Raw genomic sequence first — 89,768 nt, forward strand, 5'->3', positions numbered from 1 at the left:
CCGCTACTTTGTGGGACAGGCAACTTGCCGCAAAGGGTGATCATATTGTCATTGATGGTGATAAGGCCACCTGGAAGAACGAATGGATGGCAGCAGGTAGCCGTGTGAAATGGGAAATGCTTCATTATGATGTGCAGCTAATTGGAGGAATAGTATTGCATCAGGGTAAAATTGCCGAAATGGCTACAGGTGAGGGTAAAACCCTGGTAGCAACACTGCCTGCCTACCTGAATGCTTTGGCTGGTCGTGGAGTTCATGTAGTAACCGTAAACGATTACCTGGCCAAGCGAGACTCAGAGTGGATGGCTCCTCTCTTTCAGTTCCATGGCCTGAGCATAGACTGTATAGACAAACACCAGCCTAATTCACAGGAGAGAAGAGAGGCTTATCGATGCGACATTACCTACGGAACCAACAATGAATTTGGCTTCGATTACTTGCGCGATAACATGGCCAGAGAGTCTACTGAACTGGTTCAACGCAAGCATCATTTTGCTATGGTCGATGAGGTTGATTCCGTTTTGATAGATGAAGCCCGTACACCACTTATTATTTCAGGCCCCGTTCCAAGAGGTGATGAGCACGAATTTTATGATTTAAAACCTCGTATTCAGAAGCTGGTAGATGCCCAGAGAAAACTATGTAGTCAATACCTCAACGATGCCAAGAAGCTCATAGGAGAGGGTAATGAACAAGAAGGTGGACTGGCACTATTCAGGGCCTATAGAGGACTGCCTAAATACAAGCCGCTAATCAAGTACTTGAGTGAAACCGGGGTAAAGGCCATTTTGCAGAAGACAGAAAACTTTTATCTGCAAGACAACCAGAAGAACATGCCTCAGGCCGATGAGCCTCTATTCTTTACCATCGATGAGAAGAGTAATGCAGTAAATCTCACCGAAAGAGGAACAGAATTGATTACCGGAGAAGGTGAAGATCCAAACTTCTTCATACTCACCGATATTGGTGATGTAGTGGCTCAGTTGGAGAAAAGTGAAGGTCTGACTGATGAAGAAAAGCTCAAAAAGAAAGATGAGGCCATAAAAGACTATAGTGTAAAAGCGCAGCGTATACATACTGTAAACCAGTTGCTCAAGGCCTATACCATGTTTGAACGCGATACCGAGTACATTGTGGTAGACAACAAGGTAAAAATTGTTGACGAGCAAACCGGTAGGGTAATGGAAGGCCGAAGATACTCCGATGGTCTTCACCAGGCCATAGAGGCTAAAGAGAATGTAAAGGTTGAAGATGCCACGCAAACCTACGCAACCATTACACTTCAGAACTACTTCCGTATGTACCACAAATTGGCTGGTATGACGGGTACTGCCGAAACAGAAGCCGGTGAGTTTTGGGAAATATACAAGCTCGATACGGTGGTAATTCCAACCAACCGGCCCATACAAAGAGACGATAGACAAGACAAAGTATACAAGACCGTACGCGAAAAATTCAATGCAGTAGTCGATGAAATTGTGGAGCTTACCGAACAAGGCAGGCCTGTGTTGGTGGGTACAACTTCGGTAGAAATTTCGGAGATACTGAGCCGAATGCTCAATCTCAAGAAAATTCAGCATCAGGTGCTCAATGCTAAGCAACACGCGCGCGAAGCCGATATTGTAGCCGAGGCAGGTAAACCGGGTACTGTAACAATAGCCACCAACATGGCGGGTAGAGGTACCGACATTAAGTTGCATCCAGACTCTAAGGCCGCGGGAGGTTTGGCCATTATTGGTACCGAACGCCATGAATCGCGAAGGGTAGACCGACAGCTTCGGGGTAGAGCCGGTAGACAAGGAGACCCCGGGTCTTCACAGTTCTTTGTCTCGCTCGAAGACAACCTGATGAGACTCTTTGGTTCAGACCGGGTGGCAAAGCTAATGGACCGTATGGGGCTCAAAGAGGGTGAAATGATTCAACACTCTATGATTACCAAGTCTATTGAAAGAGCTCAAAAGAAGGTTGAAGAAAACAACTTTGGTATTCGAAAAAGACTGCTGGAGTATGACGATGTAATGAATCAGCAACGCACGGTAATCTACGACAGACGTAGAAATGCCCTGCAAGGTGAGAGGCTTCAGCTCGACATCATGAACATGATGTATGATACCTGCGAGGAAATTGTAAATAACAGTAAGCCCGCCTCAGATTACGATGCCTTTAAGCTCAACTGCATTAGCATTTTGGGGCTAGACACAAAAATTTCTGAAGATCAGTTTACAACCACCGGCCAAAACAATCTGGTGAATGACCTTTATGAAGAAGCTTTTTCGGCCTATCAGGCTAAGAATAAGCTAATAGCTGAGCGAACACTGCCGTTGATGAAACACATTCAAAAGGAGCGCGGTGCAACCGTAACCAACATTCTCTTACCGTTTACTGACGGAAAGAGACAAATTGGTGTGGCTGTCAATCTGGAGAAGACCATTGAATCGAATAATGCAGAGCTCATTAGAGCCATGGAAAAATCCATTACCCTTGGTGTAATCGACCTTACCTGGAAGGAACACTTAAGGGATATGGACGACCTGAAGCAATCGGTACAAAATGCAGTGTACGAGCAAAAAGATCCACTGTTAATCTATAAGTTCGAAGCCTTTGAGATGTTCAAAGCCTTCCTGACCAAAGTGAACGAAGAGACTATATCATTCCTTACCAAGTCTTTCATTCCGAGCGAAGACCCCAATAGGGTTCAAGAGGCTCGTTCGTCCAGAAGAGAAAACTACAACGAATCCAAAGAAGAGTCGAAAAGTGCGCTGGCCGGAAGACAAGATACGCGCAACCGACCTCCTGCTGAAAAAGTGGCGCCTATAAAGTCTGAAAAGATTTATGGAAGAAACGACAGGGTTTCGGTGCAGTACGCAGACGGTACTGTAAAAAAAGACGTTAAATTCAAGGTAGTAGAGGAAGATATTAAGAACAATAAATGTGTTGTGCTCGATGAATAAGCCATTAAAGAACCTTGCGCTGTGCCTGACTTTGGGCTGGGTGTGTTGGGCTTGTAGCCCACAAACAGTACCACAACAAACCAGCGTAATTGACTATTCGTACGAAGACGACATCACCAAGTATCGGCCTTTGTTTGAGCCGGAACAAACAAAGGAGAAGGTGAGCAATGAGGTTCAGTCTAATAGCCCCATGCGTGTTTCTTTCGATGTTTCAGACAAATTGAATGCAGTTATCGACAGCATGGTGGCCAGGAATGACAGCCTTGGAGTAATTAGTGGCTATACTGTGCTGGTTTATTCAGGTAACGATGAACTACAGGCAGGTCGAATAAGAAACCGCTTGTTCGATTTGGTGCCGGAACACGAAGCCAGGTTTAGCTACAAGCTTCCCACCTACTTTGTCAAGGTAGGACAGTTCTATCAGCAAATAGAAGCTCAGGCTCTCTACAGAAAGATTAGAAGCTACTATCCTACGGCCTCTATAGTACCCGATAAATTCCCAATAAAGAATGATTGATCAGCAAAAGGTAAAAGCGCTGGCGCAAGCCTTTGCTGCCGAAACGATTGATATTAGGAGACATATTCATGCCAATCCGGAGTTGTCGTACGAAGAATTCGAAACCGCTAAGTATGTAACCTCGCGCCTTCAAGAATGGGGTATAGCCTATAAAGAAGGTGTGGCAGGCACCGGAGTAGTTGGGCTTATCTATGGTAAAAATCCGGAAAAGTGTACAGTGGCCCTTAGAGGCGATATGGATGCTTTGCCAATCACAGAGACTAATGAGGTATCCTATAAGTCTAAGAATGAGGGAATAATGCATGCCTGTGGGCACGATGTCCATACCGCCTGCTTACTTGGGGCTGCCAGAATACTTCAGGAGTTGCGCCATAGCTTTGAAGGTACAGTTAAACTTGTTTTTCAGCCGGGAGAAGAGAAAAACCCTGGTGGCGCTTCTTTAATGATCAAAGAAGGAGTGTTAGAAAACCCAAACCCTCAGGCCATGTTTGGCCAGCATGTGATGCCATTTATACCTACAGGTAAAGTGGGTTTCAGAGAAGGAAAGTACATGGCCAGTGCCGATGAGATTTACCTGACCGTGAAAGGAAAAGGAGGGCACGCGGCTCTTCCGGAGCGTTCAGTAGACCCTATTGTTATTGCTGCACAGATAATTACCGCAATGCAACAAGTGGTTAGCCGAAGTGCAGACCCCAAAACACCCACAGTGCTCACTTTCGGAACCATACATGGAGGCCATGCTCAAAATATTATTCCTGATGAGGTGAAATTATCAGGCACTTTTAGAGCCCTTGATGAGGAATGGAGGTTTAAAGCGCATGAGCTTATTACCAACATTGCTCAGGGTATAGCCACTGGTCTTGGCGGAAGTTGCGATGTTCACATTGACGTAGGCTATCCGTATCTCTGCAACGATGAAGCTACCACTCAACTGGCTCGAAGAGCAGCTGAAGATTATCTGGGAGAAGAAAATGTGGTCGACCTGGATTTATGGCTTGGAGCCGAAGATTTTGCCTACTACAGTCACCAGGTACCATCTTGCTTTTACCGGCTGGGTACGGGCAATGAAGACAAAGGAACTACCAAGGGTGTTCATACCCCCAACTTTAATATCGATGAAGACGCCATTGAAGTTGGAATAGGTCTTATGGCCTGGATTGCCCTTAATCGGTTAAACACCAACGGTTAAGAACCTGAGCAAGAAAACCAAACCAACACTTACTGCCAGACCAAAGAATACTTTACCTAGGTCTTTGCCCAAATCTTTGAGAGTATCGTTAGAAACGGCTCCGTAAGCAAAATACTTGATACCTATTTCTCTACCTGCCAATAAGCCTAAGAATACCCAGGTGGTACTCATTGGAATGTTGTTCAGCTCTTTAAAAAACAGGAGTATCAGCGCATAAGAAAAGTCTATGATGGTGGCCGATCTGATATCCATTGTGTTGGTTTTTGACTTCACAATGCGTTGTATGGCGCCACCTTTGGAATAGAATATATAGGCCAGTAGTACCAGAAAAATACCCAGAGAGAAAATGAGATTGGCCGAAGATACCTGCCGTGGCAGGTACACATATATATTGGCGAAGTCTTGAATAAGCCACTGCGACCACAAAAATCCGGTAGAAAGCCATTGAAGAACCGTCCAAAGTTTAATCTGCTTCTTTGAAGCCGGGTTTTCTATAAAGTGCTTTTCCAGCCTTTTAGCAATGGCCAGGTAAATAAGTATTGCCACGCCAAAAGCTACTAAATAGCCCGACATGGATTTGTATACCATGTCTTCCAGATTCTTAGGGTTAAAGAAGGTAAGAATTAGAAAAGAAGTACTAACCGGTATACCATATCGAGTAATAATGAGCAGTACAATTGGTGGCAAAAGATAAGGCCATCCGAAGTTGACAATATCGGCCGGATTTTTATATACCGGATTACTAAAACTGTGACTATCGGGATCTCCTATTAGACGGCCGTAACTCACATCGCCACCATTAATAAACCAGCCGTAGACCAAAACCACACCTAGAATGGAAGCTGCGAAAATCCATAAAACCCACCACTTTCTGTGTTCATTAGAAGAAAGAAAAGTACCGAGTGTTTGAATTACGTCATTGCCGATTACAGAGTATGCTGACAATACAAAACCAACATACATTACTATTTCGAGCTGGGACATTGTGGAGGGACTTCTGAATTAAATGTTGTTAAGCATTCAAATGAAGCACAAAGCTAAAACTTCTTTTTACATAATCGGAAAACCGAGCCATGTACTATTGGTTGACTGTCAAGGAATTATGACATAATATTTTCATAAGTTCCACAAAATCAATTAGATACACTATTAACAATTTTTTCACTATTCTGCGAATTGTTAACATAGCCTTTACATGACGGGGTCGTTAACCGAGGGCGATTGATCTATTTTTGCAGGATATTTTAGGACAGGTATACGCAGACCAGCCTCAATGAGCCAGGATTTAGAAAAAAATAGCATCAACAAACCCATAGAGTGGGCAAAAACGAGCTTGTTGTTCGTTTTGGCCATTTTATTGTTTTTGCTGGCCATCGATATGGTAGGCGAGTCTGTGACTATGCTAGGTCAGGAAACAGCAAAATCTATTCTTTTAGCAACATCCAACCCGTTTATTGGTCTCTTCATTGGCCTGTTGGCTACTGCACTCATTCAAAGTAGTTCAACAGTTACTTCAATGACAGTGGCCGTAGTGGCTTCGGGCTATTTAACTCTCGGTAATGCCATACCCGTGGTTATGGGAGCCAATGTAGGTACCACCTTAACTAGTACCTTGGTTTCTCTGGGTTTCATTACCAAAAGAAATCAGTTTAGGAAGGCCATTTCGGCAGGAACTATTCACGACTTCTTCAATATCATAACCGTGCTGATAGTATTCCCCCTGGAATACTACTATGGTACACTTAGTTATCTGGCCCAACAGTTAACTGCATTGGTAGATGAGTCTACTATGGGCTTCGATCTGTTTCAGGGTAGCAAGGGCTTAGGTTTGTCCAGAATAAGCCAGTGGTTGGTAGAAGCACTGCCTCAAAATTTTATTACCCTATTGTTGGCGCTGGCCCTTCTTTTCGCATCCATAAAGTTTCTTTCTACCATTATTTACAAAAGGCTTATTGGTAGCTCCAAAGACCGGATGAGGAAGTACGTTTTCGCCAATCCTTATAAGTCTTTTGGTTGGGGGGTGCTCATTACAGGAGGGGTTCAGTCAAGCTCCATTACCACCTCTTTGATGGTGCCTATGGTGGCCTCGGGAAAAGTGATGCTTCACAATGCTTTTCCCTTTATAATGGGAGCAAATATTGGTACAACTATTACCGCACTTTTGGCGGCATTTAATAAATCGGATGCCGCCATTAGCCTGGCTTTCGTTCATATTTTGTTCAACCTTATAGGTGTGTTGGTGTTTTTGCCATTTCCTGCACTTAGGAATATACCCGTTATGTTGGCCAGCCGCTTTGGTGCTCTAACCCTTGATTCCAGGATTATCGGTTTCTCCTATATTCTCTTTACCTTTTTCCTAATGCCTTTTACCCTTATTTACTTAAACAAAGGGCATGTGACAGAGCGTACCTATTTGTTTGAGAACCTTACGGCCCACGGAGAAAGTAGTCTTACCACCATTAAAGTTCGAAGAGAGGTTGCCGAAAATAAGCTGGACTATTATATATATAAAGGTACCCTGCCGGATGATGGTATTTTGCCCGATACCATATTTATGATTAGAGAGCGGCACAATAGGTTTGCCACGGTAGATCAGGTATGTACCTATAAAAATGCTACCCTTCAGTTTAATAAGGATCATAAGATTATAAGCCTCAATGATACCTCCACTTATAGGACTGAGAGCCTGAAGCTTGAACACCTCAATTATATTAAGGTACAATTAGGAGATGGGCTAATCGGACATTATTGGTTCGATTTAGATCAGAAGATTGCTGTGAAATCTGAGGTGGTGAAGTCCAATGGTGAGTTGCTGAAATCGTCAAAGTTAATTTCGATACAATAATTAGCCTGCTTCTTTTTATCTTGCCATAAACAAACTAGGCTTGAAAATCTTTGATTTTAATAGACTGTCCGAAACTCTGGGGGCGTATGTTGAAACGCGCATTGAGTTGCTCAAGCTCGATATGAAGGAAGAGTTGGGCAAAGGTATAGCCAAAACTCTTACCTGGGCTTTTGTTCTGCTCTGTGTGCTGGCAGCCATATTCTTTGGCTCCTTTGGCCTTTCTGTATGGATCAACCAGCTTTTAGAAAGTAGTTACACCGGCTTCTTGTTGGTTGGCGCATTCTATACAATTTTGGCTTTAACGACTTATACATTACGGGCCAAAATTGAACATAGATTTCTAAGTAAATTCAAGGAAGTTGAAGAGATAGACTCACCAGACGAAAATGAGCAATAAACAAGAGTTAACAGCAAGAAGTAAGGAGTTGAAAGATGCTATCGATGAGCAAATTAACACCTTTAAAGATCGTGTTGAAAAATACGGTAAGGTTGGTCTGTTGATAGGCGGAGGCTTGGTGGCCGTTTATTTATTGTCTAAAATTTTCGATTCGGAAGATGAACAGGAAGAGGCAGAAGTGGAGCCTGAAAGCAGAGAGGTGCTACTGGTAGAGAAGGTACCAAAGCCCAAAGCGTTGGTACCTGAATCAAAGTCTAATTTTCTTTCTGACACCATAAAGGAACAAGCCATTATTTTTTTATTGGGCTTGGCTGCAGAACAACTTAGATCGTTTTTGAAAAACATTAATGCGAAAGATGCAGAAGAAGATTTTGAATGATATTACCCAGCGTAAGAGCAAGTCTTCTAAAGCATTGGCCGTGCTCATAGATCCAGATGATGTAGTAGAGGAGTCGGCTTTGATACAATGCCTTAATCGCTGCATTGAAAACGCTGTAGACTATATATTCGTAGGAGGTAGCCTGGTAAACTCCAACGATATTCATGAGGTAGTCGGCTTTATTAAGTCTTATACCCAAATTCCATGTGTGTTATTTCCGGGTAACGCCATTCAAATTGCGCCAGAGGCCGATGCAATTCTTTTTTTGTCTCTTATTTCAGGAAGAAACCCCGAGCTGCTAATAGGTCAGCATGTAGTGGCGGCACCCGTACTTAAACGCAGCAATCTCGAAATTATACCAACAGGCTATATGCTCGTTAATTCTGGCAAAGCCACCAGTGCCTCTTACATGAGTAACTCTCAGCCCCTACCGAATGATAAGCCGGGATTGGCGGCCAGTACAGCTCTGGCTGGTGAAATGCTGGGGATGAAGCTTATGTACCTCGATGCCGGAAGCGGAGCAGATGAGCCAATCGATCAAAAAATAATAAGAGCCGTTCGCAACAACGTGTCAGTTCCCGTGATTGTTGGAGGTGGCCTTAACTCAAGGCAAAAGATTAAAAGAGCTTTTGAAGCCGGGGCCGATTTGGTAGTTATAGGCAATGGAGTACAAAAAAACCTCGATCTGTTGACCGAGGCTTGTGAAGTTGTTCAGATGTTTAACGAGGCCTTAAACGTTAATTAGGCTCTCTCTTCTGCGCATTTTACCTGCAGGTATTCCAAACATCATTTTAAATCTTCTACAGAAATAAGCGGTGTCTTTATAACCAACTTCTTTACCAATATCTCGAATGCTCTTCTTGGTAGTCCGCAATAGATCTACGGCAGCTTCCATACGTTGGTACTCAATGTAATCTTGAGGGTTAATGCCCGTAAGCATTTTAAAGTACTGACCTACATAGTCTTCCGATACATTGGCAACGCGCGCTAAAACTTTATTTGAAAGATCGCCTCCCAGGTTTTCTTTAATGTAGCTGAAAATATCGATGAGCCTAGGATCTTTGAAGTACGTACTATTGGTTACCAATTGCTCAACAAATAAGCGATTGTCTAGTATGTAGCGAATAATTTCTACCACCAAGTATTCCGTATTAACCTTAATGATACGGTTTTTACCGGGTTTCACCGAGTTGTCCTCATTAATGATCAAGCGAATAAGGTCAGCGATAAGGCTTGAGTTCTTGATAGCAAAAGGAGTGATGTTCAATGAAGAAAAGAAATTCACCGAGTCAAAAACTTTTGCCTCAAACATCACCTGGCTAAATCCATCAACATCGTAGTCGTTGATGTCTGACTCGGAAGCATTCTGCAAATACTTCTTTTTGTTAGAAATAAATTCGTCATTGTTGATGGCGGGAGCAGTTGAAGAACCAAACGAAATGTTTAGCGATTTGCCTCCCGGAATAAATAGCATGTCTCCTTCAGACACCTTTTCCTGATCTGGTCCAAAGTAGATATCGCCATTGTTCACAACGATAATTGTGTTTTCTACGTCGTAGAAATTGTTAATGGTAACAGCCTTAGCAATTTTGATGTTTCGACTTTTAATGTAACGAACACCCAGCGATTCAATAATCTTGTTGTAGTCTTCCATGGTCTCTTAGTATGAATTAAAAAGCTATAGATTGAGTCTGCTATAAAAATAGGCTGTTATTGAACAATTTCAAAAAAAAATGACCATTGGAAAGAATCGCTATTCCAATGGTCATATTAATTGAATAATTTCAATTATTTAAGTAACTCTCTTGAGATTACGATTTTCTGAATTTCTGAAGTGCCTTCGTATATCTGTGTGATTTTCGCATCTCTCATCAAACGCTCCACATGATATTCCTTTACATAGCCATAACCACCGTGTACCTGAACAGCTTCTACTGTCACATCCATAGCTACTTTAGAAGCATATAACTTGGCCATGGCACTTGCCTTGGCAAAGTCTTTTTTCTGATCTTTGAGATGGGCTGCTTTTAAGCAAAGCAAACGTGCGGCCTCAATTTCAGTGGCCATGTCGGCCAGCTTAAACTGAATGGCCTGGTGTTGACTAATGGGTTTGCCAAAAGCTTTGCGTTCTTTTGAGTAGGCCAGGGCCAATTCATAAGCACCGGAAGCAATACCAAGGGCTTGTGAGGCAATGCCTATTCTACCTCCATTAAGCGTAGACATGGCAAACTTAAACCCAAAGCCATCTTCTCCAATTCTGTTTTCCTTGGGTACTTTTACATCTGTAAACATAAGCGAGTGCGTGTCAGACCCTCTAATGCCCAGTTTGTCCTCTTTTTTGCCGACCACGAAACCTTCCATTCCTTTTTCAACGATTAAGCAGTTGATTCCTTTGTGGCCCTTTTCTCTATCTGTTTGAGCAATTACAAGGTAGATAGAAGCAGAGTTTCCATTGGTAATCCAGTTTTTGGTACCATTCAGCAGGTAGTAATCTCCTTTATCTTCTGCGGTAGTTCTCTGAGAGGTTGCGTCTGAGCCGGCTTCGGGTTCGGAAAGACAGAAGGCACCAATCTTTTCTCCGGAAGCTAAGGGCTTCAGATACTTTTGTTTTTGTTCTTCTGTACCAAACTTTTCTAAACCCCAACAAACAAGGCTGTTGTTTACAGACATGCAAACGCTGGCAGAGGCATCTATTTTTGAAATTTCTTCCATGGCAAGCACGTAAGAAATGGTGTCCATGCCACCCCCGCCATATTTTGGGTCAACCATCATTCCCATAAAGCCGAGCTCGCCCATTTTCTTTACTTGCTCGGCTGGGAATTGTTGTTTTTCATCTCGTTCGATTACCCCAGGAAGTAACTCATTCTGAGCAAATTCTCTGGCGGCATCTCTTACTGCTAAGTGTTCTTCTGTTAATTCGAAATTCATAGGTAATGCCTTAACTAACGTTTGTTAGGCAAAGTTATATAAATGTCTAATATATGCTAGTCTCTACCCAAGAATAGGCTTACGTAGTAGAGCAACATAGCCAGGGAGCTCAGCGCGGCTACCACGTAGGTTCTGGCTGCTGCATTGAGCGCGTCTTCAGCCATGCCGTGTTCCTGGCCGGTAGTAATATTCCGCTCTTCTACCCAGGCCAAGGCCCTTTTTGTGGCATCATATTCTACAGGTAAGGTAATGAAGGCGAAAAGCGTAAAGATGGTATATGCCCCAATAATGATAGGCAAAGCAGCATCAAACGTAATAAAATTAGGTAGCATGAACGAACCGAATATGAGAGCAAAGAAAAGAAAGTTTATTACCCTACCACTTGCGTTTTGAAGCGGAACAAGAGCAGATCTCATTTCTAATGGTCTGTAAGCGGTTGCATGCTGAATGGCATGACCACACTCGTGAGCTGCTACTGCTGCGGCCATAACGGAGCGGCCACTATACACTTCAGGGCTTAGGTTTACGGTTTTGTCTACCGGGTTGTAATGGTCTGTAAGCTTTCCTTGTACGGAAACTACGCTCACATCGTGAATATTATTATCTCGTAGCATCAGTTCGGCTACTTCTTTACCAGAAAGGCCAATTTGAAGACCAACCTTGGAATACTTGTTAAACTTTCGCTTAAGAGATTGCTGAACCACCAGGCTCACAATCATAATTGCAATAATCAGGATCCAATAAAGTGCCATATTATTTGTCTTTTATTTTTTCAATAATGTTAGTGGTAGAATAGCCGCTGACCAAATCGATGGTTTCAACTTTTCCACCATGCTTTAAAACGATATCTGCGCCTACAATAGTTTCAATAGAGTAGTCGCTTCCTTTCACTAATATATCTGGTATCAGTTGCTCAATCAGTTGTTTTGGTGTGTCTTCTGAGAAAACCGTTACGCCATCGACAAACGACAGGGCTGCCAACATGCGTGAGCGTGCATTTTCCGGGTTAACAGGTCTGTTTTCGCCCTTGAGTTTTCTCACTGAGTTGTCTGCATTCAGGCCTACTACCAACCGATCGCCCAATTGCCTGGCTTTTTCAAGATAGTCGATATGGCCGAGGTGCAGAATATCAAAGCAGCCATTGGTAAAAACTACCTTCAGGCCTTGGTTTTGCCATTCTAAAACCTGAGCCTTCATTGCATCCTGCGATCTAATTTTCTCAGAGGTACTCACTTTACTTGATGTTTTTTACTCCTCACATTTACCAATATAAGGCTTGCTGAACCCACCACTAGAACGGTTAGAAGCTGCGAGGTATGCATGATGGTGGCAAATATTATTCCGTCCTTCTGCTCTATGCCATAAAGTACCAATACGCCTGCCACAAACGAATGAAATGCGCCAATTCCGTTAGGGGCAGGCGATGCCATGCCAAAACTACCCATAACAAGTATGGAAAGACCTGCCAAAATGCCAAGTTCTTTGGTGAGTGGCGACCCAAAAGTAATTACATAGAGCATTAAAAAATAGAGCACCCATATTCCAATGGTGGCCAACCAAAAGTTTAGTGGATTTTTAAGGTGTTTGAGACTTAAGATACCCTCCCAAAGCCCTTTAATAAAAGCTTTAACCTTGATCATCAGAGCTAGTTTTTCGCCCCAGCGGCTGTAAAAAAGTATATACAGAGAAGAAATTCCGCCTAAACACAGGAGAGCAAGTATCCACCAGTTGGCTGTCAGGCTCAGCTTCAGGCTATTCAGCCCTTCATGGAAATAGTTTTCCAGCAAGTTGTATTGAAAAAGAAAAGTAAAGAGGGTTAATATCAGTAACATGAACAGGTCTATTACCCGTTCGGTAACTACCGTGCCCAATGCGGTGGACACCGGCACGCGGTCGGTACGATGAAGAACACCACAGCGGGTAACCTCTCCGAGTCGGGGGAAAACGGAGTTGGCCAGGTAGCCAATCATAACCGCAAAATAACTGTTAATGAGACTTGTAGGGTGTTCTGTGCTATCGAGCATTCCTTTCCAGCGCCAGGCCCTTAAAAAATGACTGACAACAGATAGCAAGATGCTTAGGCCAATCCACCAGAAATTGAATTCCTGAAGGGCTAGTTTAAAGTCGGTAAGGTTTATTTGGCGAAAAAGATACCAAAAGATTACCCCTGTGAGGAGTAGAATGATAACATACCTAACCAGCTCTTTTGAACTTACTTTCAACCGTATTAATTAAGGCTATTGTTTTGGTCTGGAAATATAACTGTTGGCCGGTGATTTTTGGCTTCTTCTTTATCCATTATTCCGTATGAGATAATAATGATTATATCTCCTACCTGTACTTTTCGGGCTGCGGGGCCATTTAAGCATACGGTTCCGCTGTTTCTTTCCCCTTTAATCACATAGGTTTCAAATCGCTCACCGTTATTAACATTTACAATCTGAACCTTTTCATTTTCAATAAGGTCGGCAGCTTCCATTAGGGCTTCGTCCAGCGTTATGCTACCCACATAGTGCAACTCTGCCTGAGTAACTTTTGCCCGATGTATTTTAGATTTAAAAACTTCTATCTGCATTTCTTCTCCCCCAAAGCGAGCGCAAAGCTAAGAAATTAACAGTAAGTTGTCTATTAGTCTAACTCCTCCAATTTCTGCAGCAATGCACAGCGCGGTGCTTTGTTTATTTTCTACCTTTTTTAAAGGTTTAAAATCAGTGGTGCTAACCACCTCAAAATACTCGAGTTGTAAACGCCCGGAACTTGCAATTAGTTCTTTGACCTCTTTTTTGGCTTGTTCAATACTATGTTCCTGGAGTAGTAACTGCTGAGCCTTTTGCAGGGCCTGATACAACAGACAGGCTTCTTGCCGGTCTGAACTTGCAAGACGCTCGTTTCTGGATGACATGGCCAACCCTCCCGGCTCTCTTTTGGTGGGTACCATAAACAGATGAATTGGAAAATTAAACTCGCTGATCAGTTTTTGAATAACGAAGTACTGTTGGAGGTCTTTTTGACCAAAAAATGCCTTTTGAGGCTGAACAATGTTAAAAAGCTTGGAAACCACCAGTCCTACACCATCAAAGTGGCCGGGTCTGAACTTGCCTTCTAACTCATTGGCAATGCTGCCAAGCTTAAGGGTCACCTCTGAGCTTTGCGGATACATCTCGTCAGTAGAAGGTGTAAATACGTAGTCACATCCGGCTTCCTCTAACTTGCGAAGGTCGGCTTCCAGAGTTCTTGGGTAGAGGGCCAGGTCTTCGCGGTTGTTAAATTGAGTGGGGTTCACAAATATGGAGGCAACAGTGATGTCTGTTGCCGACTTTGCTTGCTCTATGAGGCTTATGTGGCCGGCATGTAGGGCTCCCATTGTAGGTACAAATCCAATGCTGAATTTGCCTCTTAGAGGTTCAAGAGATTTTCGCAGACTTTTTACGGTAGAACAAACTTTCATGAGCGATTAACCAATATTAACGCGACTTTCAATCATGATTCAAAGCCTTTTTCGTTGATTTGAAGGAATTTTGACCAAAAATCCGTACTTTTGTGCTTCTTTTTAGCAAAGAGGTTTCATTAAATTTCCATTAAATATGTCAAAATTAAGGATTCTTTACGTAGCGAGTGAGATCAACCCTTTTCTCCAAACTTCGGCTGTTGCAGACTTTGTGCGCAAATTACCACAGGCCATGCAAGAGCGAGGTATGGAAATCAGGATTTTGGTTCCGCGCTTCGGTCTCATAAATGAGAGAAAGAACAGACTCCATGAAGTGGTTAGGTTGTCTGGCATTAACATTGCCGTTGGTGATGAGGAGAAGCCCCTGGTAATAAAGGTTGCTTCAATTCCTAATGCGAAACTTCAGGTTTACTTTATTGACAACGAAGATTATTTCCATAGAAAGTCTGTCTTCTTCGATAAGAACGACAACTTCTACAAGGATAATGACGAGAGAGCGATTTTCTTCTGTAAAGGAGTACTTGAGACAGTAAAAAAACTGGGTTGGACCCCTGACATTGTACATTGCAATGATTGGATGACCAGCCTAATTCCGCTGTACTTAAAAACTACTTACAAGAACGATCCGCTCTTCCAGGATACGAAAACGGTATTTACCATTTACAATAATTCTTTTGCTCATCAGTTTGACGAAGACTTGTTGGATAAGGTGAAGATGATGGATATCTCCGACAGTATGCTCGAAAACCTAAAGTCGGCCGACTTTGCAGGCTTTATTAAAACCGGGGCACAATATGCCGATGCGGTTATTAAAGCAGAAGAAGAGGTGAGCGAAAGTCTTAATCAACTGCTCGAGGAGATCGAAAAACAGAAAACAGTTAACACCATAGAGAAGGACGATAACTTCTTAGATTCGTACTACAACTTATATAATGAACTTGTTGGCTAAGATTAAAAGTTGCGGGGCTCTGCTTTTGGGCCTCGCAATTTTATATTCTTGTGAGGAGAAGGGAGATTTTGGATTAGCAACAGACGATGTTGCCCCGGTAGAATTTAATACTACCAATGTGGCTATCGAAAGTTCGCTGGTTCAGCTGGACTCAGTAATAACGGCATATCAGGGCCGTTTTTTAGTAGGTAGCCTAAACAACACCTTGTTGGGCAACTATACGGCTACAGGATTTTTGGCCATTAATGGCAGAACAGGGAATATTCCCAGTTTTGACGATGATGCCAAGTACGATTCTGTAAGAATTGAGTTCAAGATCAACTACATGCACGATACCTCATCGACCAACAGAGATCTAGATCTTGAGCTTTTCGACATTACAGAAGAGTTTGAAGACACGCTTTACATAGCCTCTAATAGCTTGGAGTATAGTAACCGATTGTTGGCATCGGGTAGTTTTGTTATTGAGGACACTGACTCGGTCTATGCCATGTTGGGTGACGATGCTTGGGGTAATGAACTTTTTAATGGCTTAAAGAACGGAAGCTCAAATTTTGAGAATCAGGAGAACTTTAGCCAGTATTTGCCCGGTATAGCGTTTAGAGCTGCGGCAGACCAAGGCAATGTATTTGGTTTCACGCCAGGGGTAGACTTTAGAATTAGAGTTTATTATAACGAGCCTAATGCTGACAACACAGATGTGGTGAGCAGGTACTTCGAAATGAACGGCTTTAATATGCCCTACTTTTTTAACGTGGCTTACGATAGAAGTGCTACGGAATTTGGTGTGGTAGATCAGACCAATACAGAGTACTCGGGTACAAATAGCCTTGCGGTCCATTCAGGCTCCGGACTGGTTACAAAGCTTAATTTGAATCAATTGGTGTCTTTTAGCGAAACGGTTCAGGGAGCCATAATTAACTCGGCTCACATAGAAATTGGGCCTATAGAAGAACCCTCCAACTTGCAAACACTGCCCAATTCGCTATTGCTCTATTTAACCGATGAGCGTAATACCAGGATTAGAGACGGGTCATCCTACCGCTCTATCCAGCAAGATGGTTCGAGTCAGCTCATTAGTAATTTCCCTGTGTTGCTTCGATACAATAAGGAAACAAAAAAGTACTCTGCCTCTATTACATCGTTTGTTAAAGTCTATTATCAAGACGACTACCGAAGGGATGAATACTTCCTTTACCCTTCAGACATGAACTCTACACTGAGGGGGTTTACTTTTAACAAGGACAACCTGAGCATCAAGATTTTCTATTCTGAGTTGAGGTAAGCCCTCGATTTTTATTACTTTTCAAAAAAAATCTCATGTGCGGAATTGTTGGATATATAGGTCATAGAGAAGCCTATCCTGTTATTATTAAGGGGCTTCAGAGATTAGAATACAGAGGATATGACAGTGCAGGGGTTGCCCTTTTAGATGGCGACCTTAATGTATATAAGAAACAAGGTAAAGTAGCTACTCTACATGATTTTGCTAAGGATAAGCCTCTTGGGGCTAAAGTAGGTATTGGGCATACCCGATGGGCTACTCATGGGGCTCCGAGCGATCATAATGCACACCCACATGTTTCTAACAGTGGAAAGCTGGTGATGATTCATAACGGTATTATTGAAAACTATGCCGCAATCAAAACTGAACTTACCAAAAAAGGCTACACTTTTAAAAGTGAAACCGACTCCGAAGTTTTTATAAACTTTATAGAAGACATCTATCAAAATACACAGGTAGATTTGGCCGAAGCGGTGAGACTCGCTTTGACTAAAGTAATTGGTGCCTACGCTATTGTTATACTTTCTACAGAAAATCCTGACCTGGTGATAGCCGCCAGAAAGGGGAGCCCGTTGGTGGTAGGTTTAGGTAAAAATGAATTCTTTCTTGCTTCTGATGCAACGCCTATAATTGAATACACAAATGAAGTGGTTTATCTGGATGATCAGGAAATAGCCATTATTGAAAACAACAACCTTACTATAAAAAACATTGAGGATGTTGAAATGAAGCCCTATATCCAAAAAATAGATATGGAGCTTGAGGCTATAGAGAAAGGCGGATATGAGCACTTTATGCTAAAAGAAATTTTTGAGCAGCCTAGATCTATTGGTGACTGTTTAAGGGGAAGACTAAATGCCAACGAAGGTCATCTTCACCTGGGAGGTATTCAAGATTATATCAATAAAATCACTAATGCCGATCGCATTCTGATTATTGCTTGTGGTACCTCTTGGCATGCCGGTTTGGTGGCCGAGTATATTTTCGAGGAATTTTGTAGAATACCTGTAGAGGTAGAATATGCCTCAGAGTTTAGGTATAGAAATCCTGTGGTGGGTGAAAAAGATGTGGTTATTGCTATATCTCAGTCTGGTGAAACTGCCGACACTTTGGCGGCAATTGAGCTGGCCAAGAGTAAAGGAGCTACCATTCTGGGAGTTTGTAATGTTGTTGGAAGCTCAATTCCAAGAGCTACACATGCCGGAAGCTATACACATGCGGGTCCGGAAATAGGTGTAGCAAGTACCAAAGCATTTACGGCCCAAATCTCTGTGCTTGCCATGATGGCTTTAATGATTGCGCACAGAAAAGGGGCTATTAAAGAAAGCGTTTACAGAAACTTATTGCTGGAGCTCGATGCTATACCTGATAAGGTAGCTAAATGCCTTGATCTTAACCCACAGATTGAAATAATTTCAGAGAAATTTAAGAACGCCACCAACTTCTTATACTTGGGTAGAGGCTATAATTTCCCGGTGGCTCTGGAAGGGGCGTTGAAGCTCAAAGAAATTTCATACATACACGCAGAGGGGTACCCGGCAGCTGAAATGAAACACGGACCTATTGCGCTTATTGATGAAAATATGCCGGTGGTGTTTATTGCGACCAAAGACGGCTCATACGAAAAGATTGTTTCTAACATTCAGGAAGTAAAAGCCAGAAAGGGGCAGGTTATTGCTGTGGTTACCGAAGGAGATACAGAGATAGGATCAATGGCCGATCACATCATTGAGGTGCCGGCTGCTCATGAAGCGCTTATGCCTCTAATTTCTGTAGTGCCACTACAGCTGCTAAGCTATCACATAGCTGTAATGAGAGGCTGTAATGTAGACCAACCCAGAAATCTGGCCAAGTCGGTAACAGTAGAATAACTAACTTAAGAGATATTCACGTTTGAGGAGAGGGCATATTTTGTACCTCTCTTCTTTTGTGTCTTCATAAATAGCTTCCAGCACCTCATACACATGGCTTATACCCATGCGTTTCACCCATTCAAAGGGGCCATAAGGGTAGTTTGTTCCGAGTTTCATCCCTTGGTCTATATCTTCTCTAGAGGCAGTCCCTTCCTGTACGGTATAAAAAGCTTCGTTTATGATCATACAGACTACCCTTGGGGTAACCATCCCTACCCTATCTTCTACTATCTCATAGTCGGTATGTAAGGCTTCGCATAGTTCCTCTAACTTTGGACGATTATCAAGAAACGAAACCTCTAAAATCGATCGGTTAATAAAGGTTGGAAGCCCATTGAAACCAAAAAGATTGCATTTTACTTCTTCTTGAAAATAGGCCATTTCAGCAAGGCTAATCTTAGGACTATTCACAAATAAATTGAGTCCCTCCATGCCAGCATATACTTCAAAGTTCTCTGGTTCCTGATCCAGTGAAAAATCGAATATTATGTCCGAGGCACTGATTAATTCATGCGATGGTAGTGTTTCGCTCAGGGTTATTTGGTGTTCATTGCCAAACTTTTCATTGAACTCGGCAAATTCAGAGGGTTGGCCTACGACAAGAAGTTTCATAAATAACTAATTTGGCACAAAACTATTGATTCTCTAAAACTAAACGAATATGTCTAAAAAGATCATTATTAGCGATCAGGCTCCTGCACCAATTGGCCCTTATAGTCAGGCTGTAAAAGCAGGTAACATGCTTTTTGTTTCAGGTCAAATTCCTTTCGATCAGGTAACCGGAGAAATGATAAACGAAAACATTACCGAAGAAACCCATCAGGTGATGAAAAATATTGAAGCCATTCTTTCACAAGCAGGCATGACATTTAAAAACGTTGTAAAGTGCAGCATCTTCATTAAAGATATGAACCAGTTTGCGACTATAAACGAAGCTTACGGGCAGTATTTTAAGGCCGATCCTCCGGCACGCGAAACTGTAGAAGTGGCCAGGTTGCCTAAAGATGTTAATGTAGAAATCTCCTGCATTGCCGTAGACCTTTAGGCTTTAAAAGGTTGTTGGCCAAAGACTTTATATATTTGCGGCCTAATTGAAGAATAGATCATGAGTGTAAGAGTACGTTTTGCCCCTAGTCCAACCGGGGCACTACATATTGGTGGAGTAAGGACAGCTTTGTACAATTACCTTTTTGCTAAAAAGCATAAAGGAACTTTTATTCTGAGAATAGAAGATACTGACCAAACCCGCTTTGTACCGGGAGCAGAGGCCTACATCGAAGAATCGCTGAAATGGGCCGGTATTGTGCCCGATGAAGGTGTAAACTATGGTGGTAGTTTTGGCCCCTACCGTCAGTCGGAGCGAAAGGAGACCTATCTAAGTTTTGCTCAGAGACTGGTGCAAGAAGGTAAAGCCTACTATGCCTTTGATACGCCAGAGGAGTTGGATGCTATGCGCGAACGCCTAAAAGAAGCTCGCGTAGCCAACCCTCAGTACAATGCTGTAACTCGCATGCAAATGACCAATTCGCTTACACTCAGCGAAGAAGAAACGCAAGCCAGAATTGATGCAGGTGAGCCATATGTAATACGGGTAAAGCTGCCGAGAAATGAAGATGTTCGTTTCAAAGACATAGTGCGTGGTTGGGTAGTGGTTAACACAGCAACTTTAGATGATAAAGTGTTGCTGAAGTCTGATGGTATGCCAACCTATCACTTGGCTAACATTGTCGATGATCACCTAATGGAAATCTCACATGTTATCCGTGGAGAAGAGTGGCTACCTTCTGCTCCATTGCACATTATGCTCTATCAGTACTTTGGCTGGCAGGCTCCGGAATTTGCCCATTTACCGTTGTTGCTAAAGCCTGATGGGAATGGCAAGTTGAGTAAAAGAGCTGCCGATCAATTAGGTTTCCCTATTTTTCCGCTCAACTGGCAAGACCCCGATACCGGAGAACTTTCTGTGGGCTTTAGAGAAGCGGGCTACCTTCCCGATGCGTTTATCAATTTCCTGGCCCTTTTGGGTTGGAATCCGGGCGGAGAGAAAGAATTGTTCAGCATGAATGATCTGATTGATGCCTTTAGCCTTGAGAAAATTAATAAGGCCGGGGCAAAGTTCGATATCGAAAAGGCCAAGTGGTTCAACCAACAGTACCTTAAGTTTATGGATGAGAATGATCTTACTGCCCGGTTTCTTGAACTGCTAGATCGAGAAGTTGAGCCCGACAGAGCAAAAGCAATTGCGGTATCTCTTAAAGAAAGAGTTACCTTCATTCAAGAAATGCCTGAAGCAGGTCGTTTTTACTTTGAAGCCCCTAACACTTACGATGAAAAGGTGGCCCGTAAAAAGTGGAGTAATGAAGCTGCCGAAAAGTTGACCGAGTATGTGCAAGCACTCAAGGAGCAACAGACATTAGATGCCGGGGTGGCCAAGGAAACGCTTCAGAAAATACTGGAGAAAGACGGAACACCCATTGGTAAAGTAATGCCTGCGTTGCGATTGGCTCTTACCGGACAGGCCGGAGGCCCTGATTTAATGGAAATAGTGGCATTGCTCGGAGCCGATGAGGTGTCAGAGCGTATAAAAAAGGCAGCCGATGTATTGAAATAGAACTAGAGTTATGGCTAAAAAGAAACAACAAGATAAGCCCAAAGTAGCCAAAGAGCTCGAAGGGTTAGAACTAAACATCGATTCGTTTGGCGAAATACAGAAAAGTCTGCCAATTGATAAAATCAATGAGTTTCTGAATAAGAAGGTAGACGATAAAAAATTACGAGACAGGGATGACCTGGACGAAATTAAAGGTAAAAGTGATGAAGAGGAATAGCCTGCGCTATTCCTCTTTTTATTTTAGCTCTCTAACATAAAGGGTGTCATTGTTTACTCCATGAACAACTACCTTTCTGTCGCCAATTTCCAAGAGCACAGCATTCTTAATGTCGCCTAATGCCCGGTATTCACTGTTGCTGACTAGCTCGAATTGCTTTAGGTTATCATTATATCGTATTTCGAAACCTCTACTGGCATCGTATTGCCCTACTGTTACTTCAGTGGAGTAATTGTTTCCACTCAAATAGTATCGACTATCCTTCTTGATTATTTTTTGGAGTGGAGCTATTTGAGTGGCCAAAGGAAGCTCTACGGAGCGGAAATCCTTGCCATTGCCCATAAAAGCAGTGTGCTTAAAAGTATATACATGACGCGTGTAGGCGTCAGATCGCAGATTTTCAGGTACAATCTCATTGAAATTGGCCTGAGCAAAAGGTTCATGTTTAAGGAAGCGCTTTTTAAAGGAAACCACCTGAGCCTCCAGCGTACTTTTGGAGTGCAAGAGATGCTGCTCACCGTTAATGTAGCAACTCATGATAGCGTCAATCATTCCATTGCGATCGTAGTCTTTGGCATAGACACTCAAGGGTTCGTTGGGCGATACCTGATACTTAGTGTTAAGCCCCAGATTTCCGGCTAGTATGTCAGGGTAGCCATTACCATCAACATCATCTACCCAAACGGTATTCCACCAACCGGTGGATTTTTCTAATCCGTATGTACTGGTTTTGTTGGAGAACTCTCCGTTTTCTTGCTCAAAAATAGTCACAGGCATAAACTCGCCTACCAGGACTAAATCATGCGTCCCGTTTCCGTCAATATCGGCCCATTGAGCATCTCTTACCATGCCAATGTTTCTGAGCTCGGGAGCCAGGCTATCGGTTACATCAAAAAACCTTCCTTTTTCATTTCTAAGCAGATATGAGGTTCCGGGAAGCGGGTATTCCCTTGGGCTGAGGGCTCCACCCACAAACAGATCAAGATCTCCATCATTGTCAAAGTCCGCAGCTCTAACCACAGACGAGCTCGTAAGCATAGATGGTAAATTGTCGGATAAACTAAAGTTACCTTTGCCATCATTGAGGTAGAGCCGGTCTTGGTATACAGGGCTATTTTTATTGAATTCATTGCTTCCGGAGCAAACATATAAGTCCAAATCTCCATCGCCATCGGCATCAAAAAACAGGGCGTCCGTATCTTCAGACGGTTGGCCAAGGGCAAGTTCTTTTGTTACGAATTGGCCATTGTTTTGGATGAACAAATAGTTGGGGAGATTAGACGAGCCACCAATAAACAGATCATCCAGTCCATCTCCATTTACATCGCCCACAGCCATGGCAGGCCCTTGCTGAGAGAGCCTATGGGGTAGTAGGGGTTCATAGTAAAAGTCTACATAGTCATTTTCTTTGGCTATATGTCCAAGTCCAAACTCCAAAGCCTGGTTGCCTGTTGTTAGCTGTATTGCCTTTGGGACGTCACCAGCTTTGGCTTGGGTAATATCGAACGTTGCAGTGCTGTTTGTTTCTACTTCTCGGCTTTCTTTAAGCCCATTGGGCCACGTTACTTCTATAGTAACTGGAGCTGTGTTTTTTCCAAGACCAAAATGAATGATTGGGCTTAGAGTAGAAAGGTAGCCTCTTGTTTTAGACTGATAATGAGATTGTTGCACATTGCTTTGCCGAATCACTATTTTGGCACCAATGCCCTCAGGGTTTTTCTCCGTGCCTTCCAGTTTTACCTTCACGTAGTTTGGTTTTTCCGGGGTATCATTTAAGGTGTTCTTATAGATGTGGGCCACGTCATCTATATTAGATATGGCTAAGTCAAGGTCTCCATCATTGTCCAGGTCGGCATAGATCATACCATTGGACCAGGTTGGTGCGCTCAGCCCCCATGTATCGGTAGCTTTGGTAAAGGTGAGGTCTCCGTTATAAGCATAGGCATAATTGGGCAGCTTTATGTCGTTGGTTTTTTGCACAATGGCTAGAGCTACTTCGTCCGGGTCGTTGCCTTTTTCCTTGGCCAACTCCAGTTGTTCGCGAACATAGTTCCTGAAATCAAAGTCAGTTACATTTCTTCTAAAACCATTGGTTATAATCAGATCCTTCTGTCCGTTGGCATCATAGTCGGCAAACACCGGAGCCCAGCTCCAGTCGGTTTCATGAATTCCGGCAAACTGACCAATTTCGGCAAAGCCCGTTTCTGCTTTGTTAAGTTGGAGTGTATTGCGCATAAACTGAGGAGTATAGCCCTCTTTAATGGAAAGGTTAAAAAAATCGAAGGCCATAGGGCCAAGAATCTTCTTCTGCCGGTAGTTGTCTTCGGGCATCATGTCCACCTGAACTATATCGGGTAGCAGGTCATTGTTAAAGTCTTGTACATCGACCCCCATTCCAAACTGGCTAGTGTGTTTCAGATAGTCTTTGGCACGGTCAGTAAAGGTGCCGTCACCATTGTTAATGTACACTATGTCATCGAACAAAAAGTCATTACTCACATAGATATCAGGGTAAAGGTCATTGTTAAAATCATTGATGGCTAATCCCAGGCCATAACCTTCAACCAGTATTCCCGCCTCCAGTGTTACGTCTGTAAACCGGCCGTTGCCATCGTTGCGAAACAACTTATCATTAGAAAGTGAGCTGCCATCAACAATTTTTTTGTTTACCAGCTTTAGATCGGTGCCTTCATTGTTGCCATAAGTGAGAAGATACATGTCCAAATCACCATCCAGATCATAGTCGAAGAAGGCGCTGTGAGTAGAATAACCTTCGTCTGCTAGCCCATATTCTTCGGCTTTTTCTACAAAGGTTAGGTCTCCCTGATTTATGTAGAGGAGGTTTTTGCGCTTGGACTTGTTCGGTCCGGAGACAGCAATATACAGGTCTTGAAAGCCATCTTCGTTGATGTCTACCACCGAAACTCCATTGCACCATACATTGGTTGTCAGTCCCGCGGCTTCCGTTATATCTTCAAACTCAAAATTACCCTTATTGAGATACAACTTGCTCGAAACCATATTGCCAGTAAAGAACAGATCTTCCAAACCGTCATTGTTGAAATCGCCAACGGCCACACCCCCTCCATTATAAATCGGGGCAAAGTTCATCAGGTTTATCTCTTTGGACTCCTGCATTACATTGTTGAAGTTGATGCCTGTTTCATTCGCGGGTAAAAGCTCAAACAATGTGGGTTGCTCTTTTTCGAACTGCCGGCCACAAGAAACCAGCAATATAAGGAGCAGAATGGGTGCGTTACATTTCAAAAAATGCAGTCTCATAAATACCTATTTAGCAGTAGATTAAACAAAGGTTCTAAATTGGTTCAATATTGCCAAGAGTAATTAAATCAGTGGTTGGCCAAGGGTTAAACCTATTGGTCTTTTTCGTTCATTTCAGTAACCACTCGCCAAATTGTGCCTAAAAGCATTAGGGAAAAGCCAACGATAAACATGCCCGACCTGTAATTGGAAGCCACCGGTGAGAGGTGCCTGCTTACTATTCCTAAAAGAACAATGAAGAGGCCGCTGAAGGCTACGTACGTAAATAGTTTTTGCTTCAAAATGGATTGATTATACGAGGAAAGAGGGCCGGAACCTTTTCCTTGTATTGTTCATATTGGTGGCCATAAGCTTCGGTCAGCTTTTTTTCTTCCCACCGAATTCCGAAAGGAAGGTAAATAATAAGTGCCATCAGAACAACCAAACTACTGAACAAAGGATTGAACAAGACATAGCCAATAGCTATTAGGAGGCTCCCCAGATAAAGTGGGTGGCGTACTTTGCTTTGTATGCCTGTTGTTACCAGCTGCGAATACTCACTTTTTTTAAGGCCAATGAATTCACGAAAACTATATGCTCTAAAAGCTCTTTTTATAATAAAGAGTCCGGTTGCTGCGAGCATCAGACCCAAGTAGTTGCTTACTGCACCGGGGGCAAACATGAGCATTGTATAAATCATGGCACTTATGAACAACAGTATGATAAAAAGAACCGTACTGATAAAAGTGTAAAGAAGCCGGTAGGTTCTGTTGCCTAATTTTGTAAGCTGTTTTACCCGCTTAGAGGCCAGGGCACTGTGCATTCCATAATACCCAAGCCAAAGTAGCAATAATGTCAGATGCTCCATCCACATGAGGCAATGATAAGTATATTTTTTATGTTTATGCGGAATGAATAGGATTGACAGACTAACGGCTATTCTCATACAGTTGCAGAGCAAGAAGCTCATTACGGCACAAGAAATAGCCGATAGGTTCGATATTAGCCTGCGCACGGTTTACAGAGATGTGCGGGCCTTAGAAGAGGCCGGTGTGCCTATTGGGGCAGAGGCAGGCAAAGGCTATTTTATTATGGATGGCTATCACTTGCCTCCCGTTATGTTTTCTACAGAAGAAGCCAATGCTCTGGTTTTGGGAGCAAAATTAATCGAAGGTCAAACCGATTTGTCCATAAAGCAGCACTTTTCAGAAGCTATGCTCAAAATAAAATCGGTGTTGAAAAGTGGTCAGAAGGAAGAACTTACCCGACTGGAAGAACAGATTAGGGTCAACCAGAGTCCTTCCATAACCGATGAATCGTTTCCTAACAACTTCATGGCTACAATTCAAAAAGCCCTCACCAGAAAACAGTTGCTCAGATTTAAGTACTATTCCAATTACAATGGAGCCATGAGCGAACGCGAGGTAGAGCCTATGGGGCTTGTGTTTTACGGTAACAGCTGGCACCTTTTGGCCTATTGCAGAATGAGAGAAGCCCCCAGAGATTTTCGGGTCGATCGGTTGGTGAAGCTTGAAGTCCTGCCCGATAGTTTTGAGCCGAGAGCTCCACTCAGCGAGTTTCTCAATCAACTCATGCATGGTACAGAGTTGGATGAAGTAGTCATTCAGGTTCAGAGAAAGATAGCCAGGTACATTGTCAACCAAAAATTCTATCAAGGCTTTGTGAGCGAAGAGGACAAAGGAGACTGGCTTGAAATGAAATTTTTGGTACCATCGCTCGATTTCTTTTCCCGGTGGTTGGTCTCGTTGGGCGATGCCGTGCGTATCATTAGCCCAAATAAGCTATTGCTCATTATGCAAGAAAGAGCAAGAGAGCTACAGGCCAACTACTCTGCCTAAACCGAAGTAAATTCTTTCTGATTTTATATTTTTCTTAACCCTACTGACATAAGGCTGTCACTGGTGCGGACTTACTTGCTCAAAAAACACAAAATGAGCAAAGAACACATCAAGGAGATAGTCATCTATCGCATTAAGCCCCAAAGATCAAAAGACTTTATGGAGAAAGGCCTGCCCGAGCTTAGGCAAATAGCCAAGGGCTTTACGGGAATGGTTAGCCACACAACCCACCAATGTGTAGGACAACCCGAGTTGTTCATCGATGTGGTGGAGTGGGAGTCTTTACACTATGCAGAAGAAGCCGCCAAACAAATGGATGCAAAAATGAAGGCGGGAGAGGCTCCGAACATGATCGATACCTACGAGAAAACCGAATTTTTCAATCACTTTAAAATCATCCATTAATGTTAGTTTCAGAGAAAATCAATTTGGCCAAAACCTATCCTGAATATTATACGGCCAATCAAAAGCCCAAAATTGTCAACTTAGAACCATACCATTATCTCAGTATTCAGGGGCAATCGGCCCCCGAGTCCCCAATATTTTTAGATGCAATGGGACAGCTATACAGCCTAGCCTATCGGGTCAAGTCAATCTGCAAAGAACAAGATCTGGATTTTGTGGTGCCCAAATTGGAGGGGTTTTGGTGGGTAGAAGGCCACACCTCCTATGAAAATACACCAAGGAGCCAATGGCATTGGAAGTTGTTGCTGCGTATGCCCGATTTTGTAGGTGGTTCCGATGTAAAAGAGGCCATGGCCATACTAATCAACGATCAGAAGATTCCGGAAAATCATCGATTGCTGTGGGAGGAAATACACGAAGGGCTCTGTGTACAGATGCTGCATACAGGCTCTTATGAAAACGAAAAGGCAACGGTAGAGAAGCTGATACAGTTTGTTAAAAGGGAGGGGTTCGATGTGGTTGGAAAACACCATGAGATATACCTCTCAGACCCCAGAAAAACAGAGGAGAGTAAATTGAGAACCATTATTAGATACGCAATACAATGAGAAAAATAGTTGCTTACATAGCCATTAGCCTGGATGGTAAAATTGCCGACTCAGACTTTGGGGTAGAGTGGCTTGATCAGGTACCCAACCCCGAGCATACATATGGATATGCTGATTTTTTTGCAGGCATTGAAACCACCATCATGGGAAATAGCACATACAGACAGGTGTTGGGGTTTGGGCAGCCATTTCCCTATGCCAGCAAGACCAACTATGTACTAACCAGAGATCGCTCTCAAGAGAAAGATGAAAACGTAACCTTTATTTATGAAGATCCGGTAGCAGCTATAGGTCAAATAAAGGCGCAACCGGGGAACAACATTTGGTTAATTGGAGGAGGGCAGGTAAATAGCTTGTGCCTGGAGTCTGGGTTGTTAGATGAGCTTATTGTATTTGTTATGCCTGTTGTGGTTGGAAAAGGTGTGTCTTTGTTTTCCGATGAGCGCCATATGCGCCTGTTGGAACTTAAGGAAACGAAAAGTTATCAGTCGGGTGTAGTAGAGTTGCGCTATACCGTGAGCTCACAATTAGCCCCGGAATCTTAAAGTTCATATAGGTTTTGCCTGCCCGCTTCAGTAGATTGAGCATTCAGAAAACTGAAGATGAAGGTAATTCTCTGTCCCGATAAGTTCAAAAGCTCCCTCACTGCTGAAGAGGTTTGCTCGGCCATGGCAAAGGGCGTTCGCACCGTTGTTCCCCAAGCAGAAGTAGTGCGTATGCCTTTGGCCGATGGTGGAGAGGGAACGTTAAGTGTCTTGGAGTCCAACCTCAACGCTGAGCGAGTCTGTGTTGAAGTGTCAGGTCCGCTGTTTGTACCTGTATTAGCCCACTACCTGCTAAAAGGCAACAGAGCCTATATAGAAATGGCCGAAGCCTCCGGCCTGCCACTGCTCAAAACTTTCGAGCGCTCCGCCATGAACACTTCTACCTATGGCACGGGCGAACTTATTGCCCATGCCATTGGCCGAGGAGCCAAGGAGGTGTTTGTGCTCATTGGCGGTAGTGCTACCAACGATGGTGGCTGCGGGATGGCTGAGGCTCTCGGAGTGCGTTTTTTGAGCCATGGAGGAAGGAATCTGACGGCCATCAGGGGGAAAGATCTTGCACGCATTAACCAAATAGATACCACGGCATTAAGTGCTTATAAGGACATTACCTTTGTTGTGCTTTCAGATGTGCGCAATCCATTAACAGGGCCAAATGGGGCTACACATGTGTTTGCTCCACAAAAAGGAGCCGGTGTGGCTGAGATGGAGCATCTGGAGAAAGGACTCCTAAACCTGGCCGCTTGTCTTGGCAATGGCCTGGAAGATCAGCCGGGGGCTGGAGCGGCCGGTGGCCTGGGCTATGGCCTAATGAGTTTTCTTGGGGCCGAGATTCGATCAGGAGTAAATACACTTCTGCATATGCTCAATTTTTCAGAGCAACTCGATTCTGCAAACCTCATATTGACGGGTGAGGGAAAGTTAGATCACCAGACCATGTCGGGGAAGGTGGTTGCAGGAGTGGTAGAGGCAGTAGGAAATAGAAATATACCAATTGGCATAATATGTGGAATTTGCGAAAACTTGCCGGAAATTAAGAGGGAATTGAGAGCAGACTGGGTGGTTCAACTAAGAGATCAAGCCAACGGTTTTCGGGATTCTATGACCAACGCGGCCAGATATGTGCAACAAGCAGCCGCTCAAATTGCTAAAGAATGGCGCTCCGGAGCTGATAATTAATGTTTTGCCGAATGATTGGGGAGGGCTCCCGACCATTGTACCGGAGTTATGGTTATGGGCTGCAACTCAGCCTTACCTTCAATAATTTTCACGAACTGATTTACTCCCACATTCTTAAATAACTGTTGTTCTCCTGTGGCAGGCCATGTCACTTTCAGCTCGCTAATACTTGTAGCAGTACCAAGCCCCACCTCCAGTCTGTAACTGTTGGCTCCAAAGCTGGCTCCGCTAGATACCACCCTAAAAATCTGCTGGCCTGTTGAGGTGGTAATTTGCACCCTGGTACCTATAGCTACTTTGTTAGAGGTTTTTCCTTCCAGACTAATATTTATCCAATTTGTGTTTTTTAGAGGATTAATGAGCAGCTGATTTTGATACACATCGCCTTCATGTGCACCGCCCATGGTTATATACACATCCTCATCGCCATCGTTATCAATGTCTCCCCAGCTTACCCCATGTCCTTTTTGAATATTTGAGAATCCGCCCTCGTAGGTTACCTCTTCAAAGTATTTCCCGCCCATATTCAGAAACATGCGGTTGGGAATAATGCTTTCAAAGTTGGGGTCTCCTGTTCCAAAATAGATATCCAGATAGCCATCATTGTTTAGGTCGCCATAGTTAAATCCCATGCCGTAAATGGTGTGCTTCATTTTTCGCAGAGCCGTCACATCAGTAAAAGTACCGTCACCATTGTTTTCGTAGAGCCGAGGCAAGGCGGCAACGGGTTCATTGCCCAACATTTCTGTCAGAAACTCATGAGGAAGGGGCTTGCCGGTAGAGGTATATCCACAAACAAGTAAATCTTCAAACCCATCATTGTTGTAGTCAAAAGCGGCTACAGGAAAACTCTCAATGGGCTCTAACATGCCCAGAGGTTTGGCCACATTTTCAAACTTTAAGTTCCCTCGGTTCATCAGAAATATGTTTTCTCCCTGGTTTACCGAAAGGTACAAGTCAGTCAATTGATCGTTGTTGGCATCAAAAGCCACAACACCTTTAATCATTTCTATAAAGTCCAGCCCCAGGTCGGCCGCAACGTTTTTGAAAGTTCCATCGCCCTGATTCAGATAGAACTCAGCTCTGTGTACCCTTTTGGGGTCGGCTGTTTTAGGCATGCCCGGAGGAATAAACGATTCGTTGCCAATAAATACATCGAGCCAGCCGTCTTTGTTGAAATCGGCCCAGGCCGCGGTTTGCGTAGGGTTGAAAGAAAGCAGCCCTGCCTCCCGGGTTACATCGGTAAAGGTGCCATCTCCGTTGTTTCTGAGCAAGGAATTGGGGTGTTTTCCCCAGGGGCCAAACCAGCCGCCTCGCAGCACAAATATGTCTATTAAGCCATCGTTGTTATAGTCGGTTTGTTGGCAGTTTAGCCCACCTACCAGTCCTGTAAGTCCTGCTTCTTTGGTTCTGTCTATAAAACCACCCTTGCCATCGTTCACAAAAAAGCGCATTTGATCTTCCGGAGTAAACCCGCTTGAGGTTACTACCAAATCCAGATAGCCATCGCCCGTGAAGTCTTCCATTATTGAGCCTCCGGCTATGCCCGATACAGCTACATTCAATTGTGGTGCATAATCCTCAAAGCGATCAATGAGTGATTTAGAAGCAAATGCTTTTTCAGGAATCAAATAAGACTTAGGTACCCCATGGGGGTAGGCTCCTATGGTCTGATAACACAAATTGAGTAGCCACACAAGCTCAAGGTCTTCGGGATAATCTTTTAACAGGGGCTCTATAATTTCTATGGCCCGTTGAGAGCCGGAAGGGTCGATATGAACGCCATCACCGGCTACGGGCAGAATACAAGAGGCAGCCGTATGGTTAATCAGGCAATTGGTTTGTTCACCCAACCGAATATAGGCCACTGCCTCGAGCCGTTTGAAGAAATAATCCCACTGAGGAGTTAGTGCTTTACTTTCTGAAGCCAGCTCGTTCCTAAACTTTTCAATTTCCAGAATGGCTTTTTCCGTATTGCCACTGTTCATTGTCTCACGCACATACCAATAGCTGTAAGAGACATAATCATCGAAACTTCTTTTAAAACGTTGTCTTAGCGAATCATAGGCTGCTGCCCGCTTGGCATTGTAGTAGTAGGTAATATCGAGTGCCCTCACATCGGCATGGCGTTCTTCCAGCAAGTCCAGCATGTACTGGTTTTCTGTGGCCGTTTCCGTAGGGGTGGAATCACAGGCCAAGAGCAACCAAAACGAAAAAGAAAATAATAAGGTCAGACTCCTCATAGTCTTAAAGATAGAGAAATATTAATTTGGCAAACAGAATAATCGAAGCACAAAACTGAGCAACACGTATGGCGAAGCAATCATTGCAACTGGGCATTATTAAAGAGGGTAAAATTCCAATTGATAGGAGGGTTCCACTTATTCCACAACAAGTTAAGACCTTGTTGGAAACTTATCCGGAAGTTGTTGTCAAATGTCAAAGAAGCGATATCCGGTGCTTCTCCGATGAGGAATATGAGCAGGCGGGTGCTCTTTTGGTCGATGATGTTTCGGACTGCGATATTATTTTGGGAGTAAAAGAAGTGCCTTTGTCTATGCTGGCAAATGGTAAAACCCATTTCTTTTTTTCGCATACCATTAAAAAGCAGGAGTATAACCGAAAGTTGCTCCAGACCATTCTTGAAAAACAAATCAGATTGATCGACTGGGAATGTCTTACCAACAAAAATGGCAAACGTCTAATTGCCTTTGGCCGCTATGCGGGAATCGTAGGGGCTTACAACGGCATTCTTACCTATGGAAAGCGGTTCAACCTCTTTCACCTAAGGCCCGCCCATACCTGTTTCGATCTTGAAGACCTGAAGACTGAGTTCAGGAAAGTAGATTTACCTAAAATCAAGATTATTTTAACCGGAGGAGGAAGGGTTTCTAAAGGAGCGATGGAGGTGCTCGATGGCATGAAAATAAGAAAAGTAAGTCCGGCTGAATTTCTGGAAGAGCATTTTAACGAACCGGTTTATACTCAACTCAACTCCCGCGACTACAATGAGAGAATTGCCGGAGGAATCTTCGACCGAGATGAATTCTATGCTCACCCCGATCGTTACAGGTCCTCTTTTTTACCCTATGCTAAAAAGGCCGATTTGTTGATAGCCGGAGCATACTGGGACCCGAGAGCCCCGGTGCTATTCAACAAAGAAGATATTTCTGCCAAGGATTTTAAGGTGAAAGTAATAGCCGATATTACCTGTGATATTGAGGGGTCTATACCTTCTACCAAAAAGCCAAGTACCATTGAAGACCCGGTGTATGACTATAATCCAAGCAACGACAGGGTGGAAGAGGCCTTTACAGATGAGGGTAATATCACCGTGATGGCCGTGGATAACCTGCCGTGCGAGTTGCCAAGAAATGCTTCAGAAGACTTTGGAAAGGAATTTCTTGCTCATATACTGCCCAATTTGGTGGGAGAAGACGTAGATGGTATCATTGAACGGGCAACCATTGCCAATGAGGGATCGTTAACTGATCGGTTTAGCTATTTACAAGACTATGTCGATGGAAATTAACCGGTACATAGAACATACTTTGTTAAGCCCCGAACTGACCGCCCGACAGGTGGATGGCTTGATCGAAGAGGCCCTTGAACATAATTTTGCAGGGGTTTGTGTGCCGCCTTTCTGGGTGAAAAAAGTAGCCCGAGAGCTTCGGGAAACCTCCATTGGTTTAGTCACCGTTGTTGGGTTTCCGCTAGGATACCAGCAAACAGAAACTAAGCTGAGAGAAATGGAGGTGGCTCTGGAACAAGGGGCCAACGAGCTGGATGTGGTGATGAATATTTCGGCTTTTAAAACAGGAATGCCCTGGACAAAGATAGAGTTGGCTAAATGTGCCCATCAGGCCCACCAGGCCGGGGCAGTTTTAAAGGTCATACTGGAAACGGCCTTACTTTCTGACGATGAAATTATAAAAGCAACTAAACTCTGTGCCGATGCCGGGGCCGATTATGTAAAAACTTCTACGGGCTTTGCTTCGGCCGGGGCAAAGGTAGCCCATGTAAGCCTTATGCGTAAAACAGCTCCGGCACATGTAGGGGTTAAAGCTTCAGGGGGCATTAGAAGCTATGCTGATGCCCTTCGTATGATAGAGGCCGGTGCAGATAGAATAGGAACTTCTTCGGGTGTAAAAATCATGAAGGAATATGGAAATGGCGATTAGTATAACTGTAAAAGGGAAGGTGCAGGGAGTTTTTTACAGAGCCTCCTGTCAGAAAAAAGCTCAGGCCTTGGGCGTACGGGCTGGTGCAGAAATTTGCCCAATGGCGATGTTGAAATTCATGCAGAAGGAAGTGATCAGGCATTAAACCAATTTGTAGACTGGTGTAAGAATGGGCCGGAACAAGCACGGGTAGAGGCCACTTTTACCCATAAAGTAGAAGCAGAGGGTTTTTCTACTTTTGAAATAAGAAGGGCCTAAGCGCTTTTGCTCTTGTAGGCCTGAATTCCTTTGTGCTTGTATACCTTGAGTTCGAAATGCTCAAAAATGGCCACCTTCATTCTGTTCTGAGCGAGTTCAATTCGTTTTTCAGGACTCCTGAAAACGGTAAGTTCAAGGGCGGCTAATATAAAGTTCTTTTTGGTACACAGCTCCTGGGCATAAGCACAAAAAGCTTCTGTCCAGTCGGTTACGTATTTATCGTAGTGGCTGCTGCCATCAAAAAGTAATTCCAGTTGGTTATCGCCAATCTGGTAACGGTAAATACCGGCCAGAATATCATATAACTCGTCAAACACGTCTAGTTCTGTGGTCTGGAACAGTCTAACTTGCTCACTGGTGGTATCGGGTAAGCGCAGCGGATTGTACACCAGAAAATAGCCTTCTTTAACGATCTCCATTAGACGGAGCTGCAAAGAGGCTCGCTGGTCTTTTTGCGCTTGCTTTAAAATGTAATTCTTATCTAGTAAAAATAGTCGGTTGCTCACCGTAAAGTCGTTTAGACAAAAGTAGGTAAAAAACTTTTTTACCGGGTTAAATAACTCAATTACCTGGCTGCGTAGCCATCAACAATTCGTCCAAAGAATATGGCATTCATCATTAGTTTGTTGGTGCCATACCAGAAAGCTCTGAAGTTAGGGTTGTCTACCAGCGAAACTACCCGGCCTCTGCCCAGTGCAGAAACTCGTATGGTAGAAGTACCTTTTAGGGCTTCCAGATTAGCCTGGCTGATCCACCCGGAAACAAGCGGTTCTTCCGTATATCTGCCAGCGTTGGCATATAGACTTTCTGAAGGCTCAATAAGAATGGTGCCTCGTTTAAAGGTGGGCAACATTTTTCGGTAATAGCCAAAGGTCATAGGGTGCGACAATTCAAGTTCGGACATGTACACTCCACCAGGGATATAGAGGGATCTGCTGTAGTTGTCTATCTTATCGTAAGGTACCTTATCTGTTTTGGGGTACTCTACCTCAACGGTTTTCAGGTTGGTCAGCTTGTTTCGTGCCATCCAGGTAACGGCCGAGCCCATACCAACGAGTGTTCCCCCTTTGCTTACCCAGCTTCTCAGGTTTTGCAGCTCGCCTTCCGACAAGTTCAGTCCACCGGTAAGTATTATAGTGTTGTACCGGTCAATGGCCGAAGATCCTACTCTGTCGGCTGGTAATTTGGTAACAAGCATGTTCATTCGTGTGTCCAGCAGGTGCCATACCTCTCCTGCATCGTAAGAACTACCAGCCTCTACAATCAGAGCTACTTCTGGTTTTTCCAGAGCTACAAAGCTATTGCTACCCAGGGCTACTCCATCGGTCAACCCCGATTTCATGGCATGCACATCCAGCCCGTCTTCACGCGCTATGCGCTGCATTTCATAAAAGAGATCGCTTTCTGAAAGCCTCTGCCCTACCACAGGCACAAGTATTGTCCCCCTGTCGAACAGCTTTTCTCCGGGGCCTGTAAACTGGCTGGTAGCCACTTTTATCCGCACTCCTTTTTCCAAAAGCCTGTTGGCAGCTCTTGGGGCATAATATCCGTGCCATTCAAAAAGGTAGGCATAAGCACTTTGTCCGCCTAAAACTTTACCCTCAGGAAAACTAATCTTATCTATTTTTTCTCCCAGTTGATTACGGCTGTAGTCTCGGCTGCTCATCTCGTGGTATTCCAGGTTAAAGGCCATGGGGTAGGTCCAGCCGGAAATATCGTAGAACAGGCTGTCTTTAAATGTTGTGCGCTGTTCGAACATGGCTTTTACCAGTTTATAGTTTCTTTGTTTTAGTGGTATGATGTAGCTGTTTTCAGAGGTATAGGTTTCTTCACCCATTTTTATGTTGCGCGAAGGGCGATAAAAATCTACTTCCTGAGCATTCAGTATCTCGGCCAAATGGTAGGCTCTCACTGGGTCTTTTTCTGCCTTAAACACATAAGCCTTGGTGTTGTCATTGTCAGCATCTTTAAGCACTTGCTTATAAAAATCGCGTTGGTAGGCCAAAAGCTCCTCGCGCATAGCCACAGAGGCTTTCCAGGTAGAAAGAGCAGTGTTGAACTGGTTTTTTATCGTAAACGGGAAGCGCAAAATACCATTGGCGCTTTCCTGAGCATGGCCTCTGGAGCTGGCTTGCTCAAAAAGAATTCCTATGCCTCCATTAATATCAGGAAAAGTAGAGCCTTTGCCATAATAGAAGTCATCGTAGCCTTCTTCAGTGAAGTACAGCGAACCCAAGCTGTCTAAGGCAGCAGCATGAAACTCACTAATCTTTGCGGTTAGCTCCTGATTAAGTTCGGGGGTAAGAGGGTGGGTGCGTTCGGGTACGCCCGGTTGAAAGAAGAAAGTAGAGTTGGTGCCCATTTCATGATGATCGGTGAGCACGTTGGGTTTCCATAAATGATACTTAGCTATGCGGTTTTTAGACTCGGGTTGTTGTACCGGTAGCCAATCCCTGTTCAGGTCGAACCAGTAATGATTGGTTCTTCCGCCCGGCCAGGCTTCACTATATTCCCTGTCGGCAGGGTCGGGGTTGATTTTTTTGCTTTTGTGCATGTTGGCCCATGTAGCAAATCGGTTTAGGCCATCCGGGTTAAAGCTTGGGTCTAGCAAGACCACGGAGTTCCTGAGCATTTGCTCTATTTCTGATCCCTGTGCTGCTGCCAGATAGTATGCCACTAGCATAGACGCGTTAGAGCCGCTCGGCTCATTGCCATGAATACTAAAACCCATATAGGTAACAACCGGCATTTTTTTGATATCGAACTTGTCGGCCTCGTTGGGGTAAGTAAGCCATACATGGTCACTTCTAATCTTATCGATCCCCGCATGGTTAGAAGGGTGTGTAATAGTAAGCAATAGCTGTGGTCTGCCTTCGTGAGTCTTGCCAATTTCTTCAATCGTTACGCGGTCTGAAGACCGGGCCAATTCTTTCATATAGTACACCAGCTTGTCGTGGGTTACGTGCCACTCGCCTACCTCATGCCCGATGACCGATGCGGGAGTTGGTATATTGGGGTTAAACGACACATTTTGAGGCAGATAGTAATCTAATGTTTGCGAAAAAGCAGTGCAGATTGTCAGGTAAAAAAGGGTCAGGAACAGCCCCCTTACAAAGAATTTTCCCATGATATAGTTGTTCTCAAAAGCAATATACTGATAACCTTTACTTAATGAAAGATTCTTAGGTTTCTTCAGGTAAAGTATGGTTTACATACAGAATTGACGTAATTTACTAATGGTTTGGTAGGACATATTTTTTGAGAGCCGGTGTGCAAGCCGGATTAGTGTAAACCAACCGAAAGAAAAAGTTCTGATATACAGCAAAATAGAAATGTTGAGTCTAAAAAATTTCGAATGTTAAGAATAGGTTAAAGGAGGGGCTGATTCGTAGCGAAATCATAACATTTGTCAACCAACCATGACTGCATACCTTTTTAATTTTGCGCCAACTGAATGTAGAAATACTATCTAAATTAACAACTATGAAGCAATTTTTACTTTGTCTGATGTTCTTAGCAGCATCTCAAGTATCACTGGCTCAGATTACCGGAAAGGTAATTGACGCAGAAACAAAAGATCCCCTTCCTGGGGCTACTGTTGTTCTGAAAGGAACTCAAACAGGAGAAATTACAGGATTCGATGGTTCTTTCCGTCTCAATGCAACGGAAGGTCAAACTCTTCAGGTTTCATTCATTGGTTTTGAAACTGTAGAAGTAGCAGCTAAAGCAGGAATGGTAGTTGAACTAGTTCCTAAAACCAATTTGCTTGGTGAGATTGTGATTTCTTCAAGTGTGATTGATGTTGCCAAGGAGCGAGAGACTCCGGTAGCCATTTCTACGATTACCCCGGCTGAAATCTCTTTGAAAGTAGGTAACATGGAGTTTCCTGAAATTATGAACAGAACTCCTGGTGTGTATGCTACTAAACAAGGTGGTGGATACGGTGATTCAAGAATCTCGCTTAGAGGTTTCGATCAGAGAAACACCTCATTCCTAATCAACGGACAGCCTGTAAACGATATGGAAAATGGCTGGGTATATTGGAGTAACTGGCAAGGTCTTACCGATGTTGCTTCAGGTATTCAGATTCAGAGAGGTCTTGGTGCCTCACGTTTGGCTGTTCCATCAGTAGGTGGTACAGTTTCTATTTTCACTAAAGCTGCCGAAATAGAAAGAGGCGGTACTTTTACTCAGGGAATTGGTAACGATGGTTACGTGAAAACAGGATTCTCTTACAACACTGGTAAAAACGACAAAGGATGGGCTTTCTCTGCCTTGTTGAGCAGATGGTCTGGAAACGGATATGTGAATGGTACCAGCGGTGAAGGCTGGACATACTTTGCAGCTTTGGGTTATGCTCCTGAAGGTTCTGCCCACAACTTTAACCTTACCCTATTGGGCGCAGGTCAGTGGCATCACCAAAGAAGCACATGGGTTTCTATCCGTGACTACATCAACTTTGGTGAGTCTGGTGTGGACAGAAGATGGAACACTGATGCCGGTGAACTTGGTGGAGAAGAATTCAATATGAGAAGAAACTTCTACAATAAGCCATTGGCTACATTCAACTGGGATTGGAAAATTAACGAGAGTGTGAAATTGGCTACTTCTCTTTACGGTTCTGCCGGTAGAGGTGGAGGAACAGGCCCAAGAGGTAACAACTTCCGTAACTCTGATATTGATCTTTATCCGTTCAGAAGAGACCTTACCGAGCACTTGCTAGAGAGAAACCTTGGTGCTGCTTCAAGAAATGCAGATGGTTCAATCAACTTCGATAATGTAGTAGCAGTAAACAGAGCTACAACATCTCCTTACACCGGTTCTATTTCAGGCTTCCAAGGTCAATTGATCGGTTCTAACGGCTTTAGAAATGACGGTGTAAACAGAGCAGTATTGGTGAGAAGAGCTTCAATGAACTCTCACAACTGGGTAGGTGCTATTTCTACTCTTGATTTTGACAAAGGAGATTGGAGATACTCTATTGGTATCGACTTGAGAAGCTACACTGGTTTCCACTACAGATCTTTGGAAAACCTTATGGGTCTTGACGGTTACTACTCTACTGGTAACAGCAACTCTGCCGGTCAAATCCAGAACACAACCATCAATGCTTCTCCATTCAGAAATACTGGTCTTGAAAGAGAAAAGATCGATTACTTCAACACAGGTATTGTAGGCTGGCAAGGACTTAACGGTCTTGTTGAGTACAACAACGAGACTAGCTTCACAGCTGTTCTTCAGGCAGGTATTTCAAACCAGTCGTTCAAAAGAGAAGACTTCTTCGATCAGCCTAATAACCCTATCTCTGAGAAGAAGAGCATTACTGGTGGATATTTAAAAGGTGGTGCTAACTACAATCTTGATGCTCGTTCAAACGTGTTCTTCAACGCTGGTTACATTTCAAGACAACCACTTTTCGATGCGGTGTTCCCTGGCTTTGCCAACGACATCAACGAAAATCTTCAAAACGAAGAGATTGTTTCAGTTGAGTTGGGTTATGGTTTCGTAAGCAACAACCTGAAAGTAAATATTAACGCTTACAACACCGTTTGGGGTAACAGATTCCAGACCAGAAGCGTGCCTTTGACCGGTGGTGCAACAGGTACCGCACAGTTCGATGATATCGATGTTCGTCACATGGGAGTTGAACTTGAAGTAGACTACCGTTACAACAGCAAGTTTAGAGTAAGAGGTATGGTTTCTGCCGGTGACTGGAGATACACTGACAACTTTGAAGGTGCAGTATTTGATGATAACAACCAGCCTGTACCGGGTAGAGCCAACGAAATTCTTTATGTTAAAGATGCTAAGGTTGGTGATGCCGCTCAGTTTACATCATTCATTGAGGGTGAGTACAAAATTGGTAAGTTCGTGTTCGATCTTGGTTACAGATTCGTTGATGGTTTGTATGCTGATTACTCAATCGAAGATTCAGACTTCTTCCAGGAAGACAACCAAGGTGCTTTGAAACTACCTTCTTACGGTCTTGTAGATCTTGGTGGTACAGTACGTTTCGATTTGATGGGTAACACTTCTTCTTTCAGAGTGAACGTGAACAACCTGTTCAACACCATTTACATTGCTGAGTCTGAAACTAACATCCACAGAGTTGATGAGTCTGCTCCTGCCTGGAAAGGTATCGACTACAGAAACTCAGTTTGGTTTGGTTTCGGAACTACTTGGAATGCTACTTTGAGAATTAACTTCTAATTCATTAGCTATAGAATTAAAAGCCCGGCCTCAAGCCGGGTTTTTTTTTGCCATCAAATTAAACCAAGTGTTCTTTGAACGGTCGAACTAAATCTTAGACCAGACGTTAAGTTTGCATCTAGCGGCTATGTTATATTACAAAACATACGAACATTCTACCTCGGCAGAGTGGGTCACCTTTGTGCACGGTGCCGGAGGCAGCTCCTCTATCTGGTTCAAACAGATAAAATCATTTAAGAAACACTACAACGTGTTGCTACTCGATTTAAGAGGGCATGGAAAATCGCAGGAAATATTCAGGCGCTACTTTACCAACGAGTATAATTTTGAAAACATAGCCAAAGACATACTTGAGGTACTCGACCATCTTAAAATTAGAAAGTCCCACTTTGTAGGTATATCGCTGGGAACAATTCTTATGCGCACGCTTTGCGAAATTGCCCCCCAACGAGTAAGCTCCCTGGTTATGGGAGGAGCCGTTACCCGCCTAAATATTCGCTCCAAAGTGTTGGTAGGTGTGGGCAATGCTACCAAAAGAATTATACCCTACATGTGGCTCTACAAGCTTTTCGCCTGGATTATTATGCCTCGCAAACGAAATCAGGAGTCGCGCATACTCTTTGCCAATCAAGCCAAAAAGCTTTGTCAGAAAGAATTCATTCGCTGGTTCAAACTCACCTATAAACTGAACCCGCTACTCAAATACTTCAACGAGAACGATACCCGATTACCAACCCTTTACTTAATGGGCAATGAAGACTATATGTTTTTGCCCCAGGTAATGGACTTGGTAACAAAACATTCCAACGCCTACCTGCGCGTAATCCCCGACTGTGGACATGTGTGCAACGTAGAACAGCCAGACGTATTTAATCGGATGGCGATGGAGTTTATCGATTCAAATTCTTTTAAAACGACCTTAAACTAATGAGTAAAGTATCGAGAATCGCTGTCATACTAGTGATTATTCTGGCGGTGGCTGCCTGGGCCGTATATCCGCGATTGGATGAGATAACCGGTTCTGAAAGTCAAGTCGCTCCGGTAGCCGCTCGTGGTGGTGGCGCACTACCCGTAAATATTAGTGTGGCCAAACCAAAGTACATCGAAAATAAAATAAAGATTACCGGAAGTATTTTACCGAATGAATCCATTGAACTGAAGAGTGAAGTTTCCGGATTGGTAATGAAGATTCATTTTCAGGAAGGGCAACGAGTAAAAAAAGGAGATCTGCTCATAAGCCTGAAAGACGATGAACTGAGAGCCCAACTGGAAAAGCTGCGTTATAGCAACCAGTTGGCGCGCGAAACAGAAGCTCGCCAGCAAAAGCTCCTCCAGAAAGAGGCCATAAGTCAAGAAGAGTATGATATTGCATTAACCAACCTGAACACAACCTCTGCAGATATTAAGCTGGTAGAAGCCCAGCTGGAAAAACTATCCATACGTGCACCTTTTGATGGTGTGCTGGGGCTTCGTCAGATAAGCGAAGGAGCTTATATAACCAACGGTACGGTAATAACAAACCTCTACAACCTTAATCCAATGAAGGTGGACTTTGCTATTCCCGGTAAATATGCCGGTAAGGTTCAGAAAGGTGATAAAATCAACTTTACAACCGATGCCTCCAACAAGATTTTCGAAGGTGAAGTATACGCCATAGAACCACGAATAGACGAAACTACACGAACGCTCAAGTTGAGAGCTCTTGCCGATAACAAAGACAACCAGCTAATGCCTGGCCAGTTTGCCAAAATAGAGTTGGTGATGGAAAGCATAGACAATGCACTCATGGTGCCTGCGGTCTCGGTAATTCCTGAGCTTAATGGCCATAGAATTTACCTGGCCAAAGGCGGAAAGGCAGTGATCAACAATGTAGAGATAGGTATCCGAACTGATGAAGAAGTTCAGATCATAAGCGGTATTGAACCCCGAGACTCTGTCATTACTTCAGGACTGTTGCAAATAAGACCCGGAGCAGCTATTCAAATCAATTCAGTGAAAAACTAGTATGGCCAGTTTATCTACTATAAGCATCAAGAGGCCAGTGTTAGCACTGGTAATGAACATTGTTATCGTTATCTTCGGTATCATTGGGTTTCTCTTTTTGGGCGTAAGAGAATTCCCTAGCGTAGACCCTCCGGTTATATCGGTTTCTACCTCCTACACCGGGGCTAATGCCGAAATTATTGAGTCTCAGATTACAGAACCTCTGGAAGAAGCCCTTAACAGCATAGCCGGTATAAAAACCCTCACCTCCATAAGTAGAGATGGTGGGAGCAGTATAAGTGCCGAGTTCGATTTGGGAGTAGACCTGGAGGCCGCGGCAAATGACGTGCGCGATAAGGTTGCCGGTGTGGTACGCAGACTGCCTCCCGATGTGGAGCCTCCGAATGTTTCGAAGGCTGATGCGGATTCAGGACCAATTATTTTTCTCAACATTTTTAGTAGTGAAAGAGACCTGCTGGAGCTTACTCTTCTGGCAGAAAATATATTCAAAGAGCGTGTGCAAACCATCCAAGGAGTAAGCTCGGTGCAGGTTTGGGGATCAAAACGTTATTCTATGCGTTTGTGGATGGATCCTGATAAACTTGCCGCTTACGAGCTTACTCCGCTGGATGTTCTTAATGCTGTAAACCGAGACAATGTAGAACTACCTTCGGGCAGAGTAGAAGGGGCCGAAACGGAGCTTACCGTGAGAACCATCGGGCGAATTAATACTCCCGAAGAGTACAACAACCTCATTGTGAAGGAGCAGGGAGATGTCATTGTGAGGTTTAGAGACATTGGAAGGGCTGTGTTGGCGCCTGAAAATGAGAGAACCATTCTAAAACGTAATGGAGTACCCATGGTGGGTATAGCTGTTGTTACTCAGCCCGGGTCGAACAACATAGAAATTGCCGATGCTTTTTACGAGCGAATAGAGCAAATAAAAAAGGATCTTCCGGCCGACATTGAGGTGGGTATTGGATTCGATAATACAACCTATATCCGAGAGTCCATTACAGAGGTTCAGCAAACCATTATTGTAGCTTTTGCGCTGGTGGTTGTCATTATTTTTCTCTTTCTGAGAGACTGGCGCACGACCGTTATTCCTATAGCCACCATCCCTATTTCGCTAATCGGAGCATTCTTTATCATGTATGTTTCCGGTTTTTCCATCAATGTACTTACCCTGCTGGGTATAGTGTTAGCCATTGGTTTGGTGGTTGACGATACCATTGTAGTATTGGAAAACATATACTCAAAAATAGAAGATGGGCTAGAGCCGCAAGAGGCGGGAGTGAAAGGCGCCAGCGAAATATTCTTTGCTGTAATTTCCACTACAGTGGCGTTGGTAGCTGTGTTTATGCCGGTAATCTTTTTACAAGGCCTTACCGGTAGGCTTTTCCGCGAATTCGGAGTGGTGGTGGCTGGAGCAGTAGTTATTTCATCGTTCGTGGCCCTTACGCTCACACCTATGATGAGTACCCGAATTCTTAAGAAAAGAGAAACACACAACTGGTTCTACAATGTTACCGAGCCATTCTTCGTAAGCCTCAATAAGCTATATGCCAACTCGTTGGAGTCTTTTATGAAAGTGCGCTGGATGGCCTTTGTAGTTGTGCTTCTATCAGGAGGAATGATTGCCCTCTTTTTGACAGGCAACAGAATTCCTGAAGAGATAGCCCCTTTGGAAGATCGTTCCAGTATCAGGGGTTTTGCTACCGGCCCTGAAGGAGCCACTTTCGAATACATGGATCGCTATGTTGACAGTGTGATTACGGCCATAGAAAAGGAAGTTCCGGAAAAGAGCGCCATCATCACTGTGACCTCTCCCGGCTTTGGAAACAGTGCCGTAAACTCTGCCCGTTTCTTCATAATTCTTAAAGACCCAGATGAAAGAGAGCGATCGCAACAGGAAATAGTAGACGATTTTACCCCTAAAATCAATAAGTATACAGAAGCACGGGCTTTTCTTTCGCAGCCTGCTACCATTGGTGACCGGAGAGGTTCGGGCTTTCCTGTACAATACGTTATTCAGGCACCCAATCTGGAAAAGCTAAAAGAAGTGTTGCCGGAGTTTATGCTAAAGGCTCAGCAAGCTCCTGAGTTCACTTTTGTAAACCTCGACCTCAAATTCAACAAGCCTGAGATAAAAATAGAAATCGATCGGGAGAAAGCGCGATCGCTTGGACTCTCGGTGCGCGATATTGCACAAACACTGCAACTGGGTCTTTCCGGCCAGCGTTTTGGCTTCTTCATTTTAGACGGAAAGCAATACCAGATTATTGGTCAGGTAGATAGAGAAAACAGAAACGATCCGCTAGACCTTAAAACGCTATATGTGAGAAATAGCCAGGGTAATCTTATTCAGTTAGATAACCTTGTTACGCTCACAGAGAGTAGCTCTCCCCCCCAACTTTACCGGTTCAATCGTTTTGCTTCAGCTACCGTTTCGGCTAGTTTGGCCCCAAAAGTAACTACAGGTCAGGGTATAGAGGCTATGGATCGTGTGGCCGAAGAGGTGCTCGATGAGTCTTTCCAGACTGACCTGGCCGGCCAGTCTCGTGAGTTTAGAGAAAGCACCAACAGCTTATATTTTGCTTTTGGCTTTGCTCTCGTACTTATCTACCTCGTGCTCTCGGCTCAGTTCGAAAGTTTTGTCGACCCGCTCATCATTATGTTCACCGTTCCCCTGGCTTTGGCAGGAGCACTGCTGGTGCTGTGGAGGTACGAAGAGTCACTCAACATTTTTAGCCAAATAGGTATTATAATGCTGGTTGGTTTGGTTTCCAAAAACGGAATACTCATAGTAGAGTTTGCCAATCAGCGAAAGGCCCAGGGGCTCAGTGTAACTGAGGCAATTCTCGATGCTTCAAAATCTCGCTTCCGCCCAATTCTTATGACCTCTTTTTCGACCATCCTTGGCATTTTGCCCATAGCCCTGGCTTTGGGTGCGGGGGCAGAAAGCAGGGTGTCTATGGGAGTGGCCATCATAGGTGGGTTGGTGTTTTCTACCATTCTTACACTTTATGTGATCCCGGCCATGTATTCTTATTTCACCAGCAAGAAAAGTAGATTGGCCAGAACTACCGTTTAGTTATGAAGAAAGTTATTAGCTATATCCTCTTAGTTTTAGTTTCTACCATGCTGCATGCACAGGAAAAGCTGAGTCTGCAGCAGGCAGTGAGCATTGGACTAGAAAAGAATCTTAACATTAAAATTTCGGAGAAGGCTGTGGAACAAACCACAAACGACTACGAGAAAAGTGTTGGTGCCTTTTTGCCACAAGTGAGCATTACTGCCGGCAAAAGCTTTTCGAACACCAATGTGAGACAGCAGTTTGTGAATGATGACTCCCCGAGAGAAATCAATGGGGCCAAATCGAATACACTAGATGTGAGTCCCAATTTGAGGTGGACTATTTTCAATGGCCTGGGGATGTTTCATACCCGAGACCGTATAGCCGAAACCATGGGCCTGGCCGAAGATGATCTGAAGATTCAGATTGAAAATACCATAGCGCAAATTTCTACGGCCTACTACCGCTTGGTACTAGAAAAAGAGAGACTTCGGGTATTGGAAGAGGCTTTAAAGCTTTCGGCCGACCGGGTAGAACTGGCCAAAACCCGATATGAAGTAGGAAAAACCTCTAAGCTGGACTATCTGCAGGCACAGGTAGACTATAATGCTGATCAGTCTAACGTACTCAACCAGAAAGAAGTGGTCTTTAATGCGCAGGTAGATCTGAATAGGCTAATGGGCACCGGACTGGATGCACAATACGAAACAGATGCTAACTTTTCAGCCAATGAAAGCCTGCAAATTGAGAGCCTGTTGGCAAGCGCACAACTCAATAACCCCGGTCTTTTGAGAGCTCAACGCAACCGGGAAATTGCCTATTTGCAGAGCAAAGAAATTGGGGCAGAAAGATTTCCTCAGTTATCCCTCAATTTCGGTTACAACTTTAACGACCGTAACTCCGATGCCGGTTTCCTCATTAGCAATACTTCAAAAGGGATTAATTATGGGATAACTGCCTCATGGAATATTCTGAACGGTTTCGATGTGAAGAGACGTATGCAGAATGCTCAAATTCAAATTGAAACCCGTGAGTTGGAAATTGAAAACATGAAGCTTCAATTAGAGTCGGATTTAAGAAAGGCCTTCATTAATTACCAAAACAGCATAGCCCTTAGGGCATTGGAAGAGCAGAACTTTTCCATTGCTGAGGAGAACTATGATATTGCTTTGGAACGATACAAACTGGGCAATGCTACACCGCTTGAAATTCGTGAAGCCCAGATTAACTTCGTTCAGGCCGAGTTGCGCAAAATCCAGGCTTCTTTTAGTGTAAAAGTACAGGAAATAGAACTTAACAGGCTGGCTGGTAACAACCTTCAATAGGGTATTCGTTTGAATTTCTGAGCCGTTCTCATTATCTTCTTTCAACCTGAAAATAAACCAATTGCGGTTTTTCGGGTTTTATTGAAGGACATGATACTTTTCAGAATCAAGAATAGTTCATTGATATTCAGCTTGTTAGTTTCCTCTTTTTTGTTGGCCTGCTCGAATGGTCAAGGTGGCAAAGGGGGCCAGCAAGTGGCTAAAGAAGAGCCCGTTTTCTTTGATCTGGAGCAGATCAAACAGCGGGGTAGCCTCATTGCGGTAGTAGACAACAGCACAACCAGCTACTTTATATACAGGGGCCGTCCCATGGGATATGAGTATGAGCTACTAACACGTTTTGCTAAATCGCTTAAGGTAGAGCTTCAGATTGTACTTACTCCCAACTTGGAGAAGGCTTTTGAAATGTTGAACAATGGTGAAGCCGACCTGATGGCCTATCACCTGGCCATTACTCGTGAACGAGCAGAGCGAGTGGCCTTTACAGAGCCGCACAATACGGTAAGGCAAGTGTTGGTGCAAAAGAAACCGGACAACTGGCGCCAGTTAAAGCAACATCAGATTGATGCCTCGCTTATTCGTAATCCCTTAGACTTGGCTGGAGAAACTGTGCATGTGAGAAAAGGGTCCTCATTTGCCGAGCGCCTTGAGAACCTTTCAGACGAAATAGGAGCAGATATTCATATAGTGGAAATTGAAGGCGATGTAGACACCGAGTCACTCATTAAGCAGGTAGCTACCGGAGAAATAGACTATACGGTGGCCGATGAGGATGTGGCTCTCATTAATGTGAGTTATAACCCGATTCTGGACGTTTCCACCGAACTGAGTTTTCCCCAACAGATTGCCTGGGCCTTGCGCAAAAACAGCCTGCAACTTAAAGAGGCTGCAGACCAATGGCTTCAGGCCATGAAGCGAGAGCCCGATTTTTACGTGATTTACGACAAGTATTTTAGAAGTAGCAAAAACCAGAGAATACGGGCTACCAGCGATTACTCTTCTATCAGCCAGGGTAAAATATCTCCTTACGATGAAATAATTATGGATGCCGCCAGCGGTTTAGGTATAGATTGGTTGCTTTTGGCCTCGGTAATATATCAGGAATCCAAGTTCAATCCCAGGGTAGAATCATGGGCTGGGGCTAAGGGGTTAATGCAACTTACCTCTCAGGTAATTGATGAGTATGAGGTTGAAGATGTGTACAATCCGGAAGAAAACATTGAAGCCGGAGTAAACCATTTGAAGTGGCTTATGACGTATTGGGAAAGTGAGATCGAAGACGAAGAAGAGCGACTGCGCTTTAGCTTGGGAGCCTATAATGTAGGGCAGGGACACGTAAGAGACGCCATGAAGCTGGCCGAGAAATTTGGTGAAGACCCAACCAGTTGGGAGGTTGTAGCTAAGTATTTAATTAAGAAATCAACGTCTGAATATTATACCGACCCTGTGGTTCAGTTTGGCTATTGTCGTGGTTCGGAGCCGGTAAACTATGTAAAGCAAATTATGCATCGGTACACTCAGTACAGAGCCTTCTACTCTAACCAAGAGGCCGATAGTACACAGATAGTAGAGGCATCACTGATTCATTAGTTTATCCACCAGTTTTGCTGACGAAAGACAAAGAGGTATCCCTCCACCAGGGTGTACACTGCCTCCGCAAAAATAGAGATGCCTGATTTTGGAAGAAAAATTGGGGTGCCTTAGAAAAGCAGCAAACTTGTTGTTAGAGCTATTTCCGTAGAGAGCACCAGCTACGCTACTTGTTTTTAACTCAATAAGCCTGGGGTCTAACACCGACTCCTCTTCAATAAAAGATTCTATGTTGGTGCCGAGGTTTTCAGAAAGCTTATTAATGATAGCCTTTCGGGCATATTGTATCAGGTAGTCCCAATCTTGCCCCTGGTTGTTGGGTACATTAATCATGGTAAACCAATTCTGGCAACCGCTTGGAGCATCGGAAGGATTCATAACGGAAGTTATGTTCACATAAACAGTTGGGTCTTTAAAAAGGCTGCCTTTATCGAATATATGTTCGAATTCGCGCTTGTAGTCAGAAGTAAAGAAGATGTTGTGTAAGCCCAATTGAGGAAAGCTTTTTTTTATGCCCCAGTAGAAAATAAGGGCAGAGCTGGACTTGGGTTGGTTCAATAACTTTTTAGGTTGATGTTGATCTTTCAGCAATGTTCTATAAGCCGCAACCATATCCATATTACACACAATTCTGTCGGCCTTATGAAAGCCCATGTGGGTGTCTATTCCCTTAGCCGTGCCGTTGTGCACCACAATTTTTTGTACGGTAGTATTGAAGTAAAACCGAACGCCAACCTTTTCTGCTAATTCATACAAAGTCTGGGTAATGCTGTGCATACCCCCCTTGGGGAAATAGGCACCAATACCAAATTCCAGATGAGGAATGATGTTAAGTGTGGCTGGTGTTTGGTATGGATCAGAACCATTGTATGTGGCATATCTGTTGAAAAGTTGTGTGGTTTTTTCGTTTTCGAACCGCTTGGAATTGGCTTCGTGCATGGTTCGGTTAAAATCGAACTTATGTAACCTGGAGTAGGCCGCAAAGGCCTTTGTACTCAACCATGTACCGGGCTTGTGAAGGCTTTTTTCTATAAAGAGTGGAGCCAATTGACTGTATAACCACTGGCTTTGGTTTAAGGCGGCTTCTACATTTTCTTTGGGCTCGTTAAGTTTTTCAAGAAACTCTTGTTTTAGCTTTTCTCTGTCGGCCCAGGCTGTAAGCTTGGTGCCATCCGGGAAGAAGTAGCGGCAAGTTTCATCCAGTTGCTCATAAACAAATGAGTCGGCCGGATTCATGCCACAAAGTTCAAAAAGCTCATCTACCAAAGCAGGAAGGGTAAACAGAGAGGGGCCGGCATCAAAGCGATAAGCTCCAAGCCGGATTTCGGAAAGCTTACCTCCCGGGTAGTTGTTGGCTTCGAATACAGAAACCGTATAACCTCTTTTGGCCAGGCGAATAGCAGCGGCAATACCGGCTATCCCTGAACCAATAACAATAGCAGTTTTGGCCATGGATTAGTAGTCTGAAAATTGGAGGTTGAGGCTTCCTAAAATCCGAACGAATTCAATTGAATCCAAAGGATAAAAACCAAAGAAGGGTTTTTTTGTTTACCAGAGGACTAATTCGCTCTTTAATTGAGAGCAAAATACTAAAATATTTTAAGCATAGCGGTCTACCCCAATTAGGGGAGATTGAATAGACATCTTTTTCTCTGTTATTTGTTCGGCCAAAAGGTGTCCGGTTACTGGGCCGAGGGTCCAGCCCAGCATGGCGTGTCCGGTGCCAATGTACAGGTTATTGGCTTTTTTGGTGCCTCCTATGTAAGGCAATCCGTCAGGGGTGCAAGGGCGCAGCCCCGCCCAGGGTTTAACGGTGCTAAAGTCTACATCGCGGAAGTCGGGCATAAACTCTTTAATGCTCTTTACAATGCCGTTGATACGGTTTTGTCGGATGTCATGATTGTGACCGGAAAGTTCCATGGTTCCTGCAAAACGTAAGCCGTCCTGCATGGGCGTAGTAGCTAACCTGCCTTCTACTAAAATGGCCGGCAACGAAGTCATTTTGGGTGGGTTGTTGAGCATAAAGCTATAGCCTTTTCCCGGCTGGAGAGGAATGTTCAACCCCACTTGCTTGGCCAGAAGGGGAGACCAGGAGCCGGCTGTTATCACTACATGATCGGCTTCAAAGCTGTTGTCTTGTGTAGTTACGCGGGTTATTCTTCCATTGTCGCGCACCAACTTTGTTAGTGTTTGCCCATAATGAATTTTGACGCCTAGTGCTGCTACCTTTTGCTGAAACAACTTCATAAACTGATGTGGGGTCATCCAGGCATCGCAGGCAAAATAGACGGACCCATGCATGTCGTATTTCACGGCAGGTTCCAGGCGTTCCGTTTCCTCGCGTGTGAGTACTTCTGCTTCCAGTCCCATCTTCTGGGCCATTTCTACCAGTTCTACTTCATGCTTTAAGGTTTGCTCCGTTTTACAGATCATCAGCAAGCCGGGCTTTTTGTAGCCTGCATCAATTTGCTCTTCATGAATGATTTGCTCATAAAGATGCTGTGATTTTACCATCAGGTCGCGCAGTACCGGAGCTGCCGCCTGAACTTTGCCATGGGTAGCTGCTTTCTTAAACAACCAGCCCCAGCGCAGCAGATCACTGTTAAGCCTGGGTTTAATATAAAATGGACTTTCCGGATTCAGCATCCAGCGCAGCCCCTGGCTAATGATACCGGGTGAAGCCAAAGGAATAAGATGGCTCGGAGAAACGTAGCCCGCGTTGCCAAATGAACAGTTATTGTTGCCATCTCCGGCATCAATAATTTCTACCTGCAGCCCTCGCTTTTGTAGATAATACGCGGTGCTAAGCCCTACAATGCCTGCGCCTACTACTAAAACCCGTTGTGTACTCATTTATATTACGCTAAACCCATAAGCATAAGGGTCGGAGTCGTCAATCAATATGGTGTTGTAGCCGGTTATTTTGGCCCAGCCTTCAATACTTGGAATAATGGCTGGCCGATCGCCACACTGGGTTTGTTCTTCTACCCTACCCACAAACTGACTCCCGATTATGCTTTCATGAACGAATTTATCACCTTTTTTGAGTTTTCCATGGGCAGCTAGTTGCGCCATACGTGCAGAAGTGCCTGTGCCACAAGGCGAACGGTCTATGGCTTTTTCGCCATAGAAGACAGCATTGCGGGCGTCAGACCCGGGCTGCGTGGGTTGGCCGGTCCACATTACATGAGAAAGACCCTGAATTTTTTCATCGATGGGATGAATAAAATTGTGTTGTTCATTGAGTATGGCTCGAATGGCTCGACTCCAACTCACAAGTTCGAGAGCCGAATAGTCAGCCAAATCGCTATAGTTTTCTTGTGTTTCTACAATGGCATAGAAGTTACCACCATAGGCCACATCTACCTGTAGCCGACCCAACTGGGGGCAGTCAACCTCTATTTTACTTTGGTGTAAATAGGAGGCAATGTTGGTGATTTTTACAGACTTAACTTCATAACCCTCCTGAACATATTCGGCCACTACCAGCCCCGCAGGTGTCTCTAAGCGCAATATGCCGGGTGTCTTTGGACTAACCAGCCCTTCTTCCAGCATTATGGTAACGGTGCCGATGGTACCATGCCCGCACATGGGTAGGCAACCACTGGTTTCGATATACAACACACCGATATCGTTTTGTGGGTCGGAAGGTGGGTAAAGTATGGATCCGGACATCATGTCGTGCCCGCGAGGTTCAAACATGAGTCCTCTGCGAATCCAGTCATACTTCTCCATGAAGTGCAATCTTTTTTCGCGCATGGTTGCGCCTTCCAAAGGAGGCCCCCCACCGGCAACGAGTCTCACAGGGTTGCCACAGGTATGGGCATCGATACAAAAGAACCTCTTTTTCAAGGGCGTATGGTTAGTTTAAGTTATATTTTTTTGTCCGTCAGGTTCGCTTTCAAAGTTTAGGATTGTCCCTTCAGAATGGTGGAGGTCAAAAGATAAAACTTTGATTTACCTCTGCTCTAACCCGATGTCATTCCGAACGGGTTTGCCCACAAGTAGGCTTGTTTCAGAATCGTAAGGAAATTGTAACCTAATACTGAGAAGACCCTGATCCCGAAGTCTCGGGACAAGGTGACGATCCTGACTTAGCTTCTCTAAATATTGAGGTAATCTGGCAGAACCGGTCGGTTTTTCAAACCCTCATCAATAATTTGAAGCACTTTTTTTCTTTCCTCTCCATGTAGAGGGAGTCTGGGTGCTCTCACATTTTCTGTGCCTATGCCGGTCGCCACTTCGGCCAGTTTAATGTTTTGAACAAGTTTGGAATTAATGTCCAGTTCAAGAAGCGGTAAAAACCAGCGATATATGTCTCTGGCTTCCTTGATTTTCCCCGCTTTTTGCAATCGATATATGGCAACGGTTTCGGCAGGAAAGGCACATACCAGCCCCGCAACCCATCCATCGGCACCCATGAGCATGCTCTCCAAAGCCAGAGTGTCTACTCCTGAAAGTATTTTGAACCGGTCGCCAAAGCGGTTTCTCATTCGGGTAACGTTAGAGATGTCTCGGGTTGACTCTTTAACGGCCTGTATATTTTCACACTCCATTAGCGACTCGAACATATCCAGGGTTACCTCAATCTTATAGTCTATCGGATTGTTGTAGATCATTATGGGCAAGTCGGTGGATTGGGCCACTGCTTTAAAGTAAGTTACCGTTTCGTGATCATCGGCTTTGTAACGCATAGGAGGCAACATCATCAAGCCATTGGCTCCATTGGCTTTGGCCTTTTCTGCTGCTTTTATGGCTCCTTTGGTGGTTTGCTCGGCAATATTCATTACTACCGGCACCTTACCTTTAGCCAGCTCTGCAGTGTACTTTACAAGTTCATCTTTCTCGTCTTCCATCAATGAGCTGGCCTCTCCAAGGGTGCCTCCAAGTATTATTCCGTCAACTCCTGCGCTTAGCTGGGCTTCGATGTTTTTAGCAAACATTTCATGATCAAGGCGGTCGTCTGCCGTAAATTTGGTGGTAACAGCCGGGTACACCCCTTCCCAATTCACTTTCATAGCTTAAATTTTTCTCAAAGCTACGGTAGCTGATAGAGCCCTGCTTCTTAGAAATTGATCAATAGTGATGAGATATTTGCATAATCATTGCTGCTTCGCTTCGCTCACTCGTTGTGGGATGAGTAAATCGAACTTAATTACTCCCTCATTCTCCATGTAATGCTCAAAATCGGCAATGTATATTCCTTCCTTAGAGGTAAAGAAAACCGAAGTGGTATACTGCTTGGGTACTTTATACTCACCAATCTTTTGTAGGTGTCTGTCGGCAATGATAAATGTTTTTCTTAAGTGGGATGCTCCCGATTGAATTTCCTCCTTACTCCTTGGAAGAAAAGTTTCGCGGATAAAGTACTCTTCCTTAGCATTTGGAAAGTAGAGTACTTTATAATACTTGGGGTTCATTTGGCTGATGTTACTCCTTTCTTCATAAGTAGACATGTCCATATAGTCGGAGAGGTTAGAAGAGTAGGGCTTAATGTTGTTGAAGTATTCTGAACCTAGAGTGAGCTTTTTATTCAACTGTCCATCTTGGGAGTAAGTGTATATATGAGGTTCTATTCCATAACTGATAATGAATTCCTTTCTTTTTTCAGCGTAGCAGCTGAAGGTATTGGTGGAGTAGTTAATGCCCCAGCAGTGTGTTGCGTATGATTGAGGAGGGAAAATGAGGCCTGTTAAATTTTCAGTGGCCAGGTTGAACTCAAGTAGAACGGGTTTGTTGCCAAAGTTGGTGTCGGGTAATCCCTGAGCGTTTATGTAAATCTTTTTCCCATGTCTATATAATCGGTTGTCGTTGGTTATCGCAAAATTGAATGGACCATTGGAGCGGAAAAGGTCAGATTCACCAAAGTTGTATGTTCTCAGTTTTTCACCCCTTCCATTAAATAGAAAGGCCCTGAGTTCCCAGCCGTTATAGATAAATACCGAGTCCATGCCAATGGGTAGATGGGCAATAAGGTCTTTGCGATTCCCGATACCATCAGGTCCCTCACTTTGAAATGATACAACCTTAAACGATTTGCCGCTGTCAGCGTCATAGTAGTGTAGGTTACCAGTTAGTTGATTAAAAAAGGTGAAGAATGTTTTTCCTTTATACTCGAACTGGTTGAGGTTATTGTTAAACAGTCCTTGAGTGGAATCCAACGTTAGAATAATTGAGCTAGATGGTGCTAATGTGCTGGTTTTTTTATGGTTCCAATCTGTTGAATTGATTTTGTTTTCTTTTGAACAAGAAAACAAAATCAAAAAGATTATTAGAATAAAAAGACAATATAACTTCATTAGTTTGGTAGGGTTGCTTAATTAAGTGGCAAGACTCAGGAGATCCTATTTGAAAACCCTTTTTTGCTTAGCTTATAACCATTTTTGGATGTTTAACCAATGACATGGCTTGTTAGTAAGTGTTTTACATTCCATGGGTATAGTGCTCAATGAGTAGCTCTATAATCTAAAAATAATTATCGGAACAATTCTATTGCTCCAATAAGGTGATCCGTTCAAGTTTATTCCGCCTCAATTTCCTAAATGAACTCATTTCCAGTGCAACCGTAACCCGGAGGAATTGACAAGCACTGCTTTCCTCTTCCATCCTTTCCTGGGCTACAATAGCCAGAGCCTCCGCCATCACCCTTTATCCGTATTCCTCTGTATTGACCGACTGTTCGCCCTCTTGTAGGTGTTCCTTCTAGGTTTGCGACAGGTCGCACCCCTGCGGACACCTATAAGACAGGCAATAATGCCTTGGAGAGTTCAGCTTTTGATAATGATTCAATTGGATATCATTGAACAGGGTTTGACTGTTTGTATTATTTCACATAAGACAAGTATATATTATGGTATAAAACAAATAGGGCTAGCCCCATTTATTTTAAAAATCCGTTTTGTACTTATGCCTGAATTTAGAGAGAATAAAGAAGGGATAACAAACTCAAATATTCTACCCTAGATGCAAATTCAAAAAACAGTATCGAAGTAACAACTAGCCCAATATCTATCTTTGATAATTTACTTTTGAAAACCCGAAAGATTAAGTAAATGCTAGCTGCTACACAAGAAAATGATATGGTTCCGGTAAGGAAGTTGTGCTTGTTAGATATATCGCATGCTTCGAAATATAATATGAGTAGCTCACTTTTTAGGAGAAGAAGCACTATTGTTAAATTTAAACAGATCAAAAATTTATTCGTTGTATACCTCTGTGTTAAAAAAGCCAGAAGAGCAAAGGTTAAAGGTGCGGTTATTAATCCTAAAATTCTTGCGCTTTCTTCTAAAAAATCCAATAGACTAACCAGTGAAAACGAAAACAATGAGCATGAAATATATATGCTCATTGTTTTCAGAATTATGCCAAAAATGGGTTTCATTAGTATGGATTATGCAAAAAATTAACCACCTGACTTACTGACTTGTTTCTATACTCAATGTATATGGTTTTTTCAACTTAGATGAAGCAAGTAAAACCGTTCATGATTGGATGTTGGATTACGACCAAAACAGACCACACAAATCTCTCGGATATAAAACACCTAATGAGTATGCTGCCTTAATTAATCAAAACTCCAATTTTGAATGGACCGAACCAAAGGGAAGCTTACATCCGATAGCGGTGAAACTATTCCCACTTTTGAAAAGCTGACTTGTAGATTCCTTGCTGAGATTCGTTAATCTTTAATTTAAAATAGAAGGTTGAATCCCTGATGGCAAGAATATTTAAGAAAGGTAGGTTTTTAAGTGGTAGCTTTTCCCAGCTTTTAGAATCGCTGTTCCATTTGAAAATAAGCCCATTTGACTTGGAGGCCTTTGAGACTCCTATATACAGGTAACTCGATTTAGTAAAATCATCACTAACGACTCTGGAAAAGTAGTCGTATTGACCAGCAAAGTATCCATAAATAAGTTTTGAATCAGTATCAGAAGCTACCTGTTTTAGGTCTAGTTCATTTATTGGTTCACCTGACTCACTAAGTACTATCACTTTGCCTTCTCTGAAGTTTTGAATCGCATAGAATTTGTTGTTGTCGATTGAGGAAACTTGATAGTTTATACTTTTGTAAGGGTTCAAGAAAGTTGTTTCACTGGTTTTATGGATTACTGAAATGGTATCTAGTTCTTCATTGGCCTTTTTAAATAGAACAGCTGCTTCAATTTCATGTCCATTGGACTTAATACCATAGGAGTCAAAATGTATCAAAAGATGACCGTTGGGTGTATTAATCTCTTTTTGATAGTAGACCTTTTTAGAAGACTCATATTGCAGTTTAATTTTCTTGACCCTTGTTTTTCCAGATATAAAATCTATTCTGTATTGATGGCTATTTTCAGGCCTTGCCGCAAAAAAGGCTTTGTTATCCATTTGGTAAAGACCAGAAACAGCAGGTTCACGATGTCCTTTTAATTCTATCTTATCGTGTAGAAGGTTATTCTGGTCATAGATAAAAACCTGACCTGGAAACTTTACTGATGTTATCAACTTATAGTTCTCTAAAATGATAAACTCATCAATAGTAACCAGATCTTCAGTGGATAGGTATAATTCTCCATTTTGCTTAAAAACAATGATCGAGTCTTTACTATCAAGAAATGGCAATTGTTCTTGAGCTACACAAAAGTTGACAAAAATCAATTTAAAGGTTAGTGCTACGTATATTCTCATTTAATATCCATTATTGCTTTAACCACTTGAACTTTATCACTAAAAGCGCTGCTTAGAAAAAATTCTAATGTATCGCTTTCAATAACTCCTGATAATTTTGGATTAAAGGGGCCTATAAACGTTTTAGAGAGATTCACTTCATACGCTGTTTTTTTATCAAGATTTACTTTCATTAGGTAGACATCATTATCTCCATGAGATTTTAATAATCGTTGGTAGCCTAGATAAAAAACATTTTTACCCATTTCTTTTACAAAGAAATGATTGAGGTCATTTGTAGGTGCTGGAAGTCTTTCTTCAGAGTAAAATGGAATACTAGAAGGGTTGAAGGTATATGATCTATGTGAAGCTCTTACACTAATGAGCTCAAGCTGATTGTCATCTTTATAGACCCTCAGTTTGTCCTCATGGTCAAATAAGAAATAGTGTTTGTTGTCTATTTGGCTATATCTAAAGAACTGAAAGGGTGTTTGACTAAATTGACCTACCTCTGCTAGATTTTTAGGAAATGCTCCTATACTCTTGATGAACTTTCCTTCCAAGTTAAACGCAGCCATGAGAGGGGATTTCTGAAAGAACTCTTTTGAATTGTTAATACCTATTATGTTACCAACTGATATGTAAACTAACTTCTCATGATTTAAATATTCTAAATGTGGTATTTTAAGAAACCATAAATCTTCTGGAAATTCAAGATTAATTTTTTGGTCAATTTTCCCAAACTCATTAACAATGAATAATGTGGGGTTTCCAGCAAACAGTAATAATGCTTTATTTTCCTTTGGCATATATTCATAAGCGATTGGAAGTGAGTTTGGATATTCATAATGATTCTCAAGATTCTTTTTATCGAAAAGGAATTTAATTTTCCCTGATTTATCGTAGACCCTGATAACGCCTCCACGGCTTACAAAACAATAGTATTCCCCTTCTTTCTCATAAGTTAAGTTGGCTGATGATGGATCAAAAAAGTCGTTTTCTCCTAATATTAGTGTATCTACAATCTGGAGTTTGGTATCGTGGTATTCATAGTCATCTATTTTGCCTTCCTTGTATAACTTTTCTTTTCCCTTTTCACAAGAGAAAATAAACACTGAAAAGCAGGACAAAAAAGGAATAACTCTTGCATTAAAAGCGTGACCTTTTTGGTTACGCTTTTTTAATAGAAAATTGACTTTCAAACCTATCATTCTCTTTCCGACATCATCAACATATTGACACATGCAGAACTAGTTGCATCAAAAACGGCTCTGGTATCTCCATATTCACATCCGTCAGTTGATAAAAATTTTCTATCACAATATTCGTGAGTTATTTCACAACCCTGAACGTTTTCTGTGAAGCTATACGTCCATTTCGTGGCATGTGCAGTAGCACTGAAAGAGATCATGCCTATAACAAGTAAGGCAACACTTAGAATTTTTCTCATGATTTGTTATTTGTTTATTTGAAGCCTACTCACTTAAGGCTTTTCGGAATCCTCCTTAAGCAGCTACTATACTATTCTTAGAATTAATGGATGAATTAGTACTGTGTCTGCTATTTGTTCGTTCGCCAAGCGGCAGGATGAGCGTCATTCTTTCTTTTTTCCGGAGCTGAAAGTGAGATGAACTTAGTTTATAAATTTTATAATAAAAAGTAAAATCAAAAAATAAATATAAAAAATGCAAAATTATATTTTAAATAGTGGATTAGAATCTTTCAAAGTGGACATATCAAGTCAAGTTTATTTTAACAATGAAATAATTTTGTTCTGCTTAAAATATTTAGATTTCCTTGATGAAAGTTCTTCCTTTCAAAATTCCGAAGGTTGAAAACAGCTCGTTCCATTTGCAAATTGATGATGAGCCTTATTTCTACGACAAGCTCCATCAGCACCCGGAGTTGCAGCTAACATGGATTGTGAAGGGTGAAGGAACGCTTATTTATGGAGACTACCTGGGAGAATTCATGCCCAATGAGGTTTACTTAATTGGCAGTAATGTGCCCCATGTTTTCAGAAGCAAAGCGGAATATTACCAGCAAACAGACAAACGGGTTTTGGCCAAAACTATCTTCTTTAAACCAGACCTTGTAAAAAAGGGACAGTCTGTTTTTCCTGAGTTGAGTCAGTTAGAGGGCTTGCTGTTGGCCGCGGATCGTGGCTTAAAGATAAACCCTACTGCCAGCCCAAAGCTGATTCACCAGATGAATGCAGTATTTGAGGCCAACCCGCTTTCCAGACTTGGCCAAATTCTCTGCTTGGTTGATGAATTCGGAAGAACAGAGTCTCAGGTATTAAGCCAGTGGCCTCAAAAGCCTTTAAAAGAACAACATGGCCGAAGGTTAGACGATGTTTTTAAGTTCACCCTGGAAAACTATCACCGACCCATTCAATTAGAAGAAGTGGCCGAAGTGGTCCACATGAACAAGGCAGCCTTTTGCCGTTATTTTAAACAGCACACCCGAAAAACCTATCTCAACTTCCTCAATGAAATCAGGCTGCAGAAAGCCACTGAATTGCTCAAGAATTCTGAAATGACTATCGCCCAAATTGCTTATGAAGTGGGTTTTAATAACCTTTCGAACTTTAACAGGACTTTTAAATTAATGAAAGGGCGTACACCGGTAATGGAGCGTTCGAGATTTACAATTGCCTGACAATCGACTCAAAATCCAGGCTCTCCCAATGTTCCTCAAGACTCTCTTGCTCCATTACCTTATCCATAATCTTCTGCTGTTTTCGCCCAATTTCCAGGGCCTCGGAATAACGAAGATCACTGAAGGTTACCATTGAGTAGAGCGGAAGCCATTGATTAGGGTAGAGCTCATTCAGTCGCTTTTCAATCTTTTTTTGAAGAACGAATTTAGGGTCGGCTACCTTGTCGCGCATTTCTATAAAGTTGTATAGGGCCAAATCGGCTATGGCCTCAGCGTCCGGCTTGCGCAGTTCCTGATACCGGCTAAGTACCTCGGCATTCAAGGTTCCTAGTTCTTCAAGCAGTTGGTTTAGCACATGACAGTCTTCAAACCCCGCATTCATGCCCTGTCCGTAAAACGGAACTATGGCGTGAGCGGCATCGCCAATAAGGGCGCAGTTTTGTTTTACCCACGGATAGCACCGCACTGTAACCAAGCCCGAAGTTGGGTTGCTGAAGAAGTCTTCTACAAAGTCGGGCATTAAGGGTACGGCATCGGCAAATTCACGGTTAAAGAATGTCAGAACCTGGTCAGGGCTCTGCAAACTTGCAAAAGAGTTTTCTCCTTCAAAGGGAAGAAAAAGAGTTACCGTAAAGCTCTTGTCTAAATTAGGCAGGGCAATGAGCATAAACTTACCTCTTGGCCAAATGTGCAGGGCATGGGGGTCCATAGCAAACTCGCCCTTAGTGGTGGCCGGAATATGAAGTTCTTTGTAACCGGCCGTTATATAGTGCTGCTCATAGTTGAACCTATCGGTGCGCATAAATGAATTTCTCAAAGCGCTAAAGGCGCCATCGGCCCCAAATATAAAATCGGAGTTTACTTCAATACTTCCCTGGGGTGTAGTAAAGTAGGCCGTGGTTGTTTGATGATCTACCCGGTTACATCGGTGTTCAAAATGGAGGTAAACACCTGCTTTTTCGGCTTCATTAAGCAATAGTTCATTGAGTCCGCTGCGCGAAACGGAGTTGATAAACTGTCCTTCCTTTCCGTAGGGATGAAAGTCCAAGTTGCCGGCCGTATCATGTATCATTCTACCGGGCATTGGTATGTATCGGGCTTTAATTTCGTCTTCCAGCCCCACGGCCTTCAGTGCTTTAAGTCCTCTATGGCTCAAGGCCAGGTTGATAGAACGACCGCCTTCCAATTGAGATTTCCGGAGGTCCGGGCGTCCTTCATAGGCATGAACATTATAGCCTCTTTTGGCTAAAAAGATGGAGAGCAATGTGCCAACAAGCCCGGCTCCAAGCACTGTTACTTTTTTACTCATAGGTTAAAAAATTTTGCCTAAACCTCCTTTGCTTACCACAACCGTAAAGCCTGCCTGCTGTAGGGGAGCAAAAGAGAGCTTCAGTGCTTCGCCCCCATAAGCGTAAGGGTTGACTGAAGCATTAAAATCGTATGTCGTGGCAGAGCTATGCATCAGCATATTTCTTGATAGCTTCCTTTAATAGTCGGCCAAAATGATAAACGTCTTCAAACGAATTATACATAGGAGCTGGAGCAATACGAATAACATTGGGCTCTCGCCAGTCTCCTATTACACCTTCTTCTACCAGATAATCGAACATTAATTTACCATTTCTGTGGAAGTAAATGGAAAGCTGAGCTCCACGCTCCTGAGGGTTTCTGGGTGTAATTATCTCAAATAGCTTGTCTTCACCACTTAATTCATCGATGATGTACTCCAGAAACCCGGTGAGTTTAAGGCTCTTTTCGCGCAATGCTTCCATGCCCACTTGTTCAAAGAGTTGAAGCGAAGCCAGGTGAGCGGCAGTAGAAATTACGTTTACGTTGCTAAGCTGCCAGCCATCGGCCCCTGGCATGGGGTCAAAGCCTTTTTCCATAAGAAAGCGCTCTTGCTCGTTGTGCCCCCACCAACCGGCAAAGCGAGGCAAATCTTTATCGTAGGCAAAGCGCTCGTGAACAAATATTCCGCTTACATTGCCCGGCCCCGAATTAAGGTATTTATAAGAGCACCAGGTGGCAAAGTCTACGTCCCATTCATGCAAATGCAAGGGAACATTACCTGCCGCATGGGCCAAATCGAAGCCCACAAAGGCTCCCGCCTTATGGCCGGCTTTGGTAATGGCCGGCATATCGAATAGCTGACCGGTGTAGTATTGCAATCCGCCAAAAAGCACCAGGGCCAGCTCGTCTGCATTTTGCTCAATAGTAGAAATAATGTCTTCTGTTCTTAGGGTTTGCTCACCGGTTCGGGGAGCCACTTCTATAAGTGCTTCGGCCGGGTTTAATCCATGAAATTTGAGTTGCGACTCAAACATATACTGATCGGATGGAAAGGCACCTGCTTCGCAAATCACTTTGAAGCGCTTTTTTGTAGGTCTAAAGAAAGAAACCATTAATAGGTGAAGGTTTACAGAAAGGTTGTTCATGCATACCACCTCCAGGGGTTTAGCACCTACAATTTTAGCCAGAGCGGCTTTGCTTGCTTCATGAAACTTGAGCCAAGGTCTTTCTTTGGGTACAAAATGACCTTCGACTCCGTAGGTTTCCCATTTCTTCATTTCTGCTTCCACAAAAGTGCGGGCTTGCTTGGGTTGTAGCCCCAGCGAGTTGCCTGTAAAGTAATAAGCGTCTTTACCTTTTATTTGTGGAAAGTGAAATTCATTCCGCCACTCTCTAAGCGGGTCGTTCTTGTCTGCCTCTTGGGCAAACGCTAAGCTGTTTTCGTAGATCATCCGAATAGTTTCAGTTGATTATAACCAGGTATGGAGTTTTCGTGTTTAAGTAGCCATTCTTTTCGATGCAGGCCTCCGGCATATCCGGTCAGGCTGCCATCGGTGCCAATTATTCTATGGCAGGGTATAATTATGGCTATAGGGTTTTTCCCATTGGCCGAACCCACCGCTCGTATTTTTTTGAGGTCACCCATTTTTATGGCTTGTTTGGCGTAAGTGGAGGTTGAACCAAAGGGTACGCTGAGCAGATTGTCCCACACTTCTTTCTGAAAATCGGTGCCTTCCGGAGCAAGCGGAACGTCAAAAGTTTTGCGTTTGCCCTCAAAGTATTCTTTGAGCTGAAATTTACAGGTGCGAACTATGTTAGGAACCTTTCCATCGGTCGAGCGTTCGGCCTCATCGGTAAACGACACCAGTTTAATGGCCGTTTCATCGCCCACTATTTTGAGCTTACCGATGGGGGTTTCCAGAAAAGATATGGCTGTGTGCTTCACTACTCAAATATTTCGCGTTTCAAATTGAGCCATTCCAGCGCGGCATTGCAATAAATATCTTCAACAATTTCCGGGGCCAGATTCATTTCCTCAATGTAGGCTCCTATTTCCAAATCGCCTAAGGGGAAGGGGTAGTCCGAACCTAACATAATGCGCTTGGAACCTTGCATTTTTAGTACATACTCGAGCAGGTCGGCATCGTGGGTAATGGAGTCTATCCAGAATTTTCCTAAATACTCCCTGGGGTTTACGGGGTTGTCTATGGCCACAAGGTCCGGACGACAGTTAAACCCATGTTCAATTCGGCCCAAAGTAGGTAAAAACGACCCACCGGCATGCGAGAAGCAAATGCGCAAATCCGGGAGACGCTCCATTACTCCGCCAAATATTAGCGAGCAGGCTGCACGTGAAGTTTCGGCCGGCATTCCTACTAACCACGGAAGCCAGTAGCGTTCTATACTCGAGAAGCCCATCATGTTCCACGGGTGGATCATTATGCACATACCCAGCTCCTGGCAGGCTTGGAAAATGGGGAAAAACTTGGGCGAGCTTAGGTTTTTATCGTTGATATTGGATCCTATCTGGATGCCCGGCAAACCAAGTTCATTTTTACAACGCTCCAGCTCCTTTACCGCGAGGTCTTCATCTTGCATAGGCAGTGTAGCCAGGCCAACATAGTTTTTAGGGTACTTGTGGCATATTTCGGCCATGTGGTCGTTGAGAAAACGAGCCATTTCCCATCCATCTTCAGGCTTGGCATCATAGCCAAACATTACAGGAATGGTTGAAACTACCTGCACTTGTGTATGGTGCCGGGCATATTCTTCAATTCGTAGTTCAGGGTCCCAGCAATTGGCTTGTATTTCTCTAAAGAATTTTGCTCCCTTCATCATCATAGCGGCCCCTTCTTTGTGGTGGTGCAGATGAATGAAATCACCATATCCGAACTTGTCTGCCCATTTTGGCAGGTGTTCCGGAATGATGTGGGTATGCATGTCGATTTTTAGCATAAGTTATCGGTTAATTAGTTATCAGTTAATCGGGAACCCTGATTACTGATAACCCCTTTCTGAACACTATCCTACGAAACGTGGATCCGTTTCCATCACATGCCCGCAATTTTTGCAGGTGCGCAGTTCTTCGGAGTTGTAGAATTCTTTAAATCTTGGAAGAAAGTCTTTCTCAATATTGGTAAGCGGAAAGTAGGTGTCATGAAGCTTGGTGTTGCAGTTGTCGCAGAACCACATCAGTCCATCGGTATGTTCGGGTTTTCTTACTCTTTCAATCACCAGACCTAAAGAGCCTTCTGAACGAATGGGGGAGTGAGGTACTTTGGGTGGGTGTAGGTACATGTCGCCTGGGCCAAGTGGAATGTCAACTGCTTTGCCATCTTCCTGAATACGTACCGTAATGTTGCCTTCCAGTTGGTAAAAAAGCTCTTCGGTTTCGTTGTAGTGGTAATCTTTTCGGGCATTTGGCCCGGCAACAATCATCACAATATAGTCGGTACCTTCCGGATAAAGGTTTTTGTTACCAACGGGTGGTTTCAGTTTGTCGCGGTTTTCTTCAATCCACCGCGTCAGGTTAAATGGTCTTCTTATTGACATAATTTCTCTCCATTTGATGTGTTCGAATTTACCCAAAAATCGGCTCATGCCTAAATTCGATTTTCATAACTTTGAATGAACCCCAATGTCTATGGATTTAAATTTAAAAGGAAAGTCGGCTTTGGTTTGCGGAAGTACGCAGGGCATAGGAAAAGCCATTGCAGAAGAACTGGCCAACTTAGGGTGCAGCGTTACACTTTGCGCCAGAAATAAGCAAAAACTAGAGGAGGTGAAACAAGGGTTGTTCAAAGCCTCTGGTCAAAAACATCAGATTCTTGTGGCCGATTTTGCTAGCCCAACGGAGCTGAAATCGACCATTGATAAGCATCTGGCCGAGGGCAATCAATATCATATTTTGATCAATAATACGGGTGGTCCACCTGCAGGTCAGGCCATAGATGCCGATGTGGAGGCTTTTAGAATTGCGTTCAACCAGCATTTGGTATGCAACCAGATCTTGACTCAGGCTTGTGTGCCGGCTATGAAAGAAGCAGCTTACGGAAGAATCATCAATGTGATTTCCACTTCCGTGAAAATGCCCATCCCAGGCTTGGGGGTGTCAAACACCATTCGTGGAGCCGTGGCCAATTGGTCGAAGACTCTGGCGAATGAGCTGGGTCAATTTGGCATTACAGTCAATAACGTATTGCCTGGGGCAACTTCAACACAACGCCTTACTTCAATCATTGAGAATAAGGCCAAAAAGACAGGCAGGGCTGTAGAAGATGTTGAAGCAGAAATGAAGTCGGAAATTCCGGCCAGGCGATTTGCCGAAGCTTCTGAAGTGGCCGCTGCGGCAGCTTTTTTGGCTTCTCCGGCAGCAGGTTATATCAATGGAATTAATGTGCCCGTAGATGGTGGTAGAACGGGTTGTTTGTAAAATGGAAAGGATACTCAATTATATCGCAGGCAAATTAGTAGAACCTCAGTCAGGGGGCTATTTAGATAATATTGAACCGGCCACAGGAAAGGTATATGGTGAAATTCCAGACTCCGATCATCAGGATATTGAGCTGGCTGTTCAGGCAGCCGAAGAAGCATTTCTTGCATGGTCAAAGACCTCCAGAGAAGAGCGTTCTCGTTGTATGCTTAGGATTGCAGACCTGATCGATGACAACCTGGAAATGCTGGCTATGGCCGAAGCCAAAGACAATGGGAAGCCGGTAAAGCTGGCCAGGTCAGTCGATATTCCTCGGGCTTCTGCAAATATGAGGTTCTTTGCCACGGCTATTCTACATGAGTCTACTGAGGCACACCAAACTGATGGTGAAGCCTTGAATGTGACCACCCGGAGCCCATTAGGGGTAGTGGCCTGTATTTCTCCATGGAACCTGCCACTCTATCTCTTTACCTGGAAAATTGCTCCCGCTCTTGCTTCGGGCAATACGGTGGTGGCTAAACCCTCAGAAATTACACCTATGACGGCCTTTATTTTTTCCAAACTTTGCAAAGAGGCCGGTCTGCCCGATGGAGTACTCAATATTGTTCATGGCTTAGGCGCCAAAGCGGGGCAGGCCTTGGTAGAGCAACCCGGAATAAAGGCCATTTCTTTTACGGGAGGAACACAAACCGGGGAAAAAATTGCAAGCACGGCTGCCTCTCAATTCAAAAAACTATCGCTGGAGTTGGGTGGAAAAAATCCCAACATAATCTTTGCCGATGCCGATTTTGAGAAAGCCTTGAAAACCTCTGTGCACTCCAGTTTCGCCAATCAAGGACAAATTTGCCTATGTGGATCAAGAATATTTATAGAACGATCCATTTATAACAAGTTTAAAGAGGCATTTGTGAGCAAGACCAAAGAGCTGCGAATAGGTTCGCCTTATGCCAGCGATACTCAGGTTGGTGCTTTGGTTTCTAAACAGCACATGGAAAAGGTGCTTTCATACATCGATCTGGCCACAAAAGAGGGGGGTGCTCTACTTGCCGGAGGTCAGCGAGTCGTGCTGGATGGGGAGTTTGCTGAGGGCTATTATGTACAACCAACGGTGTTTGAAGGTCTTTCACAAGAGTGCAGAACTAATAGCGAAGAAATCTTTGGTCCGGTAGTTACCCTGCAGCCTTTTGATACAGAAGAAGAGGTAATTGCTATGGCCAATGCAACTGACTATGGCCTTTCGGCTACAGTTTGGACAAGTCAATTAGACCGTGCCAACCGTGTGTCGGCTGCTCTTCATAGCGGCATAGTGTGGGTAAATTGCTGGCTATTTCGCGACTTGAGAACCCCTTTTGGTGGGGTAAAACATAGCGGTATGGGTAGAGAAGGTGGCTGGGATGCGTTAAATTTCTTCACGGAAAAGAAGAATATCTGCGTTAAACTTTAATTTTGTGACGTACAGCAAATTAAATGGTGTGAATTCAACCCTAAGTGTGGATTTCGATGTGAATAACTTTTTTGAATTATTGGTTTGTTAAATTTTATTTAATAAAAAATCCTACTAACTTTGACTTCACATGAGGAAGAAATTCCTCTCCTCCAAAGACAATTCGCGAAAGCAATTAAAGATAAGTCTGGGTGTAGGAATCGAAAGATTCACTATGAGTAGTTAGTTACCCAGGTGTTTAGGTGAAAGGGAGTCGCTCCAACGGGAGTGACTCTTTTATTTTAAGCCCCTTGTCTTTAAGCCTTACTCTATGCCTGCAATGCCCGTGAATATTTAGCTTCTTTTTGCAACTTTTTGAAAATCAGCAAGTCTCTGATGTAATCTTTTAGGTACCAGGGTCGTCTTAGAAGACAGACACAGAAAGTCGCAACCAACTAAACTTAATTCAAATCGCCATGGTCAAAAACTATTTGAAAGTAGCATTGCGCTCATTGCTCAAGAACCGAATCTTTTCTTTAATCAATATTACAGGTCTTGCTCTGGGCATTGCCGCCAGTCTGCTCATTATGCAATACGTTAGTTATGAGCTGAGTTATGATAATTTCAATCAGAATGCGGATCGTATTTATCGGCTGAAAACCAACCGGTACGAAAAAGGAGTATTGAGCACAGAATGGGCTGCCGGTGTGGTTTCCATTGGGTATTTGCTCAATGAAAACCTGGCCGATGTAGAGGCTTATGCCCGACTGACCCAAACCAGCGGTGTGTTTTCCAGAGGAGACATAGAGTTTGCGGAGAGCAAGGTGTATTTCGCCAATCCATCAGTGTTCGATGTTTTCGATACTAAAATATTATATGGCGATAAGGAAACGGCTTTAGTTGATCCCTCTTCGGTAGCTATTTCAAAGACAACTGCACAAAAATACTTTGCCAAAGTAGATGTGGTGGGAGAAACCATGTATTTCAATAAGAACCGGCCCATTAAGATTACAGCAGTGTTTGAAGACGTGCCCCAAAACTCCCATTTCAAGTACGATATTTTGGCCTCATGGAGCACCATGGCACAAGGAGAGAGAGCTCAACAGGCCAACAGTGTCTGGTATTGGGATGGCTACTTTAATTATGTGATGCTCAAAGAAGGGGTTAATCCGGAAGAGTTTGCCGGCAAGGTCGATGACTTTGTAGAGGCTCAGTGGGGAGATGAAATGCGAGAGAATGAAACCTGGATGGACTTTGATCTTCAGCCATTGAGAGACATTCATCTCTACTCGAACTATATGATGGAAGCAGAGGTGAATGGCGATGGTGATGCGGTATATGCGCTTCTTGGCATTAGTTTCTTTATCATAATTATTGCATGGGTCAACTACATTAACCTGGCCACAGCCAAGTCCATGGAGAGGGCTAGAGAAGTAGGTCTGCGTAAAGTCTTAGGTTCGCTGCGAGGGCAGTTGATCAGGCAATTCCTTACCGAAAGCTTTTTAATTAATCTGCTGGCAGTAGTGCTGGCCTTTGGTATTGTGGTTTTGGCTCTGCCTTCTTTTGCGCGTTTGGCGGACCAGCCCATAACCATGGAGCTTTTTATGCAGCAGGGCTTCTGGGTAGGCCTGGGGGCACTTTTTTTAGTTGGAACATTTCTTTCAGGGTTATATCCGGCTATGGTGTTATCGTCTTACAAACCCATTGATACCCTGAAAGGTGGTGCGGTGTCTGGCTCAAGGGGTGCTTGGCTAAGAAAGGGGCTGGTGGTTTTTCAATTCATGGCATCTGTGGGCTTGATTATCGGCACTTATACGGTTTATGAACAGATTTCATTTATGAGGAACCAAGAGCTTGGGGTAAACATAGACCGGACTTTGGTAATTGAGGGGCCAAGTGTCAGAGATTCCACTTATCAGGAAAAACTCACCGCTTTTGGCGATGTAATGGAAGCCAATGCGAACGTCAGGAAAGTGGTAGTAAGTACCGGTGTTCCAGGTAGATCGGTCGATTGGAATGCAGGAGGAATCAGAAGACAGGGAGAGCCGGACACCGAAGGTAAGCAATACAGGGTTTTGGGTATAGGTTATGATTTTGTGGAAACTTATGACCTGAAGTTGGTAGCTGGGAGAAGCTTTGATGAGAGCTTTGGCGATGAAGGCTCCAAAATTCTTTTCTCTCGGTCGGCTGTAAGGCAGCTTGGTTTCGATAATATTGAAGATGCACTGAATGTGGATATATACTTTTGGGGGCAGAACTATACCATAATAGGGGTTCTGGAAGATTATCATCATACTTCGCTCAAGGAAAATTATGATCAACTGATTTTTAGGCTTATTCCCGATGCCAGTAACTACTATTCGATAAAGTATGAAGCGGCCAATACTCAGGAAGTCATTCGACTGGCGGAGGAAAATTGGGCCAGGTTCTTCCCGGGAAACCCATTTGAATACTTCTTCCTGGATGATCGATTCAATGAACAGTACAAGGCCGATCAGCAGTTTGGTAGTGTATTCACCATTTTCTCAGGCTTAGCCATTTTCGTAGCCTGCTTAGGATTATTTGGATTGGCTGCCTTTATGACTGCCAAGCGAACCAAGGAAATTGGCATTCGAAAAGTGCTAGGAGCTTCCATTTCAAGTATTCTGCAATTGCTTTCTACGGACTTTATGAAGTTGATTTTAGTGTCGGTGGTTCTGGCAATTCCTGTAGCCTATTATGGCATGGAGCAATGGCTCAACGGCTTTGCCTTTAGAATAGACCTCTACTGGTACATTTTTGCCTTGCCGGCCGTGCTGGTTTTGACTATTGCCTTGTTAACGGTAAGCTTTCAGACTTTCCGGGCGGCTAAGTCTAATCCTGTGAAGAGTTTGAGGTATGAGTAAGATTATTTCAGCTCCCTTTCAAGTTGAGGGAGCTGTTTTTTATATGCTTCAACATCCCAGACTATTCCATAGACTTCTACATACGATTCAAGTTTGCTCATGCCCATCTTGATTCTTCTGGAGTTAACATTATCAGGATCAATTAAAGGAAGGACATAGTATTCGCCAGTATTTGGGTTTCTCCCTATCTGGCTTCCATAAATTTGTTTTTCACCTCTCGCAAGTGCCACACGGTCTTCCAGCATAGCTAGTGAGCTTTTTTGAGCATTTCCTTTTTCCGCAGCATCTCTCATCATTGGCAGATACTTTAATTGCGTGTCGAGACTAGCATGCTGAATCACAAGAAATAATGCGGAATTGGCCCGATAGCCAATGTCATTAATTCCTAGCCAGCCTTTCTTGTCGAGAATGATCGAAACAATAGCCATATTGCATGAGTCTGTGTATTCAATGATTTTCCAGAGGTTTTCAAGTTCTTTTGATTCATAACCATATTTAGTCCGTACATCTTCTAATTGCCTTCTGTACCGCTGATCTTGATTGTAAATGCTATCCAATAAGAGTTCCAAATCTCGAGTATTTGACGCTTCAATTCGATCTTCCCATTTTTTTACTGATGAACTACAGGCTGAAATTGTTAACAGAATAGACAGTGTAACAATAAGGTGGTTTCTTCTGGCTTGGTGCATTAATGAATTTAGCTATTCGCGGTATGCTTCTCAAAATTACTTTCGTACTTCTCACTTTCTGTTCTCATCAACTTGTCCCAAAAGGTAAAGTATAGGCCAAAATTGTATTTGTATTGAGTGTGATGAAGGCTGTGATGCGTGGCACCAATAAACCATTTCCCTAGCCAATGTTTATGAAAGCCTTTCGGGTAAATCTCCACATTGGAATGATTGATAGCACTAGTGATGGTCATAAAAGTGAGTAAAGCCACAATGGTCCAATAATGCATTGGGAGAAAGAGCACGATTACAGGAATGATCAAAGACTGAAGCAATCCCTCTCCCGGGTGGAATGAAAAGCTGGTCCAGGGGGAGGTGATATGACTGTCATGATGCGTCTTATGAATCAGTCTGTAAACCCTTGGTTTGTGCATCCATCGATGAAGCCAGTAGTAATAGGTTTCATGAATGAAGGCGGCAATCAAAAAGCTCGTAGGAACCCACCACCAGCCGAACCGATCGATCTCTTCATAAATAGCAGTATACCCCAATTGCCACATCACCACCATGCCTGCGCCCGCCAAGGCAAAAAGCATAGAAGTAAAAGTTGACCAGAATATTTCCTTTCGAAACTGCTTTTTAGATGTGCCCGAGCTGAATATTTTTCTGCTTCGGGTCGATTTTGGGTCAATTACATAAAACACCAGATAGAAGATGCCTGCTACAAATGAGTAGCGAAAGACCACCACCAGAAACATAAGTCCTGTAAGAATAAGGAAGTTTTGAGGTTGGGTAAAATCGTGGTCACTCATTTAGATTATTTATACTTGAACTGGCTTCGAAGGACTTTTTCGAGCTCTGCTTTTTCAAACTTATTGAGTAACGGAATTCGTAAAACTTTACCCGTTTTTAATGTACAGATTAGCACTTCTCCTCTACGTAGACCATTATTTAGACAAACAATTCCCAAAGCAAGTGGAATAATTGGTACCACAAATTGCTCAATATATATGATGTCATCAGTGTTAATAAGAAAGTCTATTAACCTAATAATGTAATAGCTTGCAAACGCTATCAGACCAAGCCCCATACTTAACAGAACCATCCAGTTCTTGACCTGGGGCCCTCTTGTAATGTACACTTCTACTAAGTCAGTCTTAAGTAGTGTTTTATAGTCAAAGCCGTTTCGGAGTAAGTGAATACCATCATTCTCAATATGGAAATTCTTGTGTGTAAAGAGAGGTGTGCTCATGGTATTTTATCGAGAGAAATGAATGGAACATTAACCTATTTGATGTCGTTAGAAGATTGCTAATTTAATCAAGTAATGAAAGGAAAATTTGATGCTTTAGTGAGTCAGGATCAGCCGGTGTTGGTTGATTTTTATGCCGATTGGTGTGGCCCTTGCCAAATGATGGCACCTGTGTTGAAGGAAGTGGCACAGGAAATGGGCGACAGGCTTAAGGTCATTAAGATTGATGTAGATAAGAACCAGCCGATAGCTCAAAGATTTGGCGTTCGGAGCATTCCAATGCTTATTCTGTTCAAAAGCGGAGAGATACAATGGAAGAAGGCAGGGGCCATAACCAAACGAGAACTTACTCAACTACTCAGTCAGGTGTAATTAGAGCCTGTCATCCCAAAAGAAATTTTCTAGAGAGGCAATGCTCACATTCTTAAATGCAGGGTGCTTTGTATTGATCACATAGTTGAACTCAGAAGGTATCAGTACCGATGGAACCTTTAGCAAGAGTTGCTTACTTTCTTCATACCATTGAGAGCCTATTCTCTGCAACTGCGGATATGCCTTTACCGATTTCCAGTTTTTGGGGAGTTCTTCATCGGTTATTTCTTCAATCTCTGTTTCTGGGATTTCGATAACCATGGTTCTATAATTTCCGGCAGGAACCACTCCATTGGTATGGGTTAGTAGTTCCAGGGCACATAAGGCTCTGGATTCAGCAGCGTAAATCACATGCTGGCCATCTTTGTTCCACCGGTTCATTCGTCCCGATGCCACTAGCTCACGGGAATATTCCTCCCTACAGACTCTGAAAACCCTCATTTAAATAGTGTCTCCTGATTCTATGGAGCACAGCTTATGATCTAAAAACTGTATGCCCGATATAGTTTTGAGAAATTGAAATGGCGGCAGGTTGTCAAAAAAGTAATTGGGCCTTTCTAGCCATTCGGTGAGTTTCTCTTTGCTGCCAAACACCTTAACTCCATGCTTCAGAACCGATAACATGGCCAATGTATGCTCTTGCTGTATGGGCTTTAACTCAACGGTTTTGTCTCGGTAGCTTCTATAGGTTTTTACGTTGATGTTCAGGCACTCGGAAATAATTTCATCATTGAGAGTGGTGAACTCTTTAATGAATGGCACATAGTTGGAGCTTATGGTATGGCCTATCAAATAGGCCACAAACGCCTCATCTACGACTGAATCTGGAAATTCGGGTATGGTGTATTCTTTGCCCATACCCTAAGGTATTAATTTTTTCTTGAATCAGGTAATTTTACCTAAATAATTTTCCAAAATTACCTTAATCTGATTTTCGTCTTCAAACATGCCCATATGCCCAATTTCTGGCAGAATATAACCGTCTACCTTGTCTCTCGCATATATGTGTTCTTCAGAAACCCGGGCGGGAATCCTTATGTCTTCACTCCCTCCTATATAAAGGCAGTGATTCGCTATGTTTTGCCATACTTCAAATCTGTCCTTTCGGTCTCTCATGGCCAGAGTATAAGCCACTATGGTTTCAACTTTCGTATTCACTCCCATGGCATGCACCATGGCAACAGCCTCTTGGCAATAGGCAAGGTTGTTTTTTGCGAATAGACTTGGAGCAAAAGTCTCTATCCACTTTTCATGACCATGCTTGCCAATGAATTCAATCACCCTGTTTCTATTGATTTTTCCTTCCTCCGAGTCTGCAAAGGCAGTAGAGTGTACCAAGCCCACACCGGCTACAAGTTTAGAGTACAGCTCGGCCAGGGCCAAACAAACGTAACCTCCAAGCGAGTGGCCAATAAAAACTGCTTTATCAATTTTCTGATCCTCGACCCAGTCGGCCACGGCAGAGGCTACTGACTCCAGGCTCACTGTGGTTTGCCACAAGGGCGATTGACCAAAACCTGGCAGGTCTATGGTGTAAACCTTATAATTCTTTGATAGAGTGGGTACAAGGTGCTTCCACATTTCATGGTTTTCACAGAAACCGTGGATGAGGACAACCGGCAACCCTTCACCTTCAACCTTGAAGTTAATTGCTGGCATAGGAGCTCGTCACCTTTACTCCAAGCATTTGTCTTACGGTGTTGGCAATACCCAGCGGATCGAAACCACATTCAGCGTGCAGTTCGAGTTGAGTGCCATGTTCAACAATTCGGTCGGGGATACCCAAAATTTTGATTTGAGCAGAGTAATTGTTTTGAGCCATAAATTCTAAAATGGCACTGCCGAAGCCACCCATCACACACCCATCTTCTACCGTAACTACTTTCTTGAAGTTCCTGAAAATATCGTGCAATAGTTCTTCATCCAGAGGCTTAACAAAACGCATATCATAGTGGGCAGGAACAAGGCCTTGCTCAGCCAGCATTTCTTTGGCTTCTACGGCATAGTTGCCCATATGGCCAAGAGTTAAAATGGCCAAATCCTTTCCGTCAGAAATTTTTCGGCCGGTGCCAATGGCTATTTTTTCCATGGCTGTGCGCCACTCAGGCATTACACCTTCCCCCCTGGGGTAACGAATAGTAAAGGCCTGTCCTTGGCGCGGAAGCTGAGCCGTGTACATCATGTTGCGAAGTTCGGCTTCATTCATTGGGGCGGCCACAATCATGTTGGGTATGCAGCGCATGTAAGCAATATCATAGGCTCCATGGTGTGTGGGGCCATCTGCACCGGCAAAACCGGCTCTATCGAGGCAGAAGTTGACCGGTAAATCCTGAATGCACACATCGTGAATTACCTGATCGTATGCCCGCTGCATAAACGTACTATATATGTTACAGAAAGGTACCAGTCCTTGCGTAGCCAACCCGGCAGAGAAAGTAACAGCGTGCTGTTCGGCAATTCCTACATCGAACGCCCGATCGGGCATTGCTTTCATCATTATGTTCATGGAAGAACCGGAAGGCATAGCCGGAGTTACCCCCATAATTTTATCGTTCTTTTCGGCCAGTTCTACGAGTGTATGACCAAACACCTCCTGATACTTAGGAGGAGTGGGTTTGTCTTGAACTTTCTTAAAAACCTCACCTGTCACCTTATCGAACTTGCCGGGAGCATGCCAGGTAGTGGCATTTCCTTCTTCGGCCGGTTTGTAGCCTTTCCCCTTTACCGTAACACAATGCAATATTTTCGGACCCGGAATATCCTTCAGGTCATTCAAAACATGGGTTAAGTGGTGTACATCGTGTCCGTCTACCGGGCCAAAATACCTTAAGTTGAGCGACTCAAAAAGATTGCTTTGCTTGAGAAGCAATGCTTTAAGGGAATGTTCTACTTTAGAAATTATATCTTGGGCACTTTTTCCAAACTTGGAGAACTTGCTCAATATTTTCCACACATCGTCTTTTACCTTGTTGTAGGTGTGGGAGGTTGTCACATCAGTAAGGTAATCTTTGAGTGCCCCCACATTTGGGTCTATCGACATGCAGTTATCATTCAGGATGATAAGTAAATTGGCATTAGTTGAACCCGCATGGTTCATGCCCTCAAATGCCAGACCGCCAGTCATGGCACCATCACCAATAACTGCAATGTGCTGTCGGTTATCGTTCTTGTATTGGTTGGCAATGGCCATACCAAGAGCACCAGATATGGAGGTAGAAGAATGACCTACCCCAAACGTATCGTACTCACTTTCTTTTCTTTTTGGGAAGCCCGAAATGCCGTTGTACATCCGGTTGGTATGGAAAATGTCACGTCTTCCGGTTAATATTTTATGGCCATAGGCCTGGTGCCCAACATCCCAAACCAGCTGATCGATTGGCGTATTGAATACATAATGAATAGCCACCGTCATTTCTACCACCCCCAAACTAGCACCAAAATGGCCTCCATATACAGAGACGTTGTCTATGATGAATTGTCTGAGCTCATCGCATATCTGAACCAGTTGGGCCTGATCCAGTTTTTTTAAGTCTGCGGGAGAATCGATTTTCGAAAGTAGTGGCCCTGGCTTTATCAACATTGCTTAGTTTGAATGTCTAATGAACAAACAGATACTACAAATGTTTTCATCAGACTTTTATAACAAGCCGTAAAATTAAAAATAATTTTTGCTCCATCCGTTCCATTCTGTCAATCTCTATATATTTGATTCAAAAGAAATTATCCGGTGAGTTTCGAAATAAAGCTTCCATTGTTCGAAGGCCCTTTCGACCTGCTGTTGTTTTTTATTCAGCGAGACGAGCTGGATATTCATGATATTCCCATCAATAAAATCACTAAGGACTTTCTGGACTATCTCCATCATTTGGAACAACTCAACGTTGAAGTAGCCAGTGAGTTCATTTTAGTGGCAGCTACGCTCATGCGTATCAAAGCTAAAATGCTTTTGCCTCGTCCTGTTTTAGACGAAGAAGGCAACGAGGTTGATCCGCGAGAGGAGCTGGTCAGGCATTTGTTGGAATATAAGAAGTACAAATCGGTAGTAGAAGAGCTGGCCAATATGGAACACACCCGTTCCTTGCAGGAGTCTCGTGGCAACATTGCCAGGGAACTTAAAAAGCTTGCTGAAGGAAATAATGTGGAGGCAGAGCTGCAAGATATTGACCTCTATAAATTACTCAGGGTGTTTCAAAAGGTAATGTCGCGCTATGAATATGAGCAAAGCAAACCGAAGCACGAAGTAGTGCAATATCCCTATTCCATTGCCAAACAGCGCCAGTACATACTGGATCAGTTGGTAGAAATACCGCGACTTTCATTTACACAGCTCATTGAGTTTGAACCCAACAAAATTGCAGTCATATTCAACTTCCTCTCCATTTTAGACCTGTTGCAAATGAGGCAAATTACTATGCACCTGGGAGAAGGCTTCAATAATTTCTGGATTGAGCGTTTGGAAGAAGACCTAGTATCGGAGGGGTAGCATGGAGCGGGCCAAGGCGCAAAAAGTTCTCAACCCTAAGAGTGTTTGGTTACCTGTTGTTATTGGCATTTCTATAGTAGTCTTTCTGGCTTATAGAGACGATCAGTTTTCAGGCCGTTCACTTCAATTGTTTTCCGATTTCCGGGTGGCTTTCCTGCTTTTTGTGTTTTTTCTACTGCTTATTAAAGACGGGCTGAATGCTTTTCGTATTCGGCTACTCTCTCATGGGCAGTTAAATGGGCTTTCGGCCATACGCATTGTGCTGCTTTGGGAGTTTGCCATTGCCGTAACGCCTCCCGTTATTGGTGCCGCTGCTGTTTTGGTTTTCATAGTATACAAGGAAGGTCAGCCATTGGGAAAGGCCCTTGCCTACACCTTGTTGCTGGCCATTCTCGATAATCTTTTTTTTCTAACAGCTTCTCCATTGGCAATTGGGTTGAGCAACGGAGCGGTATTTCCGATCTTAAAAGAAGCTCCGGCTTATTTTGAATCGGGAGTGAGTCGGGTTTTTTGGTTGAGCTATACCTCCATTGCTTTTTATACCTTCTTTATGCTTTCGGCACTTTTATTTTTTCCTGAAACCGTAAAGAAAATACTCACCTACCTAATGACTATCAGGGTTCTGAGGCGCTGGAAGGAGCCAGTTGTTCAGCAAAGTGAGGAGTTGGTGTTAGCTTCAAAAGTGCTGAGGGGCCAATCGCCAGTATATTGGGTTAAGTTGCTGGCTGCCACCTATGCCATCTGGATTTTTAAGTTTGCTCTAATAAACGCCTGGGTGAGTGGGTTTAATCAAGTTTCTGTAAACGACCAGCTTCTCATGCTGGGTCGGCATCTCACCATGTGGGTGGTTATGCTGGTATCTCCTTCTCCGGGCAATGCCGGCACAGCCGAGTTCATTTTTCCGGTTTTCTATGAAGATTTTGCAGGGAAATACACCTTTATTTCCGGCCTGTTATGGCGGCTCACCACTTATTATCCCTACTTAATTGCCGGGGTTTTGCTTATTCCCAAATGGTGGAAAAAATAAAAGCGCCTGAGTGTTTCTCAAGGCGCTTTTAAAACTTGCTTAATGCTTATGCTTAGAATCTCTCAAACTCAGAGAAGAAGAAGTTACCTTCTATGGCTGCGTTTTCGTCAGAGTCAGAGCCATGAACAGCATTTTCGCCAATAGACTTAGCATATAATTTTCTAATTGTTCCTTCAGCAGCTTCGGCTGGATTGGTAGCACCAATAAGGGTTCTGAAGTCGGCCACAGCGTTGTCTTTTTCCAGAATAGCGGCTACAATTGGTCCGGAAGACATGTACTCAACAAGCTCTCCGTAGAATGGTCTTTCGCTATGCACAGCATAGAACTTTCCGGCCAGTTCGGCAGAAAGTCTTGTGTATTTCATAGCGATGATTTTGAAGCCTGCCTCCTCAATCATTTTCAAAATTGCTCCCATGTTACCATCCGCCACAGCATCAGGCTTAATCATTGTAAAGGTTCTGTTACCTGCCATTTTATTTGTCGTAAAATTGTTGCGTTTCAAAATTCGGTCGCAAAAATAGAAGATAATTTCGATTTAAACCCCTTAAGCTACGTTCTTTTAAATTCTTAATAATCAGATAATCAAGGCCTAGCATTGTTTGGTAAAACAATTCTTGTCAAATTTGCCCTCCTTTCAAAGACCCTTAGGGTTGTTGATTGCATGCAAGACATCAAAGAACTTCAAAATAAATTAGCCAAACCCTCTAAAGTCGTCATTACAACCCATGATAAGCCAGATGCTGATGCACTGGGCTCTTCACTGGGAATGGCCAACTACTTGCTCAAGCTTGGACATGAGGTTACGGTAATTACCCCTTCAGATTATCCGGCTTTTCTTCACTGGATGAAAGGTAACGATAAGGTGAAGATTTTTACGGAAGAAGATCCTAACGACTGCCGGCAGTGGATCGAAGAGGCCGCCCTTATTTTCTGTCTCGATTTTTCAGTACTGAGCCGAATCAACGAATTGGGTGAGATGGTTAGAGCGGCCAGCGGCTATAAAGTAAATGTAGACCACCACCTGGATCCGGAAGATTTTGCCGATTTTAGGTATTGGAGTACCCAGGCCGCTGCTACTTGCGAACTTTGCTACCAACTTATTGTAGACCTGGGCCACAATAACCTCATCGATAAAGACATTGCCGAATGTTTGTATGCCGGTATTATGACCGACACAGGAGGTTTTAGGCACCCAAACACAACCAAAAATGTACATGAGGTTGTGGCAAAGCTTATTGAGAAAGGAGCCGATAACAGTAGAGTAGCTAAAAACATATATGACAGAAACTCCCTGAACAGGTTGCGTTTTATAGGCTATGCCCTCAGTGAAAACATGCAGGTGTTGCCCGAGTATCGAGTGGCCTATTTTGCCATTACTGAAGAGGAATTGGCCAGATACGAATCGAAAACCGGTGATACCGAAGGGCTGGTAAATTATGCCCTGTCTATAGAAGGAGTTACATTGGCGGGCCTCTTTAAGGAGGCCGATGGCAAAGTGAAAATATCTCTCCGCTCCATTGGAGACTTCCCGGCCAATGAACTAGCCGCAAAATATTTTAATGGTGGAGGCCATAAAAATGCGGCCGGAGGAAGGGTAGAAAAAAGCCTTTCCGAAACCATCGAATACTTTAAAAGCATACTTCCGGAGTATGCCAACCAACTAGAAGACGAATACAAGAAACTATGAGAAATATGAAGAAATATCTTCCTGCGGTTGCCCTTGCGGTAGCCTTGATGGGCTGTGACAGCACACCAAAATACGTTGAGCTTGAATCTGGCCTGAAATTTAGAAAATTGGTGAAGGGCGATACCACCAAAGCCCAACCTACCGATGTAATGAATGTGGTAATGACCCACGTAGAGGGCGATTCAGTGCTCTATGATTCCGGCTCCGATCCAGGCTATTTTGTGAATCCAAGCGTAGGGTTGCCGCCCAACTTGCAAGAGGCTTTTTTACTTTGTAGCAAGGGAGATAGCGTTCAGATTGAAATGCCTTACACCGAGTATGCCACAATGACCGGCAGGCCGGTGGGAGCTGCAGACAGCTCGAAAGTTGTTACCTGGAATATTAAAGTGCGCGAAATAGAAAATGAACAGGTGGTAATAGACCGACTGGTAGGCGAGCAGTTGGAGAAAGACAAAGTAAAAATCAACGAATACCTCGTTAACAATAATTTAGAAGCTACTGAAACAGAAGAAGGTGTTTCGGTAGTAACTTTGAAAAAAGGAAATGGAAAGTACCCGGCTTCGGGCGATAAAGTGGGAGTGAATTACGTTTTACGCCTGTTAGACGGTACTATTATTGACACCAGTTATGAGGAACTAGCTAAAGAAAATGGTCTGTATAATCCAAACAGAGATTATGCACCCTATTCTTTTACTTTAGGTAACAGAGAAGTGATTCAAGGCTGGGATGTGGCCATTCCTAATGTGGATCAGGGAGGAAAAGCCAGGCTCTTAATTCCTTCTAAGTTAGGTTATGGCTCAAGAAATACAGGAGGACCGATACCTCCTAATTCCGTTTTGGTTTTCGATGTTGAAGTAGTTGAATTGAACAAATGATGAAAGTAAGGTTTTTGTTAATGGTGTTGTTCGTTGCCCTGATGGGTTGCGATGGTGAAGAGGTTTTTGACGAGGCGCAACAATTGGCCATTGATAGAAAGCTCATTGAAGACTACCTGGCCGAAAATAATATTGTAGCTCAGGAGGTTGGTGAAACCGGAATCATGTATGTGATTCATCAGGCCGGTTCAGGGCCCAAAGCCGCTTTTGCCAACTCAGTTTTCACCCATTACAGAGGTTATTTGCTCGATGGCACCGAGTTCGATACTTCCTCAGGTCGGGGCGTTTTCGATTTTGTGATTGGAGCCGGACAGGTAATAAGAGGATGGGAGTTAGGTTTTCAGGAACTAAACAAAGGGGCTAGTGCCACATTGTTTATTCCTTCTAAATATGGCTATGGTTCTACCCGTCAGGGTTCTATTCCACCTAACTCCGTATTGCTTTTCGATGTAGACGTGGTAGACATTCGCTAATAATAGCAGCAATGCAAATTTGCTTTACCACCAATAACCAACACAAGCTCCAAGAAGTAAAAGCCATGCTTGGCGATAGCATCAAACTACTGTCGCTGAGCGATATTGGCTTTGAAGGAGAAATTCCTGAAACCCACGAAACCCTGGAGGAAAATTCGTTGGAGAAAGCCCGGTATATTTTCGATCGGTTTGGTACAGCCATTTTCTCTGATGACTCAGGCTTGGAAGTAGATGTGCTAAATGGTAGGCCGGGCGTCCATACGGCCCACTACTCGGGTAGCCGCCATGCCGTAGACAATATGACCAAGGTGCTAAACGAAATGGGAGATACCTCCAATAGAGCCGCGCGTTTCAGAACTGTAATGACCTACATTAGCTCTCAGGGAGAAGTTCATCAGTTTCAGGGTATTGTGGAAGGAACCATTGCTGCAAAAATAGCGGGTTCCGATGGTTTCGGATATGATCCCATTTTTATACCCAATGGGTACAACAAAACTTTTGCAGAATTGCCGGCAGAGGTTAAAAATAGTATCAGTCATAGAAAAAGAGCCCTAGACAAGCTTATTCAGTTTCTTAATCAATAAACATTTTCAGTTCCTTTCTAACTTTGCACGATGGAAAAGCCCTACATCATTGGTATTTCAGGCGGAAGCGGTTCAGGGAAAACACTCTTTCTCAACGAACTTAAAAAGTGTTTTGATGCCAAATCGGTAACCTGCATTTCACAAGACGACTACTACATGCCACGTGAGTATCAGTTGGTAGATAAAAATGGTCAGCACAACTTCGACAGGCCCGAGTCCATAGACCATGAGCACTTTGCCAGCGACCTCAAAGCTCTGAGTGAAGGCAAAGAAGTGGAGAAGGAAGAATATACCTTCAACAATCCGAGCATTGTGCCCAAGAAGATTATTCGAAGACCGGCTCCTGTTATTCTCGTAGAAGGCATATTCATTTTTCATTACAAAAAAGTGGCCGAATTGCTCAATCTGAAAGTGTTCATTGATGCTAAAGACTATATTAAGCTTCAGAGAAGACTTAAGAGAGACAGGGAAGAGAGAGGATACGATGCAGACGATGTGCTGTATAAATATGAGAACCATATAATGCCCTCTTTCCAAAAGTATATAGCCCCTTACAAAGAAACGGCAGACCTGATAGTGCCAAACAATACGGACTTTCAGAATGCTTTAGATGTACTAAAGGCTGTAATAACCTCAAAAATACCGGTTAAAGCCTAGGATTTTCGGTGCATTTGCTACATTTGTGACCCAATATGAGAAAAAAGGCTATATCCATGAACAAACTAAAACAGACCCTGGTGTTTCTGCTAGGCTTGTTTGTGGCTGTTTTTGTGGTAGCCCAGGAGGTGCTGGAGATTCCGTGTGAAGAATCGACCGAAAAACAGGAGCAAGCCGAAGGAGAAGATTCTCAAGAGGTGGTCTATGAATATACCTGCGATGCCCTTTTACCGGCCAGCGGTGTTCATATAGAACCCTTTGAGGCCATACTTATTGCGGAAATAGGTTTTGAGATTACCGAGGAGCCACACCCGCTAGTGAGTGTTCCCTTATGTAATTCGCCTTATTACAAGACTCTATTCAGGCAAATAATATCGCCTAACGCGCCATAGGGAAAAGCCCTTTTTCCCTGATAGAACCCAACGGTTCACCTTTATTATTACTCCAATTTTTGCAAAACATACTATTAACATGAAGAATAAGAATACCATTGTATTTCTGACGCTCGTAATTACAGCACTCTGTCTGTATTACTTGTCAATCACCTTCTTTTCGAGGGGTATTCAGGCCGATGCCATAGAATATGCCAAGAATGAGCAAGGCGTTATCGATCAAAGTAAAAAACAAGCCTACCTGGATTCCATTTGGTTAGAGCCTGTTTTGAATCTGTTAGGTGCCGAGTTTACCTACAAAGAAATTAAAGAACAAGAACTCAATCTGGGGCTCGACTTGCAGGGAGGTATGCATGTAACCCTGGAGGTTTCTCCGGTAGAAATTATTAAAGGATTGGCCGGAAACAGCCAGGACGCTAACTTTCTGCGAGCACTGGAACTGGCCACAGAGCGCCAGCGTAACAGCCAGGCACCATTTACGCAGTTGTTTCAGAATGCCTACAACGAAGTAAACCCTGACGGGCGCTTGAGCAGAATTTTTGCCAATGCGGCCAACCGAGGAAAAATTAGCTTTGAGTCTACCAATGCAGAAGTAATGCAAGTGATTGAAGAAGAGGTAGACCAGGCCATAGATAGGGCTTTCCAGATTTTGAGAACCAGAGTAGACCGCTTTGGTACGTCTCAGCCTAATATTCAGAGAATTCAGGGTACAGGTAGAATTCAGATTGAACTACCGGGAGTAGATAACCCTGCCAGGGTAAGAAAACTGCTTCAAGGTGTGGCTAAGCTCGAATTCTGGGAAGTGTATCGTGAAAATGAGATACTGCCAACACTCAACGCCATAAATGAAGAGGCATTAAAGATTGAGAAGCTTAGCAATAGCAATAGCCTCAATACAGAAATTAACACTGCCGCCAAAGAAGGTGAAACACCTAATTCACTGGAGGCTAAAATAGCTCAAACAGATAGTGCCAAAACAGACTCAACTAGCCTCGATGCTGCTACTTCCGGTTTATCTAAGTTTTTTAGTCTTAGAAGACAAGGCCCTTATCAGGGATTTTTCTATAATCTGGCGGATACGTCTCAGATTAACAGAATTCTTAAGCATGAGCGCATAAAGCGTGTTATTCCTGCCAATCTGGACTTTAAATGGGGAGTAAAACCGGTTGAAGAAACTGAGCTTCTTATTCTATATCCCATCAAAGTATCGCGTGGAGAGGCTCCTCTAACCGGAGAAGTAATAACCGATGCCAGACAAACTTTAGATGAAAGAGCACGACCTGCAGTAAGCATGCAAATGAATACGGTGGGTGCAAAAAAATGGAAAAACATAACCGGCCAGAACATTAACCGACAAATCGCCATTGTACTGGACAACTATGTATATACGGCTCCAAATGTAACTGGAGAGATACCAAACGGCAGCTCTTCGATTTCAGGAAACTTTACTCAAGAAGAGGCAGAAGATTTGGCCAATATTCTCAAGGCCGGTTCTTTACCAGCACCAACCCGAATTGTGGAAGAAGCGGTAGTAGGACCAACTTTAGGTAAGGAAGCCCAGCGTCAGGGAGTTACCTCTATAGTAGCTGGTCTTTTGATAGTGATTGTGTTCATGATCTTCTATTATGCCAAAGGAGGTATTGTAGCCAATGTGGCTCTGTTGTTCAACATCTTCTTTATTCTGGGTATTCTGGCCAATATTGGCTCTGCTCTTACCCTTCCGGGTATTGCAGGTATAGTACTTACCATCGGTATGTCTATCGATGCCAACGTACTGATCTTTGAAAGAATAAGAGAAGAACTAAGAAACGGTATTCCATTGCTTCAAGCCATAAGTTCAGGTTATCAAAAAGCTTATAGCTCTATTATAGATGCCAACGTAACCACTTTGCTTACCGGTGCAATTCTTTACTTCTTAGGTCAGGGGCCTGTGAAAGGATTTGCCATTACCCTGATAATAGGTATCATTTGCTCATTCTTCTCAGCGGTATTTATTACCAGAGTAATTGTTACCTGGATGACCAAGAAAGGAAACGACAGCAATATTTCGTTCGAGACCCCACTTTCAAGAGGTTGGTTGTCCAATATCAACCTGGACTTCCTTGGCAAAAGAAGAATGGCCTACATTATTTCTGCGGTGGTAATTACTTTGGGTATTTCTGCCCTCTTTACCAGTGGTCTTAGACTTGGGGTAGACTTTAAGGGAGGTCGTTCTTATGTGGTCGAGTTCGATGAGCCCATGGTGGCTTCAGATATTAAAAGTGCTCTTTCTTCGGGCGTGTTTACTGAGGCCGGTGTGGAGGTGAAAACCTATGATGCCAGCAACGTGCTTAAGATTACCACCTCTTATCTGGTAGACGAAGAGTCTACCGAAGCGGATAATCAGGTTAAAGATGCCCTAACCCAAGGTATTGAAAACGCTACCGGAAAAACCTTTGTGGATGGTACGGTAGATCTCAGCGAAGGCCAGTTTACTATTGGAGCTTCATCTAAAGTTGGAGCAACCATTGCCGATGACATCAAGAAGTCTTCGTTCGAAGCCTTCGGGTTGTCCATTCTGGCCATATTCGTTTACATTCTGGCCCGATTTAGAAGATGGCAGTTCTCGTTAGGTGCCATCTTAGCTCTGATTCACGATGCTACCATTGTGCTTTCTGCATTTGCTATTGCAGGTTGGTTTGGTCTGAGCTTTGAAATCGACCAGGTATTCATCGCATCCCTGTTAACCATTATTGGTTACTCCATCAACGATACGGTGGTTGTATTCGACAGGATCCGTGAAAACCTTCAACTTAAGGGAGGGAAAGACCTGATCGGAACCTTCAATATGTCTATCAATTCTACCATCAGCCGTACACTCATTACTTCTATGACAACCCTCATTGTGGTATTGGTGCTATTGATTTTTGGTGGTGAGGTATTGAGAGGATTCTCGTTTGCCTTGTTGGTGGGTATATTAGTAGGTACTTATTCTTCAGTTTTCATTGCCACCCCAACAGTGGTAGACTTAACGAAGAAAACACTTACCGCAGCTGCCGATAAAGAGCAGGCAAGTGCCAGAGCCAAAGCTGCCGCCAAGGCTGAAGCTTCAGCACAGCAAGGATAATATCAACAGAGGGGCTTTGGCCCCTCTTGTTTTAAGCTATAAAAAAGGCTACCCCACAACTCTAATCCGGAAAGGGTATGTGTTAACCAACATACCGCTTCGGGAATAAAGTGACTGAGGTAGCCTTCTTGTTTTGAAAAATGAGAGCTATTCTCCAAATAGTTCGAGCCATGCCGCTTGCACAGCCCTCGACTGATTCCCCTTCCATTCCGGAGCTCCCGGTATCTCATTGGCTTGAGCCAGTTCTTCTTTTGTCTTTCCGTTGGCTTTCCCTTTCTTCACAAAACTTAGTACCTGGGCCAGGTAGTTCTGAAAAGCTTTGAGGTCTTCTCTGTTGCCGGTTATTTCATAGCCCTCTCCGGAGTGGCCATAAACAAACAAAGTGTCTGCATCGAAGGTGTTGTAGGCTTTTTCAAGCACCTGTTGCCAGTTGGCTATGTCGGCTCCTGCCGATTTATCGATGTAAGGCACCCGTCTGTTAAACAATAAGTCTCCGGTGTGTACAATGTTTGCATTTTCAAAATGTACAAACGAATCACCGTTAGTGTGTCCTGCGCCAAAATAATGGAGAGCTATGCGTTCATCACCTACCCTTTCTCTGTGCACACCACTCTTATACGTAGTATTGGGTAATAGCTGGCCGTCTAGTCCACCGCGGGCTTCAGCAGTAGTTTTCTGGTTGAGCATAGAGTTTTCATGGGCCACTACCTTGTTCACCAAGCCCTTAAAGGCAATGTTGCCGGCTGTGTGATCGCCATGGTGATGCGTGTTTACCAGAAGGTCTATCTTCCGCTCCGATTGTTTTTTAATCTCATCAATAAGGTGTTGCGATTGATCGGGGAACTGAGAGTCTACCACAGCTATTCCTTCACTACTGATCATGTAGGCAATAGTTCCGCCCCTTTCCGTAAAAATGCCCACATTGTTGCGGAGTACCTTCATTTGATATCCGTTTTGAAACAAGAGCTTTACCAGAGGCGAAGAAAGGCTAAGGCCGGCCGTGCTAATAATGGATTTTTGAATAAAGTGTCGTCTGCTAATCATGGGATTCAATTTGTATGAAATTACACGGTTCGTTTTCCAAGTACCAACCACTTATGTAATTGAAAGTTTAGATACGGCCTGTGTTGGGCGTTTTTTGGTATTTTGGGCGACTAAATTTCAACTCATGAAGCAAATACTGATTGTTCTTCTCGTTTCATTAACACTTTCCCTTCAGGGGCAAGAATGGCCCAGGGAGTTGCTTACTCACCCCGAACTGACAGCCTACCGCGAAACCTCCAGCTATGAACAGGTGATGGGTGTGGTAAAGGCCGCCATAAAAGATAGCCCATATGCTCACCTCATTTCTATGGGGCAGTCTAAAGAAGGAAAAGATATTCCCGTAGTAGTAATGGCCAACCCGAAAGTGACTTCGGCTGAAGAAGCAAAAGCCACCGGAAAGCCTATAATTTATGTTCAGGGCAATATTCACTCCGGTGAGGTGGAAGGCAAAGAAGCTCTGCAGGTACTGTTGCGCGAAATATTAAAAGGAGAGCGTAGCTATTTGCTCGACAATCAGATATTGCTTTTTGCACCCATTTACAATACCGATAGCAACGATAAAATGGAACAGGGCAGAAGACCTTCTCAGGAAGATAGCCCCGTAAAAGTAGGGATTAGGGCCAATAGCCAGGGTTGGGATCTCAATCGCGATGGAATGAAGGCTGAGGCATTGGAAACACAAGGGCTTTTTCAGAACATAATTGTTCCGTGGGACCCCGCCCTGTTTGTAGATCTACACACCACCAATGGTGTGTGGCATGGATACTCCCTCACCTGGGCACCTAGTTATCATACGGCCGGAGAGAAAGCACCATTTGATTATACCTGGAATAAAATTCTGCCTGATGTAACAGATAGAGTACTTAAAGATTATGGCATTTACCTTGGGCCATATGGCTACTTTTATACCCGAAGTGAAGGCTGGCCCATAAAGTCTATTTATACCTACAACCACCATCCGCGTTATCTGGTCAACCAGTTTGGTTTGCGGAATCGAATGGCCATACTCAGCGAAGCATTCGCTCATGAGCGCCTTTATCAGCGAATGGCCAGCACTTACGCCTTTGTGCGCGAAATTTTGGAATATACCCACAAACACGGCCGCGAAATACTGGAAGTGAACAAGACAGCAGAAGAGGCTGCCATTCGTTTGGTTAAGGAACAAGCAGGAAAGGTTAAAAAGGGAGTTCGGTTTGAAATGGTAGCCATGGAAGAACCCATAGACGAGTATAGAATATACAACCACGCCAAAACCACCAATGCTCAAGGACAGGAACAATACATTCGTTTGCCCGAAATTATTACCCTCAAAAATGTAGAAAATCACAGTGCATTCAATGCCACTGTTACTGCCACGCTTCCCAGGGGTTATGTAATACCCAAAGAAATGGGGCACATAGCCGCACATTTACAAATGCTGGGAGCAAAAGTAGATACCCTTACCCGAAATAGCCGGGCTACGGGCGAAGTATTTACTGCCACCGGGTTGGAGTTGGCCAATCGTCCTTTTGAAGGTCACAATATGGCTACGCTAGAAGGTTCATTTAGTAGCCAAACCCGCAGATTTAGCAAGGGCGATTTTTACGTAGATCTGGCACAGCCACTGGCCAATCTTATTTTCTACCTTATGGAGCCTCAGTCAGACGATGGCCTGGTCACCTGGAATTTCTTCGATGCTTATTTTGAAAAGCAGAATATTGCGGAAAAACCGGTAGAATATCCCATTTTTAAGTACTTCGAACTAAAGTAAACTATGAAAAAGAGACACCTTACCCTAATGTTGGGGGCCTGCATGCTTTCACTAGGAGCATGTGCCCAAAAGACCGATCTGGAAAAAACCCTGGAAACGGTCAGTCAGCAAACTATAAAAGATCACATTTACTACCTCGCGTCCGATGAAATGCGCGGTAGAGACACTGGGTCTGAAGAAATTTTGAAGGCGGCCGACTATCTGGCCAAACAGTTCGAAACTTATGGTGCAAAGCCGGTTCCAGGAGCCGATGGCTACTTTCAGCCGGTGCCGCTGCGTATGAAAACGCCTGCTACTTCGGCTTCTTTGGAGTTTAGCAATAAGTCTTTCGAACTTAATAAAGACTTTCTGATTGTAGACGGTCAAAGTGCTGAGGTAGAAGGAGAGGTAGTGTACCTCAATTATGCCTTTGAAGAAGATTATACCAATGCCGATGTGAAGGGTAAGATTGTATTTGCCAAAGCTGGCGATGGAAAGGTGTCTAGCCGTCAAGAGATACTACGCCTCAGTCGGGAGAAGTACGAAATCGCCAGAGCCAACGGAGCTCTGGGGTTGGTGGAGTTTTATAGTTCGCCCTCTACTCCATGGGAGCAGCTGGGTTTCCTTTTCAATAGGGTCAATATTAGCCTCGATAGTTTCGAAGATAAGGCAGAGATAATTCCACACCTGTGGTTGAAAGACCTGGACAATGCCAACCAACGGTTTATGATGACCAAGAGTATAAAACGTGCTTCAATTGGCATTGAAGGAATGAAAAATGAGCTTACCAAAGATAAAAACGTGGTGGCTATGGTAGAAGGAACAGACCCCGAACTGAAGGATGAATACATCATGTTTTCGGCCCATTACGACCACGTGGGTGTAGGACGACCCAACGAAGAAGGAGACTCCATTTATAACGGTACCAGAGACAATGCCATTGGTACAGTCACTGTGCTTTCAGCTGCTGAAAATATTGCCCGATACCCCATGAAGCGCAGCGCTTTATTTGTGTTGTTTACGGCCGAAGAGAAAGGGCTAGTGGGTAGCCGATACCTGGCCAACAATCCAATTATTCCTAATGAGCAAATTGTATTCTGCTGGAATAGTGATAATGGCGGGTATAATGATACCACCATTTCTACCATTATTGGTCTGGAAAGAACCACTGCGGCTCAGTATATTAAAGATGCTAATGTGGCATTTGGACTCACGGCCATCGATGATCCGGCCGGAGAACAAGGGCTTTTCGATAGATCTGATAACGTGAGTTTTGCCCGTAAGGGAATTCCAGCTCCCACGTATAGCCTGGGCTTTAGAGCCTTCGATGCAGAGATTATGAAGTACTACCACCAACCGGGAGACAACCCCAACACGGTGGATTATGACTACCTGGAGAAGTTTTTTAAGAGTTACGTGTATGCTTCGCGCCTGATAGGCAACGCTGCCGAAACACCTTTCTGGTTGCCCGGTGACAAGTACTACGAGACGGGACTTGAACTGTACGGAAGGGATAACTAGGGTTTATAACCCCTGCGCGCAAGCCCCAATGATAAATGGAGGCTGTCTTAAAAGCTAGTTAGCGTTACCCTGAACTTTCCTGCCTGTCGGTAGACAAGTTTAGGGTGATGAGTTTTGATGCTTTTGAGACAGCCTCTTTTTTGGAGCAACTTGTTGATCTTGGGCTCAAACGTCCATTCTAATGAAGGAATTGTCAGGCTAGTTTACTGTGCAGATGTCTCGGCTTCGCTCGACATGGAAAAGGGAGGTTGAGCCTGATTCTGTACATTCTTCCAGATGCTCTGAACAACCCCAATTTCTATCCTGACGAAGGAAGGAGCTGCAGAGCTAGTTTGCCTTGTAGATGTCTCGGCTTCGCTCGATATGGGAAAAGGGAGGTGGAGCCTGATTCTGTACATTCTTCCAGATGCTCTGAACAACTCCAATTTCTATCCTGACGAAGGAAGGAG

81 protein-coding genes (1 of these 81 only partly in view) are annotated in these 89,768 nt (G+C 43.7%); 45 read left to right on the forward strand and 36 right to left on the reverse strand.

The genetic code is table 11. The features are described from left to right. The 3 genes in view from secA to B3O12_RS12475 are tightly spaced (each overlapping or abutting the next) and all read left to right on the forward strand, a layout consistent with a single transcriptional unit that may run on beyond the window. Positions 1 to 2,951 carry the 3' portion of a preprotein translocase subunit SecA gene (gene secA / locus B3O12_RS12465; RefSeq protein WP_286756507.1) on the forward strand. 400 nt of this gene lie to the left of the window's left edge, so 2,951 of the gene's 3,351 nt are visible here — the last part of the coding sequence; the start codon falls outside the window, past its left edge; the stop codon is at positions 2,949 to 2,951. Continuing rightward, positions 2,944 to 3,468, forward strand: coding sequence for a hypothetical protein (locus B3O12_RS12470; protein ID WP_189629071.1), 525 nt, complete (start codon positions 2,944 to 2,946; stop codon positions 3,466 to 3,468). Before secA ends, B3O12_RS12470 begins: the two co-directional genes overlap by 8 nt. Next, positions 3,461 to 4,657: a M20 metallopeptidase family protein gene (locus B3O12_RS12475; RefSeq protein ID WP_286743776.1), complete on the forward strand. Its 1,197-nt coding sequence runs from the start codon at positions 3,461 to 3,463 to the stop codon at positions 4,655 to 4,657. Before B3O12_RS12470 ends, B3O12_RS12475 begins: the two co-directional genes overlap by 8 nt. On the opposite strand, the gene B3O12_RS12480 is transcribed toward B3O12_RS12475, so the two are convergent. After that, positions 4,640 to 5,641 (reverse strand): hypothetical protein, encoded by a 1,002-nt coding sequence (locus B3O12_RS12480; protein ID WP_189629073.1) that lies wholly within the window; start codon positions 5,639 to 5,641, stop codon positions 4,640 to 4,642. The genes B3O12_RS12475 and B3O12_RS12480 overlap by 18 nt on opposite strands. Positions 5,642 to 5,930: 289 nt before the next feature. Here B3O12_RS12480 and B3O12_RS12485 point away from each other — a divergent pair, with 289 nt between their 5' ends. The 4 genes from B3O12_RS12485 to B3O12_RS12500 are packed head-to-tail and all read left to right on the forward strand — an operon-like array spanning position 5,931 to position 9,023. Next, positions 5,931 to 7,502 carry a Na/Pi symporter gene (locus B3O12_RS12485; RefSeq protein ID WP_286756509.1) on the forward strand — a complete coding sequence of 524 codons (1,572 nt, stop codon included), beginning with the start codon at positions 5,931 to 5,933 and terminating at the stop codon, positions 7,500 to 7,502. Positions 7,503 to 7,542: 40 nt separating this feature from the next. After that, positions 7,543 to 7,899: a phage holin family protein gene (locus B3O12_RS12490; protein ID WP_189629075.1), complete on the forward strand. Its 357-nt coding sequence runs from the start codon at positions 7,543 to 7,545 to the stop codon at positions 7,897 to 7,899. After that, positions 7,889 to 8,278: a hypothetical protein gene (locus B3O12_RS12495; protein ID WP_286756510.1), complete on the forward strand. Its 390-nt coding sequence runs from the start codon at positions 7,889 to 7,891 to the stop codon at positions 8,276 to 8,278. The genes B3O12_RS12490 and B3O12_RS12495 overlap by 11 nt, the downstream gene beginning before the upstream one ends. Next, positions 8,256 to 9,023, forward strand: coding sequence for a geranylgeranylglyceryl/heptaprenylglyceryl phosphate synthase (locus tag B3O12_RS12500; protein WP_348655414.1), 768 nt, complete (start codon positions 8,256 to 8,258; stop codon positions 9,021 to 9,023). The genes B3O12_RS12495 and B3O12_RS12500 overlap by 23 nt, the downstream gene beginning before the upstream one ends. Here B3O12_RS12500 and B3O12_RS12505 read toward each other — a convergent pair. From B3O12_RS12505 to panC, 7 genes are all read right to left on the reverse strand, one after another. Continuing rightward, positions 9,009 to 9,932: a helix-turn-helix domain-containing protein gene (locus B3O12_RS12505; protein ID WP_189629078.1), complete on the reverse strand. Its 924-nt coding sequence runs from the start codon at positions 9,930 to 9,932 to the stop codon at positions 9,009 to 9,011. The genes B3O12_RS12500 and B3O12_RS12505 overlap by 15 nt on opposite strands. Positions 9,933 to 10,066: 134 nt before the next feature. Next, positions 10,067 to 11,206 carry an acyl-CoA dehydrogenase gene (locus tag B3O12_RS12510; protein ID WP_189629079.1) on the reverse strand — a complete coding sequence of 380 codons (1,140 nt, stop codon included), beginning with the start codon at positions 11,204 to 11,206 and terminating at the stop codon, positions 10,067 to 10,069. Positions 11,207 to 11,262: 56 nt separating this feature from the next. Continuing rightward, positions 11,263 to 11,958 carry a zinc metallopeptidase gene (locus tag B3O12_RS12515; protein WP_286756512.1) on the reverse strand — a complete coding sequence of 232 codons (696 nt, stop codon included), beginning with the start codon at positions 11,956 to 11,958 and terminating at the stop codon, positions 11,263 to 11,265. A 1-nt stretch (position 11,959) separates the two neighbouring features. Further along, the gene (gene rfaE2 / locus B3O12_RS12520; RefSeq protein ID WP_189629081.1) at positions 11,960 to 12,403 is read right to left on the reverse strand and encodes a D-glycero-beta-D-manno-heptose 1-phosphate adenylyltransferase; all 444 of its coding nucleotides are present in this window, start codon (positions 12,401 to 12,403) and stop codon (positions 11,960 to 11,962) included. A 32-nt stretch (positions 12,404 to 12,435) separates the two neighbouring features. After that, complete coding sequence (locus B3O12_RS12525) at positions 12,436 to 13,428, reverse strand: lysylphosphatidylglycerol synthase transmembrane domain-containing protein (RefSeq protein WP_189629082.1); 993 nt, start codon at positions 13,426 to 13,428, stop codon at positions 12,436 to 12,438. Between the two features lie 5 nt (positions 13,429 to 13,433). After that, on the reverse strand, positions 13,434 to 13,781 hold the full coding sequence (gene panD, locus B3O12_RS12530; protein WP_189629083.1) for an aspartate 1-decarboxylase: 348 nt from the start codon (positions 13,779 to 13,781) through the stop codon (positions 13,434 to 13,436). Positions 13,782 to 13,808: 27 nt separating this feature from the next. Continuing rightward, positions 13,809 to 14,654: a pantoate--beta-alanine ligase gene (gene panC / locus B3O12_RS12535; protein WP_286756513.1), complete on the reverse strand. Its 846-nt coding sequence runs from the start codon at positions 14,652 to 14,654 to the stop codon at positions 13,809 to 13,811. A 136-nt stretch (positions 14,655 to 14,790) separates the two neighbouring features. Between panC and B3O12_RS12540 the strand changes: the two genes are divergently transcribed. The 3 genes from B3O12_RS12540 to glmS are packed head-to-tail and all read left to right on the forward strand — an operon-like array spanning position 14,791 to position 18,759. Continuing rightward, complete coding sequence (locus B3O12_RS12540; RefSeq protein WP_189629085.1) at positions 14,791 to 15,603, forward strand: glycogen/starch synthase; 813 nt, start codon at positions 14,791 to 14,793, stop codon at positions 15,601 to 15,603. Next, a complete protein-coding gene (locus B3O12_RS12545) occupies positions 15,596 to 16,888 on the forward strand; it encodes a DUF4270 family protein (RefSeq protein WP_286756514.1) in 1,293 nt (430 codons plus the stop codon). Before B3O12_RS12540 ends, B3O12_RS12545 begins: the two co-directional genes overlap by 8 nt. 35 nt (positions 16,889 to 16,923) lie before the next feature. Next, positions 16,924 to 18,759 carry a glutamine--fructose-6-phosphate transaminase (isomerizing) gene (gene glmS, locus B3O12_RS12550; RefSeq protein WP_286756515.1) on the forward strand — a complete coding sequence of 612 codons (1,836 nt, stop codon included), beginning with the start codon at positions 16,924 to 16,926 and terminating at the stop codon, positions 18,757 to 18,759. Here the strand turns inward: glmS and B3O12_RS12555 are convergent, their stop codons facing one another. Continuing rightward, positions 18,760 to 19,413, reverse strand: a complete 654-nt coding sequence (locus tag B3O12_RS12555; RefSeq protein WP_286756516.1) for a 3-hydroxyacyl-CoA dehydrogenase family protein — start codon at positions 19,411 to 19,413, stop codon at positions 18,760 to 18,762. It abuts the gene before it with no gap. A gap of 49 nt (positions 19,414 to 19,462) precedes the next feature. On the opposite strand from B3O12_RS12555, the gene B3O12_RS12560 reads away from it, so the two are divergent. From B3O12_RS12560 to B3O12_RS12570, 3 genes are read left to right on the forward strand one after another with little or no spacing between them, the layout of a single operon-like run. Then, a complete protein-coding gene (locus B3O12_RS12560) occupies positions 19,463 to 19,846 on the forward strand; it encodes a RidA family protein (RefSeq protein ID WP_189629089.1) in 384 nt (127 codons plus the stop codon). 60 nt (positions 19,847 to 19,906) lie between these two features. Continuing rightward, positions 19,907 to 21,412, forward strand: a complete 1,506-nt coding sequence (gene gltX, locus B3O12_RS12565) for a glutamate--tRNA ligase (RefSeq protein ID WP_286756517.1) — start codon at positions 19,907 to 19,909, stop codon at positions 21,410 to 21,412. Between the two features lie 10 nt (positions 21,413 to 21,422). Continuing rightward, positions 21,423 to 21,629 carry a hypothetical protein gene (locus B3O12_RS12570; RefSeq protein WP_189629091.1) on the forward strand — a complete coding sequence of 69 codons (207 nt, stop codon included), beginning with the start codon at positions 21,423 to 21,425 and terminating at the stop codon, positions 21,627 to 21,629. 18 nt (positions 21,630 to 21,647) lie between these two features. Here the strand turns inward: B3O12_RS12570 and B3O12_RS12575 are convergent, their stop codons facing one another. Both B3O12_RS12575 and B3O12_RS12580 read right to left on the reverse strand, forming a co-directional pair. Continuing rightward, a complete protein-coding gene (locus tag B3O12_RS12575; RefSeq protein WP_286756518.1) occupies positions 21,648 to 24,911 on the reverse strand; it encodes an FG-GAP-like repeat-containing protein in 3,264 nt (1,087 codons plus the stop codon). 277 nt (positions 24,912 to 25,188) lie between these two features. After that, entirely contained in the window at positions 25,189 to 25,758 is a 570-nt protein-coding gene (locus B3O12_RS12580) for a methyltransferase family protein (RefSeq protein ID WP_286756519.1), read from the reverse strand. A 43-nt stretch (positions 25,759 to 25,801) separates the two neighbouring features. On the opposite strand from B3O12_RS12580, the gene B3O12_RS12585 reads away from it, so the two are divergent. The 5 genes from B3O12_RS12585 to B3O12_RS12605 all read left to right on the forward strand — a co-directional run bounded on the left by B3O12_RS12585 (position 25,802) and on the right by B3O12_RS12605 (position 29,486). After that, entirely contained in the window at positions 25,802 to 26,749 is a 948-nt protein-coding gene (locus B3O12_RS12585) for a helix-turn-helix transcriptional regulator (RefSeq protein ID WP_286756520.1), read from the forward strand. A gap of 93 nt (positions 26,750 to 26,842) precedes the next feature. Then, positions 26,843 to 27,154 (forward strand): antibiotic biosynthesis monooxygenase family protein, encoded by a 312-nt coding sequence (locus B3O12_RS12590; RefSeq protein ID WP_189629096.1) that lies wholly within the window; start codon positions 26,843 to 26,845, stop codon positions 27,152 to 27,154. Then, positions 27,154 to 27,762 carry a GyrI-like domain-containing protein gene (locus B3O12_RS12595; RefSeq protein ID WP_286756521.1) on the forward strand — a complete coding sequence of 203 codons (609 nt, stop codon included), beginning with the start codon at positions 27,154 to 27,156 and terminating at the stop codon, positions 27,760 to 27,762. The genes B3O12_RS12590 and B3O12_RS12595 overlap by 1 nt, the downstream gene beginning before the upstream one ends. Next, entirely contained in the window at positions 27,759 to 28,307 is a 549-nt protein-coding gene (locus B3O12_RS12600; RefSeq protein WP_286756522.1) for a dihydrofolate reductase family protein, read from the forward strand. Before B3O12_RS12595 ends, B3O12_RS12600 begins: the two co-directional genes overlap by 4 nt. 57 nt (positions 28,308 to 28,364) lie before the next feature. After that, the gene (locus tag B3O12_RS12605) at positions 28,365 to 29,486 is read left to right on the forward strand and encodes a glycerate kinase (RefSeq protein WP_286756523.1); all 1,122 of its coding nucleotides are present in this window, start codon (positions 28,365 to 28,367) and stop codon (positions 29,484 to 29,486) included. Here B3O12_RS12605 and B3O12_RS12610 read toward each other — a convergent pair. Continuing rightward, positions 29,483 to 31,729: a CRTAC1 family protein gene (locus B3O12_RS12610; protein WP_286756524.1), complete on the reverse strand. Its 2,247-nt coding sequence runs from the start codon at positions 31,727 to 31,729 to the stop codon at positions 29,483 to 29,485. The two genes, B3O12_RS12605 and B3O12_RS12610, sit on opposite strands and share 4 nt — an antisense overlap. A 68-nt stretch (positions 31,730 to 31,797) precedes the next feature. On the opposite strand from B3O12_RS12610, the gene B3O12_RS12615 reads away from it, so the two are divergent. Genes B3O12_RS12615 through B3O12_RS12625 form a run of 3 tightly spaced genes read left to right on the forward strand, consistent with a single transcriptional unit; the run spans position 31,798 to position 33,925 of the window. Beyond that, entirely contained in the window at positions 31,798 to 33,018 is a 1,221-nt protein-coding gene (locus B3O12_RS12615) for an NAD(P)-dependent oxidoreductase (RefSeq protein ID WP_286756525.1), read from the forward strand. Beyond that, positions 33,008 to 33,667, forward strand: coding sequence for a deoxyribose-phosphate aldolase (gene deoC / locus B3O12_RS12620; RefSeq protein WP_286756526.1), 660 nt, complete (start codon positions 33,008 to 33,010; stop codon positions 33,665 to 33,667). The genes B3O12_RS12615 and deoC overlap by 11 nt, the downstream gene beginning before the upstream one ends. A gap of 45 nt (positions 33,668 to 33,712) precedes the next feature. Next, on the forward strand, positions 33,713 to 33,925 hold the full coding sequence (locus B3O12_RS12625; RefSeq protein ID WP_286756566.1) for an acylphosphatase: 213 nt from the start codon (positions 33,713 to 33,715) through the stop codon (positions 33,923 to 33,925). On the opposite strand, the gene B3O12_RS12630 is transcribed toward B3O12_RS12625, so the two are convergent. Together B3O12_RS12630 and B3O12_RS12635 are read right to left on the reverse strand one after the other, a co-directional pair. Continuing rightward, entirely contained in the window at positions 33,922 to 34,431 is a 510-nt protein-coding gene (locus B3O12_RS12630; RefSeq protein ID WP_286756528.1) for a hypothetical protein, read from the reverse strand. The two genes, B3O12_RS12625 and B3O12_RS12630, sit on opposite strands and share 4 nt — an antisense overlap. Before the next feature lie 59 nt (positions 34,432 to 34,490). Continuing rightward, positions 34,491 to 37,052: a M14 metallopeptidase family protein gene (locus B3O12_RS12635; RefSeq protein WP_286756530.1), complete on the reverse strand. Its 2,562-nt coding sequence runs from the start codon at positions 37,050 to 37,052 to the stop codon at positions 34,491 to 34,493. A 356-nt stretch (positions 37,053 to 37,408) separates the two neighbouring features. Here B3O12_RS12635 and B3O12_RS12640 point away from each other — a divergent pair, with 356 nt between their 5' ends. The 6 genes from B3O12_RS12640 to B3O12_RS12665 all read left to right on the forward strand — a co-directional run bounded on the left by B3O12_RS12640 (position 37,409) and on the right by B3O12_RS12665 (position 48,109). Further along, positions 37,409 to 40,135: a TonB-dependent receptor gene (locus B3O12_RS12640; protein ID WP_189629106.1), complete on the forward strand. Its 2,727-nt coding sequence runs from the start codon at positions 37,409 to 37,411 to the stop codon at positions 40,133 to 40,135. Positions 40,136 to 40,262: 127 nt separating this feature from the next. Further along, positions 40,263 to 41,063, forward strand: a complete 801-nt coding sequence (locus tag B3O12_RS12645) for an alpha/beta fold hydrolase (protein WP_286756531.1) — start codon at positions 40,263 to 40,265, stop codon at positions 41,061 to 41,063. Next, positions 41,063 to 42,139, forward strand: a complete 1,077-nt coding sequence (locus B3O12_RS12650; protein WP_286743828.1) for an efflux RND transporter periplasmic adaptor subunit — start codon at positions 41,063 to 41,065, stop codon at positions 42,137 to 42,139. The genes B3O12_RS12645 and B3O12_RS12650 overlap by 1 nt, the downstream gene beginning before the upstream one ends. 1 nt (position 42,140) lies before the next feature. Continuing rightward, positions 42,141 to 45,212 (forward strand): efflux RND transporter permease subunit, encoded by a 3,072-nt coding sequence (locus tag B3O12_RS12655; protein WP_189629109.1) that lies wholly within the window; start codon positions 42,141 to 42,143, stop codon positions 45,210 to 45,212. Positions 45,213 to 45,214: 2 nt separating this feature from the next. Continuing rightward, the gene (locus tag B3O12_RS12660; protein WP_189629110.1) at positions 45,215 to 46,519 is read left to right on the forward strand and encodes a TolC family protein; all 1,305 of its coding nucleotides are present in this window, start codon (positions 45,215 to 45,217) and stop codon (positions 46,517 to 46,519) included. Between the two features lie 195 nt (positions 46,520 to 46,714). Next, positions 46,715 to 48,109, forward strand: a complete 1,395-nt coding sequence (locus B3O12_RS12665) for a transglycosylase SLT domain-containing protein (RefSeq protein ID WP_286756532.1) — start codon at positions 46,715 to 46,717, stop codon at positions 48,107 to 48,109. Here the strand turns inward: B3O12_RS12665 and crtD are convergent. The 5 genes from crtD to B3O12_RS12690 form a co-directional block, all read right to left on the reverse strand. Then, the gene (crtD, locus tag B3O12_RS12670; RefSeq protein WP_286756533.1) at positions 48,095 to 49,561 is read right to left on the reverse strand and encodes a 1-hydroxycarotenoid 3,4-desaturase CrtD; all 1,467 of its coding nucleotides are present in this window, start codon (positions 49,559 to 49,561) and stop codon (positions 48,095 to 48,097) included. The genes B3O12_RS12665 and crtD overlap by 15 nt on opposite strands. A gap of 147 nt (positions 49,562 to 49,708) precedes the next feature. Continuing rightward, positions 49,709 to 50,962 (reverse strand): NAD(P)/FAD-dependent oxidoreductase, encoded by a 1,254-nt coding sequence (locus B3O12_RS12675; RefSeq protein WP_286756534.1) that lies wholly within the window; start codon positions 50,960 to 50,962, stop codon positions 49,709 to 49,711. After that, positions 50,963 to 51,961 carry a 4-hydroxyproline epimerase gene (locus B3O12_RS12680; RefSeq protein ID WP_286756535.1) on the reverse strand — a complete coding sequence of 333 codons (999 nt, stop codon included), beginning with the start codon at positions 51,959 to 51,961 and terminating at the stop codon, positions 50,963 to 50,965. A 251-nt stretch (positions 51,962 to 52,212) separates the two neighbouring features. Next, positions 52,213 to 53,127, reverse strand: a complete 915-nt coding sequence (locus tag B3O12_RS12685) for a dihydrodipicolinate synthase family protein (RefSeq protein ID WP_286756536.1) — start codon at positions 53,125 to 53,127, stop codon at positions 52,213 to 52,215. A gap of 84 nt (positions 53,128 to 53,211) precedes the next feature. Then, complete coding sequence (locus tag B3O12_RS12690; RefSeq protein WP_348655411.1) at positions 53,212 to 54,270, reverse strand: DUF4221 family protein; 1,059 nt, start codon at positions 54,268 to 54,270, stop codon at positions 53,212 to 53,214. A gap of 891 nt (positions 54,271 to 55,161) precedes the next feature. Between B3O12_RS12690 and B3O12_RS12695 the strand changes: the two genes are divergently transcribed. Both B3O12_RS12695 and B3O12_RS18790 read left to right on the forward strand, forming a co-directional pair. Further along, complete coding sequence (locus B3O12_RS12695) at positions 55,162 to 55,515, forward strand: hypothetical protein (protein ID WP_286756538.1); 354 nt, start codon at positions 55,162 to 55,164, stop codon at positions 55,513 to 55,515. 25 nt (positions 55,516 to 55,540) lie between these two features. Continuing rightward, positions 55,541 to 55,762 (forward strand): integrase core domain-containing protein, encoded by a 222-nt coding sequence (locus tag B3O12_RS18790; protein ID WP_353884908.1) that lies wholly within the window; start codon positions 55,541 to 55,543, stop codon positions 55,760 to 55,762. Here B3O12_RS18790 and B3O12_RS12700 read toward each other — a convergent pair. Beyond that, entirely contained in the window at positions 55,739 to 56,779 is a 1,041-nt protein-coding gene (locus B3O12_RS12700; RefSeq protein WP_286743850.1) for a hypothetical protein, read from the reverse strand. The genes B3O12_RS18790 and B3O12_RS12700 overlap by 24 nt on opposite strands. Beyond that, entirely contained in the window at positions 56,776 to 57,969 is a 1,194-nt protein-coding gene (locus B3O12_RS12705) for a hypothetical protein (protein ID WP_286756539.1), read from the reverse strand. Before B3O12_RS12705 ends, B3O12_RS12700 begins: the two co-directional genes overlap by 4 nt. A gap of 589 nt (positions 57,970 to 58,558) precedes the next feature. Here B3O12_RS12705 and B3O12_RS12710 point away from each other — a divergent pair. Continuing rightward, positions 58,559 to 59,419, forward strand: a complete 861-nt coding sequence (locus B3O12_RS12710) for an AraC family transcriptional regulator (protein WP_286756540.1) — start codon at positions 58,559 to 58,561, stop codon at positions 59,417 to 59,419. Here the strand turns inward: B3O12_RS12710 and B3O12_RS12715 are convergent. The 6 genes from B3O12_RS12715 to B3O12_RS12740 all read right to left on the reverse strand — a co-directional run bounded on the left by B3O12_RS12715 (position 59,406) and on the right by B3O12_RS12740 (position 64,261). Further along, positions 59,406 to 60,728, reverse strand: coding sequence for an FAD-dependent oxidoreductase (locus B3O12_RS12715; protein WP_286756542.1), 1,323 nt, complete (start codon positions 60,726 to 60,728; stop codon positions 59,406 to 59,408). The genes B3O12_RS12710 and B3O12_RS12715 overlap by 14 nt on opposite strands. 3 nt (positions 60,729 to 60,731) lie before the next feature. After that, positions 60,732 to 60,881: a hypothetical protein gene (locus tag B3O12_RS12720; protein ID WP_286756543.1), complete on the reverse strand. Its 150-nt coding sequence runs from the start codon at positions 60,879 to 60,881 to the stop codon at positions 60,732 to 60,734. Next, positions 60,874 to 62,160: a kynureninase gene (gene kynU, locus B3O12_RS12725; protein ID WP_189629120.1), complete on the reverse strand. Its 1,287-nt coding sequence runs from the start codon at positions 62,158 to 62,160 to the stop codon at positions 60,874 to 60,876. Before kynU ends, B3O12_RS12720 begins: the two co-directional genes overlap by 8 nt. Further along, a complete protein-coding gene (locus B3O12_RS12730; protein WP_286743867.1) occupies positions 62,157 to 62,654 on the reverse strand; it encodes a methylated-DNA--[protein]-cysteine S-methyltransferase in 498 nt (165 codons plus the stop codon). The genes kynU and B3O12_RS12730 overlap by 4 nt, the downstream gene beginning before the upstream one ends. Continuing rightward, the gene (locus tag B3O12_RS12735; RefSeq protein ID WP_286743870.1) at positions 62,654 to 63,664 is read right to left on the reverse strand and encodes an amidohydrolase family protein; all 1,011 of its coding nucleotides are present in this window, start codon (positions 63,662 to 63,664) and stop codon (positions 62,654 to 62,656) included. The genes B3O12_RS12730 and B3O12_RS12735 overlap by 1 nt, the downstream gene beginning before the upstream one ends. A gap of 66 nt (positions 63,665 to 63,730) precedes the next feature. Then, entirely contained in the window at positions 63,731 to 64,261 is a 531-nt protein-coding gene (locus B3O12_RS12740) for a 3-hydroxyanthranilate 3,4-dioxygenase (protein WP_286743872.1), read from the reverse strand. A 91-nt stretch (positions 64,262 to 64,352) separates the two neighbouring features. Between B3O12_RS12740 and B3O12_RS12745 the strand changes: the two genes are divergently transcribed. The 3 genes from B3O12_RS12745 (at position 64,353) to B3O12_RS12755 (ending at position 69,449) form a co-directional block, all read left to right on the forward strand. Beyond that, entirely contained in the window at positions 64,353 to 65,141 is a 789-nt protein-coding gene (locus B3O12_RS12745) for an SDR family oxidoreductase (protein ID WP_286756545.1), read from the forward strand. Between the two features lies 1 nt (position 65,142). Further along, positions 65,143 to 66,585 carry an aldehyde dehydrogenase gene (locus tag B3O12_RS12750; RefSeq protein WP_286756547.1) on the forward strand — a complete coding sequence of 481 codons (1,443 nt, stop codon included), beginning with the start codon at positions 65,143 to 65,145 and terminating at the stop codon, positions 66,583 to 66,585. A gap of 455 nt (positions 66,586 to 67,040) precedes the next feature. Then, positions 67,041 to 69,449, forward strand: a complete 2,409-nt coding sequence (locus tag B3O12_RS12755; RefSeq protein WP_286756548.1) for an ABC transporter permease — start codon at positions 67,041 to 67,043, stop codon at positions 69,447 to 69,449. A gap of 2 nt (positions 69,450 to 69,451) precedes the next feature. Here the strand turns inward: B3O12_RS12755 and B3O12_RS12760 are convergent, their stop codons facing one another. From B3O12_RS12760 to B3O12_RS12770, 3 genes are read right to left on the reverse strand one after another with little or no spacing between them, the layout of a single operon-like run. Then, positions 69,452 to 70,138, reverse strand: coding sequence for a DUF6624 domain-containing protein (locus B3O12_RS12760; RefSeq protein ID WP_286756549.1), 687 nt, complete (start codon positions 70,136 to 70,138; stop codon positions 69,452 to 69,454). An 8-nt stretch (positions 70,139 to 70,146) separates the two neighbouring features. Then, positions 70,147 to 70,929, reverse strand: coding sequence for a sterol desaturase family protein (locus tag B3O12_RS12765; protein WP_286756550.1), 783 nt, complete (start codon positions 70,927 to 70,929; stop codon positions 70,147 to 70,149). A 5-nt stretch (positions 70,930 to 70,934) separates the two neighbouring features. Then, positions 70,935 to 71,369, reverse strand: a complete 435-nt coding sequence (locus B3O12_RS12770; RefSeq protein WP_286756551.1) for a hypothetical protein — start codon at positions 71,367 to 71,369, stop codon at positions 70,935 to 70,937. 75 nt (positions 71,370 to 71,444) lie between these two features. Here B3O12_RS12770 and trxA point away from each other — a divergent pair, with 75 nt between their 5' ends. After that, positions 71,445 to 71,741, forward strand: a complete 297-nt coding sequence (gene trxA / locus B3O12_RS12775) for a thioredoxin (protein ID WP_189629127.1) — start codon at positions 71,445 to 71,447, stop codon at positions 71,739 to 71,741. Here trxA and B3O12_RS12780 read toward each other — a convergent pair whose 3' ends face one another. From B3O12_RS12780 to dxs, 4 genes are read right to left on the reverse strand one after another with little or no spacing between them, the layout of a single operon-like run. Next, positions 71,742 to 72,182 carry an RES family NAD+ phosphorylase gene (locus tag B3O12_RS12780; protein ID WP_286756553.1) on the reverse strand — a complete coding sequence of 147 codons (441 nt, stop codon included), beginning with the start codon at positions 72,180 to 72,182 and terminating at the stop codon, positions 71,742 to 71,744. After that, positions 72,183 to 72,599, reverse strand: a complete 417-nt coding sequence (locus B3O12_RS12785; protein ID WP_286756554.1) for an antitoxin Xre/MbcA/ParS toxin-binding domain-containing protein — start codon at positions 72,597 to 72,599, stop codon at positions 72,183 to 72,185. A 27-nt stretch (positions 72,600 to 72,626) separates the two neighbouring features. Then, positions 72,627 to 73,400 (reverse strand): alpha/beta fold hydrolase, encoded by a 774-nt coding sequence (locus B3O12_RS12790; RefSeq protein ID WP_286756555.1) that lies wholly within the window; start codon positions 73,398 to 73,400, stop codon positions 72,627 to 72,629. Next, positions 73,387 to 75,321, reverse strand: a complete 1,935-nt coding sequence (gene dxs / locus B3O12_RS12795) for a 1-deoxy-D-xylulose-5-phosphate synthase (protein ID WP_286756556.1) — start codon at positions 75,319 to 75,321, stop codon at positions 73,387 to 73,389. Before dxs ends, B3O12_RS12790 begins: the two co-directional genes overlap by 14 nt. 147 nt (positions 75,322 to 75,468) lie before the next feature. Between dxs and B3O12_RS12800 the strand changes: the two genes are divergently transcribed. Both B3O12_RS12800 and B3O12_RS12805 read left to right on the forward strand, forming a co-directional pair. Beyond that, positions 75,469 to 76,224 (forward strand): segregation and condensation protein A, encoded by a 756-nt coding sequence (locus tag B3O12_RS12800; protein ID WP_189629132.1) that lies wholly within the window; start codon positions 75,469 to 75,471, stop codon positions 76,222 to 76,224. A 1-nt stretch (position 76,225) separates the two neighbouring features. Continuing rightward, positions 76,226 to 77,251: a lysylphosphatidylglycerol synthase domain-containing protein gene (locus B3O12_RS12805; protein WP_286756558.1), complete on the forward strand. Its 1,026-nt coding sequence runs from the start codon at positions 76,226 to 76,228 to the stop codon at positions 77,249 to 77,251. A 52-nt stretch (positions 77,252 to 77,303) separates the two neighbouring features. Here B3O12_RS12805 and B3O12_RS12810 read toward each other — a convergent pair whose 3' ends face one another. Further along, a complete protein-coding gene (locus B3O12_RS12810) occupies positions 77,304 to 77,723 on the reverse strand; it encodes a nucleoside-diphosphate kinase (protein ID WP_189629134.1) in 420 nt (139 codons plus the stop codon). Between the two features lie 189 nt (positions 77,724 to 77,912). Between B3O12_RS12810 and B3O12_RS12815 the strand changes: the two genes are divergently transcribed. The 7 genes from B3O12_RS12815 (at position 77,913) to secDF (ending at position 85,025) form a co-directional block, all read left to right on the forward strand. After that, positions 77,913 to 78,938 (forward strand): DHH family phosphoesterase, encoded by a 1,026-nt coding sequence (locus B3O12_RS12815; protein WP_189629135.1) that lies wholly within the window; start codon positions 77,913 to 77,915, stop codon positions 78,936 to 78,938. Positions 78,939 to 78,943: 5 nt separating this feature from the next. Beyond that, positions 78,944 to 79,813 (forward strand): FKBP-type peptidyl-prolyl cis-trans isomerase, encoded by an 870-nt coding sequence (locus tag B3O12_RS12820; protein WP_189629136.1) that lies wholly within the window; start codon positions 78,944 to 78,946, stop codon positions 79,811 to 79,813. Continuing rightward, positions 79,810 to 80,286 (forward strand): FKBP-type peptidyl-prolyl cis-trans isomerase, encoded by a 477-nt coding sequence (locus tag B3O12_RS12825; RefSeq protein WP_229838530.1) that lies wholly within the window; start codon positions 79,810 to 79,812, stop codon positions 80,284 to 80,286. Before B3O12_RS12820 ends, B3O12_RS12825 begins: the two co-directional genes overlap by 4 nt. 11 nt (positions 80,287 to 80,297) lie before the next feature. Continuing rightward, positions 80,298 to 80,870: an RdgB/HAM1 family non-canonical purine NTP pyrophosphatase gene (gene rdgB, locus B3O12_RS12830; protein WP_286756559.1), complete on the forward strand. Its 573-nt coding sequence runs from the start codon at positions 80,298 to 80,300 to the stop codon at positions 80,868 to 80,870. A gap of 30 nt (positions 80,871 to 80,900) precedes the next feature. Beyond that, on the forward strand, positions 80,901 to 81,527 hold the full coding sequence (udk, locus tag B3O12_RS12835) for a uridine kinase (RefSeq protein ID WP_189629139.1): 627 nt from the start codon (positions 80,901 to 80,903) through the stop codon (positions 81,525 to 81,527). Positions 81,528 to 81,583: 56 nt separating this feature from the next. After that, positions 81,584 to 81,919, forward strand: a complete 336-nt coding sequence (locus B3O12_RS12840; RefSeq protein WP_286743915.1) for a hypothetical protein — start codon at positions 81,584 to 81,586, stop codon at positions 81,917 to 81,919. Positions 81,920 to 81,998: 79 nt separating this feature from the next. Then, a complete protein-coding gene (gene secDF / locus B3O12_RS12845; protein ID WP_286743917.1) occupies positions 81,999 to 85,025 on the forward strand; it encodes a protein translocase subunit SecDF in 3,027 nt (1,008 codons plus the stop codon). A gap of 147 nt (positions 85,026 to 85,172) precedes the next feature. Here the strand turns inward: secDF and B3O12_RS12850 are convergent, their stop codons facing one another. Beyond that, positions 85,173 to 86,069, reverse strand: a complete 897-nt coding sequence (locus B3O12_RS12850) for an MBL fold metallo-hydrolase (RefSeq protein ID WP_286756561.1) — start codon at positions 86,067 to 86,069, stop codon at positions 85,173 to 85,175. Positions 86,070 to 86,193: 124 nt separating this feature from the next. On the opposite strand from B3O12_RS12850, the gene B3O12_RS12855 reads away from it, so the two are divergent. Both B3O12_RS12855 and B3O12_RS12860 read left to right on the forward strand, forming a co-directional pair. After that, complete coding sequence (locus tag B3O12_RS12855; RefSeq protein ID WP_286756563.1) at positions 86,194 to 87,819, forward strand: M14 family metallopeptidase; 1,626 nt, start codon at positions 86,194 to 86,196, stop codon at positions 87,817 to 87,819. A 3-nt stretch (positions 87,820 to 87,822) separates the two neighbouring features. After that, on the forward strand, positions 87,823 to 89,319 hold the full coding sequence (locus tag B3O12_RS12860; RefSeq protein ID WP_286756565.1) for a M28 family peptidase: 1,497 nt from the start codon (positions 87,823 to 87,825) through the stop codon (positions 89,317 to 89,319). Positions 89,320 to 89,768 lie beyond the last annotated feature (449 nt).

The sequence above is a fragment of the Roseivirga sp. UBA838 genome, from assembly GCF_002296035.1.
GTDB classification, from domain to species: domain Bacteria; phylum Bacteroidota; class Bacteroidia; order Cytophagales; family Cyclobacteriaceae; genus Roseivirga; species Roseivirga thermotolerans.

Coding starts and splice junctions, on each gene's coding strand:
- B3O12_RS12820 (WP_189629136.1), top strand. CDS start 78,944: ATGAAGAAATATCTTCCTGCGGTTGCCCTTGCGGTAGCCTTGATGGGC.
- B3O12_RS12815 (WP_189629135.1), top strand. CDS start 77,913: ATGCAAGACATCAAAGAACTTCAAAATAAATTAGCCAAACCCTCTAAA.
- B3O12_RS12710 (WP_286756540.1), top strand. CDS start 58,559: ATGAAAGTTCTTCCTTTCAAAATTCCGAAGGTTGAAAACAGCTCGTTC.
- B3O12_RS12485 (WP_286756509.1), top strand. CDS start 5,931: ATGAGCCAGGATTTAGAAAAAAATAGCATCAACAAACCCATAGAGTGG.
- B3O12_RS12495 (WP_286756510.1), top strand. CDS start 7,889: ATGAGCAATAAACAAGAGTTAACAGCAAGAAGTAAGGAGTTGAAAGAT.
- gltX (WP_286756517.1), top strand. CDS start 19,907: ATGAGTGTAAGAGTACGTTTTGCCCCTAGTCCAACCGGGGCACTACAT.
- B3O12_RS12860 (WP_286756565.1), top strand. CDS start 87,823: ATGAAAAAGAGACACCTTACCCTAATGTTGGGGGCCTGCATGCTTTCA.
- B3O12_RS12790 (WP_286756555.1), bottom strand. CDS start 73,400: ATGCCAGCAATTAACTTCAAGGTTGAAGGTGAAGGGTTGCCGGTTGTC.
- B3O12_RS12745 (WP_286756545.1), top strand. CDS start 64,353: ATGGATTTAAATTTAAAAGGAAAGTCGGCTTTGGTTTGCGGAAGTACG.
- panC (WP_286756513.1), bottom strand. CDS start 14,654: ATGAAAGTTTGTTCTACCGTAAAAAGTCTGCGAAAATCTCTTGAACCT.
- B3O12_RS12805 (WP_286756558.1), top strand. CDS start 76,226: ATGGAGCGGGCCAAGGCGCAAAAAGTTCTCAACCCTAAGAGTGTTTGG.
- B3O12_RS12475 (WP_286743776.1), top strand. CDS start 3,461: ATGATTGATCAGCAAAAGGTAAAAGCGCTGGCGCAAGCCTTTGCTGCC.
- secDF (WP_286743917.1), top strand. CDS start 81,999: ATGAAGAATAAGAATACCATTGTATTTCTGACGCTCGTAATTACAGCA.
- B3O12_RS12635 (WP_286756530.1), bottom strand. CDS start 37,052: ATGGGAAAATTCTTTGTAAGGGGGCTGTTCCTGACCCTTTTTTACCTG.
- B3O12_RS12480 (WP_189629073.1), bottom strand. CDS start 5,641: ATGTCCCAGCTCGAAATAGTAATGTATGTTGGTTTTGTATTGTCAGCA.
- B3O12_RS12785 (WP_286756554.1), bottom strand. CDS start 72,599: ATGGGCAAAGAATACACCATACCCGAATTTCCAGATTCAGTCGTAGAT.
- B3O12_RS12555 (WP_286756516.1), bottom strand. CDS start 19,413: ATGAAACTTCTTGTCGTAGGCCAACCCTCTGAATTTGCCGAGTTCAAT.
- B3O12_RS12615 (WP_286756525.1), top strand. CDS start 31,798: ATGGCGAAGCAATCATTGCAACTGGGCATTATTAAAGAGGGTAAAATT.
- B3O12_RS12580 (WP_286756519.1), bottom strand. CDS start 25,758: ATGGAGCATCTGACATTATTGCTACTTTGGCTTGGGTATTATGGAATG.
- B3O12_RS12570 (WP_189629091.1), top strand. CDS start 21,423: ATGGCTAAAAAGAAACAACAAGATAAGCCCAAAGTAGCCAAAGAGCTC.
- B3O12_RS12765 (WP_286756550.1), bottom strand. CDS start 70,929: ATGAGTGACCACGATTTTACCCAACCTCAAAACTTCCTTATTCTTACA.
- kynU (WP_189629120.1), bottom strand. CDS start 62,160: ATGATCTACGAAAACAGCTTAGCGTTTGCCCAAGAGGCAGACAAGAAC.
- B3O12_RS12470 (WP_189629071.1), top strand. CDS start 2,944: ATGAATAAGCCATTAAAGAACCTTGCGCTGTGCCTGACTTTGGGCTGG.
- B3O12_RS12500 (WP_348655414.1), top strand. CDS start 8,256: ATGCAGAAGAAGATTTTGAATGATATTACCCAGCGTAAGAGCAAGTCT.
- B3O12_RS12515 (WP_286756512.1), bottom strand. CDS start 11,958: ATGGCACTTTATTGGATCCTGATTATTGCAATTATGATTGTGAGCCTG.
- B3O12_RS12600 (WP_286756522.1), top strand. CDS start 27,759: ATGAGAAAAATAGTTGCTTACATAGCCATTAGCCTGGATGGTAAAATT.
- rfaE2 (WP_189629081.1), bottom strand. CDS start 12,403: ATGAAGGCTCAGGTTTTAGAATGGCAAAACCAAGGCCTGAAGGTAGTT.
- B3O12_RS12750 (WP_286756547.1), top strand. CDS start 65,143: ATGGAAAGGATACTCAATTATATCGCAGGCAAATTAGTAGAACCTCAG.
- B3O12_RS12850 (WP_286756561.1), bottom strand. CDS start 86,069: ATGATTAGCAGACGACACTTTATTCAAAAATCCATTATTAGCACGGCC.
- B3O12_RS12770 (WP_286756551.1), bottom strand. CDS start 71,369: ATGAGCACACCTCTCTTTACACACAAGAATTTCCATATTGAGAATGAT.
- B3O12_RS12760 (WP_286756549.1), bottom strand. CDS start 70,138: ATGCACCAAGCCAGAAGAAACCACCTTATTGTTACACTGTCTATTCTG.
- udk (WP_189629139.1), top strand. CDS start 80,901: ATGGAAAAGCCCTACATCATTGGTATTTCAGGCGGAAGCGGTTCAGGG.
- B3O12_RS12510 (WP_189629079.1), bottom strand. CDS start 11,206: ATGAATTTCGAATTAACAGAAGAACACTTAGCAGTAAGAGATGCCGCC.
- B3O12_RS12700 (WP_286743850.1), bottom strand. CDS start 56,779: ATGAGAATATACGTAGCACTAACCTTTAAATTGATTTTTGTCAACTTT.
- B3O12_RS12505 (WP_189629078.1), bottom strand. CDS start 9,932: ATGGAAGACTACAACAAGATTATTGAATCGCTGGGTGTTCGTTACATT.
- B3O12_RS12735 (WP_286743870.1), bottom strand. CDS start 63,664: ATGCTAAAAATCGACATGCATACCCACATCATTCCGGAACACCTGCCA.
- rdgB (WP_286756559.1), top strand. CDS start 80,298: ATGCAAATTTGCTTTACCACCAATAACCAACACAAGCTCCAAGAAGTA.
- trxA (WP_189629127.1), top strand. CDS start 71,445: ATGAAAGGAAAATTTGATGCTTTAGTGAGTCAGGATCAGCCGGTGTTG.
- B3O12_RS12575 (WP_286756518.1), bottom strand. CDS start 24,911: ATGAGACTGCATTTTTTGAAATGTAACGCACCCATTCTGCTCCTTATA.
- B3O12_RS12720 (WP_286756543.1), bottom strand. CDS start 60,881: ATGCATAGCTCTGCCACGACATACGATTTTAATGCTTCAGTCAACCCT.
- B3O12_RS12685 (WP_286756536.1), bottom strand. CDS start 53,127: ATGAAAGTGAATTGGGAAGGGGTGTACCCGGCTGTTACCACCAAATTT.
- B3O12_RS12740 (WP_286743872.1), bottom strand. CDS start 64,261: ATGTCAATAAGAAGACCATTTAACCTGACGCGGTGGATTGAAGAAAAC.
- B3O12_RS12755 (WP_286756548.1), top strand. CDS start 67,041: ATGGTCAAAAACTATTTGAAAGTAGCATTGCGCTCATTGCTCAAGAAC.
- B3O12_RS12590 (WP_189629096.1), top strand. CDS start 26,843: ATGAGCAAAGAACACATCAAGGAGATAGTCATCTATCGCATTAAGCCC.
- glmS (WP_286756515.1), top strand. CDS start 16,924: ATGTGCGGAATTGTTGGATATATAGGTCATAGAGAAGCCTATCCTGTT.
- B3O12_RS12595 (WP_286756521.1), top strand. CDS start 27,154: ATGTTAGTTTCAGAGAAAATCAATTTGGCCAAAACCTATCCTGAATAT.
- B3O12_RS12840 (WP_286743915.1), top strand. CDS start 81,584: ATGAACAAACTAAAACAGACCCTGGTGTTTCTGCTAGGCTTGTTTGTG.
- B3O12_RS12640 (WP_189629106.1), top strand. CDS start 37,409: ATGAAGCAATTTTTACTTTGTCTGATGTTCTTAGCAGCATCTCAAGTA.
- B3O12_RS12705 (WP_286756539.1), bottom strand. CDS start 57,969: ATGATAGGTTTGAAAGTCAATTTTCTATTAAAAAAGCGTAACCAAAAA.
- B3O12_RS12655 (WP_189629109.1), top strand. CDS start 42,141: ATGGCCAGTTTATCTACTATAAGCATCAAGAGGCCAGTGTTAGCACTG.
- deoC (WP_286756526.1), top strand. CDS start 33,008: ATGGAAATTAACCGGTACATAGAACATACTTTGTTAAGCCCCGAACTG.
- B3O12_RS12715 (WP_286756542.1), bottom strand. CDS start 60,728: ATGAGTAAAAAAGTAACAGTGCTTGGAGCCGGGCTTGTTGGCACATTG.
- B3O12_RS12585 (WP_286756520.1), top strand. CDS start 25,802: ATGAATAGGATTGACAGACTAACGGCTATTCTCATACAGTTGCAGAGC.
- B3O12_RS12560 (WP_189629089.1), top strand. CDS start 19,463: ATGTCTAAAAAGATCATTATTAGCGATCAGGCTCCTGCACCAATTGGC.
- dxs (WP_286756556.1), bottom strand. CDS start 75,321: ATGTTGATAAAGCCAGGGCCACTACTTTCGAAAATCGATTCTCCCGCA.
- B3O12_RS12610 (WP_286756524.1), bottom strand. CDS start 31,729: ATGAGGAGTCTGACCTTATTATTTTCTTTTTCGTTTTGGTTGCTCTTG.
- B3O12_RS12660 (WP_189629110.1), top strand. CDS start 45,215: ATGAAGAAAGTTATTAGCTATATCCTCTTAGTTTTAGTTTCTACCATG.
- B3O12_RS12825 (WP_229838530.1), top strand. CDS start 79,810: ATGATGAAAGTAAGGTTTTTGTTAATGGTGTTGTTCGTTGCCCTGATG.
- B3O12_RS12695 (WP_286756538.1), top strand. CDS start 55,162: ATGCTAGCTGCTACACAAGAAAATGATATGGTTCCGGTAAGGAAGTTG.
- B3O12_RS12650 (WP_286743828.1), top strand. CDS start 41,063: ATGAGTAAAGTATCGAGAATCGCTGTCATACTAGTGATTATTCTGGCG.
- B3O12_RS12675 (WP_286756534.1), bottom strand. CDS start 50,962: ATGAGTACACAACGGGTTTTAGTAGTAGGCGCAGGCATTGTAGGGCTT.
- panD (WP_189629083.1), bottom strand. CDS start 13,781: ATGCAGATAGAAGTTTTTAAATCTAAAATACATCGGGCAAAAGTTACT.
- B3O12_RS12780 (WP_286756553.1), bottom strand. CDS start 72,182: ATGAGGGTTTTCAGAGTCTGTAGGGAGGAATATTCCCGTGAGCTAGTG.
- B3O12_RS12605 (WP_286756523.1), top strand. CDS start 28,365: ATGAAGGTAATTCTCTGTCCCGATAAGTTCAAAAGCTCCCTCACTGCT.
- B3O12_RS12540 (WP_189629085.1), top strand. CDS start 14,791: ATGTCAAAATTAAGGATTCTTTACGTAGCGAGTGAGATCAACCCTTTT.
- B3O12_RS12855 (WP_286756563.1), top strand. CDS start 86,194: ATGAAGCAAATACTGATTGTTCTTCTCGTTTCATTAACACTTTCCCTT.
- crtD (WP_286756533.1), bottom strand. CDS start 49,561: ATGGCCAAAACTGCTATTGTTATTGGTTCAGGGATAGCCGGTATTGCC.
- B3O12_RS12645 (WP_286756531.1), top strand. CDS start 40,263: ATGTTATATTACAAAACATACGAACATTCTACCTCGGCAGAGTGGGTC.
- B3O12_RS12810 (WP_189629134.1), bottom strand. CDS start 77,723: ATGGCAGGTAACAGAACCTTTACAATGATTAAGCCTGATGCTGTGGCG.